Raw genomic sequence first — 113,685 nt, 5'->3', positions numbered from 1 at the left:
ACCGTGAGCACGATCTTCTCCCAGTGCTGATCCTCCGGGGCCCAGTAGTCATCTCGTGCGACGTAGGTGTACTTCGACCCTGACACCGTGGCCGCGGCATCCAACACGTAGGGTCCTGCCCCCGCGGTCTGAGTGGCGAGGCCCTGTGGGTCCGACTCGATCGCTTCAGCCGAGATGACCATCCCCGCGACCCAGCGCTGAGTCAGCGTGTTCGGTACGAGAGGGTGCGGGGTGTCCCACGTCATCGTCACTGTGTACTCGCCGGTCGCCTCGTAACTGCCACCGGAGATCAAGGTGCCGACGTTGCTCGTGCCTTCGTTGAAGTACTCGAAGTTCGTCACGAGCGCCTCGGCGTTCAGGGGGGATCCGTCGGAGAAGGTGACCCCTTCGCGAAGCGTGAGCTCGAACACCTTGTTCTCGTCGTCGAGGTATTGCCACTCGGTCGCGAGACCCGGCAGCAGCTTCCCGTCGGAATCCTCCAAGATGAGAGCGTCGTAGGCCGGCTGGGCGAACGTGCTCGTGGACTGCTCCATGTTCGCGGGGTCGAGACTCGTCGGCGCCGCGGGGACCGCGACGTTGAGGGTGTCACCCTTCGTCGCGGTCGCTTGGGGTTCAGGGTTCTTCGCTGATCCGGCACAACCGGCCAGCAGCGCAACGGTCGCACCGATAGCAGTCACCATCGTCAGGGTGCGCGACAGGCGCATCATTCTCGTCGTCTTCAACATTGACCTCCTCGTCGTTGAGAGTTCGTGGTGTCACCGATGCGGACGCTGTGTGCCACTCTCGGTGCGCGTCGTGCGCCGTCACCGTGACAACTCAAACACGGCGAGACGGCACGTCCCACCGCTACATGTGAAGCTCTTTACATCCTCGGTTGCGCGGATCCCCGGGCAAGATGCGCACGGCGGAGCCGCCCCGGCGCCGAAGCGCGGGGGCAGCCGAGCCGTATCAGCCGAGCGCGGAGGCTGCCGCCTCAGATCGAGTCGTCCTCGCCGGACTCGAAGTCGCCCATGGCGAAGTCGTCCCAGTCGCCGTCGTCCGGTGCGGGCGGCATCGCGTGCCGTCCCTGTGTGCGCAAAGTCATCTGTCCCGCTCCCTCCGCCGGTCGTGCCGCGTCCGTGCGGGGACTCTACGCCAGGGTCGTGAACGCGACGTGACAGGGCCGTATCAGACGGATGTCGCGTTTTAGGCCGAGCCGGCGGCCCGTTCCGCGATGCGCGTCGGCAGCTCCGACCAGAGCGCGTCGACCTGACGGAGGGTGTCGTCCATCGTTCCCGCCGTGTCGATCACGACATCCGCGATGGCGAGGCGGGCCTCGTCCGAGACCTGTGAGGCGATCCGTGCGGTGGCGTCTTCGGCAGTCATCCCTCGCAGGCTGACGAGCCGTTCCAGGCGCACCTCGGCCGGCGCGTGCGCCACGATGATCAGCTGCCAGGGATCGGATGCTCGTGCCTCCACCAGCAGCGGCACGTCGTACACGACGACCGCGGCGGGATCCGCGGCCAGTGCCTCCTGCATCCGTCGCGTCGACTCCGTGCGGACGGCGGGGTGCACGATCGCGTTGAGCCGGCGCACCGCGTCGGGGTCGCCGAACACACGGGATCCGAGCGCCGCCCGATCCAGCGAGCCGTCCGGCAGCAGCACATCCTCGCCGAACTCCGCCGCGATCGCATCGAGCACAGGACTGCCCGGCTGCTGGACCTCGCGGACGAGCGCATCCGCGTCGACGAGCACGGCACCGTGCTCGACGAGGCGGCGCGCGATGGTGGATTTTCCGGAGGCGATGCCCCCGGTGAGCGCGACAATCGGCATGCATCGAGGATGCCACGACCGCGGTCGCCTCATCCGCGAATCGCGATTTTGGCTCAGTTTTTCCTCAGGAACCCGATCCTCGGGATCGCTTGGTACTTCCCTGAGGCTGCCTTGAGGCGCGGCTCATAGCGTCATTCCTGTCGCACCACGGCACCAGCCGCGACGCACACGATGCCGAACCGGTCGAGGGAGGGACAGTGATGGGAAAGTTGCGACGCGTCGCGCGGGGGCCCATGACTGCTGGCCGGCATCGACACGCTGTGCGCTGTGGCTCGGGGGGTCACCACGGTCGGTCTGGGGCTGATGTCATGGTGCGACGCATGCCCGCTCCCGTACGGGGGCGCAGAGACGCGCCGAAGCCGCGTCACTCGCTGGGGGCGAGCGACGCGCAGGGCGCCACACCGGGGCGGCCGTGGGGGCGGCCTCCCCGGTGACCTTCACGACGACACGGCCGGCCGGTCCGTCGATCCGGCGGGCGGCACAGTGAGGGGCATCGAGCATGGCCGGTGAACCGTTCTCGCGTCTGTTCTGGGATATCCTGACCGAGGTCGCGGACCCCCACACGACAGCAGGTCCGCGCGCAAGGGGTGGATCGGTGGAGGAAGCGCGCGTTGCCGTGGTGATCGAGGATGAGGCGGATATCCGCTCTCTCCTGGCCGATGTGCTGGAACAGGCCGGTTTCACGGTCCACACCGCGATGACGGGGCTCGAAGGCATCGAGCTCGTCCAGCGGGTGCAGCCCATCGTCACCACGCTGGATGTCAACATGCCCGGCATGGACGGGTTCGAGGCGGCCAAGCGCATCCGCGCCTCCAGCACCACGTACATCGTCATGCTGACGGCCCGCACGGAGGAGATCGACGCCCTCATCGGACTCGAATCCGGTGCCGACGACTACGTGACCAAGCCGTTCCGTCCTCGTGAGCTGCGCGCCCGCATCGAGGCGATGCTGCGTCGGCCGCGCGTGCACACCGCCACCGTCGCGACCGCCCCGCCCACCGCGGCTCCGGTCGTGCCGTCCACTCCCGCGACGAGCCACCCCGAGACGGGATGGCTCCACCACAAAGGCCTCCGGCTGCACCCCGACAACCGGATCACGATGCTCCACGAGGATGAACTCGATCTCACACGCAGCGAGTTCGACCTTCTCGCTGAGCTCCTCGAGGGTGGGCGTCGCGTACGCACCAAGGGCGAGCTCGCGCTGATGCTCCGAGGCGAACGCTACACGGGGACCGAGTTCCTCAGCGACAGCGATGCCCGCGCGATCGAGGTCCACATGGCCAACATCCGCCGCAAGCTCGGCGAATCCCCGCGCGATCCGCAGTGGATCGAGACGGTCCGCGGCGTCGGCTACCGTCTCACCGCCGACTGACGTCCTCCCTGACGGCCTCGCCGACCAGGACCGACGACTCGACGCTCAGCGCGGCGCTGGTGGCGGCATCCCGCGCCACCCGCACCAGCTCGTCGATGTCGAAGCCGGAGGTGTCGCTCAGGGCTACGCCGACCCCGACGACCGGGATGATCCCGTCTGTCACCGAGCCGAGCTCCTCGAACAGTCCGCGATAGATCTGTGCCGCCTGTCGACGGGCATCCGCGGCGGAGACACTGACCACGCCGACCACGAGCCCGTCCGGGCCGTCCTCGCCCACGAGCGAGCTCGACGGTGCGTATCGGCGCACCCCGGTGCGCCATGAGCCGATGACGGACCGCACGACGTCGCCCCCGAAAGCGGTCGAGATCTGCTCGAGATCGTCGATGCGGACCGCGATGACCGCGACGAGCTCCGACCGGCGCTCGGCGCGGAGCGCGACCTCCTGGAGCGCACGGGTGAAGGCGAACGAGGGAAGCACGCCGTCGTCGGGCCATTCGATCTCGCTGGCGCGCATGTAGCCGCGGATCTGTGCGCGCCGGGAGCGCAACACCGAGGTCACGACGAGCGCCACGATCGTGAGTGTGACGGTCACGAAACTCATGCTCACGGTGCTGAACCAGACTTGGAACAGTTCGCTCTCCGGACCGGCCACCCGGAAGACGATCATGCGCACCAGGCAGTACACGGCCTCGAGCCCGAGGACGAATGCGAGCCCCCACGCGGTCCGGATGCCGCCCATCTCGCCGCGCAGCGCCTCCGCCGCTCCGACTCCGGCGAAGACGATCAGCCCGACGAACATCCAGAGGGCGCCCGCCCAGTCGCCCCCGTCGGGGCCGCGCAGGAATGCCGCGAGGAAGGTCGCCACAACCATTCCGACAACGGCGAGCGTCGCGCCGGTCATCCGTCGATCGTTGTAGCTGCGGCATCCGAGCCACATGCATCCGGCGTTGGCGACGAAGGCTGCGTTGCCGATCGCGATCGCCCACCATGCCGATGAGTCGTACGCCCAGACGAGATAGGCGAGCGTCGTGAGCATCCCGGCGAGGAAAGCCAGCGCCCAGATGCGGCCGGCGCCCTCGTCGCGGCGGATCAGCGTCTCCACGAGGAAGACGATGCCGCTCACGTTGATCACGAGCGCGCTCATGATCGACACCGACACGAGATCCAGGTTCATGCGTCCATTCCTTCATCGGTGAGCTGAGTGAGCGTGGTAGGCAGGCGCGGGGCCAGCGATGCGGATGCGCGGGAGGACGGCAGCCGCACGATGAACGTCGAGCCGGCGCCGGCGATACTGCGGACAGTGATGTCGCCACCGTGTGCCCGAACGATGTCGCGGCTGATCGCGAGGCCCAGTCCGGTCCCGTGCACGCCAGCCTGGCGCGCGGACTGGCCGCGGTAGAAGCGCTCGAACAGGCCGGCGATCTCCTCCTCGGTCATCCCCACCCCGGTATCGCGCACGAGGATCCAGGAGGAGTCGCCGTCGACCGTGCAGCCGACGGTGATCGATCCCCCGTCGCGGTTGTACTTAACGGCGTTGGCGAGCAGGTTGTCCACGACCTGCCGGAGACGGATGGGGTCGGCGTACGCGTGCGCGGGCTCGAGGCCGGCCTCATCGATCGAGACGGCGCGCTCGGCGGCCCGCGGCTGAAGCGACTCCACCGCCGCCCGCATCACCTCGGCGACATCGACGTTCTGCGGGGTGATCGTCAGCTCGACCGAGCTCTGCGACGCGCTCGAGGCGCGCAGGATGTCGGCCACGATCTGCAGCAGCCGCTCCGCGTTGCGCTCTGCGATCTCCAGGCCCCGCCGCGCGGATGCCGGCACCGCGGCGTCGTCGAGGGCGAGGTCGAGGTAGCCGAGGATCGAGGTGAGCGGCGTGCGCAGCTCGTGCGAGACCGACGCGACGAGCTCATCGCGCGCGCGCAGCGCGTTCAGCTCGATCGTGACATCACGCGAGACCAGCACAGCGCCGGCATCCGCACCGTCACGATCGGTCAGTCGCCGCACGGTCACGCTGAGCGCGCGGCGGTCGTCGCGGGACTCGCCGAACCAGGTGATCTGCCCGTCGAATGCTTCGCCCCGCAGCGCCCGCTCCAAGGGCAGCTCCCCCTCGGGCACCGGCGTGACGCCATCGGCGCGGAACGCGGATCCCGCACGGGGCTGATCGTGCTGGACGGCCTGCTGGATGCGGGCGTGCGCCTCATTGGTGACCGACACCGATCCGCCGGGCGCGATGCGGATGACGCCGAAGTCCACGGCATCCAGAACCTCGGTCACCATCTGCTCCTGGCGGCGCGTCCGCTCCAGGGCACGCCCGAGCAGGCCAGCCTGTTTGCCGAGCAGGCTGCGCTGCGCGGCGGAGCGGCGCGCGGTGAGGTAGCTCGACCCGCTGACCGCGACGATCACGAGTGGCAGCAGCACGCTCGAGTAGCCGAAGGCCTCCTCCGGGTTGGCCACGATCGTCAACACGAACAGCACCGTGATGGAGACTACGCCGCCGATCAGCCCCAGGATGCCGAAGCTCACCGGAAGCCACAACGCAGGGAACACCCAGAGCAGCCCGAACCCGGAGGTCGAGCTCGATGCGCGCAGGAGGGCGATCGCCAGGATGTCGACGGTCGGAATGATCGCCATCCACGCCAGCGGTATCCGGCTCCACGGCACCATCAGCGTCGCCCCGGTGGTGAGGAACACGATGACCACGCCGAGAAAGAACAGCGTCATGTCGCCCGGGAAGTCCGTGACGGCGACGAGGATCGTCAGCACGAGGACGACGCCGCCGAAGAGGAGCTGATTGAGGGATGCCGTGCGCCCGCGCATGTTGTCGGTTTCGGCCGTGACACCACGCGCGGCGGCGCGCGAACGCGCGGCGGCGAAGCTCCGGGCAGTGGACATAGGACGACGTTATCGGCCCGGAGACCCTTTCAGTCGCACTGGCACGTCGGGATCTCAGCCGCGCAGCGCGAGAGCCTCGCTGTACCAGCGGGCGTAGAGGTCCCACGGGCCTTCTCGGCCACCGCGCAGGGTGTCGATGTGGGCGCGGATCGCGTCGGAATACCGGAACCACTCGGTCCGGTCGAAGCGCTCGTCGGTGAATTGCGCATGACGATGCTGCTCGAGGCGACGGTCTCCACGTTCGAACGCGAGGAGCTCGTCGTGCCAGATGGCGGTCAAGCGCTGGCGCGGGTTCGCGGTCGTGCCGATCTTCACGCGGCCCTCGGCACGCAGGTAATAGACCACGTCGACGCGCGGCGGCGGAAGCTCCTGGTCGATCACGTCCCCCGCCTGCCAGTCGCAGATCGCGCAGACCCATCCGGACGGGTAGCGCACTCCGACGCGCGAGCCGCACAGCCGACAGGGCATCGGCAGCAGGTCCGTGACGCCCTGTTCACGCGCGGCCCAATCCGCCGCGACGGCGAGGTGGTGCTCGCAGAGCGCGATGGGGGCGTCGACGGACACCGCGCCGCGGCATCCCTCGTCGACGAGGCAGCGCGAAGAGTCCGAGGTCGGGGGCACGGCCTCAGGCTACGCGCGGCCACGGACATCCGCGGGGACGCCGAAAGGGCCGGAACCCGGAGGTTCCGACCCTTTCGTTGCTGTGAGTGCAGATCTAGTGGATCAGCGACCCGAGAGCTTCTCGCGCAGAGCGGCGAGGGCCTCGTCATCGGCGAGCGTTCCGCCGCCGGTGCTCTCCGAGGAGAACGAGGACGAGCCGGACTCGATGGCCGGAGCGTTCGCCTCGGCCTCGAGGGCCTTGGCGACGGCAGCCTTGTGCTGCTCCCAGCGAGCCTGAGCAGCGGCGTACTCCTGCTCCCACTTCTCGCGAGCCTCGTCCGAGCCTTCCTTCCAGGCGTTGGTCTCGGGGTCGAAGCCCTCGGGGTACTTGTACTCCCCGTTCTCGTCGTACTCCGTGACCATGCCGTAGAGGGCCGGGTCGAACTCGGTGCCGAACGGGTCGATCGCCTCGTTGGCCTGCTTGAGCGACAGCGAGATGCGACGACGCTCGAGGTCGATGTCGATGATCTTGACGAAGACCTCTTCGCCGACCGACACGACCTGCTCGGCGAGCTCGACGTGCTTGCCGGAGAGCTCCGAGATGTGCACGAGACCCTCGATGCCGTCTGCGACGCGCACGAACGCACCGAACGGAACGAGCTTGGTGACCTTACCCGGTGCAACCTGGCCGATGGCGTGGGTACGGGCGAAGACCTGCCACGGGTCCTCCTGCGTCGCCTTCAGCGACAGGGAGACGCGCTCGCGGTCAAGGTCGACCTCAAGGATCTCGACGGTGACCTCCTGGCCGACCTCGACGACCTCGGATGCGTGCTCGATGTGCTTCCAGGACAGCTCGGAGACGTGCACGAGGCCGTCCACGCCGCCCAGGTCGACGAATGCACCGAAGTTGACGATCGAGGAGACCGTGCCCTTGCGAACCTGACCCTTGTGCAGGTTGTTGAGGAACGTGGTGCGCGACTCGGACTGCGTCTGCTCGAGCAGGGCGCGGCGCGAGAGCACGACGTTGTTGCGGTTCTTGTCGAGCTCGAGGATCTTGGCCTCGATCTCCTGGCCGAGGTACGGCGTCAGGTCGCGGACGCGGCGCAGCTCGATGAGCGACGCCGGCAGGAAGCCACGGAGGCCGATGTCGACGATGAGGCCACCCTTGACGACCTCGATCACGGAACCGGTGACAACACCGTCGTTCTCCTTGATCTTCTCCACGTCGCCCCATGCACGCTCGTACTGAGCACGCTTCTTGGACAGGATGAGGCGGCCTTCCTTGTCCTCCTTCTGGAGAACGAGGGCCTCGACCGCGTCGCCGACCTTGACGACCTCGTTGGGGTCGACGTCGTGCTTGATCGAAAGCTCGCGGGAGGGGATGACACCCTCGGTCTTGTAACCGACGTCGAGGAGGACCTCGTCGCGGTCGATCTTCACGACGGTGCCTTCGATGAGGTCTCCGTCGTTGAAGAACTTGAGGGTCTTCTCGACCGCGGCCAGGAAGTCCTCAGCAGATCCGATGTCGTTGATGGCGACCTGCTTGGTGGCCGGGGCGGTCGTTGCGATAGTCATGTAGTGGGTTGTCCTTGTTGGGTTGGGGTCTCGGGCTCAGCACGCGATGGCGTTCATCTCGATCGCGGAGCGAACAAGCGAAACGACACGCAAGCCGAAGCAAGTGGATTTTGATTGCGGTGTCACGAGCGCATGACAGAAGAGCCACGCGCGTGACACTCCAGGGTATCAGAATCCGGGCCCGCGCTGCGGGACGATCAGGCAGCCTCTCCGAGGGGTCCTTCCGGGGCTGTTCCCACCCGTCTCATCAGGTCCTGAGCGCCGCGCACGCGACGCAGAATCGCGCGGCCGGACGGATGCGCAGCCGCTCGGGCGGGATGCCTCGGCCACAGCCCTCGCACACGCCGTAGCGGCCGTCGCGTAGGCGCTGCTCGGCGTGCGCGACCTCCTCGAGCTCACGCACCGCGCCCTCGTGCAGTCCCTCCGCCCGCGACCACTCCGCCGACAGGGTCGCGCCTTCCGGATCGTGCTCGTCGTCGTCGTTGGCGTCCGACCGCGCCGACCGGATCGCGTCCAGCCGTGCATCGTCGGTCGCGACGGTCGCCTCGAGGTCGCGTCGGAGCTCGGCGAGCAGCCGCTCGAACTCGGCGAGGTCGCCGGTCGCCATCGTCACGCGGATGCCGCGGCGATCGCCTCCGCGATGGGAACCTCGCCGGAGTTGAAGCGGATGGTGCGGCCGACGGTCGACGGGTCCGCCAGGGCAGCGGCGACCACGCCGGCGACGTCGGCACGGCTCACGCTCCCTGAGACGGCGGATGCCGCTTCGATGCGGCCCGTCGGCGGGTCCGACGTCAGAGCGCTGGGCGCGAGGATCGTCCAGTCCAACTCGGACGCGCGCAGGTGCGCATCGGCGGCGGCCTTGGACTCGGCATACGCGAAGAAGGAGTTGTCCGCCGGGACACCGTGATCGATCGCCGCGCCGAAGTACGACACCATCACGTAGCGACGGACACCGCTCTCCGCCGCCGCGTCCATCGACAGGATGGCCGCGTCGCGGTCCACCGCGTAGGTGCGGGCCGGGCTGCCTCCCCCGGCGCCGGCAGCCCACACGACGGCATCGTGTGAGGCGAGGAGCCGGATCCACTCTTCGCGATCGAGGCGCTCCACGTCGGCCACGACGGGCTCCGCGCCCGTCGCCGCGACGTCTTCGGCATGTGCGGCGTTGCGGATGACCGCGCTGACACGGTCTCCCCGCGCGACCAGGAGCGGCGCCAGCAGCAGGGCGACCTTTCCGTGTCCGCCGATGAGTGCGATCCTCGCCATGGCAGCTCCTCCGTGTCGTGTCCCCGCCCGTTCCCCCGACGCTACCCCCGAATCGGCGTCCCGGACTCGGGATGCCCTCGTGGCCTGCGTAGGCTCGACGGATGACCGACGTCGAGCCCGGTGTCTACCGGCACTTCAAAGGAGCCCGCTACGAGGTGATCGGGACCGCTCTGCACAGCGAGACCGAGGAGGAGCACGTCGTGTACCGCCCGCTCGACGGTGACGGCCGCCTGTGGGTGCGCCCGCGCTCCATGTGGGACGAGCTGGTCGACCGCGACGGCTATCGGGGGCCGCGGTTCCGCCGGGAACCCTGACGACTACGGCCGCAGCAGCACCTTCGTCGCCTGACGCTCGTCCATCGCGGCGTAGGCCGCGGCGGCCTCGGTGAGCGGAAGCTCGAGGTCGAAGACGAGCCCTGGCTGGATCGCCCCGGACCGAACATCGGGCAGGAGCTCCTCGATGTAGCCGCGGACCGGCGCGACGCCGCCGTTGACACCGACGTTGCGGTTGAACATCTGGCGCACCGGCAGCTCGGGGCCGCCGTTGGGCACGCCGACATATCCGACCATGCCGCCGGGCCGGGTCGAGCGCAGCGCCTGGTCCATGGACTCCTTGGTGCCGACGCACTCCAGGACGCGGTCGGCGCCGATGCCGCCCGTGAGCTCGCGGACGCGCGCGACGCCGTCGTCGCCGCGCTCCTCGACGATGTGGGTCGCGCCGAACTTGCGGGCGAGCTCCTGACGCTTCGGGTGCCGCGACATGGCGATGATCGTGGTCGCGCCGAGCCGCTTCGCCGCGATGATCGCGCACAGTCCGACCGCGCCGTCGCCGACCACGGCGACACTGTCGCCTGCGACGACGCCGGCGGACACGGCCGCGTGGTGGCCGGTCCCCATCACGTCGCTCAACGTCAGCAGGCCCGGGATCTCGTCGTCGGCGATCGGTCCGGGCACGACGGCGAGCGTGCCGTCCGCGAGCGGAACCCGCACCTTCTCGCCCTGACCGCCGTCGGCGAAGCCGCCGACGGCGGCATCGCTCCCCCACCATCCGCCCTGCACGCACGACGTGCTCACGCCGTTGCGGCAGTTGATGCAGGTGCCGTCGCAGACGTAGAACGGGGCGATGACGAAGTCGCCCACCCTGACCTGGGCGACCTCGGGGCCGACGGCCTCGACGATGCCGACGAACTCGTGTCCGATGCGGTGCGGCTGATCCGTCGGCGTGACTCCGCGGTACGGCCAGAGGTCGGAGCCGCAGACGCAGGCGGCCACGACGCGCACGATGGCGTCGGCGCCGGTGGACAGCACGGGATCCGGGACTTGTTCGACACGGATGTCACGGGGAGCGTGGATGACGGTGGCAAGCATGGTCCGAGCGTACAAGTCCACGATCGCCGGAGCGACGAGCGCGCTGCCGGCCGCGGCATCCCTCAGTTCAGCGGGCGCAGCGTCCGCGGGACGGAGCCGTCCGCGTACAGATCCGTGGCGAGGTCGTACAGCGCGTTGAGCGAGACCCGCTGCGGGAGCGGACCATACGAGATGCGCGCGACTCCGAGCGCCTCGTACTCGGCGGCGGTGAGGGCTCCGGGCAGGCCGATGACGCTGACCTTGCGCTCGCCGATGCCGGCTACCAGTTCGCGGGTGACGTCGGCGTTCAGGATGCCGGGCACGAACACGAGGCTCGCTCCGGCATCGAGATAGGCACGACCGCGCTCGATGGCGTCGGCGATCGATTCGGCCAGCGGCCGATCTCCGGCGCGCACGAAGGCGTCGGTGCGGGCATTGAGCACGAACGGCACGCCCTCCTGCTCGCCCGCCCGGATGACGGCCTCGACGCGGGCGACCGACTCGGCGAGCGGTCGGAGGCGGTCTTCGACGTTCGCACCGACGACACCCACCTGGATGACGCGTCGCACGGTCTCGCCCGGGTCCGCGTAGCCGTCGTCGAGGTCGGCCGTGACGGGCAGCTCGGTCGCCTCCACGATGCGCGAGACCATGCCGAGCGTCAGATCGAGCGGGATCTCGCCGTCGGCGTAGCCGTACGACGCGGCGATCGAGTGGCCAGCGGTCGCGATGGCGCGCGACTCCGGCATAGCGGCGACGGCGCGGGTCGATACGACATCCCACACGTTCACCAGGCGGACGATCGCCGGTGCCGCGTAGAGGGCCGCGAGGGACTGTGCTTTCTCGAGCTGAGTCGTCATGGAACGACGCTACCGCGCCCTCACGCCGGTGGGTCAGTCGATGACGCCGTCGAGGTACCACCAGCGGTCGCTCTGGAAGACGAAGCGACTGCGTTCCCGCAGCGCCCCCTCCTCGCGACCGTCGCGCCAGCGCGCGCGGAACGCCACTAAGCCGCGCTTGTCTCCCGCGACCCCGGACTCGACATCCTCGATCTCGAGTCCGCGCCAGCGCAGCATCGGATCCAGGTCGAGCGTCTCAGGACGCGTGCCGGGATGCCACGATCCGAGTAGGTACGCCGCATCGCCCAGGACGAACGCGGTGTAGCGCGAACGCATCAGGGCTTCGGCCGTCGCCGGCGGGGTTCCGCGCAGCGCCGGGCCGCAGCATCCGTCCAGAGAGCGACCTGTGCCGCACGGGCACCGGTCCGTGCCGCGGATCAGGGCGAACCCCGGACGGGAGAGGACGGCATCGGATGCCTCGTGCTCGATGTCCATCCGTCGTCCCCTTCCTCGTGCGCGGGAGCGCCGTTCCAGCCTACGGTCGCGCCGTGGCCACACCGCGAGCGACCGCGGGCCTACCGTGGAGCCATGCGCATGCCCGCCGCCATCCGAGCGACTCACCGGACGCCACTGCTCCAGGTGACGAAGTCCGCGGTCGCAGCCGTGCTGGCCTGGCTGGTGGCGGGCTGGCTCATCGAAGGTCCGCCGCCGGTGTTCGCCGCCATCGCGGCGCTGCTGGTGGTGCAGCCCAGCCTCAACCAGTCGCTCAGCAAGGCCGTAGAGCGCAGCATCGGCGTCATCACGGGCGTTGTGGTCGCATCGCTCCTCGGTCTGCTCCTCGGGCCGGCCACGTGGGTGGTACTCCTCGCGATCGTCGCGGCGCTGATCGTGGCGTGGGCGCTGCGGATGACCTCCGCCACGACGAACCAGGTCGCGATCAGCGCCATGCTCGTCCTCGCACTCGGCGCCGCCACCCCGAACTACGCCGTCGACCGCATCCTCGAGACGATCATCGGCGCCATCATCGGCATCGTCGTCAACCTCGCCCTCGTACCGCCGGTCGCGATCAAGCCCGCGCGGGACGCCGTCGACGGCCTCGGAGAAGAGCTGGCCGTGTCGCTCGAGCGCCTCGCGGCCGCCCTCGAGCGTCCCCAGACGTCCGGCGAGCTCGAGGGGCTGCTCCTGGAGGCGCGACTGATGCGGCCGATGCGGGACGCCGCGGATGCCGCGATCGTCGCCGGTGCGGACTCGCTCCGGCTCAACCCTCGCGGCCGGAAGTACCGCGACGAGTATGCCGAGCTGGCCCAGCGCCTCGACCGCTTCGGCCCCATCGTGACGCAGGTGATCGGCATGACCCGGGCCGTCCGGGATCGCTACGACCCCACGCTCGTGTCCGAACCCGCCGTGCGCGCGATCGCCGAACAGCTGCGGCGCGCCGCACACGACACCCGGCTGTGGATCGCGCAGACCGAGGGCGCGGCATCCGCTCTCCCGGAGGTTCCTGCGCTCACCGCGCCGCTCACGATCGCCACCCCGTCGCGCGACCACTGGATCCTCATCGGATCGCTGCTGGAAGACCTGCGTCGCATCCATGAAGCGCTCGGCGACGATGCCTGAGAACCGGTGGGAAATGGCGCCGAGTAACGGATCGCGACATTTCCTGTATCACGAAGTGCGAACGTGTAGGCTCAAAGTTGATCCACACAGGGAAAAGAGCCTCGGTTCCGCTCCCCGTGGCACGTCGGAGATCGACCGAGATCACCCCCGCAGACGGCTTGCGCCGACTTAGAAGAACCTCCAGACGCCCCAGGCGCGGAGCGAGAGAAGACCGAATTCGCATTTCCCATACGCCGCTCCAGGCGTCTCCTGCGTCCCTCCCGACCGGGCACCGCGCCGACCACGCTCTGTGGTCGCGACGCCTCACACTTCGGCCTTAGGCCGACCCCACTGTCCACACCTTGCACGGCGTGGTCATTAGGCACCGCAGCAGCCGTGCCGAACACCTAAAGAAAGAAGACATCATGGCAACTGGAACCGTGAAGTGGTTCAACTCCGAAAAGGGCTACGGCTTCATCGCCCCGGCCGACGGCACCCCCGACGTGTTCGCGCACTACAGCGCGATCGTCTCCTCGGGCGGCTTCCGTAACCTCGAAGAGAACCAGCAGGTCGAGTTCGACGTGGCACAGGGCCCCAAGGGCCTGCAGGCGGAGAACATCCGTCCGCTCTGAGCCACCTCGTCTTGAGCTTCGGCTCTGAACGACGAAACGGTCGTCCCACCTCGGTGGGACGACCGTTTTGCTGTGTCCGGAGGTCTCAGACCTTGCGGAAGCGCTCGACGATGTAGCAGTCGAACGGATCGCGCGCGGCGAGACCGACCTTGTTCAGATACTGGATGACGATCCAGTAGGACTGCAGGATCGTGGTCTCGGTGTACGGGACGCCGAGGGTGGCGCAGTGCTCGCGCACGATTTCGCGCGTCTTGGCCAGATGCGGGCGCGCCATGCTCGGGAACAGGTGGTGCTCGATCTGGTAGTTGAGCCCGCCCATGAAGATCGTGGCCATCCAGCCGCCCGAGACGTTGCGGGAGGTGCGCACCTGCTTGGTGAAGAAGTCGAGCTTCGCATCGGCGTCGATGATCGGCATGCCCTTGTGGTTCGGCGCGAACGAGGCGCCCATGTAGACGCCGAAGACCGCCAGCTGCACGCCGATGAACGCGAACGCCATGCCCACGGGCAGGAAGAGGAAGATCGGGGTGAGGTACAGCGCGAAGCGCAGCGCGATGAGGCCCAGCTCGGTCCAGCGGTTCTTGACCTCGCCTTTGCCGAGCAGGTGCTTCAGGCCGAGATAGTGCAGGTTCAGGCCTTCGAGCGTCAGCAGTGGGAAGAACAGCCAACCCTGGCGGCGGGTGATGAAACCCATGGGGCCGGTGACCTTCGCGGCATCCTCTTCGAGGAAGCGGATCGTGTCGACTTCGATGTCGGGATCCTTGCTGACGCGGTTCGGGTTCGCGTGGTGACGGGTGTGCTTGGAGTTCCACCAGCTCAGGCTGATGCCGACGACGCCGGCCGCGAGGAAACGCGCCAGCCGCTCGTTGCCGGTACCGGAGACGAGGATCGCCTTGTGCGCGGCTTCGTGGGAGAGGAAGGCGACCTGCGTGAACAGGATGCCGAGGGCACCGGCCATCAGCAGCTGGTACCAGGTGTCACCCAGGAGGATGAAGCCGGTGATCACACCGCCGAAACCGAGCAGGAGGGCGGTGCCCACCAGCGCGTAGAACCAGCGCTCGCGTGCGAGGAGGCCGGTTTCGCGGACGAGCTGCGACACCTCCGTGTACGCGCGCGTGATCGGCGGGAACGAGTCTTTTCCGGCGTACGTCGTCCGAATCGGGCCGAGGCGGGATTCGGGTACGGAGATAGTTGCGATGGCAAACCCACTCGATCGGGCAAACTCGCGGAACGCGGGTCCGGGGGTGAAAGCCAAAGGCAGATGCCGATCGCTGAGGTCAGTCTAAGCAGGTGTACATGCCGTCACGGGGATGTGACAGCCGTGAATAAGCCCTATTTCGCGGCTGTGACGTCCACCGTGAAGGTGACGTCCTGGATGCCGCCGTCGCTGTTGGAGAGCACGACCTTCGTCGTGCCCTCGGCGAGCGCCGTCACGCCGGGGTTGAAGGTCGCGCTGCCATCTGTGCGTCCGGCGACGAACTCCGCCACCGAGGTGTCTTCGACGGCGCCGGAGTAACTGTCGACGGCGAGGTCGCCCGTGTTGATGTTGAGTACCTGCCCGACGACGAGATCCACCGTCGTTCCCTGCAGGTCGCCTACGTCCTTGGTCACGGGTGCGATCACGGGAGTCTCCTGCTGCGCGCACGCGCTGAGCCCGACCGCGAGGGCGATGACGGCAGCGGTCGCGACGAGTCTCGAGAGCTTCATGCGCTCAGTATGGCAGTGGGCCTGCGACGGCGGTTGTGGATAACTCGGCCGCGTCGAGAGCCGCCCGGTTACGGTAGTCGCGTGAAGATCCCCCGCGCCGTCGCGATCGTTGCGATTGCGCTCGTGTGCGCCGTGATGAGCGGATGCGGCGGCCAGCCGCAGCCGGTCACCTCCACTCCCCTCTTCTCCAGCGAGGACGAGGCATTCGCCGCCGCCGAGGAGACGTACCGGAGCTACGTCGACGCGCTGAACCAGGTGGATCTGAGCGACCCGGAGACGTTCGAAGAGGTCTATGCGTGGACGACCGGGGATGCCAACGCGGGTGAGCGCAAGTCGCTGTCCAAGATGCACGCGGACGGTTGGACTGTGAGCGGGGAAACTGCGATCACCCGCTTTCAGGGGCAGTCGATCGCAAACGACACGGCAGCCGTCGTCGCGCTTGCCTGCACCGATGTCTCGGCCGTCACCGTCAACGACGGTGAAGGAAAATCCGTCGTCGCCCACGATCGGCCAACGAGCTACACGGTCGAGATCTCGTTTGTCTCCGACGATCAGTCGGACACAGGGTTGAAAATCTCCGCCAGCAACGCGATCGAGACCAACTCGTGCAGCATCTCATAGCGTGCGTCGCAACAATTCTGCTCGCTTCGCAGCTCGGCGCGATGGACGTCTCGACGTGCGACGGGTCGACAATGTGGACGCAGTGCACTGTCGAGAACTCCGGCACCCAGATCGACATCGGCGGCTACGTGACCCAGCCCGGCACCGGTGACGCCGCACCGTCGCGACCGACCGGACCCGAGGCATCCGCTCCAGAACCGGCGCCGGAACCGACCGATTGCCCGCTGAACCGCTGTGACATCGTGTACGACGTCGTCGGGCTGCCCGATGTGACGCTGGCCGATCTGGTGTCGTTCGTGCCGGCGCGCCCGACGCTGACGGGTGAACCGCTCGGTCTCGGCGTGGTGGGCATGCCGACGAACCTGGTGGCGGCGGCATCCGAACAGCAGATCCCCGGAGTGCTGTTCGACTATGACGTCGTCGTGCGGTTCGTGCCCGCCGGGTTCCGCTTCGACTACGGCGACGGCAGCGTCCGCACGACCTCGACCGGTGGGGCCGCGTGGTCCGCACTCGATCAGGCCGAATTCACTCCGACTCCGACCACCCATGTCTACACCGCACGCGGCACCTATCCCGTGGGCGTCACGGTGCTGTACTCGGCCTCGGTCAGCTTCGGGTCGGGATGGAGACCCGTGCCCGGCACGGTGGCGGCGACCACGACGGGCTACGACGTGCGGATCGTGGAGGTGCGCACGGCGTTAGTCGACAAGACCTGCCTCGAGAACCCTCGCGGGCCCGGCTGCTAGCTGCGCAGCGGCGACCCGACCACCTCGAACCGCGTGCCGCCCATCTCTCCGGAGAGCAGCGGCATCGCCTGGGCGATCGCCGCCCGCACCGACGGAAGCTGCAACGACGCCTGATGCGCTTCGGCCGTCGTCCACAGCTCGGCGACGAACACCGTGTCGGGCTGCTCGTCGGACACGCCGACTTCGTAGAGGAGGCATCCGATCTCGCTCAACTCCGCGCTGGGACGAGTCAGCAGCGCAACCAATTCGTCTCTCGCCCCGGGCTTGGTACCGAGGTGTCCGATGTTCGCGAACGTCATGACGGGAGTCTGGCACCCCGCGCCGACTCGCGGCAGACTGGCGCCATGACGGTGATCACCGCGGATCTCTCACTGTCGCTCGACGGATACTCGACCGGCTACGGTCAGCGCGAGGATGCCCCGTTCGGCGACGGCACCGGCGAGCGCATGCACGAGTGGATGTTCGATCATGCCGACGAGAATCGCGACGAGATCGACGCCATCCTCACGGCGAAGGCGTACATCATGGGCCGGAACATGTTCGGACCGATCCGCGGCGCATGGCAGGGCGACTGGCGCGGGTGGTGGGGCGACACTCCCCCGTACCGCTCCCCGGTGTTCGTACTCTCCCACCATTCCCGCGAGCCAGTCGTGATGGAGGGCGGCACCACCTTCCACTTCGTCACCGACGGGGTCGAGTCCGCCATGGAGCAGGCACGGGATGCCGCGGGCGACGGTGACGTCTCGATCGCGGGCGGTGCCGCCACGCTGAACCAGTTCCTCGCGGCGGGGCACCTCGACATCCTCCGCCTGCACGTCGTCCCGTTGACTTTCGGCCTGTCCGGCCACCCCGAGATCGTCCGGCTGTTCGACGGTGTCCCGCCGCTGCATCTCACCCCGGTGCAGGCACGCACGACGCCGCACGTCACCCACCTCACGTACGATCTGCGCTGACGCCTGACGCGTCCCGCCCGCTGTCCCGACTTCCTGGCAGACTGGCGGCGTGACCGACCGCCTCATGCTCCTCGACTCCGCCTCGCTGTACTTCCGTGCGTTCTACGGCGTGCCCGACACGGTGAAGGCACCGGACGGGTCGCCCGTGAACGCCGTGCGCGGCTTCCTCGACATCATCACCAGGCTGGTCATCACCTATGAGCCGACGCACCTGGTCGCGTGCTGGGACGACGACTGGCGGCCGCAGTGGCGCGTCGACCTCATCCCGAGCTACAAGACGCACCGCGTCGCCGAGGTCGTCGAGGCCGGACCCGACGTCGAGGTCGTGCCCGATCCGCTCGAGGTGCAGGTGCCGGTGATCCGCGAGGCGCTCACCGCCGTCGGCATCCCGATCGTCGGCATCGCCGAGCACGAGGCCGACGACGTGATCGGCACGCTCGCCACGACCGCGACCATGCCCGTCGACGTCGTCACCGGCGACCGCGACCTGTTCCAGCTCGTGGACGATGCCCGCGATGTGCGCGTCATCTACACCGCGCGCGGCATGAGCAACCTCGAGATCCTCACCGATGCCACCGTCGTCACGAAGTACGGCGTTCTGCCGACCCAGTACGCGGACTTCGCCGTCCTGCGGGGCGACTCGTCCGATGGACTGCCCGGTGTCGCCGGCGTGGGCGAGAAGACCGCCGCCACTCTGCTCGCCGCTCACGGCGACCTGACCGGCATCCTCGCCGCCGCCGAAGCAGGCGAAGGCATGTCCGCCGGTGTCCGCGCCAAGATCCTCGCGAGCCTCCCCTACCTCGCGGTCGCGCCGACGGTCGTCGAGGTCGTGCGCGACCTCCCCCTGGGCGAAGTCGACTCCCGCCTGCGGCCACTCACCGACGCGCAGCGAGCGGATGCCGCGGCCTTGGCCGAGCGCCGCGGTCTGGGCACCGCGATGGATCGCATCATCGCCGCCCTCGCCACACGGTAGCGCCACGTCGACGTACTCCCCAGGGAGTACGTCGGGGCCTCCACCGGTCAGACGACTCCCAGCGACGCGCGGCGTAGCATCGACCGCATGCCGAGCGCCATGTGGATGGGACCCCCGTCCGAGGTGTCCCCGCGCTTCCGCCCGCCGCCGGCGGTGACCCTGTTCGTGCCCGTCGTGATCGCGTTCCTGGTCCAGGTGCCCGCGGCAATCGCGATCTCGGCCTGGCAAGGCGTGACTCCCACGGCCGCGGCGATCAGCATCACGCTGGCCGCGGCATCCGCTCTGCTGCTGCTCGCCGCACGCCGGTGGCCAGGTCCGACCGTCGCCGCCATCGCCGCGCTGACCGCGGTCGACCTCTTCATCCCTCCGGACATCGGCCCACCGATGCTCGCCCTGGCGTTCGCGATCGTCGGCGCCGTCATCCGCGGTGCACGACTGTGGGCACTCATCTCGGTGGGCACCGCGTGGGCCGCCACGCTCATCACCGCAGGCCTGTGGGGCGTGACCTGGCACCCGTTCCGCGTCGTCGCGACGACGGTCGGGCTCGCGCTGTGCTTCGCGATCGGTCAGGGCATCCGATCCCGCTTCGAGCATGCGGTCACGCGCCGCACCCAGCTCGCGGAGCGGCGGCGCGTCGCGGACCAGGACGAGCGCAACCGGATGGCGCGGGAGCTGCACGATGTCCTCGCCCACTCGCTGAGCCAGATCGCGGTGCAGTCCGGCGTGGGGCTGCACCTGTTCGACCGCGAACCGGAGCGTGCGCGCGAGGCGCTCGCGAACATCCGTGCACTGAGCGCGACCGGACTCGACGAGGTGCGCGGCGTGCTGTCGTTCCTGCGCGGCGACGAGCTGCGCGATCCGACGACCGCGCCGCTGACACCGCAGCCGCAGCTGGCCGACCTCGCCGCACTCACCGCGCAGCGCAGCGGCCTGGGCCTCGCCGTGCACCTCGTTGACGAACTCGACGGCGTGCTTCCCCCGAGCACGGTGCAGACCACCGCGTACCGCATCGTCCAAGAAGCACTCACCAACGTCGTGCGGCACTCCGCCGCGACGCGCGCCACCGTCACCCTCACGCACGAAGGCTCCGAGCTGGTCGTGCGGATCGAGGACGACGGCACCGGCATCCGTCCTCCCGGTGCCGAAGGCGGCGGCATCCGCGGCATGCGGGAACGCGTCTCGCTCATCGATGGCACGCTGGAGCTGACCCCCGCCGAGCGCGCCGGCACCATCATCACGGCTCGAGTTCCCTGGGGCGGTGTCGCATGATCCGCGTCGCGCTGGCCGATGACCACCAGCTCGTGCGCGCCGGATTCCGCGCCCTTCTGGACTCCGAACCGGACATCGAGGTCGTGGTGGAGGCGTCCGGCGGGGAGGAGCTCCTGCGCGCGATCCGCGCCACGCCGGTGGATGTCGCCCTGCTGGACATCCGGATGCCCGACGGCGACGGGCTCTGGACCACCGAGCAGATCGCGGCCGATCCGGCCCTCGCCGGGGTGCGCGTCGTGATCGTCACCACGTTCGAGCTGGACGAGTACGTCGCCAGGGCGATCCGCGCCGGAGCGGCCGGGTTCCTCGTCAAGGACACCGAGCCGATCGACCTCATCCGCGCCGTGCGGGTCGTCGCCGACGGCGAGGCGCTGCTCTCCCCCGGCGTGACGCGTCGCCTGCTGGAGCGCGCCGCAGAAGGGCTGCGGGATGCCGCGCCCATCGGCGCACTGTCGGTGCTCACAGAGCGCGAGGTCGAGGTGCTCCGCCTGGTCGGCCAGGGGCTGTCCAACGAGGAGATCGGCACTCGTCTGTTCGTCTCGCCCCTCACCGCGAAGACCCACGTGTCGCGCATCATGCAGAAGCTCCATGCCCGTGACCGCGTGCAGCTCGTGGTGCTCGCGTACGAGTCCGGCCTGGTCGCGCGCGGTTGGCAGTAGGACGCGACGCCTCGCCCTACTCCCCCGGGAGCAGGGCGATTCACTCCCGGCGGCAGATCCGCTGAACGCGGCGTCGGCGTTGACTCGAGGCATCCGATCGCCGCCACCCGGCCGCGATCACGACCGAGAGGGCTCTCATGTCTGTCATCCTCGCCACCGCCGCCTCGACCGCGGCGGTCGCCACCCATTTCGTCGGACCGTGGGGGTTCGGCTGGTGGTTCCTGCTGATCCCGCTGTTCTGGATTCTCGTCTTCGTGCTCATCTTCGGGGTGTTCGGCCGCCGCTGGCGCCGCAACGCGATGGAGAACGGCTACGGCCCGCGCGGCTGGGCGGCCCCCAGCCGCCAGGCCGAGACCACGCTCGCCGAGCGGTACGCCAAGGGCGACATCGACGAGGTCGAGTACCGGGCACGGCTCGAAGTGCTCCGCGCGAACGCCGGGCCCTCCGCCTGAACCGACGCGCCGGGCGACCGCTCAGGCGGTCGCCCGGCGCGACTCTCCGATCGCGGCCAGCAGCGCGACACAGTACGCGACCGACAGGACGACGAGACCGATCAGCGGGACCGTCCAGCCCCCGCTCAGCTCGTGCAGGGCGCCCATCAGCGGAGCGCCGAGCGCGCCGACGGCGTAGCCGCCGCCCTGCACGAATGCCGACATCCCCGCCGCCTCCGAGTCCGAACGGGCGACGCCGACGAGCGTGGTGAAGATCACCACGAAGCCACCGGCATGACCGATCGCACCGATACTGAGCCACAGCCACAGCAGCGCGGGATCGACGAGGGTGCCGATCGTGAGGATCAGCCACGATGCGCAGATCGTCAGCGCCGGAACCAGTCGCGGGGTGAATCTCGTCAGCAGCGGGACGAGGAATGCGCCCAAGATCGCGGCGCCTTGGAAGATCGAGGCGAGCGCGCCGGCCGCCGTGCGATTCAACGACAGCTCGTCGGCGACGATGGTCGGCAGCCACGTCGACAGGGCGTAGTACATCGTCGTCTGTCCGGCGAAGGCCGCCAGCAGCAGCCACGCGATCGGGCGACGCAGCACCGATCTCTCGCGGCCGCCTCGGGGTACGACGGGCATCGGGCCCGTCAGCGTCGTCGGATCGAGGTCGGGGCGGGCGGTCGCGACCGGCTCCTCGCCCGAGAACCGTTCACCCCACTCGCCCTGCCGACGCGAGCGTCGCAGATGCACGCTCCACACTGCGATCCCCACCACGGTGATGCCCGACCACGCCACCAGCGCGAGCGGCCACCCGATCAACGCCGCGAGCGGCGCGGTCAGCAGCGACGTGATCAGCGAACCGGCGTTGAGCGTGGCCGTGTAGGCGGCGGTCGCGATGCCGACCCGTTCGGGAGGGATGTCGCGGCGGATGATCACCGGCACGACGATGTTGCCCACGGTGATCGCGGCGCCGATCACCAGCATCCCGACCAGCATCCAGCCGAAACCGGGCAAGGCGCGGATGAACGTCCCGATGAGCACACCGCTCAGCGAGATCAGCAGGGCGAGCTCTGCCCCGGACCGACGGATCAGCAGCGCGGCCACCGGCGTCAGCACAGCGAACATCAGCACGGGCGCGCTGGTCAGCAGCCCCGCCGTCGCGGCACCGACGCCGAGGTCGGCGGCGATGTCGCTCAGCACCGGCGTCGGTGCGACGATCGGGCCGCGCAGGCTCAGTGCCGCGACGAGCACGCCCGTGAGGACGAGCCACGGGACGCCGCGACCCGACCGGGAGGCGGGGTTCGCGGACACCCTTCGATCCTAGGCGGGGCGCCCCGTCGTCAGGCGGCGCGTGCCAGCCCGGCCCTGATCACGCCGTCCGCCCACAAATAATGGTTGCCGGCGCACTCGTGCGCGAACTCTCCGAGCGGTGCGCCGCCGGTCCACGCGAAGCCCGCCGGATCGAAGAGCTGCTCGTCGTCGAACTGCAGGAGCATGTCCTGCAGCTGCGCGTGCGAGGTGGCGGTCAGCGCGCGCATGTCCTCGAGGCCGGTGTCCTGCCACTGCTGGCGGAGTACTTCGTTCAGCTCGTCCAGCTGCTCCCACGAGTACCCCTCGGCGGGGATCGCGGGCGAGCCGCCGGCCGTGCCGCTGACGTACCAGTCCTGCAGGATGAGGTGCCACGCGTGCAGGTGCGCGACGATGTCGCGCAGATTGCGGTCGCGGCCGGATCCCTCGAACGCGGCATCTCTCTCTTCGAGCGGGACCGAGTCGATGAGCGCGTTCAGTGCGGCGAGTTCACGGTCGTTGGTGGCGATGAGCTCATCGCGGCGTGGCGTCTTTGACATGGGAGTGACGTTAGCGTCTGCGGCGGACGTCGGTCGCATCGGGTCACCGCCGCAGGGCGGTCCACTCCCGCAGCCGCTCGAGCGGCCACGTCGTGACGATCCGCTCGGCGGGCACTCCGGCGCGCTCGGCGCGCTCGGCCCCGTGATCGATCAGCGACAGCTGTCCCGGCGCGTGGGCGTCGGAGTCGATCGAGAAGAGGCAGCCGGCCTCCAGGGCGATGGCGATGAGCTCGTCGGGCGGATCCTGGCGCTCGGGGCGGGAGTTGATCTCGACGGCGACGCCGTGCTCCGCGCACGCCGCGAACACGGGCTCCGGGTCGAGGGCGGACGGCGGTCGGGTGCCGCGCGAGCCCTCTACGAGCCGGCCCGTGACGTGACCGAGCACGTCGACGCGTCCGCTCGAGACGGCGGCGACGAGCCGGCGCGTCATGGGGCGCCGTTCCATCCGCAGCTTCGAGTGCGCCGAGGCCACGACGATGTCCAGCTCCCGCAGCAGGTCGGGCTCCTGATCGAGCCCGCCGTCCTCGAGGATGTCGACCTCGATGCCCGACAGCAGCGTGAAGCCATCGCCGCTCATGCCGGCCACCACCTCCAGCTGTGCTCGCAGCCGCTCGGGCGACAGGCCGTTGGCCACGCGAAGCCGCGGCGAGTGGTCGGTGAGCGCAAGGTACTCGTGGCCGAGCGCGCGGGCCGCGTCGACCATGAGGTCGATCGAGGTGAGCCCGTCCGACCATTCGCTGTGCGAGTGCAGGTCGCCGCGCAGCTGGGCGCGCAGCGCCGATCGACGCTCCCCACCGGCCTTCGCACGCAGGTCCGTCAGATAGCCGGGCACCTCTCCGGCCAGCGCCTGCTGGATCACCGCGAAGGTCGAATCGCCGATCCCCTTGCGACGGCGGAGGGATGCGGCATCCCGCAGCTGTTCGTCGGTGAGGCCGGTGATCGCGTCGGCCGCGGCGCGGAACGCCTTCGACTTGTACCGCGACGACCGCTCCCGCTCGAGGAGCGTGGCGATCTCGTTCAGCGCCTCGAGCGGGTTCATGCGTCGGCCCCGGAGCGACTACGCCGCGTTCGCGCGGCGGATCACCACCGGCGCGGTCGCCAGGCGGCGGATCGCCCAGCCGAACAGGATGGAGAGGATGCCCATGCCCATGGCGAAGGCGGCGACCCCGAAGGAGACCACCGACGTGAAGAGGGAGGCACGCAGGAAGGACGCGTTCATCAGCGTGGCGCGGATCGGGTCGTCCATCGGAAGTTCGGCATAGGTCTTGCCGTCCGACAGCTCCAACGCGTGGTGCTGGATGATGTCTGCCTGCACGAACGCGGTGAACGGACCGGCCACGACCTGGCCCTGGAAGGCCATCGCGTCATCCGGGACGACGATGTTCTCGGCGCGCAGCTGCGAAGACACCATGACCCAGACGACGATCCCGACGACGATCAGCGCGATGCCGCCGAGGATCCCGAGGATACCGACGACCTTGACGAAGCCGAGCGGGCGGGCAGGGGGTTCGATGGCATCTGTGTTCGGGACGGGGGTTGCCGGAGCGGCGGACGTGGTGTCGGACATTGCTGCCTCCTTGAAGGATGGGTGCTGACGCTCACGCTAGCGCGCGGTCCGTCATCCTCGCGAGGGCACGAGCCGTGTCAATTCACTCGGGTGCCGCGTCCCCGCCGAGCTCCTGGGTCACCGCGACCCATTCGTCGAGCTTTGCGGCGGCGGCGCCGGTGTCGACGGCCGCGGCGGCCTCGGCCTGGGCGATCGCGAGCCGCTCGAGGATCGGGGTCTGCACCTGCGTCGCATCCTGTGCCAGTCGGTAGGACACGATGCCGGCGGCCGCGTTGAGCAGGACGATGTCGCGCACTGCCCCCTGCTCGCCGTTCAGCACGCGGTGCACGACCGCCGCATTGTGATCGGGGCTCCCGCCGAGGAGATCGTCGATGTCGGCCAGCGGAATGCCCAGGTCACGCGGATCGAGGTCGTGCTCATGCGTGTCGCCACGGCTGATCTCCCACAGGCGGCTGTGGCCGGTGGTGGTCAGCTCGTCGAGCCCGTCGTCGCCGCGGAACACCAGTGCGGTCGCACCGCGGGTGCGGAACACGCCGGTGATCAGGGGCACCCGGTCCAGGTGCGCCACGCCGACCGCGTTGGCCTCGGCACGCGCCGGGTTGCACAGCGGACCGAGGATGTTGAAGACGGTGGGTACGCCGAGCTCGGCGCGGGTGGCGCCGGCGTGACGGAAGCCGGGGTGGAACGCCGAGGCGAACGCGAAGGTGATGCCCGTGCGCGCGAGCGAGGCGGCGACGGCGTCCGGCGACAGGGTGAGGTCCACTCCGAGGGCGGCCAGCACATCCGAGGACCCGGATGACGAGCTCGCGGCCTTGTTGCCGTGCTTGACGACGGGGATGCCGGCTGCCGCCGCCACGACGGCGGCCATGGTCGACACGTTGACGGTGCCGAAGCGGTCGCCACCGGTGCCGACGATGTCGAGCACGTTCGCGTGCACGGGCAGCGGAACCGCCGCCTCCAGGATCGCGTCGCGGAAGCCGACGATCTCGTCCACCGACTCGCCCTTGGCGCGCAGGGCGATCAGGAATCCCGCCAATTGGGACGGCGTGGCCGTGCCCTTCATGACCTGGCGCATCGCCCAGGTCGCCTCCGACACGCTGAGATCGCGCGCGTCGAGCAGCGTCGTGAGGATCTCGGGCCAGGTGTGCAGCTCAGCCATGCCTTCGAGCGTACTGCGAGGCGGCAGCGCTGCCCGCCAGGTCCCGTCTCACGCGCTCACCGCTCGATCAGCGGACTCAAGGCAGACTCGCGGCCAGTTCTTAGGTGACCCTAAGTCTGCGCAGTATCCAAACTGGGCCGCGTGATGCGAAAAAGCTCCGCCGAGTTCGGCCATAATGGGATCGTGACGACCACGCCAGCTACCTACGCCCAGGCGATGCGTTCCGTTAAGCGGCCCGATCCGGTCGCCGTCGGCACCATCGTGTGGCTCGGCAGTGAAGTGATGTTCTTCGCGGGACTCTTCGCGATTTACTTCACCCTGCGGAGCACCTCCCCCGAGTTGTGGGCTGACCGCACGCAGCTGCTGAACATCCCTTACGCCACGGTGAACACGATCATCCTCGTGCTCTCCTCTGTGACGTGCCAGATGGGTGTGTTCGCGGCTGAGCGGTTCCAGCCCTATTCCACGAAGAAGCGCGGAATGCTCGGCTGGGGAATGGTCGAGTGGTTCTTCCTGACCTTCGCCCTGGGCGCGATCTTCGTGTCCGGCCAGGTCTGGGAGTACGCCCAGCTCGTCGCCGAGGGCATGCCGATCAACTCGGACTCCTACGCATCCGCGTTCTACATCACGACGGGCTTCCACGCCCTGCACGTCACCGGTGGCCTCATCGCCTTCCTTCTGGTGATCGGCCGCGCGTACGCCGTGAAGAACTTCGGGCGCAAGGAGATGACCACCTCGATCGTCGTGTCGTACTACTGGCACTTCGTCGACGTGGTCTGGATCGCCCTGTTCCTCGTCATCTACTTCCTGAAATAGAGCGGAGCTGTACCCCGACATGGCACAAGAGAAGAAGCGCCGCTCGACCGGTCGCCGGAGCCCCTTGGCCGCGGCCGCTCTTATCGGTATCGGACTGCTGCTGACCGGTGGCATCTACGCCGGTGCATCCGCCGCGATGGCCGCCACGGCCGACACCACCGCGACAACCGCTCTCACCGTCGATGACGGCAAGAAGCTGTTCCAGGCGAACTGCGCCACCTGCCACGGTCTGGACCTCCAGGGTTCCCAGTCCGGCCCGTCGCTCTTCGGAGTCGGCGAGCTCTCGGTGCACTTCCAGGTGAGCACCGGACGCATGCCGCTGCAGATGCAGGGCCCGCAGGCTCCGCAGAAGCCGGTCCAGTTCACCGATGAGCAGATCGCCGCGATGGGCGCCTACGTGCAGTCGATGGCACCCGGACCGACCTTCCCGTCCGACGAGACGCTCGACGCGAAGGGCGACGCCGCTGCCGGTGGCGAGCTGTTCCGCATCAACTGCGCCATGTGCCACAACGTCGCCGGCGCCGGCGGTGCACTGACCGAGGGCAAGTACGCCCCTGCTCTGCACGGCACGACCCCGCTGAACATGTACGCGGCCATGGTGACCGGCCCGCAGAACATGCCCGTCTTCAACGACATGAACCTCACGGCCGAGGACAAGCGCGACATCATCACGTACCTCGTGTGGCTGCAGGACAACGAGTCGCCGGGCGGATTCAGCCTGGGCTCGCTCGGCCCGGTCTCGGAAGGTCTGTTCATCTGGATCTTCGGCATCGGTTCGCTCATCGCCCTGACCGTATGGATCACGGCGAAGTCCAACTGATCTCTCACTGAACAAAGCACGGAACGAACGAGGAGCACCATGGCACACGAGGACGACGCGCTCGAGCACGAGAGGGCTTCATGGAAGCCTTCCCCGGGGCTCGCCGTCGCTGTCAGCGACCCGGTGCAGACCCCGGCACTTCCGCCGCACCGCGAACGGGTGACCGACAAGGACCCCGCCGCGATGAAGAACGCCGTGCGGACGGTCTACACCCTGTTCTACCTCTCGGTCGCCGCGAGCATCTGGGCCGTTGCGGCCTACATGATCTTCCCGATCGAAAGCGGACAGATCGTCGACATCCGCAACAACAACCTCTTCATCGGTCTGGGAATCGCGCTCGCGCTGCTGGCCATCGGCATCGGTGCGATCCACTGGTCCAAGGCGATCATGTCCGACAAGGAGTTCATCGAGCCGCGTCACGCGACGCGTGGTCGCGACTCCACTCGTGAGGCCGTCGTCGAGGCGTTCACCGTCGCGAACGAAGAGTCCGGCTTCGGCCGCCGCGTGATGATCCGCAACTCGCTGTTCGCCGCGCTCGTCGCGTCGATCGTCCCGGGCATCGTCCTGTTCCGCGGCCTCGCGCCGGAAGGCGTGGACCCGGTCCACCAGCTCAGCCACACCATGTGGAAGAAGGGCATGCGCCTGGCGCACGACCCCTCGGGCGAGCCGATCCGCGCCGCCGACCTCACGCTCGGCGCCGCCGTCCACGTCATCCCCGAAGAGCTGGCCTCGTTGGGCCACCACGAGGGCTACCTCGACGAGAAGGCCAAGGCCATCGTCCTGCTCATGCGGCTCCTTCCCGAGGACCTCATCGAGACGGATGAGCGCAAGAGCTGGTCGTACGACGGCATCGTCGCGTACTCCAAGGTCTGCACCCACGTCGGCTGCCCCGTCGCGCTCTACGAGCAGCAGACGCACCACCTGCTGTGCCCCTGCCACCAATCGCAGTTCGACGTATCGGACGGCGCTGCAGTGATCTTCGGCCCCGCTGCACGCGCACTGCCGCAGCTGCCCATCGCCGTTGACGCCGAGGGCTACCTCGTCGCACAGAGCGACTTCCTCGAACCCGTCGGCCCGAGCTTCTGGGAGCGTCATTGAGCACCGCAACCGTCCCTCAGGGGACTGAGACCCGCGAGCCGAAGGCCTCGACGAACGACAAGCCCCTCGGCGGTCGATTCGTCGCCGGCGCGGCCAACTACATCGACGAGCGCACGAGCCTCTCCGGACTCGTGAAAGAGCTCGGGCGCAAGATCTTCCCCGACCACTGGTCCTTCATGCTCGGCGAGATCGCGCTGTGGAGCTTCGTCGCGGTGCTGCTGTCCGGCACGTTCCTGACGTTCTTCTTCCAGGCGTCGATGGTTCCGACCCACTACGCGGGATCCTTCATCCCGATGCGCGGTGTCGAGATGTCGGCCGCCATGGAATCCACGCTCCGCCTGTCGTTCGACATCCGCGGTGGCCTCCTGGTCCGGCAGATCCACCACTGGGCCGCCCTGGTCTTCGTCGCCGGCATCGGCGTGCACATGCTCCGCGTGTTCTTCACGGGTGCGTTCCGCAAGCCCCGCGAGCTGAACTGGGTCATCGGATTCATCCTGTTCATCCTCGCGATGGCCGAAGGCTTCACCGGTTACTCCCTCCCCGATGACCTGCTGTCGGGCAACGGCCTGCGCATCATCGACGGCATGGTCAAGGGCATCCCCGTCGTCGGCACCTGGATCTCGTTCCTGCTGTTCGGCGGAGAGTTCCCGGGCGATCAGATCGTCGGACGCCTGTACACTCTGCACATCCTGCTGCTGCCCGCGATCCTCGTCGGCCTGCTCGTGCTGCACCTGATGCTCATGGTCATCAACAAGCACACGCAGTTCGCCGGTCCGGCACGCACCAACAGCAACGTCGTCGGCTACCCGATGATGCCGGTGTACATGTCGAAGATGGGTGGCTTCTTCTTCATCACCTTCGGCCTCATCGTGCTGATCGCGTCGCTGTTCACGATCAACCCGATCTGGAACTACGGCCCGTACGACCCGTCCCCGGTCTCCGCCGGAACCCAGCCCGACTGGTACATCGGCTTCGCCGACGGCATGCTGCGCCTCATCCCGCCGCATCTGGAGAGTGTGATCTGGGACCGCACCTGGTCGTGGAACATCCTGATCCCGCTGGGCATCATCGGCATCTTCATCATCCTCGTGCTGATCTACCCCTTCATCGAGGCCTGGGTCACCGGAGACAAGCGCGAGCACCACATCGCCCAGCGCCCGCGCAACGCGGCAACGCGCACGGCCATCGGCGCCGCCGGTGTGACCATGTACGCCGTCATGTGGGCCGCCGCATCCTCCGACATCATCGCGACGCACTTCTGGGTCACGATGGAGGGCGTCATCCACACGCTCCAGGTCCTGCTCATCGCCGGCCCGATCATCGCCTACTTCGTCACGAAGCGGATCTGCATCGCGCTTCAGAAGAAGGACCGCGAGATCGCTCTGCACGGCTACGAGTCCGGACGCATCGTCCGCCTCCCCGGTGGCGAGTACATCGAGGTGCACCAGCCCGTCGACGAGTACGAGCGCTGGAAGCTGGTCGGACACGAGGAGAACGCTCCCCTGGTCGTCCGTCCCAACTCGCGCGGCAACATCCCGTGGCACGAGAACCTCCGCGCCTCGCTGTCGCGCTGGTTCTTCGAGGACCGCCTCGCGCCGATGACGCAGTCCGAGATCGATGCGGCTGTCGCGCACCAGACCCACCAGCTCGACCACATCGCCCACGATGAGGCCGAAGAGCTGCAGGGAGCCCACGAGCGCGCAGGCGTTCCGGATGCCCCGCTGCACCCGATCGACGACGGTCACAACTCGGAGACCGCGGTGCGACCGAGCAACGTGGTGGTGCCCGAGCCGGAGGCCGGCACGAAGCCTCCCAAGAACCGTGAGAAGGAGGGCGGCCAGTAACAGGCCCGCTCTTCCCGGACGCCCCGTCCACGACCCCGCTTCGGGTTCTCGTGGACGGGGCTTTCGCATGTGCGGCAGGAATCCGGCGAACCCTGACCGGCACAGGGCCGCGACGCTCCCCCGCGGCCGCGTAGCGTGACATCCATGACCGACGCCCTCGCCTACTTCTCCGCCAAGCTCTCCCATGAGACCGATCCGTCCGACGTGTACGCCGCCCAGAAGGCCGGCGAGGCGCTCGTGCTGGTGGACGTGCGCGGCGTCGAGGCGTGGGCACAGGGGCACGTCGTGGGCGCGCTGCACATGCCCTACGCCCAGATCGCCGCACGCGCCGCGACCGAGATCCCTGCGGGCGCCCGCGTCGTCGTGTACTGCTGGAGTCCGGGATGCAACGCCGGCGCGAAAGGCGCGCTCGAGTTCGCCCGGCTGGGCTACGACGTCCGCGAGATGATCGGCGGATACGAGTACTGGGTCCGTGAGGGACAGCCCACCGAGGACGCGGCGGGCCCGCTCCCCCGCACCTTCGATGCGCAGGTCATGGTGGTGCGCACGATGACGACCGCCTAGTGCGGGCTCGTTGATACGGTCGGAGGATGAGCGTGCACGAGGAATGGATCGAGCACCGGCGCCCCGACGGCGAACTGGTGGGATGGATGCGGCCCGAGTCCGACGGATTCGTGGTCATCGATCTGCTCGGTCGACCCGTCACCCCGGTGGTCGACTGGCTCACCGCCGAAGAGACCCTCGAGTCGACGGGGATCGGCTATCTCGCCGATCCGTTCGAACTGCAGCTGGCGGACGGCAGCTGGCTCCGGGTGCGCATCGTCGAGGTGTCGCAGACCGCGGTCCGCCTCAAGAAGGAGGACGGCGGCGCCATAGGAGGCCCCAGGAGCGAGTTCGCCCTGCCGTTCCCGGATGCCCGCCTCCGCCCTCTCGGGGCCGTGTAGCGCGACACAGCGCGCGTGGCGGGACGCTGACGGGCGCTCAGGCGCTGAGCGGTCCCGAGTCGAGCTCTTCGCTGAACATGACCGCTGCGGCGCCCGCGAAACGGGGCTCCTCCTGCAACGGCAACGCGCCGGCTTCCACGTCGCACACGACGGCCGTGACGTTGTCGCGCGTGCCCGCCTGAATCGCCAGCTGTACGATCGCGTCCGCCGCCTCGGCGGCGACCGCCACGCCGCGCAGCAGATCGGCGAGCATCGGCTCCGGCACGTAGTCAGTCACCCCGTCGCTGCACAGCAGCCAGCGATCGCCGTGCTGCGCCTCGACCAGCGCGACCCGCACGACGTCGTCCTCCGCCCCGCGCAGCGAGGCCGTGATGATGTTGCGACGAGGATGGGATGCCGCATCCTCCGACGAGACGAGGCCGCGCTCCAGCAGTTCCTGCACGTACGAATCATCGCGCGTCATCCGCGTCATCGTCCCGGAGCGCAGCAGGTACCCGCGGGAGTCGCCGGTGTGCGCCATCAGCAGTGTGCCGGGGACACTCGATCCGAAGAGTCCGGTGAGCGTCGTGGACATTCCGACCAGGCTCTGGTCGCGCGCCGCGTGGGCGCGCAGGTCCCAGTTCGCCAGACGGATGCGGGTGCGCAGATCTGCCGCGTCGTTCACCGTCCCGCGGGCGCCTGCGACGAGGCGATGCAGCAGGGCGGCCGAGGCGAGATCGCCTGCGGGTCCGCCGCCGACCCCATCCGCGACCGCGGCTCCCCAGGACGCCGCGAATGCGGAGTCCTGGTTCGCCGAACGGTAGGGGCCGACGTCCGAGACGGCGGCTGCGTCGAGCCGCACGACCTCAGCGTGCGAAGTAGCCGCGGTAGTACTCGTACACCCAGCCGACGATCGCGATGACGAAGACCGCGAGGCCGATCGGGAACATCCAGGCACCGACCGCGAGGCCGATCATGCCGAGCGCTGCCGAGAAGGCCAGCACGATGGGCCACCAGGACCAGGGGCTGAACTCACCGAGCTCGGGGTCGCCGTCGTCGATGTCCGCCGTCAGGATGTCGGACGGCAGTTCGCCGCCCTGCGCCGCGTGCACGCGCTGAACGAAGAACGCGATCAGACCGGCCATGAACGCGGAGAACAGCAGGGCGATCGTGCCGACCCATTCGATGCCGTGGTACCAGGCCACGTCGGGCTGGGCGTGGGCGATGATGTTCCACACCGTGTAGGTGCCGGCGACGAACAGGAAGAAGATCGCCAGCAGCCACCAGAGACTGAAGTTCGTACGCACTTACTTGGCCTCTCCTGCGACTCCACCGGCCGGGACGAGATCGGGCTCGTCCGCTCCGGGTCCGACTCCGTACTCGGGGCCCGCTTCGGGGTGGTTCAGGTCGAACGCGGGGCGCTCGCTCCGGATCCGCGGGATCGACGTGAAGTTGTGACGCGGCGGCGGGCAGGATGTCGCCCACTCGAGCGATGCGCCGTAGCCCCACGGGTCGTTGACCGTGACCTTCGGCGCCTTGCGGGCCGTGATCCACACGTTGAACAGGAACGGGATCATCGAGGCGCCCAGAATGACGGCACCGATCGTCGAGACCTGGTTCTGCCACGTCCAGCCGTCTGCCGACGAGTAGTCCGCGTAGCGACGCACCATGCCGTCGACGCCCAGCCAGTGCTGGATGAGGAACGTCATGTGGAAGCCGATGAACAGCAACCAGAAGTGCACCATGCCGAGACGCTCGTTGAGCATGCGACCGGTCCACTTGGGCCACCAGAAGTAGAAGCCGGCGAACATCGCGAACACGACCGTGCCGAAGACCACGTAGTGGAAGTGGGCGACGATGAAGTACGAGTCGGACAGCGCGAAGTCCAGAGGCGGCGATGCCAGGATGACGCCGGTGAGTCCACCGAAGACGAACGACACGAGGAAGCCGAGCGAGAACATCATCGGTGTTTCGAAGGTCACTGACCCTCGCCACATCGTGCCGATCCAGTTGAAGATCTTCACACCCGTCGGAACCGCGATGAGCATCGTCATGAGCGCGAAGAACGGCAGCAGGACGGCGCCGGTGACGTACATGTGGTGGGCCCACACGGCGACCGACAGAGCCGCGATCGCGATCGTCGCGTAGACGAGCGTCTTGTAGCCGAAGATCGGCTTTCGGCTGAACACCGGGAAGATCTCCGACACGATGCCGAAGAACGGCAGCGCGATGATGTAGACCTCGGGGTGGCCGAAGAACCAGAACAGGTGCTGCCACAGCAGGACACCGCCGTTGGCGGGGTCGTAGATGTGAGCGCCGAGCACACGGTCGGCGGCGGCGGCCAGGATGGCGGCGGCCAGGACCGGGAAGGCCATCAGGATCAGGATGCTGGTGACCAGCGTGTTCCAGGTGAAGATCGGCATGCGCCACATCGTCATGCCCGGGGCACGCATCGTGATGATCGTGGTGATGAAGTTCACCGCACCGAGGATCGTGCCGAAGCCGCTCATGCCGAGGCCGAGCATCCAGAGATTGCCTCCGGCGCCTGGTGAGAAGCTCGCACCCGCCAAAGGTTGATAGGCGAACCAGCCGAAGGCGGCCGCACCCTGCGGGGTGAGGAAGCCGGACACCGCGATGAGCGAGCCGAACAGGAACAGCCAGAACGCGAAGGCGTTCAACCGCGGGAACGCGACGTCGGGCGCACCGATCTGCAGCGGCATGATCACGTTGGCGAAGCCGGCGAACAGCGGCGTCGCGAACATCAGCAGCATGATCGTGCCGTGCATCGTGAACAGCTGGTTGTACTGCTCCTTGGTCGGGATGATCTGCATGCCCGGCTCGAAGAGCTCGGCGCGGATGATCAGCGCCATCACGCCGCCGAGCATGAAGAAGATCACCGAGGCGATCAGGTACATGTACCCGATGGTCTTGTGGTCAGTGGAGGTGATCCACTTGACGACGAGGTTGCCCTTCTGGTCCACGCGCGAGGCGCTCAGCAGAGCGGCCTGACGCGGGGGCAGCGTCGTCGGACGCCCGTGTGTCTGTTCCTCGAGAGGAAGTGTCGTCGCCATGATCACTCGCCTTCTGTGGCGTCGGTAGTCCCCGTGCCGGGCAGGTTCTGCAGCCGGTCGTAGGCGTCGTTGATGTCACCGGTCTGGCCGGCTTCCTGCAGAGTCGCGAGGTAGTCCTCGTACTCCGCTTCGCTGACCACCTTGACGTTGAAGAGCATGGCGGAGTGGTATTCGCCACACAGCTCCGCACACTTTCCGGCGTAGGTGCCTTCGCGCGTCGGGGTGAAGGACCAGTAGTTGTCCCGCCCGATGTACATGTCCTTCTTGTACAGGAAGTCGACCACCCAGAACGAGTGGATGACATCGCGCGACTGCAGCTGGATCTTGACCGTCTTGTCGACGGGCAGGTAGAGCGTCGGAAGCGCTTCCTGGTCGACGTCGCCGTTCGCGGCGGGCTCGGCCTGGACGCCCATGGTCCACACGGTGTCTTCGGCGTCATCGGCGTTGTACTGGAAGTCCCAGGCCCACTGCTTGCCGATCGCGGTGATCGACACGTCGGGGTTCTCGGTCTGCGTCTCGAGGATGACCTGGTCACGCGCCGTGAAGGCGAAGAACCCGATCACGAGGATCAGCGGAACCACCGTGTAGAAGATCTCGATGGGCATGTTGTACCGCATCTGCACGGGAAGGCCGGTCTGGCCCTTACGGCGGCGGTATGCGATGGCGGCCCACAGCAGGAGACCCCACGTGACGACGCCGACGGCGAGCAGAACGATCCAGGAATTCACCCACAGACCGGACACCATCTCGGTGTGGTTGGTCGCAGGGGTGCCGTCTTCGACGAAGCCCGGCAAGAAGCCGTTGAGCTCGGTCGGCGTGCAGCCTGCGAGAATGACGGCTGTAGCGATCCCGATGGGAACGACAGCCCAGCGGAGGCGGCGTTTCGAGGGCACGGTGCACCTTTCCGGGTCGCGAATAGGACAGTCGCCAGTCTAGGGCAACCTCCCACCCGATTCAGGCCAACCACCCAGGTCGAGCCCATCTCGAGCCAGATTCGGCAGGCCCCACCGGGGACGCCGAATGGCGCCTGCGGACGAGTCCGCAGGCGCCATTCAGGTCGGTCAGATCAGTGGAAGCTGTCGCCGCAGGCGCAGCTGCCGCCTGCGTTCGGGTTGTCGATCGTGAAGCCCTGCTCCGCGATCGTGTCCTTGAAGTCGACCGTCGCACCATCGAGGTACGGCACGCTCATGTCATCGATGATGACCTCGACGCCGTCGAAGTCGACGGTCGTGTCGCCGTCGAGGTAGCGCTCGTCGAAATAGAGCTGGTAGATGAGTCCGGAGCATCCGCCCGGCTGGACGGCGACGCGCAGACGGAGGTCATCGCGACCCTCCTGCTCGAGCAGGCTCTTCACCTTGAGCGCTGCGGCATCGCTGAGCGACACGCCGTGCGCGCGTACGGACTGATCGGTCGACAGTGCGGTGTCGGTCATGACTCTCCTTGACGGCAGCCCGGGACGGGCATCGTGAAACAGTCGCAGCGGAACTCTGCGTGTCTCGATTCTACGCCCCGCCCCGGCATCCGGCCCTGAATCAGCTCACAGTGCGTGCGTTGAGACGCTCGAGCAGCAGCGCCTCGGAGACGACGGCGTTCGTGAACGTCTCCAGATGCAGCGACTCGTTCGGGCTGTGCGCCCGCGTGTGCGGGTCCTCGACACCCGTGACGAGGATCTGCGCGGCCGGGAACTCGCGGACAAGGTCGGCGATGAACGGAATCGACCCGCCCACTCCGATGTCGACCGGCTCGACGCCGTATCCGTCCTGCATGGCGCCGCGTACGGTGTCGATCGCCCAGCCGCTCGTGTCGACCAGGAAGCCGTCTCCCAGGTCCACATCGCTGAACGTGAGCTGGGCGCCGAAGGGCACGTGCGCGCGCAGGTGAGCCTCGATGGCCTCGTATGCGGCGCGGGCCGGCTGTCCCGGAGCGACGCGCGCGCTGACCACGACGGTGATCTCCGGAGCGAGGGTGTTGGATGCCGCGGCCACACTGGTCGCGTCGATGCCCGTGACCGTGATCGAGGGCTTGTTCCAGATGCGGCTCAGGATCGTGCCGCGCCCGATCGGGCTGACACCGTCCGGCAGGCCGGCCTCGTCGCGCAAGGTGGCTTCGCTGTACTCGGGCGTCGCGGCATCCCGTTCCGTCATCCCGGCGACGGCGACCGCGCCGTCCTCATCCCACAGCGACGCCAGCAGCTTGACCGTGGCCATCATCGCGTCGGGCACAGCGCCGCCGAACATCCCGGAGTGCGACGCATGGTCGAGGGTGCGGACAGTGAGGGAGAAGCGCGCGTTGCCGCGCAGCGAGACGGTGACGGCCGGCGTGGTCGCGTCCCAGTTGCCGGAGTCGGCCACCACGATGACGTCGGAGCGGAGCGCGTCGGCGTTGTCGGAGAGGAACTGTCCGAACGAGCGGGAGCCGAACTCCTCCTCGCCCTCGATGAACAGGGAGATGCCGAGGTCGAAGTCGTCGCCCAGCCCTTCCTTGAGTGCACGGATCGCGCCGATGTGGGCCATGACGCCGGCCTTGTCGTCGGCGGCGCCGCGGCCGTACAGCCGCCCGTCGCGGACGGTCGGCTCGAACGGCGGGGTGTCCCACAACGCGTCGTCTCCCGGGGGCTGCACGTCGTGGTGCGCATAGAGCAGCACGGTGGGTCGCCCGTTCTTGGCGGCCCGCGAGGCGAGCACGGCCGGCTGCCCCTGCTCGTCGGTACCGGGGATGGCCGCGGTCTTGACGGTGACGCTTTCGAAGACCCCGGTCTCCTCCGCGAGGGCGGCGATGGCCGCGGCGCTGCGGACCAGCTGAGTCTGGTCGAACGCCGGCCAGGCGATCGACGGGATGCGCACCAGGTTGCCGAGATCGGCGAGTGCGGCGGGGATTCCGGCCGTCGCGGCATCGCGCACGGACTCGGGGCGGGACAGGTCTGAGCTCATGCGGGTAATCTTAAGGGAATCCCATTCACGTATCTCTCGAGGATCACTGTGGCCAAAACCCCCGCCGTCCCTGCATCCGAGGACGCCGCCGCCGAGGCGACCGCCTCCGGCGCGTCCGGAAAAGGACGCGCGACCCCGTCGCGCGCCGAGCAGGAAGCCGCGCGCAAGCGCCCCCTCGTCGCCGACACCAAGGAGGCGAAGGCCCGCGCCCGCGCGGATCTCGCCCAGCAGCGTGAGAAGGCGCGCCTCGGGATGGCCTCGGGTGACGAGCGCTTCCTGCCGGTGCGCGACAAGGGCCCGCAGCGCCGCTTCGTCCGCGACTTCGTGGACTCCGGCTGGCACCTCGGCGAGGCGGTCATGCCCGCGATGGTGCTCGTGATCGTCGCGACCTTCATCCCGCTGCCGGCGATCCAGTACTACTCGTTCATCGCGCTCTGGATCTTCATCCTCTTCGTGATCGGCGACATGATCATCACGTCGATCCGGGTGAAGAAGGCGGCGCGCGACAAGTTCGGCGCCGACCGCATTGAGAAGGGCCTCGGCTGGTACGCCGCGATGCGCACCATCCAGATGCGCTTCATGCGTCTGCCCAAACCCCAGGTCAAGCGCGGTCAGCACCCCGCCTGATCGCGGTCGCGGTCGCACCGACTCCGGTCGGTCTTTCCAGCGCGCCACGGTGTTTCCCTGGCGCGCCGGCGATTCCAGTGCGCCAGGGTTATTCCAGCGCGCCACAGCGTCGGAGGTCACCACATCGTCGGTCGCGGATACCGCGCGTCGATCCGACACAGTGGCGATCACCGACCGTGGGGTGCCGTGAACGGGGCGAGCACCCACTCAGGTCCGGCCGCGCAGGCAGGCCCCAGTGTCCAGGGTCGGGCGCTGGTCGGTCGGTCGCGCGCGCCACAGCGTCGGAGATCACCACATCGTCGGTCGCGGGCACCGCGCGTCGATCCGACACAGTGGCGATCACCGACCGCGAGGTGCTGCGGCCGCACGGGCGATGCGCGGACCCGGACACCGCGCAGCTACCGGGCGAGAGCCCGGTTGATCTGGCGACCCCAGAGCGGGCCGCGGTAGATGAACGCCGTGTAGCCCTGCACCAGCGTCGCACCGGCCTGCAGCAGCGCGCGTACGTCATCCGCGGTCTCCACTCCCCCGACCCCGATGACGCAGAAGTCCGGATCGGGGGCGGTCTCGCGGACCAGACTCACGACCTCGAGCGCGCGCTCGCGCACCGGACGACCCGACAGCCCGCCGGCCCCGGCAGCTTCGACGACTGCCGCGTCCGTGGCGAGGCCCTCGCGGCTGATCGTGGTGTTCGCGGCGATGACTCCGGCCAGACCGAGCTCGACGGCGAGCCGCGTGATCGCGACGACCTCGTCGTCGGTCAGGTCGGGCGCGATCTTCACGAGCATCGGCGTGGTGCCGGCGGCATCCTTCACGGCCTTCAGCAGCGGTGCCAGTGTCTCCACCGCCTGCAGCGTGCGCAGGCCGGGCGTGTTCGGTGACGACACGTTGACCGCGAGGTAGTCGGCCAGGGGCGCCAGCAGCGTGGCGCTGCGGACGTAGTCGGCGGTCGCGTCAGCGACGTCGACGACGCGGCTCTTGCCGATGTTCGCACCGATCACCGGACGGCGCTTGCGAATACGGAGCTTGCGCAGGCGGCGGGATGCCGCATCCGCTCCTTCGTTGTTGAAGCCCATGCGGTTGATCAGTGCGTGGTCCGCGACGAGGCGGAACAGCCGCGGACGGGGATTGCCGTCCTGCGGGATCGCCGTGACGGTGCCGATCTCGACGTGGCCGAACCCGAGTGCACCGAGCCCTGCGGCGCCGATGACGTTCTTGTCGAAGCCCGCGGCGATGCCGAACGGCGAGGCGAACTCGAGTCCGAGGGCGCGCGTGCGCAGCTGCGGCGCCGGCGCGGTGAGGCCGCGCGCGATCCAGGAGAACGGCGGCACCCCCGCGAGACGGATGACGAGCATCGCCGAATGGTGGGCGGACTCGGGATCCATGCGCGACAGAACAGCGCGGAAGAGGAGGGGATACATCCCTTCCAGATTACCGGGCCTACGCCGGGCTGCCTCTCGGAGGTTCAGGCGTGGTGGTCGGCGCGGAGCTGACCGATCGCCGTCTCGAAGTCTTCGAGCGAGTCGAACGCCTGGTAGACGCTGGCGAACCGCAGGTAGGCGACCTCGTCGAGCTCGCGCAGCGGTCCGAGGATCGACAGGCCGATCTCGTTGGCATCGATCTGCGAGGCACCGGTCTGGCGTACCGACTCTTCGACGCTCTGGGCGAGCATCGCGAGGTCGGCGTCGGTGACCGGTCGGCCCTGACAGGCCTTGCGCACGCCCGCCATGACCTTCTCGCGGCTGAACGGCTCGATCACGCCGGAGCGCTTGATGACGTTCAGACTGGCGGTCTCCGCGGTGGTGAATCGTCCCCCGCATTGCGGGCACTGACGGCGGCGGCGGATGCTCAGGCCGTCATCGCTCGTACGGGAATCGATGACGCGGGAGTCGGGGTGGCGACAGAAAGGGCAGTGCATGGCATCGACAGACTACGCCTCGAAGCGTGCCTCGACCGCTTCCCCGTGCGCCGGCAGCACCTCGGCGTTGGCCAGCGTGACGATTCCATCGCGTACCGCGGCCAGCGCTTCGCGGTCGTACTCGATGACCTGCTGCGGACGCAGGAAGGTCGACGCCGAGAGACCTGAGGCGTACCGGGCCTGCCCACCGGTGGGCAGGACGTGGTTGCTGCCGGCGAGGTAGTCGCCCAGGCTCACGGGCGAGTGATCGCCGACGAACACCGCGCCCGCGTGCACGAAATCCTCCGGACTCGGGTCCGTCAGATGCAGTTCGAGGTGCTCCGGGGCGTACGCGTTGCTCAGGGCGGTGGCCGTCGCGAGATCGTCCACCAGGATGATGGCCGACTGCGGACCCGCCAGGGCCACGGCGACGCGCTCGGCGTGCAGGGTGCGCGGTGCCCGGACCGCGATCTCGTCCGCCACGGCGGCCGCGAGCGTTGCGGATGCCGTCACCAGGACGGCGGCGGCCTGCTCGTCGTGCTCGGCCTGGCTGATCAGGTCCGCGGCGACGAGGCGGGCATCCGCGCTGTCGTCCGCGACGATGAGGATCTCGGTCGCTCCGGCCTCGGCATCCGTTCCGACCAGACCCGCCACCGCGCGCTTGGCCGCGGCGACGAAGTTGTTTCCGGGGCCGGTGACGACGTCCACCGGCGCGAGGCCGATCGAGGCGACACCGTGGGCGAGGGCGCCGATCGCACCGGCGCCGCCCATCGCGTACACCTCGGTGACGCCGAGCAGGCGTGCCGCGGCGAGGATCACAGGGTGCACGCGTCCACCGTGCGAACGCTGCGGCGGCGAGGCGAGGGCCACTTCGGTCACACCGGCGACCTGCGCGGGCACGACGTTCATGACGACGCTCGACGGGTAGACGGCCTTGCCGCCGGGCACGTACACACCGACGCGGCGCACCGGCTGCCACCGCTGGGTGACGCGCGCGCCGGGGCCGAGATCGGTCACGATGGCGGGCGGAATCTGCGCCGCGGATGCCGCGCGCACCCGTCGGATGGCCTCTTCCAGTGCTGCGCGCACAGTCGGGTCGAGCGCGTTCAGGGCCTCCTCGAGGTGAGCCTCGGGCACGCGCACCGCGTGTCCGGAGACGCCGTCGAAGCGCTCCGCCTGGTCGCGGAGGGCGGCTTCGCCGGTCTGCGCGACGTCATGAACGAGGGCTGCCGCCGTGGCCAGGGCCTCCTCGCGCGCTGCGGAGGCGCGCGGAACGATGGCGAGGAGCTCGGCCGCGGACAGCTCGCGCCCGCGGAGATCGATGGTGCGAAGCATCCCTCCAGGCTACCGCGTGCCGGTGGGCGGCTCGGCCGTCGCCGACACGGGAGGACCCGCGAGGATCAGCCGCGTGTGACGCCGCTGACGTCGTGCAGGTAGCCCACGCGTCCGTCCTCGTGACGCACCACGAAGGCCGATCCGCGGTCCTCGATCACCAGGGCCCACGCGGTCGGTCCGACGCGGAAGATCGGCGCCCCCGACTCGTCGTACACGTCGCGATCTACCGGCACGAGCGCCCAGAAGGCCTGGTGGCTCGTGGTCGGCTGCGGGCCGGTGTAGGTCTGCTCTGCCGTGCTCTGCTCGGCGGAATCCCATCCGGCCGCCTGCGCGCCGGTGTCGCTGAACTCGGCACTCGCCGGGGCATACGCGTTCTCGGACGCGGCGAACCCCGCGGCGGCGAAGTCGACGGGCTGGTACTCCCCCGTCGGGTACGCCTCGGGCTCGCCCGCGGCCGGTCGCGCCTCGGGAGCGGGGCGTGCGGAAATGGGGCGGATCGGGCGCGCGTTGCGGTGTGCCGGCACCTCGCGGCGATCGCGGAAGTCTTCGCAGATGACCGGGATGAACGGCGCCAGCACGGTGAGCACGACACCGGCCAGCATCATGACGAGCTGCACCCACATGACCCAGGAGCGCACCCAGGGTCCGTCGGCGACGACGATCGCGATGCTCTCCCAGAGGAGCTGGATCCACAGCACGGCCGACACGGAGAACGCGACCGACGCGAACTGGTCGATCCCGAGCGAACCCACCCGGCGGATGCCGTCGGGCGAGAGTCGACGCAGGACGATCAGGAAGACCGCGGCCGTGGGGACGCCGATCGTGAGGATCCACAGCAGCCCGGAGGTCCATACCGAGTCGAAGCGGAGGGCGCTGACGGAGAAGAAAGAGACCACGAAGGCGACCAGCCACACGCCGGCCAAGGCGACCTCACGGATCGAGAACGGGCCGACGCCGTACTGCGGGGGCGTCTCCGGGACCGACTCGGGGTTCGACTCGACGTCGATCTCGATGTCCTCGTTCAGCTGCTCGTCGTTCACGATCTATCCTTCCGGGTCGCGCACGCACCGCCACGCACCGTCCGATACTACCCGCGGCGCCTATGAGCGCCAGGAGAACTCAACCCAGGCACTGCGGCCCGAGAAGTCCCTTCAATTCGCCGTAGAGATCGGCCGTGACCCGGACCGGATGCGGGACCTCGAACACCTTCGCCATCGACCCGGCATGCAGCTTCACGATGACCTCGGTGTCGCCCTGATGGCGACCCAACGTCTGGCGCAGCTCCTCGATGAGGTTCTCGCTGGCGCGCCGCTCCGGAATCACCAGGGTGAGCGGTCCGGACTCCTCGACCGCACCCAGATCGGGGGTGAACGCGGACTGGCCGTGCAGGTTCAGCCCGTCGTCGCGCCGCGACACCCGGCCGCGCACGACCATGATCGAGTCGGCGATCAGCATCGACTGGAACTCCGTGTAGGTCTTGCCCATGAACATGACCGTGACCTCACCGTTGAAGTCCTCGACGGTGATCATGCCGTACGGGTTGCCACTCTGCTTCGCGACGCGGTGCTGCACGCTCGTGACCAGCCCCGCGACCGTCACCTGGTCGCCGTCGTTGATGTCTTCGGAGGCGAGCAGGTCGTGGATGCTCGTGGACGCGTGCTTGGCCAGCGGGATCTCGAGGCCTGCCAGCGGGTGGTCGGACACGTACAGGCCCAGCATCTCGCGCTCGAACGCGAGCTTGTCCTTCTTGGTCCACTCCGGCCGTTCCGGCACCTTGGCCGGGGCGACTTCGTCCCCCTCGTCGTAGAGGCTGTCGAAGTCGAAGCCGATGGCGCCGGTGGCGGCCTTGCGCTTCACCTCGACCGCGGCCTCGGTGGCGTCCTCGTGGATCTCCATGAGCGCGCGCCGGGTGTCGCCGAGCGAGTCGAACGCGCCCGCCTTGATGAGCGATTCGACGGTGCGCTTGTTGGCGACGTGGATCGGCACCCGCCCGAGGAAATCGTGGAAGGAGGTGAACTGCTCCTCGACGCGGGACGCCACGATCGAGTCGACGACGTTGGCACCGACGTTGCGGACGGCGCCGAGACCGAAGCGGATGTCTTCCCCGACGGCGGCGAAGTACCGGATCGACGCGCCGACGTCCGGCGGGAGCACCTTGATGCCCATACGGCGGCACTCGTTGAGGTAGACCGCCATCTTGTCTTTGGAGTCGCCGACGCTGGTGAGCAGCGCGGCCATGTACTCGGCGGGATAGTGCGCCTTCAGGTATGCCGTCCAGTACGACACCAGACCGTAGGCGGCGGAGTGCGCCTTGTTGAACGCGTAGTCGGAGAACGGCAGGAGGATCTCCCACAGCATCTTGACGGCCTCATCGGAGTAGCCGTTCGCGTGCATGCCGGCTTCGAAGCCCTCGAACTGCTTGTCCAGCTCGGACTTCTTCTTCTTGCCCATCGCGCGGCGGAGGATGTCGGCCTGGCCGAGGCTGAAGCCGGCGACCTTCTGCGCGATGGCCATCACCTGCTCCTGGTAGATGATGAGGCCGTAGCTGGTGTCGAGGATCTCGGAGAGCGACTCCCGGAACTCCTCGTGGATCGGCGTGATGTCCTGCTGGCCGTTCTTGCGCAGCGCGTAGTTGATGTGCGAGTTCGCGCCCATCGGGCCCGGTCGGTACAGGGCGATGACGGCCGAGATGTCTTCGAAGTTGTCGGGCTTGAGCAGACGCAGGAGCGAGCGCATCGGCCCGCCGTCGAGCTGGAAGACGCCGAGTGTGTCGCCGCGGGACAGCAGCTCGTACGACTCCTTGTCGTCGAGCGTGAGATCTTCCAGGACCAGGTCGACGCCGCGGTTCGCCGTGATGTTGTCGAGGGCGTCGTTGATGATCGTGAGGTTGCGCAGCCCGAGGAAGTCCATCTTGATGAGCCCGAGGGACTCGCACGAGGGGTAGTCGAACTGCGTGACGATCTGGCCGTCCTGCTCCCGCTTCATGATCGGGATGATGTCGATCAGCGGGTCGCTGGACATGATGACGCCGGCGGCGTGCACGCCCCACTGGCGCTTCAGGTTCTCCAGGCCCACCGCGGTGTCGAAGACGGTCTTGGCCTCGGCATCCGTCTCGATCAGGAGACGGAATTCGGATGCTTCCTTGTAGCGCGGGTGGTCCTTGTTGAACATGCCCTCCAGCGGCATGTCCTTGCCCATCACGGCCGGAGGCATCGCCTTGGTCAGGCGCTCGCCCATGCTGAACGGGAAGCCGAGCACGCGACCGGCATCCTTCAGCGCCTGCTTGGCCTTGATGGTGCCGTACGTGACGATCTGCGCGACGCGCTCGTCGCCGTACTTCTCGGTGACGTACTGGATGACCTCGCCGCGACGACGGTCATCGAAGTCGACGTCGAAGTCGGGCATGGAGACGCGGTCGGGGTTGAGGAATCGCTCGAAGATGAGGCCGTGCTGCAGCGGGTCGAGGTCGGTGATGCCCATCGCGTACGCCGCCATCGAGCCGGCACCGGAACCACGGCCGGGGCCGACGCGGATGCCGTTCTTCTTGGCCCAGTTGATGAAGTCGGCGACGACGAGGAAGTAGCCCGGGAAGCCCATCTGCAGGATGACACCGGTTTCGTACTCGGCCTGCTTGCGGACGGCGTCCGGGATGCCGGCGGGGTACCGCACGTGCAGGCCCACCTCGACCTCCTTGACGAACCAGGAGTCCTCGGTCTCGCCGTCGGGCACCGGGAAGCGCGGCATGTAGTTCGCGCTGGTGTTGAACTCGACCTCGCACCGCTCGGCGATCAGCAGCGTGTTGTCGCAGGCCTCGGGGTGGTCGCGGAAGACCTGGCGCATCTCGGCCGGGGACTTGACGTAGTAGCCGTCGCCGTCGAACTTGAAGCGCTTCGGGTCGTCCAGGGTCGAGCCGGACTGCACGCAGAGCAGGGCCGCGTGACTGGTGGCGTCGTGCTGGTGCGTGTAGTGCAGGTCGTTCGTGCCGACCAGCGGGATGTCGAGGTCTTTCGAGATGCTCAGCAGGTCGGACATGACCCGGCGCTCGATCGAGAGCCCGTGGTCCATGATCTCGGCGAAGTAGTTCTCCTTGCCGAAGATGTCCTGGAACTCCGCCGCCGCGGCACGCGCGGCGTCGTACTGGCCGAGGCGGAGGCGGGTCTGCACCTCGCCGGAGGGGCATCCGGTCGTCGCGATGAGCCCCTTCGAGTACTTCTGCAGCAGCTCGCGGTCCATGCGGGGCTTGAAGTAGTAGCCCTCCATGCTCGCCAGGGACGAGAGCCGGAAGAGGTTGTGCATGCCCTCGGTCGACTGCGAGAGCAGGGTCATGTGCGTGTACGCACCGGAGCCCGACACGTCGTCGCTGTTCTGCTCCGGGGTGCCCCAGCGGACGCGCGCCTTGTCGCTGCGGTGCGTGCCCGGGGTGACGTACGCCTCGATGCCGATGATCGGCTTGATCCCGGCATCCTTCGCCGTCTTGTAGAACTCGTACGCCGCGAAGGTCTGTCCGTGGTCGGTGACGGCGATCGCCGGCATCCCCAGCCGCACGGCCTCCTGGATCATCGGGCCGATACGCGCAGCCCCGTCGAGCATCGAGTATTCGCTGTGCACGTGCAGATGAACGAAGGAGTCGGATGCCACGCATCGAGTCTACGTTTGAGGGCCGACATTCCGGCCCTCCGCGGGGGTCCGTCGGGCACAGCTGCGGGCTTCTCGCGCGACACGCCGGGGGAACGGATGCCCGCGCCCGGCGTGTCGCAGGAAAGCCCCGAAGCTGTACCCGGTGCCGACCGCATCCGTTAGCGTGACGGCATGCCCACGCCCGAGTTCGTCCTGGCCCTCCGCGAGAAGATCGGACACGCCCCGCTCCCCCTGATCGGCGTCACCGCGGTGGTGTTCCGCGACGAGAAGGTGCTCCTCGGGCGCCGCAGCGACAACGGCGAGTTCGCGCCCGTGTCCGGCATCCTGGAACCGGAAGAAGAGCCCGCGGATGCCGTCGCTCGCGAAGCCCTCGAGGAAGCGGGCGTCGTCGTCCGCGTCGATCGCCTGGCCTGGGTGCACCGACTCCCCCGCACCGTCTACGCGAACCTGGACGAGGTCGACTACCTCGACCTCGTGTTCCGCTGCACATGGGTATCGGGCGACCCGTATCCCGCCGACGGCGAGCTGGCCGAGGTCGGATGGTTCGGGCTGGAGGAGCTCGACGGCGTCGGGCCGGACCACCGGCGCCGCATCGCTCTCGCACTCGCCGAGGACGACCCCACGCGCTTCGAGGGCGGGCGCTGGACCTCGAGCCCGGCCGCGTGAGTCCGCCGGCGCGTCACGGGACTGCTCCGCCGCTCGGCACGGCGGAGCAGTCGCGGGCGGAGCCTCAGGGCACCGGGACCTGCACGGTGGAGGGGATCGAGTCGACGATCGAGACGACCACGCGACTGGACCAGAGGTCGTCGTCGAGGTTTCCCCGTCCAACCATGAGACCGGTCGCGGTGTCGACATCGACGGTGTTCATCCAGTCGCTCTCGCCCCCCTCGGGGAACGCGATCGTCGTGACGTCACCGTCCACCCCGACCACCCGGGCGCCGTCGGTCAGGGCGAGCGCTTGGAGCATGGCCGCACGGAGATCCGGTGGGGCGAGGTTGAACTCGTCCGGCTCTGTGAAGCGCGGCGGCGGACACGACTCCGTCTGGCTCCACTCGTACCCGTCCACCCACTTCGCGAGTGCCGCCGGATCGCGGGGCATCTCGTCGTAGTAGCACTGCAGCCCGTCCACATGGCGGGGGGCATACACGCCCCTCAGCGTGAGCTCAGGTTCGTTGAACATGCCGCCCGGGTACACCTCGACACTCAGCCCGGCAGCCGGGCCCGCGGTGAGCAGTGCCGGTCGCGCGGTCTCTGCCTGCGGCCCCGAGATGTCCAGAACCTGCAGCGACGAGTTGTAGTCCCGCACCCAGTCCCCCGAGCGATCCGCCGGGATGTAGAGCGCCCTCGTGAGGAGCACGGTCGCTTCCGTCGTCGATGACCGGCTGTCCCAGAAGCCGCCGTTCGGGTCGTCGTCGACGGCAGTCCAGCCCAGGCGGTACCTCGCGATCTCCTCGATGCGGATGTACTGCCCTGGGCCGGGCGTGATGGCGGTGGTGGTGAGCGTGGCCTCCGCGGCCCTGTTCAGCACCTCCGCCGCGGATGCCACGGGTGCGGCCGCCGGATTCACCACGACACCGACGACCACCGCGGCCGCCGCCAGCCCACCGATCACGGCCGAACCGCCGATCCAGCGTCGGCGATGCCCCGCGGGCGCCCGATTCTCCTCGCGTGCGATCTCGCGCAGCAGCGCCTGCCGTGCGGTGTTCAGTTCCCCGTCGCCGAGGGGCGCAGCATGTGCGCCGACCTCACGCGCTCGTTCCAAGATGTCCATCGAGTTCCTCCTTCGCGATCCACGTGAGCCGGGCAGACGAGTGCGAACCCGGGGGCGCGAGCTTCCGACGCACCCGATTGAGGCGCGACCGAACGGTGCCGACCGGAACCCCCATCGCGACGGCGACCTCCTCGTAGGTGAGGTCGCCCCAGGCATACAGCAGCAGCGTCTCGCGATCGCGCGCAGCCAGCGCTGCGATCCGCGGTGCCAACGCGCGGACGGCTGCCGAGGCATCCGCTCTCGCCCCGGCCGCATCGATCGCGCCATCGCTCACGTGATCACCCCGACCGGCGGATGCCTCGAACGACCGCCACTGCGTCGCCTCCTGTGCGTGGTGCTTCTTGATCACGCGGGAGGCGATTCCCAGGAGCCATGGCTTGGCCGACTCCCACGTCGCGTCGAAGTCGCGGCGGCGTCGGAAGGCGACCAACATGGTCTCGCTCAGAACGTCCTCGGCCGCGTGGGATCCGACCCGTCGCGCCGCGAACGCGCCGATCACTCGCGCGTGCCGCTCGAACAGCTCCGCGAACGCTGCGGGGCTCTCGATGGAACGGCGGATGATCTCTGCGTCTGTGCTCACAAGGGGTATTGCCGCATACGGCGGATTCGGTTCACGATCCATGTCGCCCCGAGCCTAGAGGCGGAGTGTGAGGGACCGCGGACGCTTCTGTGGAGCTCCCCGATGACAGGCCGAGACCGGATGCCGCGGGCCGGCGTGTCGCGTGCGGGCCCCGCCACGCGCGCAGCGAGTGCGGGCTACGGACCCTCAGCGCAGGTCGAGGCGCATCAGGACCCGCGGGAAGCCGCTCAGCACCGACGTCGTATCGGCCGCCTTGACGAAACCCGCCTTCTCGAACAGGGCCCGCGTGCCGACGTAGGCCATGGTCAGATCGATCCGCGCGCCGTCGTTGTCGATCGGGTACCCCTCGATCGCGGGCGCATCGTTCTCCCGTGCGAACTCGACGGCCCCGTCGAGGAGCGCGTGCATGACGCCCTTCTTGCGATGCCCCGGCCGCACACGGAAGCACCACGCCGACCACACGTCGAGATCGTCGATGTGCGGGATCTTCCGGAAGGTCGCGAAATGGGTGTCTCGGCGTGGATGAACACCCGCCCATCCGACCGGCACATCACCGTCGTACGCGAGCACGCCGGGCGCCAGCGGCTCGGCGAGCAGCTCCTTGACCCGTTCGCCCCGCGCCGGACCGCGCAGCGCGAGCGCTTCCTTCGACGGGATGCGGTAGCTCAGGCACCAGCACACCGTCGAGTTCTCCCCCTTGGGCCCGATCACCGCACGGGTGTCGTCGAACTCCCGCGCCGGACGCACGTCGATCGTCATGACGACACTGTGCCACCTGCATCCGACACCGTGAACGGGAACGGTGCACGGTCAGTCGCCGCGCAGCACCTCGAGCGCGTGCGCCAGGTCGGCCGGATAGTCCGAGGTGAAGGTGACCCATTCGCCGGTCTGCGGGTGCGTGAACGCCAGCTGGTGCGCGTGCAGCCACTGGCGGATGAGGCCGAGGCGTGCCGACATCGTCGGGTCCGCACCGTAGAGCGGGTCGCCGACACACGGATGCCGGTGCGCGGCCATGTGCACGCGGATCTGGTGCGTGCGGCCGGTCTCGAGATGGATCTCCAGCAGGGATGCCCCGGGGAACGCCTCGAGCGTCTCGTAGTGCGTGACGGAGTCCTTGCCGTCCGGCGTGACCGCGAACTTCCAGGAGTGCGTCGGGTGCCGCCCGATCGGCGCATCGATGGTGCCCGCGAGCGGGTCGGGGTGGCCCTGGACGACCGCGTGGTAGATCTTCTCGACCTCGCGCTCCTTGAAGGCGCGCTTGAGAGCCGTGTACGCGTGCTCGCTCTTCGCGACGACCATGAGCCCACTGGTGCCCACGTCGAGGCGGTGCACGACGCCCTGGCGCTCGGCCGCGCCGGTGGTCGCGACACGGATGCCGCCGGCCGCGAGTGCACCGAGGACCGTGGGGCCCTCCCACCCGACGCTGGGGTGGGCAGCCACGCCGGAGGGCTTGTCCACCACGACGATGTCGTCGTCCTGGTAGACGATCCCCAGGTCCGGCACGGCGATCGGCACGATCTCGGGACCGCGCTTGGGCACCCACGACACCTCGAGCCAGGACCCACCGTGCAGGCGGTCGGACCGCTCGAGCGTGCGACCGTCTACGGTCACACCGCCCGCATCGGCGACCTCCGCGGCGAAGGTGCGGGAGAAGCCGAGCATCTTCGCGAGTGCCGCATCCACCCGCACGCCTTCGAGCCCGTCGGGAACGGGCAGACTGCGACTCTCCACGTCAGTCCTTCGACGTGGGGTCGGTCGGCGGGGCGTCGGCGGGATCCACGGCGGCCGCAGCATCCGGTTCCGTCTCGACCGGTTCGGAGACCTCGGATGCCTCGGCGGGCACGCCGATCTCCGCATCGGCCGTCGGGAACAGGGCGTCGCGGTCATCTCCGACGCCCTCGATCGCGGGCGCGGCGACAGCGGCTTCGCCGGTATCCCCGCGCGGCTCGCGCGTGCCGTCGAAGCGCAGCCCCATGAACACGAGGATCGCGACCCCGATCATCATCGTCACGATGAAGATGTCGGCGACGTTGTAGATCGCGGGCATCATCCACGGCGTGCTGATGAAGTCGATGACGTGGCCGACGCCGAAGGACGGCTCGCGGAACAGCCGGTCGGTGAGGTTTCCCAGCACGCCGCCCAGCAGCAGTCCGAGCACGATCGCCCACACCCGGGAACGGATGCGGGTGAACATGAACCAGATGATCGTCAACGCGACCGCTGCCATGGCCAGCGTGAAGATCCAGGTGACGCTCTCGCCGAGCGAGAAGGCCGCACCCGAGTTGCGGATCAGGTAGAAGATCAGGAAGTCGCCCAGGATGTGGACGGGCTCCTCCGGCGGGAGGTTCTCGATCGCCAGGTACTTGGTGAACTGGTCGGCGGCCAGCACCAGCACCGCGAGAATCGCGATGATGGAGCCGGCCGCCGCCGTACGAAGGGGGGCTCGGTCTGTCAAAAGACCGGCCTAGAGACCGATGGCCGAAACCGGGGTCGCGCCGGAGGACGTCGTGGTCGACTCGAGGTCGCGGAGCTTGCCCTCCATCCAGCTGCGCAGCTGCGTGCGGTAGTCACGCTCGAACTGGCGGAGCTCGGTGATGCGGCTCTCGAGCGCGGCACGCTCCTTGTCGAGGCGCGCGATCTCGTCGCGGCCACGGGCCTCAGCCTCGGCGAGGATCGAGGCGGCCTGGGCCTGCGCGTCCGAGACCAGCTGGTCGCGCTGCGCGATGCCTTCGGCGACGTGCTCGTCGTGCAGGCGCTGGGCCAGCTCGATGATGCCGGCGCTGGCGGCGGCCGGTGCCGCACCGCTCTCGATCACGGGGGCGGCGGCGACGGGCGCGGGCACCTCGATGGGTGCGGCGGCCTCGACGGGCGCTGCCTCTCCGGACTCGAGCGCAGCCAGCTTGGCCTTCAGCTCATCGTTCTCGGCGATCGTCTTGCGCCACTCCACCACGATCTCGTCCAGGAAGTCGTCGACCTCATCCGGGTCGAAGCCTTCCTTGAATCGCACGTGCTGGAACTGCTTGGTGACGACGTCATCGGGGGTCAAAGCCATGGTGTTTCCTCTTTCGAGAGTTCAGGTCGCGGGCCGATGTCGGGGCCGGGCAGCCGTTGCCTGCCGACCGTACCAAGCCAGCATAGTCGCCGCAGATTCACCGTGCGAGAGAGCCGGTGACCCCTAGCAGCACGAAGCACAGCAACATCGTCACTGTGAAAGCGAAGTCGATCGAGACCGCGCCGATGCGCAACGGAGGGATGAATCGGCGGAACAGCTTGATCGGCGGGTCCGTCACCGTGTACACGAGTTCTGCTGCCACCAGGCCCGGACCCTTGGGCCGCCACTCGCGATTGAGTACCGGCATCCAATCCAGGATCAGGCGCGCCAGAAGTACGAGGACGTACATCAGCAGCAGGAAGTTCAGTATCGAGGCGATGAGGCCTACGAGGTCCACCGCGGGCTACGGGGCGAACGAGACCGAATCGGGGTCAGCCGGTGCGAGCGCACCTTCACCCGATACAGCGACATTCTCAGGCGAGAGCAGGAAGACCTTGCTCGTGACGCGCTCGATCCGCCCGTACAGCCCGAGCGACAGTCCGCTCGCGAAGTCGATGAGGCGGCGCGCATCGGCGTCGCTCATCTGCGACAGGTTGATGATGACCGGAATTCCCTCGCGGAAGTTCTCGGCGATCACCTGGGCGTCGCGATACTGCTTGGGGTGCACCGTGAGGATCTCACTGATCGCCGAGGGTGCCGGCTGACGCACGACGGTGGGGCGGTGAAGTGGAGTCACGGTAGCGGCCTTCTCGACTGTCTGCATCTTGCGACTCGTCGGCTGCGCAGCCGGCTCGTCGTAGACCTCTTCCTCGTCGGCGAGGCCCAAGTACACCATGGTCTTCTTGAGGGGGTTCGACATCGCATCCTCCGTTCGATCGTCTGTTTCGAGGTTAGTCGCGGGGCGGCCTGGGGCCGGTGATTGCCGACCCGATCCGCAGGTGTGTCGCGCCGACGGCGATCGCCTCGGCGAAGTCCGCGGTCATGCCCGCGGAGATCCAGTTCGCGTCCGGCACGACGGTGCGCACGCGGTCCGCGTAGCCGCGCAGCCGCTCGAAGGCGGCGGCGGGCGCCTCATCCAGCGGGGCGACCGCCATCACTCCGCGCACCCGCAGCGTGCGGCACGCGGCCGTGTGCGCGGCGAGCGATTCGAGTTCGTCGGGGGCGACTCCCCCGCGGCCAGGGTCGGTCGTCAGGTTCACCTGCAGCAGCACGTCGAGGGTCGCGGCATCCGCCTCTCCGGCCGTCTCGAACGCGTCCGCGATGCGCGGGCGATCGATCGAGTGCACGACGGATGCCGCCGCCCGGATCGCGCGGGCCTTGTTGGCCTGCGCCTGCCCGATGAAATGCCAGCGCAGTGCCCGATTCTCCGCGAAGACCGCTGCCTTCGCGGAGAGCTCCTGCTGCCGGTTCTCACCGACGTCGCGCACCCCGAGGTCGAAGAGGTCCTGCACCAGCGTGGCCGGATGGAACTTGGTCACGACGATGCGGGTGATCTCCGCGGCATCCCGACCCGCCGCACGGGCGGCGTCCGCGATGCGGGCATCGACGTCGGCGAGACGTGCGGCGAGGTCGGTGTCCACGCGGGACGCCCTACTTCAGGAAGTCGGGGATGTCGAGATCGTCGTCGCCGAAGGCCGAGTCGTAGCTCGAGTCGGGCACGACGGCGCCGACCGAGACCGACTCCTTCTCTTCGACGTCCAGCTCGCGCGCCGCGTCAACCGCCGGCGTTGCCGGGATGACCGGTGTCGCGACCGGGCGCGAGACCGTGACCGGGTCGAGCCGCAGCGAGGGACTGCCACCATCGAAGCCGGCCGCGATGACCGTGACGCGCACCTCATCGCCGAGCGTGTCGTCGATGACCGTACCGAAGATGATGTTCGCCTCGGGGTGGGCCGCTTCCTTGACGAGCTGCGCGGCGTCGTTGATCTCGAAGATGCCGAGGTTCGATCCGCCCTGGATCGACAGGAGCACGCCGTGCGCGCCCTCGATCGAGGCCTCGAGCAGCGGCGATTCGACGGCCAGCTCGGCGGCCTTGATCGCGCGGTCTGCACCGCGTGCCGAGCCGATGCCCATGAGCGCGGAACCCGCACCCTGCATGACCGACTTGACGTCGGCGAAGTCGAGGTTGATCAGACCCGGGGTCGTGATCAGGTCGGTGATGCCCTGGACACCAGCGAGGAGCACCTGGTCGGCCGTGGCGAACGCCTCGATCATCGAGATGCCGCGGTCGCTGATCTCGAGCAGGCGGTCGTTCGGCACCACGATGAGGGTGTCGACCTCTTCCTTGAGCTTCGCGACGCCGGCCTCGGCCTGGCTCTGGCGGCGACGTCCCTCGAAGGAGAACGGCTTGGTGACGACACCGATGGTCAGCGCGCCGATCGACTTCGCGATCTTGGCCACGACCGGAGCGCCACCGGTACCGGTTCCGCCACCCTCGCCCGCGGTCACGAAGACCATGTCGGCGCCTCGCAGCGCCTCCTCGATCTCTTCGGCGTGGTCCTCGGCGGCGCGACGGCCGACCTCGGGGTCTGCTCCGGCACCGAGTCCGCGAGTGAGCTCGCGTCCGACGTCGAGCTTGACGTCGGCGTCGCTCATCAGGAGCGCCTGCGCGTCGGTGTTGATCGCGATGAACTCGACACCACGAAGGCCGAGGTCGATCATGCGGTTGACGGCGTTCACGCCGCCGCCGCCGACGCCGACAACCTTGATGACCGCGAGGTAGTTCTGGTTCTGGCTCATGCCGGCCTCCGTGCCCTGGACCTGTCTAACCTTCAACCTCTAGTAGAGGTCTAAAGAAATGCTCGGTATGCAATTCCTGAATTGAAAGTATGCGGCGGTCGGCGCGCGGCGACGAAGGCGCACCGCGTGTCGCGACATCCCCTCGCGAATTGCCTCGTCAGAGGGCTCAGCGGACGACTATCGCCTTCGGAGAGGTCACGTCGTAGACGCTGACGGATGCCGGGGGCCGGGCCGCCATCATCTTCTCGAGCGCGACCGCCTTCTCCGCGGACTGGTCCGCACTGCCCCACACGATCTGCGCGTTGGCACCGCCGAGGGTGAGCGTGACGTCGTCGGGGGTCGTCGCCGAGACCTCGGTGACCTGCACCAGGATCGACTCTGGCAGCGCGCGCATGACCTTGCCGACCGAGGCGAAGGTCGGCGAGTCGACGCCGTCCGCGACGGTGATGATCGCGTGCCCGGCGGGCGGATCCGGCGTCGTGGAGAGCGCGACTCCTGCGGCATCGACGAGGGTGTAGCCGGCGCGGCCGGCGATGACGCCGATCGGGGTGCGCTCGACGATGCGCACGACCAGTTCATGCGGGGGTCGCGCTTCGAGCGAGTACGTCTCGACGAGCGGGAAGCCGACGAGGACGGCCTTGATCGCGCTCTCGTCCACCAGCGGCAGTGGGGTGCCGAGCTGGTCGGCGAGGGCTCCCTCGACGGCCGCAGTGTCGAGCTGGGCAGTACCCACGATCGTGATCTTCTCGACGGCGAACAGCGGGCTGTAGGCGGCGCCGAGCGTCGCGAGCACGAGAAGGACGAGGGATGCCGTGACGCCGATCCAGACCATCCGCCGGCGCCGCTGGCGCACGGTGAATCGCCGCACCTCGGCCCGCAGCGCCTTGCGCCGCGCCCGGGAGGCCCGCCACACGTCGCGCAGCCCGACCGGCTGGTCCGTGCTGCCGGTGCTGTTCGCGCCCACAGTGTCGGGGTCGCCGCTGCCGCCCGGCTCCATCCCCGGCAGCGGCGCCGGCGCGCCGAAGTGCTCCTCGCCCAGATCCCGCGAGATCGCAGAAGTTGCCGCTTCCGGCGCCGGTTCGCGTACCTTTTTGACGTCTCGCGTGGCTTCAGAAGCAGGAGCGGGAGCGGTGGATGCGGGCGACCGCGGCGCGGCGGCGGGCGGCAGCGCGGACGGCCGACGCACGCTCCGCTACTCCCCCGCGCTCGGGGCGACCGGCGCGGCCAGCGCGGCGAGCACCTGCGGGATGATCAGGTTCACGTTTCCGCAGCCCAGGGTGATGACGTAGTCCCCATCGCGGGCGACGGAGGCAGTGTAGTCCGCGGCCGCCTGCCAGTCGGCGACGAAGTGCACGTGCTCCGGATCGCCGAACGCCTCGCTGACGAGGGCGCCGGTGACGCCGGGAACCGGGTCCTCCCGCGCTCCGTAGACGTCGAGCACGACGGTGTGGTCGGCGTACTCCTCGAGCACGTCGGCGAACTCCTGGTACATCTGCTGCGTGCGCGAGTAGGTGTGCGGCTGGTGCAGGGCGATGATCCGCCCCTCGCCGACCACCGTGCGCGCCGCCGACAGCGCCGCGGCGACCTCGGTCGGGTGGTGCGCGTAGTCGTCGAACACGCTCACGCCGCGCTGCACGCCCTGCAGCTCGAACCGGCGCGCGGTCCCCTCGAAGCCCTCGACCGCGCGTGCGGCCGGCTCGAGGTCGTAACCGAGCGTCAGCAGCACAGCGACAGCACCGGCGGCGTTGATCGCGTTGTGCACGCCCGGCACCTTGAGCTGCACCCCGACGGATGCCTCGCCCCGCCGCAGCGTGAAGGCCACAGGTCCGTCGGTGCGGACGTCGACGACACGGAGGTCTGCGGCGTCCGCCTGCCCGAACGTGAGCACGTTGGCATGGGTGATCCGCTCGGCGACCCGCTGCGCGCCTTCGTCGTCGGACGAGATGACCACGGCCTCGCTCGCCTCGTTGGCGAAGCGGGCGAACGCGTCGACGAACGCGTCGTCGGTGCCGTAGTGGTCGAGGTGGTCGGGGTCGACGTTCGTGATGAGCGCGATCGAGGTGTCGTAGAGCAGGAACGTGCCGTCGGACTCGTCGGCCTCGATCACGAACAGCTCGTCGGCGCCGCTGCCGCTCGAGGCGCCCAGTCCCGCGATCACTCCGCCGTTGACGAAGTTCGGGTCGGCGCCGAGCTCGCGCAGGGCGGTCACGATCATGCCGGTCGACGTGGTCTTGCCGTGCGCCCCGGCGACCGAGACGAGGCGACGCCCGCCGATCAGCCAATGCAGCGCCTGCGAACGATGGATGACCGGCATCCCCCGTTCCTTCGCCAGGACGAACTCGGGGTTCTCCGGCCAGATCGCGCCGGTGTGGACCACCGTGTCGGCATCGCCGAGGTTCGCCGCGTCGTGCCCGACGTGCACCTGCGCGCCGAGCGCGGCGAGGTCCCGCAGCGCCGGGCTGTCCGCGCGGTCGGACCCCGAGACGCGGATCCCGCGCGCCAGGAACATCCGCGCGAGGCCAGACATGCCGGAGCCGCCGATGCCGATGAAGTGTGCGGCCTCGATGGACTCGGGGATGGGAAGGCTCAAATCGGGTCTGATCATGACCCTCCAATCCTAAGTTGGGCGACGGATGCCTCGGCTCAGGGCGCGCCCGGTCCAGCTGTGCGTTCCATGTTTGTGTTGACACATTGCTACAAAGCGCGTACAAAAGGAGCCATGCCTGGATCGTTCTACATGCCCATGGAGATCTTCAACGGCATCGCTCTGGCGCTGTACGCGCTCGTGCCGATCGCCTTCCTCTTCGTGACGGCTCGCCCGCAGTGGGGAGCCCGTCGCGTCGCGCAGATGTCGATGCGAGCTCGCCTTCCGGTCGGGTTCCCATCGACCGAACACAGCATCCGTGTCCGCACACGCGCCCTCACCCGGGCGAACATGTGGGGTCTCCTCGTCGCCATCGCGGTTGTGGGATCGATGTTCATCCTCACGCCGCTCGGCGCGAGCCCCTACTTCCTCTGGTTCTTCGCCATCGCGATCTTCTTCGGCGTCCTGACGATCTCGGCCGCGGTCGTGACCACGCGCGAGCGACTGTTCTCCCCTGCGCCGGCAGCGCCCCGCGTCGCGCGTGTGCAGTCGCTCTCGATCGGCGACTACATCGGCCAGTGGCGCGTGTGGACCCCGACGGCCCTCCTCGCGGCGGCCGGTCTGCTCATCGTCGCTGTCGTCGCCACGGTCGCGGTCGGAGCCGTCGCCCCCGACCAGCTCGCGTGGGTCGGCGCGACCGCGGCGCTCGCCGTGGCGGCCGTCCTCACCGGGCGCGCAGCGGAGCGGCGAGTGCTGAGCCAGCCGCAGCCCGCGTCGGACACGGTCGAACTCGCATGGGACGATCTGTTCCGCAAGGATGCCCTCTCGACACTTCGCATGGGTGCCGCCATGGCCGCGTGGCTGCCGTTCGGCCTGTGCGTTGCGATCCTCCTCCGGGCTGGGCTTCCTTTCGCCTCCTCGGGGTGGGAGGCGACGCTCGGGCTGTTCCCCTGGTGGGGCATCCCCGTCCTGCAGGTGGTCTACCTCCTCGGTCAGGGACAACTGCCCGCCGCCCTCTACCCCGAGTTCCTGAGGGCTCCGGCTCTCGCCCCCGAAGGAGAGCCCGCATGATCGTCATCGACCCGTCGTCCCCGGTGCCGCCGTTCGAGCAGCTCCGCGCGCAGCTCGTGGATGCCGTCGCCACCGGCGAGCTCGTCGCGGGCGAGCGTCTCCCGACCGTGCGGCGCCTCGCCGAAGACCTGGGCCTCGCGCCCGGCACGGTCGCTCGCGCATACCGCGAGCTCGAGGCATCCGGATTCATCGAAACCCGTGGACGCAACGGCACCTTCGTCTCGCCGCAGGGCGATGCAGCGATGCAGCAGGCGCAGCGGGCCGCTTCGGTATTCGCGGAGCAGATCCGCACCCTGCGCCTGGATGCGGATCAGGCGATCGCCCTCGTGACTGCAGCTCTCCGGGCACCCGGCGAGGCGACGCTCACCAGCTGATCAGCGGGCGAGAGCCTCGTCGATCATCGCGATGACGTTCTCGGTGCCGGTGCGTGTGCCGACGGATGCCGCGGCATCCGCCATCTGCGCGATTCTGGTCTGATCGCCCAGCAGCGGGACGACCTCGGTACGCACCCGGTCGGCGGTGAACTCACCGTCCGGGATCAGCACGGCGGCCCCGGCGCGTACGGCGGATGCCGCGTTGAGCGCCTGCTCACCGTTTCCGACCGCGTACGGGACGTAGACCGCCGGGATGCCGAGGGCGCTGACCTCGCTGACGGTGGCGGCTCCGGCACGGGAGACGATGAGGTCGGCGAGGGAGAACGCGAGGTCCATCCGGTCGACGTATCGGCGCAGCGAGTAGCCCGGGACCTCGGGATCGGCGAGTTCGGACCGCTCCCCCGTCACATGGATCAGCTGCCAGCCCGCGTCGAGCACGTCGCGCCACGAGCCGCCGAAGGCCTCATTCAGGCGCTGCGCGCCGAGCGAGCCGCCGAAGACGAGGAGCGTCGGGCGTGCGGCATCCAGTCCGAAGTACTCCGCCGCCTCGGCACGGGTCGCGTCGCGATCGAGGTCCACGATCTCGCGCCGCAGCGGCATCCCGACGATGCGGCTGCCCTTCAGCGGCGTGCCCTCGAAGGCGACCCCGATGCCGGCAGCGCGGCGGGCGCCCAGCACGTTGGCCAAGCCGGGCTTCGCGTTGGCCTCGTGCACGACGAACGGCACGCCCTCGCGGCGGGCGGCGACGTACGCCGGTGCGGAGGCGTAGCCGCCGAATCCGACGACGACATCGACCTTGTGCTCGCGGATGTGCGCGCGCACCTGAGCGATCGCGCGGCGGAAACGACCGGGGAAGGACAGCGCGGCGGAGTTCGGGCGCCGCGGGAAAGGCACCTTGTCGACGATCAGGAGCTCGTAGCCGCGGAGCGGAACCAGCCGCGCCTCGAGTCCTTCACGGGTGCCCAGCACGAGCACGGTGGCCGCGGCATCCCGCGCGCGGAGTCCATCAGCGACGGCCAGCAGGGGGTTCACATGCCCGGCGGTACCGCCGCCGGCGAGGAGGTAGGTCGTCACCTGGAGATTCTTCCACGCCCGCCTGTGGGTCTCTCACACGCACACCAGCACCCCGGCCACCAGCGCACCACGTGCGCCCAGGACCGCGAGCTCACAAAAAGGGGCCGCTCGAGCCACCTAGAGCGCGCACTTTCTGCGAGCTCGCGAGGATGGGGGGCGGCGGATGCCGCGGGCTCAGCGGGCGGCGGGCACCGGGGTGCGGGCGGGACGCCGTGGAGGCGCATCCGTCCGTTTCACCGGCAGGGAGCGCGCGAATGACAGCAGCACGCCCGAGGCGACGAGGGCGGACAACAGCGACGTGCCGCCCTGCGACATGAACGGGAGCGGCACGCCGAGCACCGGGAAGAGCCGGAGCACGACGCCGATGTTGATGAGCGCCTGACCAACGATCCAGACCGTGATGCCACCGGACACGATGCGCACGAACGGGTCGTTCGTCTTGCGGATGACGTGGAACGCGCCGACCGCGAACAGGGCGAACAGGGCCAGCACCACGGCGCAGCCGATGAGGCCCAGCTCCTCGCCGACGATGGCGAAGATGTAGTCGTTCGCGGCGGCGGGCAGCCAGTCGTACTTCTCCTTGGAGTTACCGAGGCCCAAGCCGAAGATGCCGCCACCGGCGAGCCCCCAGATGCCGTGCAGCGGCTGGTAGCAGTCGCCGTAGTAGTCGGCGAGGCAATCGGTGTTCAAGAAGCTCATGATGCGGCGCATACGGTCGGGACTGGCGACGGCGAAGAACGTCACAACTGCGACGGCGGCGACGAGCGGCAGGAGGAAGATCCGCAGCTTGACGCCGGAGAAGAACAGCGCGCCGAGCATGATCAGCACGAGGATCATCGCTGTGCCGAGGTCACGGCCACCGAGCACTGTCGCGATCACCAGTGCGGAAACGGGCACGAGCGGGATGAACACGTGCCGCCAGAGACCGAGCAAGGTCTGCTTGCGGTACAGCACGTATCCGATCCACAGAGCGAGCGTCAGCTTGAGGAACTCGGCGGGCTGCATCTGGAACCCGAGGATCTGGATCCAGTTGTTGTTTCCGTTGGCATGGACGCCGATTCCGGGCACGAACACGAGCAGCTGGAAGAACGTCGCGAGAATCAGCGCGGGCCAGGCCGCCTTCTTCCAGAAGGAGATCGGCAGACGGCTGGCGACGAACATCAACGGGATGCCGATCACCGCGAACACGCCCTGCTTGATGACCGTTTCATACGGCGACTGCCCCGCCGACGTCGCCGACAGCACCATGACCAGGCCGAAGCCGGTCAGCAGCAGCGCTGTCGAGGCGATCAGGAGGAACTCGCTCGGCACCGGCGCGAACACGCGGCCGAGCGAGACCCGGGCGGAGAGCCCGCGCTTGGGCGAAGCGTCAGGCGCCGGTACGGGGGGCGTCCGTGTCGTTGCCATCGGTCCCCCTTCCGATCCATTCCTGCACTGCGGCGGCGAACTTCCGGCCCCGATCGCCGTAGGAGTCGAACTGATCGAAGGATGCCGCGGCGGGGGCGAGCAGAACCACGTCCCCGTCACGGGCGACCTCGGCAGCCAACTCGACGACCCGCGCCATGACCTCTCCAGTCTCAGCGTGGTCGACCTCGAACAGGGGCACCTCGGGCGCGTGTCGTGCGAACGCCGCCCGAATCGGCTCCCGGTCCACGCCGATCACGATCACGGCCTTGACCCGGCTCCCCCGGCCCGCGACGAGATCGGTGATGTCGACGCCCTTCAGCAGGCCACCCACGACCCAGACGGCGCCGGGGTAAGCGGACAGCGACGAGTCGGCCGCGTGCGGGTTGGTGGCCTTGGAGTCATCGACCCAGGTCACCCCGGCGGCGACTCCGACGACCTCGATGCGGTGCGGGTCGAGGCGGAACTCGCGCAGGGCGTCGCGGATCGCGATCGGCTCCACACCGAGCGAACGCGCCAACGCGCCGGCGGCGAGGATGTTCGCGACGATGTGCGGCGCGGCCAGGCCGTGCGCCGCAAGATCTTGCAGCGTGGTCAGCTCGAGCGCGCTCTTGTGGCGGTCCTCGAGGAACGCGCGGTCGATCAGCAGTCCGTCGACGATGCCGAGGTCGCTCGGCCCCGGCGTGCCCAGGTCGAATCCGATGGCGCGGGCGCCGTCGACGACCTCGGCCTCCTCGACCATGCGCAGCGTCGCGACATCCGCTTTGTTGTACACGCAGGCGACCCGCGTGTGGGCGTAGACGGTCGCCTTCGCGTCGCGGTACCCCTCGAACGAGCCGTGCCACTCGAGGTGGTCGTCGGCGAGGTTCAGGCACACGCTCGCGTGCGGTGAGAGGGGTTCGGGGCCGGTCTGCAGCGACAGATACCAGAGCTGGTGGCTGGAAAGCTCGACCACGAACACGTCGAAGCCGGACGGATCGCGCACGGCGTCCAGCACCGGCACGCCGATGTTGCCGCACGGCACCGCGCGCAGTCCGCCCGCGACCATCATCGTCGCGGCCAGCCGCGTGGTGGTGGTCTTGCCGTTCGTGCCGGTGATGAGCACCCAGTCCGCCGGCGCGCCGTCGGCGCGCACGACCTTGTCGCGCACCCGCCACGCGAGCTCGATGTCGCCCCACAGGGCGATGTCGGACTCCCGGGTCCAGGAGACGATCGGATGCCGCGGCGCGAATCCCGGCGAGGCCACGACGACCTCGGGGTCGAACGCGCGCAGCTCTTCGGGCACGGAGTCCAGGCTGCCGGTCCACAGGCGCACGCCGATCACAGGCAGCAGTCGTGCGTACTCCTCGTCGGCGCCCTCGGTCACGACCAGGACGTCGGCGCCGAGTTCGGCGAGCGTGTCGGCGACGGAGAACCCCGTCACCGACAGGCCCAGCACCGCGACCCGAAGGCCGGTCCAGTCGGCGTACCAGCTCGTCAACTCGTCGAGGCGAGCAGCGGTCATGTCTGTGAGAGCCATTCCACGTAGAAGAATCCGATGCCCGACACGGCGAGCAGGCCGGCGATGATCCACATCCGCACGACGATCGTGATCTCCGACCAGCCGCGCATCTCGAGATGGTGGTGGAACGGACTCATCAGGAACAATCGCTTGCCGCGGGTGATCTTGAAGTACAGCCGCTGCAGGATGACGGATCCGGGGCCGATGACGTAGACGCCGGCGACCAGAACGGCCAGGATCTCGGTGCGGGTGAGGATCGCCATGGCCGCGATGACGCCGCCGATCGCCATCGAGCCGACATCGCCCATGAAGATCTTCGCCTTCGGCGCGTTCCACCACAGGAACCCGACCAGGGCGCCGACGAAGGATGCCGAGACGATCGCGAGGTCGAATGGATCCCGCGTGGGATAGCAGCCGGGCAGGGCGTCGGCGCCGCAGACCTGGTTGAACTGCCAGAAGGCGATGAGGCTGTAGGCGCCGGTCACGAAGATGCCCGCGCCCGCCGCGAGACCGTCGAGGCCGTCGGTGACGTTCGTGCTGTTGGAGAACGCGACGCCGATGAAGGAGACCCACGCGAGGTAGACGATCCAGCCGAGGATCGGGCCGAGCGCCAGGAAGTACAGCCACGGCACGTCGCGGAACACCGAGACATACGGCGACGCGGGCGTCTGGCCCAGCGCGTCCGGGAAGTTGAGGGCGACCACCGCGAACGGCACGGTCACCATGATCTGACCGGCGACCTTGCGCCATCCGCTCAGCCCGAGGCTGCGCTGACTGCGCACCTTCATGTAGTCGTCGATGAACCCGACGACGCCGAAGCCGACCATCATCCACACGACGAGCCAGCCCGAGATCGTCGGCGGGTTGTTGCCGGTGTAGCTGCCGACCAGATAGCCGATGATCGTGCCGACGATGAAGATCGTCCCGCCCATGGTGGGCGTGCCGCGCTTCGCACTGTGCGAGGGGTTGCGGATGTCTTCCGGCGTACGGATGACCTGACCCCAGCCCCACTGGCGGAACAGACGCACGAACACGGGCGTCAAGAACAGCGTGAAGGCCAAAGAGATCGCCGCTGCAGTAAGGAGGGATCTCACGAGAACGATTCTCCCAGACGATCGCCCAGGAAACGCAGACCCGCCGAGTTCGAGGACTTCACGAGCACGCGATCTCCGTCACGGAGCTCGCCCATCAGGTAGTCGTAGGCCTCATCCGCGGTCGCGAAGAAGACGGCCTCGCTGTCCCACGAGCCCTGGGCGATCGCCTCGAGGAACATCCGGCGCGCGTCATCGCCGACGACGACGATGCGCTGGATGCCGAGACGCACCGCGAGCAGGCCGACACGGTCGTGCTCTTCCGCGGCGTACTCGCCGAGTTCGCTCATCGGGCCGAGGACGGCGACGCGCCGCTCCCCCGGGCCGGTGATCTGAGCGAGGGTGCGCAGTGCGGCCGCCATCGAGTCGGGGCTGGCGTTGTAGGCGTCGTTGATGATGCGCACACGGTCGGAGCCCATCGGCTGCATCCGCCAGCGTTCGGCGATCTCGACGGTCTCGAGACGTTCGATGCAGTCCGCAAGTGAGACGCCCAGCGCGGTCGCCGTGGCGATCGCCGCGAGGGCGTTGGTCACGTGGTGCTCGCCGAGGACGCGCAGCCGCAGCGGCAGGCTCTGCCCGCCGGCCGTGATGGTGCAGTTCGTGCCGGCCGCCGTGACCTCGACGTCGCCGGCCGTGACATCGGCGGTGCCCCGCCCGAACCAGCGCACGGCCATGCCGCGGTCTGTCGCGATGTCCGCCATGGCGGCGACGCGGGGGTCGTCGGCGTTGAGCACGGCGAGACCGTCGGGACGGGCGGCGTGGATGAGCTCCGCCTTCGCCGCGAACGTCGCCTCGATGCCGCCGAAGCCGCCGGCGTGCGCCATCCCGATCATGAGTTCGACGGCGATGTCGGGCTCGACGAGTCCGGCCAGCCGCGCGATCTCCCCGGGGGCACTCGCGCCGAACTCGCTCACCAGGAAGCGCGTGTCGTGCGTGACCCGCAGCATGGTCAGCGGCGCGCCGACCTCGTTGTTGAACGACGCCCGGGGCGACACGGTCTCACCCTCGGACTCGAGGATGCGCGCGAGGAGGTTCTTGGTCGTCGTCTTGCCGTTGGAGCCGGTGATCCCGACGACCTGCAGCGCACCGTTCGCGCGGACGCGGGCCACCACGTCGCGTGCCAGGTCGGCGAGGGCGCGGACGGCGTCCGCCACGACGATCTGAGATACGGATGCCTCGACCGGGCGTTCGACGATGGCGAGTACCGCGCCGGCTTGCGCGACGGCGTCGACGAACAGGTGTCCGTCGGTGGTCTCGCCGGGCTTGGCGACGAAGATGTCGCCCGGTCCGATGAGGCGGGAGTCGGTGTCGACCGTGCCCGACACGACGGTGTCGGGCGTGTCGTCGCCGGCGAGGCGAAGGTCGCCGCGCACGGCGCTGGCGATCTGGGAAAGAGTGAGGGCGATCATGGTTCTCCGGCCGGGTCTGCCAGGCTCACCCGAACTTGGGGAGCAGCGTTGCCTGCGACGTGGAGGGCATGACGCGGTAGGTCTTGAGGACCTGCGTCATCGCCTTCTGGAACGCCGGCGCGTTGGCCGCAGACGACCTTACCGCAGTGGGTTCGTCGAACGTGACGGCGACGACGTACTGCGGGTCGTCGGCCGGCGCGAACCCGATCATGGTCGTGAAGTAGAGCCCCTGCTTGTAGCCGCCGTTGCCGTCGGTCTTCTCACCGGTGCCCGTCTTGACCGCGAGGCGGTACCCCGGGATCTCGATCTGCTTGCTGTAGTTGGCCTGCAGCGCGACGTTCTCGAGCAGCTGACGCACCTGGGCGGAGGACTCGGGGCTGATCACCTGCGTCGGCTCGGGCAGCTCCGGCTCGACGACGGTGCCGTCCGCCTTCGTGCATGATTCGACGAGGGACAGCGGCATCCGTGTGCCGCCATTCGCGATCGCCGAGTACGCACCGACGAGTTCAGGGACCGTGGTCGTGAGTCCCTGTCCGAACGACGTGTTGTACATCGTCTGGTTGTCCCACTGCGTGGCCGGTCGCAGGTCGCCGCGGAGCTCACCGACGAAGTCGATCGCGCTGCCCTGCCCGATGCCGAACTTCTGGAAGTAGTCGAACCGGGTCTCCTTGTTGACCCTCTCGCTGAACTTCGAGATGCCGGCGTTCGACGAGTCGATGAGCACTCCGGCGAGCGTGTAGTCGTAGGCGGGGTGCACGAAGGCGTCCCGCACGCGCGCTCCGTTCGCGAACGTCTCCTGGCTGGATGCCACGACCGTGGAAGTAGGACTCTGGCCGCCCGCATCGATGACGGTTGCCGCGGTGAGCGCCTTGAACGTCGAGCCCGGCTCGAACGTGCCCGTGAAGATCGAGCTGTTGCGATCCTCGACGGTGGAGGCGTCGACGTTGTTCGGGTCGACGGTCGGCCACTCCGCCGCAGCGCGGATCTTCCCGGTCTTGACCTCTTCGACAGTGATCGTGACCCGCTTGGCACCCATGTTCTGGCCCTGCTCGGCCGCGAGCTGCTGCAGGTACCACTGCAGGTCGCGATTGATCGTCAGCTGCAGGGTGCCGCCGTCGACCGCGGGCTTGGACACCTCAGTACCCGGGATCGTCACTCCGTACTTGCCCTTTTCGAAGGTGAGCGACCCGTTCGTGCTTGCGAGGCAGGAGTTCTGGCTCATCTCGAGACCCGCGAGCGGGTCGCCGTCCACCCCCATGAAGCCGACGATGTTGCCGGCGACGGCTCCATCCGGATACGTACGGGCGGGACGCTGCGGGCAGGACATGTAGGACGTGTAGGGGGCGCCGAGCGCCATGAGGTCGCGGTACTGCTCCGTGCTCAGGCCTCGCTTCAGCACGGCGTACTGCGTCGACGGATCGTTCGCGATCGCGTCGGCGACGATCTTCTGCACGTCTTCTGCGGTCTGACCGGTGATCGTCGCGATCTTGCCGGATGCCACGCTCCACGGGTCGTCCTTGGACTTCTTCTCGGCGACGAGCTCGTCGATCTGCGTGATCAGCAGCGGGTCCAATTGACAGTCGTATTCCAGCACGCTGCCGGCGAGGGTTTGACCGTTCTCGTCCGTGATCGATCCGCGCGAGCCATAGAGGGTGCGGGACGCGCCGAGGCTGTACGACGACGCCTGGTCGTTGTACTCCTCGGCGCTGACGACCTGTATGTCGACCAGTCGGACGATGAAGCCGGCGAGTACCGCCAGCACGACGGCCAGGGCGACGACCGTGCGGCGGCGCGGGCTGCGCGTTGCTCTGGTGGTCATGGCCTCAGTGTGTGCTCGGGGTCGGTAGACCGTCGGTGAGGGGCGGCGGCGTGTTGACCGCTTCGCCCGGGGGCGCATCCTCCGCGACCACGGGCGCGCCCTCGATTGTCGCGCCCGGCGCGGTCACGAGCGGCGTGTCGGTGATGAGGGCGTTGGGGACGGATCCTCGGCCGATCGCATCGATCGAGGAGGCGCCGAGTGCCGCCTGGCCCGTGCCGAGGATCGCCCCGTCACTGAGTCGCAGATAGCTCGGCGACTCGTTGATGACCATGCCGAGGGCCGCGGCGTTGGCGGCCAGGTACTGCGGCGAGCTGAGCCCTGCGACGTCGTCGTAGAGGATCTGCTTCTTCCACGTCAGCTCGCGCTGCTGCGCGGCGAGAGTCGCCAGTTCGTACGATCCCTGAGTCGTGAGGATCGACAGTCCCATCTGGGTGCCGCCGATCAGCAACGCGCCGGCCAGGGCGATGATGCCGTAGGCGAGCCGCGGGCGACGGCGGCGGGCCGTGCCCTCCAGCGCGCGCAGACGGCGGGCCGGGGCATCCTGTGGTCCGCGAAGGGGTGCGACGGTGGTCAGCGGACGCGCTGCGGTGCTCACACGTCCTCCCTCAGTCGTTCAGCGGCGCGCAGCCGCACGGGGGTGGCACGCGGGTTGCGGGCGATCTCTTCGGGGGAAGCGAGTTCGGCACCCTTGACCAGGAGCCGGAAGCGCGGCGCGTGCTCGGGCAGTTCGACCGGGAGTCCCGCGGGGGCGGTCGAGGCGGTCACGCGTGCGAATTCGCGCTTGACGAGGCGGTCCTCGAGCGACTGGTAGGACATGACGACGATGCGTCCACCGACCCGCAGCTGCGAGAGCGCGGCCGGGATGGTGTGCTCCAGCACCGACAGCTCTCGATTGACCTCGATGCGCAGCGCCTGGAAGACGCGCTTGGCGGGATGCCCCGCCTGCTTGAGTGCGGCGGGCGTCGCCGCCTGCAGGATGTCGACGAGTCGTCCGGATCGGTCGATCGGCGCTTCGTTGCGCGCGGCGATGATCGCGCGGGCGTAGCGGCCGGCGAGCTTCTCCTCGCCGTAGCGCTCGAAGATGCGGCGCAGATCTCCCTCACCGTAGGTGGCGAGGATGTCGGCGGCGGTCGTACCCGTGCTCTGGTCCATCCGCATGTCCAGCGGCGCGTCCTGCGCATAGGCGAACCCGCGGTCGGCGACATCGAGCTGCAGCGAGGAGACGCCGAGATCGAACAGGATGCCGTCCACCGCGGTGAACCCGGCGTCGACGACGGCCTCGGCGATGCCGTCGTACACGGTGTGCACGAGGTGCACCCGGTCGCCGAAGCGGGAGAGCCGCTCCCCTGCGATGCGGAGGGCGTCGAGGTCCCGGTCGAGGCCGATCAGCTGGAGTCCGGGGAAGCGTTCCAGGAACGCCTCGGAGTGGCCGCCCATGCCGAGCGTGCCGTCGACGAAGACGGCGCCGTCGGCGGCGAGGGCAGGGGCGAGCAGCTCGACGCAGCGCTCGAGCAGAACGGGAGTGTGAATGTCGCGGGGTTCCATGATGTTGGGGCGGATCTCCTCGACCCTGATCTCCATCCGCTCCGACCAGACACCGGGGAAGTGTGTCAGGGCGCGAGCGGCGGGAGATCACGATCGAGGAGTCAGAACAAGCCCGGGATCACCTCCTGCTCCATCTCGGAATAGCTGTCTTCGTTTCCTTCGGCGTATGCGTTCCACGCATCCGCATTCCAGATTTCGGCATGGGCGCCGACGCCGGTCACGACCAGATCGCGACCCAGATCCGCGTACGTGCGCAGCGCGGGAGGGATCGTGATGCGGTTCTGGCTGTCGGGCTTCTCGGCGCTGGCGCCGGAGAGGAACATGCGCAGGAAGTCGCGGGCCTGCTTGTTGGAGAGCGGCGCCTCGCGAATCCGTTCGTGTACCCGCTCGAATTCCTCCGTGCTGAACACGTAGAGGCAACGCTCTTGACCACGGGTGACGACGATGCCGGCACCGAGGTCATCACGGAACTTTGCCGGGAGGATGACGCGGCCTTTGTCGTCGAGCTTGGGAGTGTGCGTGCCCAATAGCAATGCCACCACCCCCTCCGCCGGCCCCCCGGGTTTGTGTCCGCCACTTTACTCCACTTCCCTCCACTTTGCTATCACTTCACTCCCCGAACAGGGCAAACGCTCCCCCAGCGCCCTCCGACGCGTTTCATCGACAGGAGTCGTGGCCGGCTTGGGGCCGACGTTCGGGCACAAAAAAGAGCACCGACCCGAAGGTCGGTGCTCGAAAGGCTGGGGCGCGGCGGACCGCGCAGTTCAGTGGTTCAGGAGGTCAGCGGTCATCCTGACGACGGTCCCATCGGTCGTTCATGCGGTCCATGAACGAAGAGGATGACGGCGCCTTCGCCTTGGTGGGACGACCGGGCTCTTCGACGACCCGCAACGCGGCACGCGTCGGGGTGACGGCGAGCACGACTCCGGAGAGCATCGCGATGAAGCCGATGACACCGACGACGACGAGCGGAATCGACACCCCGACGATGAGGGCACCGAGACCGACGAGCACGAGAACAGTGCCGTAGACGATGTTGCGATAGCTGAGCGTGCGTCCGTCGCGCGGCGCGCTGACGACGTCCGCGTCGTTGTGCATGAGATGGCGTTCCATCTCATCCAGCAGACGCTGCTCCTGTTCGGAGAGTGGCATGCATCCCCCTCTATGTCCAAGACCCATATCCAAAGACGTCACAAGTCTACGCGTGCCGTCGATCACTAGGCTAGGCCCGTGTCAGCGACTCTGGATTCGATCGAGGCGGTTTCCCAGCGTCTCGACATCTTCTTGTCGGCGCAGCGCGCCGAAGCAGCCGATTGGGGGCCGGAAGCGGCCGCCTTGATCGACGCAGGCGCGTCCGCCGTGAGCGGTGGAAAGAGGCTCCGGGCGCGGTTCTGCCTGGCCGGATGGCGAGCCGTCGCCGAGGCATCCCGTCCCCCAGCCTCCCCCGCGGCCGACGTGATCTCGGTCGCGACCGCGCTCGAGGTCTTCCACGCCGCAGCACTCGTCCACGACGATCTGATCGACAACTCCGACACCCGGCGCGGCAACCCGGCCGCGCATCGCGCGCTCGAGGCCATGCACCGCTCCGCCGGATGGGTCGGAGATGCCGCGGCGTTCGGCCGGTCCGGCGCGATCCTGCTCGGCGATCTGCTCGTCGCCTGGAGCGACGACCTCGCCGAGGACGGCTTCTCGCACGCCCCCGCAGCGACGGCCGCCGTGGTGGCCAGAGCGGAGTATGCGGCGATGCGCCGCGGCGTCACGATCGGGCAGTTCCTGGATGTCGCGGAGGAGTCCGCCTTCAGCACCGAGCCGGATGAGCGGCACGCCGAGCGCGCACTGCGCGTCGCGTCGCTGAAGTCGGCCCGCTACAGCGTGCAGCAGCCGCTGACCATCGGAGCGGCCCTCGCTGGCGGCGACGAGGCGCAGCTGTCCGCACTGACCGCGTTCGGGCATCCGCTCGGCATGGCGTTCCAATTGCGCGACGACGTCCTCGGTGTGTTCGGCGACGAATCCGTGACGGGCAAGCCGTCCGGCGACGACCTGCGCGAGGGCAAGCGCACCGTCCTCATCGCGTACGCGCGGGAGAACCTCTCGCTCTCGGCGCGCCGCCTGCTCGACGAACTCATCGGCGACGCGACCCTCGAGACGGACCAGATCGCCGCGCTGCAGCGGACGATCGTCGACTCCGGCGCGCTGGATCGCGTGGAGGCGCTCATCACCGACTATGCGACGCGCGCCGATCGCGCCCTCTCGGGGGCACGACTGGGCAACGCCGCCGTCGGCGAGCTGCGCGATCTCGCACGGGCCGCGACGGCACGCACGGCCTGACCTGCATCGCGTCGCGCCCTCGGCCGCTGTCCGCGCGTGCGGATCGGCGGCGGGCTCGACTAAAGGGTCTGAGCGACCCGGCGCACTTCGGACTTGCGTCCGGCGCGCAACGCCTCGATCGGCGGCATCCCGATGGATTCGTCCGAGTCGAGGAGCCAGTCGATGGCCTCCTCGTCGGAGAAGCCGCCGTCGTTCAAGACGATGATCGTGCCGCGCAGGGCAGCGATTGGATGGCCGTCGAGAATGAAGACCGACGGGACCGCGAACACGCCGTCGCGGCGGGCACCGATGAGGTGCTTGTCGTCGAGCAGCCGTCGGACGCGGCTGATTGGTTCACCAAGCGCCTCCACGAGCTCAGGCATGGTCAGCCAGTCGGTCACGGTTCGCGGGGTGCTGTCTCCGGTCACTCAGCAACTATCTCACCTTTGCCGGAGCCCCGCGGACCCTGCTCCGAAATCACTTTGGCCACACTGTTCACATAAGCACCGCGTATAACACTGGTTGACACTAGTTGACATCCGTGACACGGTTTTGACAGTCAACTGAGGGGGAACTCGTGCGGCAATCCAACGGAATTCTGCGTTTCGGCACCAGCGCTCCACCTCCGCGCGCCCTCAGCGCCGGCGTGCCCGCACTGATCGTCGGTTCCATCGCGCTGTCGTTGACGGCGAGCCCCGCACATGCGGCCGAGGCGACTCGGGATGGCGCTGCCCACCTGCCGCGCACGCTCGCCCCCGTCATCCCGGCGTCCTTGCCGGTCGTGAGGATGCTGCCCACCGCCAACGCTCCGCAGACGCACACGGTACAGCGCGGCGACACGGTCAGCTCGATCGCCGCCCGCTACGGGCTGCGCACGGTGGACGTGCTCACGCTCAACGGCCTCAGCTGGAAGTCGATCATCTACCCCGGTCAAGTCCTGGTGCTCGTCGGCGGTGCCGCTGCTGCGGCGCCCGCCCCGGCCGCACCCGCCCCGGCCGCACCCGCCCCGGTCGCAGCCGCCGCCGTCGTCGATGTCGTGCGCGCCGGTGACACCATCAGCGCGATCGCGCGACGCAACGGCGTCAGCATCGCAGCCGTCTTCTCCGCGAACGGACTCGGGTGGTCCTCGATCATCTACCCGGGGCAGAAGATCGCGATCCCGGGCGCCGCCACGTCGACCCCGGCTCCCGCACCCGCCCCGGCGGCACCCCCCGCGATGGTTCCGGTGGCCGCGACCGGCGCCGCGTACACGATCCGCGCGGGCGACACCATCAGTGCGATCGCCCAGCGCCACGGCGTGACGACAGCAGCTGTGCTCAGCGCCAACGGACTGTCCCGCGAGTCGATCATCTACCCCGGCCAGACGCTGACCATCCCCGGCGCGGCGGCCGCACCGGCACCGGCACCGGCCGCGGCGCCCGCGCCTGCGGCATCCGTGGCTCTCGACGCCGAGCAGTCCGCCAACGCGCAGCTGATCATCCGCATCGGCCGCGAACTCGGCGTCCCCGAGCGCGGGATCGCGATCGCCCTGGGCACCGCGATGCAGGAATCGTGGCTGCGCAACCTCGACTGGGGCGACCGCGACTCGCTGGGTCTCTTCCAGCAGCGCCCGAGCACCGGTTGGGGCACCGACGCGGAAGTGCGGGATGCCGCACGAGCGACGCGTGCGTTCTATGGCGGGGCGTCCGACCCCAACGGCTACCGCACCCGCGGGCTCCTCGACATCCCGGGCTGGCAGGGCATGACGTATGCCCAGGCGGCACAAGCGGTGCAGATCTCCGCGTACCCCGATCGCTACGCCCAGTGGGAGCAGCCGTCGTTCGCGTGGCTCGCCGCGTTGGGTTGACAAGGTCTCGAGGCGGTCACGGAGGGTGAGCCGCTGCCAGGTGGGTGCCCGGAGCGTCCGTAGACTCTCAACGTGAGCACGAGTCAGCAGGCCGACCCGCTGATCGGCCGTCTGGTGGACGGCCGATACAGGGTGCGCGCGCGCATTGCGCGCGGCGGCATGGCGACCGTGTACGTCGCGACCGACCTGCGACTCGAGCGCCGCGTCGCGCTCAAGGTCATGCACGGACACTTGAGCGACGACTCCGTGTTCCAGAGCCGGTTCATCCAGGAGGCCCGTGCGGCCGCCCGTCTGGCCGATCCGCACGTGGTGAACGTGTTCGATCAGGGCCAGGACGGTGACATGGCGTACCTCGTCATGGAGTACCTGCCCGGCATCACCCTGCGCGAGCTCATGCGCGAGCAGCGCCGGCTCACGATCCCGCAGACCGTGACGATCATGGATGCCGTGCTCTCCGGGCTCGCCGCCGCCCACCGCGGCGGCATCGTGCACCGCGATGTGAAGCCGGAGAACGTACTGCTGGCCGAGGACGGCCGCATCAAGATCGGCGACTTCGGACTCGCGCGCGCCACCACCGCGAACACCGCGACGGGCCAGATGCTGCTCGGCACGATCGCGTACCTCGCCCCAGAACTCGTGACCCGCGGCACCGCCGATGCCCGCAGCGACATCTACGCGCTCGGCATCATGCTGTACGAGATGCTCGTCGGCGAGCAGCCGTACAAGGGCGAGCAGCCGATGCAGATCGCATTCCAGCACGCCACCGACTCGGTCCCCCGACCCAGCGTCAAGAACCCCGGCGTTCCCGAGTCGCTCGATGAGCTCGTCCTGTGGGCGACCGAGAAGGCACCGGACGATCGACCCTCCGACGCGGCCGAGATGCTGCACCGCCTGCGCGAGATCGAGCGCGAGCTCGGGATCACCCCGCAGGTCGCGCGCACCGTGGCCGCGAACGGCCCCACGGTCGACGACGGCATCGACTCGGGCGAACTCACCCGGGTCCTCCCCTCGACCATCACGGCGCCCATCGTGGAGGCCGAGACCGTCGACAACGCCACGCGCCTGCGCACCCGGACACGGCGCCGCGCGGTCAAGGGCGGCTGGCTCTTCGCGATCGTCGTCATCCTGGCCGCGCTGGCGGCCGGTCTCGGCTGGTGGTTCGGCTCCGGACCGGGGTCGCTGGTGGCGGTGCCCTCCGTCGACGGCAAGTCGTTCGCGGAGGCCCAGGAGATCCTGGGCGCGCAGAGCCTCATCGCCGAGCAGCGCGACGTGTTCAGTCTTGAGGTGGCCGCGGGTCTCGCGGTCGGCACCGACCCCGACCCGGGCACGCGAGTCGAGAAGAACACGACGATCGCGGTCTTGATCTCGCAGGGTCCGCAGTCGCAGGACATCCCGGTGCTCGCCGGGATGACGGCCGACCAGGCCCGCGAGACCCTGACCGGGCTCAAGCTCACGGTGGTCGACCCCGACCTGCAGTTCTTCACGGATGCCGCATCCGGCACGGTGATCGGAGTTTCGGTCACGCAGAAGTCTGACGGCACCGTGCTCGACTGCTCCAACGCCTGTACCGCGCACCAGGGCGATTCCGCGACCCTGTCCGTCTCGGTCGGCCCGGTGCCCGCCGTTACGGGCGAAAGCGTCGGCAGCGCCACCAGCATCCTGGAGAGCGTGAATCTCGCGGTCTCGGACTCGACGATCGAGGACTTCAGCAACGACATCGACAGCGGCAACGTGATCGGCATCGCCGACCGCGAGGGTGGCGGGTCGTGGGCCCCCGGCGAGACGGTGACGCTCATCGTGTCGAAGGGGCCGCCGCTGTTCCCCGTGCCGGACGTGGTCGGGCTGACGCGCGACGCCGCGAAGAAGAAGCTCACGGATGCCGGATTCAAGGTCGAGTACAACACCTTGTGGGACGTCGTGGTCGACTCCGCGACCTCGGTGGAGGGCCAGAAGCCCGAGGGCGGCTCGCAGCAGCCCAAGAACACCGTCATCTCCCTGCGGATCAAGGGCGCGTTCTAGTCCCTCGAGCCGTTCGCTGGTTCTCGCGAGCTCACAGAAGTGGCGCGCTCAAGCTCTCGCTACCGGCCGATTCCCCAATCTCGCGAGCTCACAGAAGTGGCGCGCTCAAGGGGATCCGGCCGCGCACTTTCTGCGAGCTCGCGTGCTGGTCAGGGCGCGAAGCGCGCGCCCGCCAGTGCTCGACGAACGCGTTGGGCGAGCGCGCGGAGCCCCGAGCCGAGGTCGTCCGCGGTGACGGCGATGACCCGGTAGCCGGCATCCTCGAACAGTTGGGTGCGCGTGAGGTCCTCGCGCCACTGCGACCGCGACGTCCGGTGCCCGTCTCCCTGATACTCCAAGAGGAGCCGCGCCTCCAGGAAACCGAGATCCGCGTGGCGGTCACCCGCCGAGGTGCGGACAACAGGCTGCACCTCGGGCTCGGGCAGGCCATGCTCCATCAGCCCCAGTCGGAGAAAGGTCTCGGGTGGGGAGTCGACGGGGCTGCGGACACGCTCGAGCGCCCAGCGCAGCGCTTTGACGCCTCGTTTGCCCTGCCGACGGGCCAGCGCGGCTTCGAGCTCCGCGAGCGTGGCGAGCGGTCTCCGAGGCACCGCACGCGGCCCACTGAGGATGAAGTCTCCGACAGCGACCAGCCACTCCGGACTCATCGGCGGGTGCGGTCCGAGCGCGCCGGGCATCGACAGCTGCGCCCAGACGTCTGCGGGCGAGATGATCGGTGTGAGCCCGAGCATGGTCCGCGGGAGCGCCGCGTCGTCGGTCTCCCACTCGACGACGCCTCCGCGACGCAGCCGGCGATGACTCCCGAGCGCGATGACGTGGACGGGCTCCGATGGAGATTCCGGATAGGGCAGCGGCATCCCCCATCGTCGTGCCGCCGTCACGTGGCTCACCCAGTGCTCTTTTCGAAACACGTGTTGAAGGGCGAGGCACCGCTCGGCCAGATCCGAGAGGTCCACTCCGTTCGCGTAGATGCCGTGGAACGGCCGCGCGACGTCCACCCGTTCCAGCCGGCGCCGGGTGACACCCTGGCGAAACGCCTCCGCTCGCGTGAACGACGCACCGTGGAGACCGTCCGGAAGCTGTGCACATCGAGGCATCCCCCGATCCTGTCGATGCCCGCCGCAGCCAACCGGCGTTGTCCACAGCTCCTCCCCCTCGCGAGCTCACAAGAAGTGCCCGTTTTGGCCCCCGCAAGCGCGCACTTCTTGTGAGCTCGCGAGGGGATGGGGCGGACGCACAACGCCGGAACGGCCCCGCCGGGAATCCGGGCGAGGCCGTTCTGGGGAGGAGTGGATGCCGCTACAGCACCGTCACCCCGGGGAGGAGTGGATGCCGCTACGGCACCCCGCCTCAGGGTCAGCGCTTCTCGAGCTCCTCGGCCACGAGGAAGGCGAGCTCCAGGCTCTGCATGTGGTTCAGGCGCGGGTCGCACAGCGACTCGTACCGGGTCGCCAGCGCGGCCTCGTCGATCTCCTCGGAGCCGCCCAGGCACTCGGTCACGTCGTCGCCGGTCAGCTCCACGTGGATGCCGCCGGGGAAGGTTCCCGCGACGCGGTGCGCCTCGAAGAAGCCGCGCACCTCGTCGACGACATCGTCGAAGCGACGCGTCTTGTAGCCGGTCGGTGTGGTGATGCCGTTGCCGTGCATCGGGTCGGTGACCCACAGCGGCGTCGCGCCCGAGTCGCGGACGGCCTCCAGCAGCGGCGGCAGTGCATCGCGGATCTTGCCCGCGCCCATCCGCGTGATGAAGGTCAGGCGTCCGGGCTCGCGCTCGGGGTCGAGCTTGTCGATCAGCTCGAGCACGGTGTCGGGCGAGGTCGAGGGACCGAGCTTGACGCCGATGGGGTTGCGGATCTTCGAGAAGTAGTCGATGTGCGCACCATCGAGGTCGCGCGTGCGCTCCCCGATCCACACGAAGTGGGCCGAGGTGTTGTACGGCGTGCCGGTGCGCGAGTCGATCCGCGTCATCGGGCGCTCGTAGTCCATCAGCAGGCCCTCGTGACCGGTGTAGAACTCGACGCGCTTGAGCTCGTCGAAGTCGGCGCCGGCCGCCTCCATGAACTTGATCGCGCGGTCGATCTCGTTCGCGAGGCGCTCGTACTGCTGGTTGGCCGGGTTCTGCGCGAAGCCCTTGTTCCAGGAGTGCACCTCGCGCAGGTCGGCGAAGCCACCCTGCGTGAACGCGCGGATCAGATTGATGGTGGATGCCGCGGTGTGGTACCCCTTGAGCAGTCGCGCGGGATCGGCCCGGCGCGAGCCCTCGGTGAAGTCGTAGCCGTTGACGATATCGCCGCGGTACGCCGGCAGCGTGACGTCGCCGCGGGTCTCGGAGTCGCTGGAGCGCGGCTTGGCGAATTGGCCCGCCATGCGGCCCATCTTCACGACCGGCATCGACGCGCCGTACGTCAGCACGACCGCCATCTGCAGCACCGTCTTGATGCGATTGCGGATCTGCTCGGCCGTCGCACCGGCGAAGGTCTCGGCGCAGTCGCCGCCCTGCAGGAGGAAGGCACGGCCGGAGGCGGCCCGGGCGAGCTTCTCGCGCAGGTTGTCCACCTCGCCCGCGAAGACGAGCGGCGGCAGCGAGGCGATCTCAGCCGAGACGGCCGCGACCGCGTCTGCATCGGGCCACGCGGGCTGCTGTTTGATAGGCAGAGTCCGCCAGTGGTCCAGGGGGTCGAGCTGCTGAGGCATCCGCCCAGTCTATCGGCGTGAAAACACCACTCGACGCCCTATGACGCCGGGATGCGATCCTTCACCGACGAGGCGTACACGTCCTCGTACTCCTGCTCGCCGAGACGCTGCAGCGCGACGATGATCTCGTCGGTGATGGAGCGCAGGATGTACCGGTCGCCCTCCATCCCGGCGAAGCGGGAGAAGTCCAGCGGCTCGCCGATGACGATGCCGACCCGCACGATCCGCGGCACGGTGCGGCCGATCGGCATCATCGTGTCGGTGTCGACCATGACGACCGGGATCACCGGCACATGCGCCTCGAGGGCCATCCGTGCGATGCCGGTGCGGCCGCGGTACAGCTTGCCGTCGGGACTGCGGGTGCCTTCGGGGTAGATGCCGAGCAGATCACCACGGCCGAGAACCTGGAGGCCGGTGTTGAGGGATGCCTCGGACGCCTTGCCCCCGGAGCGGTCGATCGGGATCTGCCCGGTGCCCTTCATGAACATGCGGGTCGCCCAGCCTTTGAGCCCCTTGCCGGTGAAGTAGTCGCTCTTGGCGAGGAACGACATCGGCCGGTCGATCATGAGCGGCAGGAAGACGGAGTCACTGACGGAGAGGTGGTTGCTCGCGAGGATCGCCGCGCCCTCGACGGGGATGTTGCGACGGCCGACGACCCAGGGACGCCAGATCGCTTTCACGATCGGGCCGATCACCACGTACTTCATCAGCCAGTAGAACATCGCCTAGTCGCCTCCCACCGCCAGGTCGGCGGCTCCGATGAGTCCGGCGTCGTTGCCGAGCTGCGCGATGGCGAACTCGGCGATCGGACGATCCCCGTACCCGGGCAGCGAGGTCTGATAGGCAATGCGCACCGGCTCGAGCAGGTCGTCGCCGAGCTGGGCGACTCCCCCGCCGATGACGAACATCTCGGGGTCGAGCACGGCCTGGAATCCTCCACAGGCCTCACCCAGCGCAGTGGCGACGCGGCGCAGCGCCTCGACGGCGCCTTCGTCCCCGGCGAGGATCAGCCGGGAGATCGCGGTGCCCTTCAGCTCGCCGGTCTCGGCGCGCAACGCGGCCAGTCCTGCACCGATCCCGCCGGCGTCTGCGACCGCGTTGGCTTCGCGCTGCAGGGCGCGCCCCGATGCGTACTGCTCGAGGCAACCGTTCTGTCCGCAGCCGCAGGCCCGTCCGTCGCGGATGAATCGGGTGTGCCCCAGCTCCCCCGCGATGCCGTGGCCGCCGCGGTACAGCTGTCCGCTCGCGATGACGGCGCCGCCGACGCCGGTGCCCATCGTCAGCATGATCATGTCGTCGACGTCCCGACCGGCGCCGAAGCGGAACTCGGCCCATCCGGCGGCGTTGGCGTCGTTCTCGATCGTGACGGGCACGGCGATGCGCGCCTCGAGGATCGCCCGCAGCGGCTCGTTGTGCCACGCGATGTTGGGGGCATGGATGACGGTGGCCCGGTCGCGATCGATGAAGCCGGCCGCGGCGACACCGACAGCGACGACATCGTGGTGGGCGGCGAGGTGGTTGGCCATGTCGACGACCGCATCGGCGATCTCGCGGACGTCCAGCGGCGTGTCCACGCGGAGCTTCTCGATGATCCGCCCATCGGCGTCCACGACACCTCCGGCGATCTTCGTTCCACCGATGTCGATCCCGACCTTGAGCACCACGTGTCCTTCCCGGCCGTGCACGCGCACAGCGTTGTGAAGTCTATCCGGGCGAGGGCTTCCACAGCCCGGGGTGGGGCCGGAGGGCACCCGATACACTTGGGGGGTACCCCCCAAAGGAGAGTCCGACCGGTACCGAAGGAGCTGCCGTGATTCAGTTTGAAGTCCCACCGATCGTGCCCGCCGACCCGCAGGCGAACGTGACAGATCTGCTCGTCGAGCGGGTGAAGAAGACCCCTGATCTGGCATTGTTCGCCGTTCCCGACGGGGACGGATGGCGCGACATCTCGGCCAAGGAGTTCCAGCGTCAGGTGATCGCCCTCGCCAAGGGCTTCGCGGCGGCCGGCATCGAGCCCGGCGACAAGATCGGATTCATCGCGCGCACGACGTACGACTGGACGCTCGTCGACTTCGCGCTGTTCTTCGCCGGTGCGGTGATGGTGCCCATCTACGAGACCAGTTCGCCCGCGCAGATCCAATGGAACCTGTCCGACTCCGGCGCGATCGCCTGCATCACCGAGTCGACCGACCACGCCGCTCGTCTCAACGAGGTCCGTGCCGAGCTGCCCCTGCTGCGCTCCGTGTGGTCGATGAACGACGGCGACCTCGACAAGCTCGTCGCAGAGGGCGCGTCGGTCTCCGACGAGGAGATCGAGCGCCGCCGCAACCTGGCCAACGGCGCCGACATCGCGACCCTGATCTACACGTCCGGCTCCACGGGGCGTCCCAAGGGGTGCGTGCTCACGCACAGCAATTTCGTCGAGCTGACCCGCAACTCATCGGTGGCGCTCAGCGAGGTGCTTACCGTGCCGAACGCCTCGACGCTGCTGTTCATCACCACCGCGCACATCTTCGCCCGTTTCATCTCGGTCCTGACCATCCACTCCGGAGTCAAGACGGGGCACCAGCCCGACACGAAGTTCCTGCTCCCCGCGCTCGGCTCCTTCAAGCCGACCTTCCTGCTCGCGGTCCCCCGCGTGTTCGAGAAGGTGTACAACTCGTCCGAGCAGAAGGCCGAGGCCGGCGGCAAGGGCAAGATCTTCCGCGCGGCGGCCCACACGGCGGTCGAGCACTCCAAGCTGCTGCAGGACGGCAAGAAGATCCCCCTGGGCATGAAGATCAAGTTCGGGCTCTTCGACAAGCTGGTCTACAGCAAGCTCCGTGCCGCCATGGGTGGCCGCGTGCAGTACGCGGTCTCGGGCTCGGCTCCGCTCGGCGAGCGTCTCGGACACTTCTTCCACAGCCTCGGCATCGTGATCCTGGAGGGCTACGGCCTCACCGAGACCACGGCTCCGGCGACCGTCAACCTCGCCACCAAGTCGAAGATCGGCACCGTCGGTCCCGTGCTGCCCGGTGTCGGCGTCCGGCTGTCCGACGACGGCGAGATCGCGGTGCGCGGCATCAACGTCTTCAAGGAGTACTGGCGCAACCCGGAGGCGACGGCCGCCTCGTTCGACGGCGACTGGTTCGTCACCGGCGACATCGGCTCGTTCGATGACGAGGGCTTCCTCACCATCACCGGTCGCAAGAAGGAGATCCTGGTCACTGCGGGCGGCAAGAACGTCGCTCCGGCCGCCCTGGAGGACCCGATCCGCGCCAACCCGATCATCGGCCAGGTCGTCGTCGTCGGCGACCAGAAGCCGTTCATCTCGGCGCTGATCACCCTCGACCCCGAGATGCTGCCCACGTGGCTCGCGAACAACGATCTTCCGGCGGACATGTCGCTGGCGGATGCGGCGACCAACGAGGCCGTCAACGCCGAGGTGCAGCGGGCCATCGACATCGCGAACAAGCACGTCTCGCGTGCCGAGTCGGTCCGCAAGTTCACGATCCTCGCGACCGAGTGGACCGAGGCCAGCGGCCACCTCACGCCGAAGATGAGCATCAAGCGCAACGTGATCATGGACGACTTCGCCACCGAGGTCGAAGACCTCTACGCCGTTCCCGTCAACACCACGAACGTCTCGCTGCCGTAAGGCGCGACGTACGAGAACGGCCCCGGGAGATTCTCCCGGGGCCGTTCTCGTGCGAGCGTCAGAACCAGTCGGACTCGCGCACCTCGCGCATCGCGAGGCGCCGCGTCTCGGCCGGGAGCCGGTCGAGGTAGAGCTTGCCGTCGAGGTGGTCGGTCTCGTGCTGCAGGGCTTGGGCGAGCAGACCCTCCCCCTCGAGCACGATCTCGTTTCCGTCCAGGTCCGTGCCGACGACCTTCGCCCGCGGGTAGCGGATCGCGTCGTGCCACAGTCCGGGCACGGACAGGCAGCCCTCGCCGACCGGTTCGGGCTCGCCTGAGACTTCGGTCAGGACCGGGTTCAGGATGTATCCGATGTCGCCGTCGATGTTGTAGCTGAACGCGCGCAGGCCGACGCCGATCTGCGGCGCCGCGACGCCGGCACGACCAGGCAGCTCGACCGTGTCGACCAGGTCGCGCACGAGGGCACGGACGCCGTCGTCGATCTCATCGATCGGCGCGCTGGTGGCGCGAAGGACGGGGTCGCCGAAGAGACGGATGGGACGAACCGGCATGACTCAGGCCGCCGGGGCAAGGGCGCGCAGGCCCTCGATGACCGATGCCGCCAGCTCACGTGCCGCCAGGCGCGTGGCGGGCTGCAGGTCGCGGAACGTGATCGTGCTGCCCGCGGCGATCAGCGGGTCGTATGGCATGCGCACCACGGCCCGAACACGGGTTTGGAAGTGCGCCTCGAGCTCGTCCTGACGGACCAGCGGTGCGCCCGGGCGGGCGCTGTTCAGGACGACCACCGCGTTGCGGACCTGCTCGGCGTAGCCGTTGGTCTCCAGCCATGTGAGTGTCTCGGACGCGAGACGCGCCTCGTCGACGCTGAGCCCCGACACGATCACGAGCTCGTCGGCGACGTCGAGGGTCGCACCCATGACCGAGTGCACGATGCCGGTTCCGGTATCGGTGAGCACGATCGAGTAGTAGTGCGCGGCGAGCGTGGCGACGTCGTGATAGTCGCGGTCGTTGAGCGCTTCGGACACGCGGGGATCGGTGTCCGATGCCAGCACGTCCAGGCGGGTGTCGTCGCGACCGACGATGGTCGAGATGTCGTTGTAGCCGGTGACCTCGCCGCGGGCGCGCACCAGGTCGCGGATCGTCTTGCCGTTGAGCTTGGTGATGCGCTCGGCGAGGGTTCCGCGGTCGGGGTTCGCGTCGATCGCGATGATGCGGTCGTCGCGGGCGTCGGCCAGCGCCATCCCGAGCAGGGTCGTCACGGTGGTCTTTCCGACGCCGCCCTTGCGGGAGAGCACGGGCACGAACCGCGCACCTCCGGTCAGGGGCACCGCGATACGACGGTCGAGCTCCTTGCGGCTGCGGGCGCGCTTGCCGTCGCCGAGGTTGATGCGCTTACCGGAGACCGAGTACAGCAGGTGCTGCCACAGCCCCTCGGGCTCGGGGTGCACCACGTGGCTGGGATCCAGCAGGCGGTCGGGGGTCAGCAGGTCGGACGTCTCGCGGCCGGCCTCGAACTCGCCGAGGCGCTTCGAGGTGAGCGTGACATCCACGCGCGGCTGGATGCGCTCGACCGAGTGCTGGCGATCGGGGCGGTCGGTCTCTTCGGGGTGCTGGGCCTCCCACCGTGTGGCCGGCGTCGAGCCCGTCGTGGTGCGGGGTTCGCTCGCCGGAGCGGCAGGAGCCACCGGCGCAGCCGGAACTACCGGCGCAGGCGGAGCCATCGGAGCGGCTGCGGCGGCCGCAGCGGTAGCGGCGGGCGCGACGTGCGGGGCTTCGGCAGCGGCTGCAGCGGCAGCGGCGGCCTCCTCGGTGGCGGCGATGCCGCCGCGCACGAGCGCGTCGAACGCATCGATCCGGTCGATCTCCTCGACCGGTGCGGTCTCGACGGGCGCGGCATCCTCGCCGCCGTCGATGGGAGCGTTGTCCTCCACGACTTCCTCCACGATCACTTCGTCGACGGATGCCTCGGCAGCGGGTGCCTCGACCTCCACATCGATCTCCCCGGTGAACTCCTCCACGAATTCGACCTCGGCCTCGGCAACTTCTCCCTCGACGTCAGCCTCGTCCACGACCTCAGCCTCAGCCTCGTCCTCAGCCGGCTCGACGTCGGCCGCAGCGTCGTCCTCGTCGGCGAGGTGCGCCTCGATCGATTCGAGCGACACCTCGTCGTCGATGACGTCATCGTCGACGAAGTCGTCGTCGTCGGAGTGCACGGGCAGCTCGACGCTGACCTGTGCGGTCGCGCCGCCGAGGATACCCAGTCCGGAGGTGTCGATGCTTTCCGTGTGGGAGAGCACGCCGTTCTCATGGTCGTCGTCAGGCGTGTGTTCGGTGCGATCGGGCGTCACAGCAGTTCTCCAAAACAAGGGGTGGGCGCAGATGCCCACCCCTCAGGCTAATGCGCCGGACGGACGACGACCAAAAGGTCTCCGGCATCCACTTGCTGCGTCTCGGCGATCGCGACCCGCTCGACGACCCCGTCGACGGGCGAAGTGATGGCCGCTTCCATCTTCATCGCTTCGATCGACGCCACTGGCTGACCGGCCGCGACGGTCTCGCCGACGACCGCTTTCAGCGTCACGACGCCCGAGAAAGGTGCCGCGACCTGCCCCGGCTTGCTGGTGTCGGCCTTCTCCACCTGGCGCGATTCGACCTGGATGCTGCGATCCCGGGCGAAGACCGGGCGCAATTGTCCGTTCAGCGTGGTCATGACCGTGCGCATGCCCTTGTCGTCGGCCTCGCCGATCGCTTCGAGCCCGACGAACAGCTGCACGCCGCGCTCGATCTCCACGACGTGCTCCGAGCCGGACACGAGGCCGTACAGGTAGTCGACGGTGTCGAGCTTGCTCAGGTCGCCGTACACCTCGCGCACCTGCTGGTACGACTGGGTCGGCACGGGGAAGAGCAGGTGGTTGAGCATCGCGCGGCGGGACGTGGCATCCGATTCCAGCGCCGCGGACTCGTCAGCGGTCAGCGGCGTCACGTCGATCTTGACGTCGCGACCGGCCAGGACCTTGCTGCGGAACGGCTCGGGCCATCCACCGGGCAGGTCACCCAGCTCCCCCGCCATGAAGCCGACGACCGAATCGGGCACGTCGTACTTGTGCGGGTTGGCCTCGAAGTCGGCCGGGTCGGCCTTGACCGCGGCGAGGTGCAGCGCCAGGTCGCCGACGACCTTCGAAGACGGCGTCACCTTCGGCACACGCCCGAGGATGCGGTCCGCCGCGGCGTACATGTCCTCGATGAGTTCGAAGTCCTCCGCGAGGCCGAGCGCGATCGCCTGCTGGCGCAGGTTGGACAGCTGCCCGCCCGGGATCTCGTGACGGTAGACGCGACCTGTCGGCCCGGGCAGGCCAGACTCGAACGGCCCGTACAGGTGGCGCACGGACTCCCAGTACGGCTCGAGGTCGGAGACCGCCCCCAGATCGATACCGGTGTCGCGCTCGGTGTGCGCCAACGCCGCGACGAGGCCCGACAGCGACGGCTGGCTGGTGGTGCCGGCCAGGGGCGCGGCGGCGACGTCGACGGCGTCCGCACCGGCGGCGCTGGCGGCGAGCAGGGTCGCGAGCTGTCCGCCGGCGGTGTCGTGCGTGTGCACGTGCACGGGGACGTCGAAGCGGTCGCGCAGGGCCGTGACGAGACGGGATGCCGCGGCCGGGCGCAGCAGGCCCGCCATGTCCTTGATCGCGAGGATGTGCGCGCCGGCGTCGACCATCTGCTCGGCGAGACGCAGGTAGTAGTCCAGCGTGTAGAGGTTCTCGGCCGGGTTGAGGAGATCACCGGTGTAGCAGAGGGCGACCTCGGCGACCGCGGTGCCGGTGTTCAGCACGGAGTCGATCGCCGGGCGCATCTGCGACACGTCGTTGAGGGCGTCGAAGATGCGGAAGATGTCGATGCCGCTGGCGGCGGCCTCGCGCACGAAGGCGTCGGTCACCTCCGTCGGGTACGGCGTGTATCCGACGGTGTTGCGGCCGCGCAGCAGCATCTGGATCGCGATGTTCGGCAGCGATTCACGCAATCGATCGAGGCGCTCCCACGGGTCCTCGCCGAGGAAGCGGAGCGCGACGTCGTAGGTCGCACCGCCCCAGGCCTCCACGGACAGCAGCTGCGGCGAGAGCCGGGCCACGTACGGGGCGACGGCGACGAGGTCCTTCGTGCGCACACGCGTGGCCAGCAGCGACTGGTGGGCATCGCGGAACGTGGTGTCGGTGACGGCGAGGGCCGTCTGCTCGCGCAGCGCCTTGGCGAATCCCACGGGACCGAGCTCGAGCAGGCGCTGGCGCGACCCGTCCGGCGCGGGCGTGGTCAGATCGATCGCGGGGAGCTTCGCACGCGGGTCGCCGTGAAGCGGGTTCTCGCCGTTGGGCTTGTTGACGGTGACGTCCACGAGCCAGTTCAGCATCTTGGTGCCGCGGTCCTTCGACTCGCGACCGCGCAGCAACTCCGGGCGCTCGTCGATGAACGACGTGCTCAGGTCGCCGGCGACGAAGTCGGCGTCATCCAGGACTGCCTGCAGGAACGGGATGTTCGTGGAGACGCCGCGGATGCGGAACTCGGCCAGCGCGCGACGGGCACGGCTGACCGCGGCCGGGAAATCACGGGCACGGCAGGTGAGCTTGGCGAGCATCGAGTCGAAGTGCGGACTGACCTGCGACCCCGCCGCGGTGGTGCCGCCGTCCAGGCGGATACCGGCGCCGCCGGGTGAGCGGTACGTCGTGATCTTGCCCGTGTCGGGGCGGAAGCCCTGCGTCGGGTCCTCGGTCGTGATGCGGCACTGCAGCGCGGCACCGCGGAGGTGGATCTGGTCCTGCAGCAGTCCGAGCTCGGCGAGGGTCGCGCCGGCGGCGATCCGCATCTGCGACTGGACGAGGTCGACATCGGTGACTTCTTCGGTCACGGTGTGCTCGACCTGGATGCGCGGGTTCATCTCGATGAAGACGATCTCGCCGGTGCGCGGACCGGCCGTCTCGAGGAGGAACTCCACGGTGCCGGCGTTCTGGTAGCCGATCGACTGCGCGAACGCGACGGCGTGGCGGTGCAGGGCGTCGCGGGTGTCGGGGTCGAGGTTCGGCGCGGGCGCGATCTCGATGACCTTCTGGTGGCGGCGCTGCACCGAGCAGTCGCGCTCGAACAGGTGCACGGTCGCGCCGGCGCCGTCAGCGAGGATCTGCACCTCGACGTGACGCGGACGCAGCACAGCCTGCTCGAGGAACATGCGCGAATCACCGAAGGCGCTCCCGGCCTCGCGCATCGCCTCGGCCAGAGCCGGTGCGAGGTCGCCGAGAGTCTCGACACGCCGCATCCCGCGTCCGCCGCCGCCGGCGACGGCCTTGGCGAAGAGGGGGAAGCCGATGTCCTCCGCCTGCGCGACGAGGGCATCGATGTCGTCGGATGCCTCGGTCGAGCGCAGCACGGGAACCCCTGCTGCGATGGCGTGGTGCTTGGCGGTGACCTTGTTGCCGGCCATCTCGAGCACGGACGAGGGCGGGCCGATGAACGCGATGCCGTTGGCGGCCGCCTGCTCGGCGAGTTCGGGGTTCTCGGAGAGGAATCCGTAGCCGGGGTAGATCGCGTCCGCGCCGGCCTCCTTGGCCACACGGATGATCTCATCCACGTTCAGATAGGCGCGCACCGGATGCCCGCGCTCGCCGATCAGGTAGGCCTCGTCGGCCTTCAGACGATGCAGGGAGTTGCGGTCCTCATATGGGTAGACCGCAACAGTGCGGGCTCCCAGTTCGAACGCGGCGCGGAAGGCGCGAATCGCGATCTCACCACGGTTGGCAACAAGAATCTTGCGGAACATGCACACCTCATTGGGGGGCCAAGCGTCAGGCAGAGTGTGCTCTCAGCCTAGGGGACGGTAACGTAGACGCTTGTGCACGTACTCTCCGTCAGCTCGCTGAAGGGCGGGGTCGGTAAGACGACCGTGACCTTGGGGCTCGCCTCTGCCGCTTTTGCGCGCGGTGTCCGAACCCTCGTCGTCGACCTCGATCCCCAGTCCGACGTCTCGACGGGGATGGATATCCAAGTCGCAGGCCGCCTCAATGTCGCCGATGTCCTGGCCAATCCGAAGGAGAAGGTCGTCCGTCAGGCGATCACCTCCAGCGGATGGGCCAAGGTCCACCCCGGCACGATCGATGTGATGATCGGCAGTCCATCCGCCATCAACTTCGACGGGCCACATCCCAGCGTCCGGGACGTCTGGAAGATGGAAGAGGCGCTCGCGACCATCGAGGCCGACTACGACCTCGTGCTCATCGACTGCGCGCCGTCGCTGAACGCCCTGACCCGCACGGCCTGGGCGGCATCAGACCGCGTCATCGTCGTCACCGAGCCCGGACTCTTCTCCGTCGCCGCCGCCGATCGCGCCCTGCGGGCGATCGAGGAGATCCGCCGCGGCCTCTCCCCCCGCCTGCAGCCCCTCGGCATCGTCGTGAACCGCGTACGCCCGCAGTCGATCGAGCACCAGTTCCGCATCAAGGAGCTGCGCGACATGTTCGGGCCGCTCGTGCTGTCGCCGCAGCTGCCCGAGCGCACGTCGCTGCAGCAGGCTCAGGGTGCGGCCAAGCCGCTGCACATCTGGCCCGGCGACTCCGCGCAGGAGCTCGCAGCCGACTTCGACGCCCTGCTGGATCGCGTCATGCGCACCGGACGCATCCCGGTCCCGGGCGAGACCACGGCGTAGCCGCACCCGGTCCGTTACAGCGGGCCGAGCACGCCTGTCCCCTGCCGCACCTCGAACACAAGCTGCGTCTCGGTCTTGGTGACGGCCGGATGGCTCGTGATGTGCTGCAGGATCAGATCGCGCAGCCGCTCCGGGCTCGCGACGGCGACCTGCAGGTGGAAGTCGTTGTCGCCGGCCACGTGTGCGACCGACAGCGCGCCGGGGATGGCGACGAGGCGATCGAACAGCTCGTCGATGTGCGGACGGCTGTGGCTGGACAGATGCACCCGGATGAGGGCCTGGATCGGTCGTCCCACCGCGGCGAGATCGAGCTCGGCGGCGATGCGGGCGATGACACCGGAATCGCGCAGACCCTTGACCCGATAGGCGCAGGTCGACTCGGCCACCCCGACGCGCGCGGCGAGGGCGGCATTGGACATCCGCCCGTCGATCATGAGCGCGGCGAGGATCGCCCGGTCGGTGCCGTCGAGCGGCGCCGGGGCGCGTTGCGGATTCTTCGACGGTTCCGACATCCGGATGCCCCTCCTTGCGGATTCTTCGGCATTTCAGGTCTTGTGACCCATTGATGCCCAGATCTGCTTGCACATTGTTGCGGTATCGCCGACTATAACGGCATGACACCGAGGACGCTGCATCCCGATAGCCTTGCCGTCCACGCCGGCCGCGAAGACCTCACGAGCCTCGGCGTGCATGCCCTCCCCCTCGACCTCTCGTCGACCAATCCCCTGCCCGATATCGAGACCGGCGGGCTGTCGTACGAGGTCCTCGCCACCGGCGGGCTCCCGCTCGAGGGCGGCTCCCACGTCTACGCGCGACTGTGGAACCCCACGGTCGCTCGCTTCGAGACCGCGATCGCCCGGCTCGAGCACGCCGAGGAGGCCGTCGCGTTCTCCTCCGGCATGGCGGCGATCACGGCCGTGCTGCTCTCCCTCGGCGAGAGCGGGAAACGTCACGTCGTGGCCGTGCGGCCGCTGTACGGCGGCACCGATCACCTCCTCGCGTCCGGACTCACCGGCGTCGAGGCGACGTTCTGCACGCCTGACGGCGTCGCCGCGTCAGTCCGACCCGACACCGGGCTGGTCATCCTCGAATCGCCCGCGAACCCGACGCTGGAGCTCGTCGACATCCGCGCCGTCGTCGCGGCCGCCGGCGATGTGCCGGTCGTCGTCGACAACACGTTTGCCACGCCCGTGCTGCAGCGCCCACTCGACCTCGGCGCGGCGATGTCGCTGCACAGCGCCACGAAGTACCTCGGCGGCCATGGTGACGTCGTGGGCGGTGTGGCGGCCTGCGACGCCCGCACCGCAGCCGCGCTGCGCCGCACCCGGGCTATCACGGGGGCGATCCTGCATCCGCTCGCCGCCTACCTGCTGCACCGGGGCCTGGCGACGCTGCCCCTCCGAGTCCGCGCGCAGCAGGCCAGCGCGCAGATCATCGCGGAGTGGCTCACGACCCGGCCCGAAGTGGTCGCGGTGCACTACCCCGGTCCGCCCACGGGCGATCCGCACGGGCTCATCGGCACTCAGCAGGACGGCCCGGGCGCGATGATCTCCATCGAGCTGGCCGGCGGGTTCGCCGCGGCATCCGCTCTGACTTCCGCGGTGGAGCTGTTCACGCACGCGGTGTCGCTCGGCAGCGTCGACTCGCTCATCCAGCACCCGGCGGCGCTCACGCACCGTCCGGTACAGAGCGAGGCGAAGCCGTCGGAGGCGCTCGTGCGGCTCTCCATCGGCCTGGAGGCCACGGAGGATCTCATCGCCGACCTGGCGCAGGCGCTGAGCATCGCCGGGGCGGACAGCGCAACCGGGGCCGATCAGGCCACGATGTCGCGCGCGTACTGAGGCGCGTCAGGCCGAGCGGACGGCGCGGCGCGCCGCGAGTTCGTCCAGCGCCTCGAGCGTCTGCGCGTCGAAGTCCACGAGCGTGGATTCGACCTCGCGGAGGACCTTGCCCACCGCGATCCCGAAGACGCCCTGACCGCGGCTCACGAGGTCGATGACCTCGTCGTTCGAGGTGCAGAGGTAGACCGACGCACCGTCGCTCATGAGAGTCGTGCCCGCGAGATCGCGGATGCCGGCGGCGCGCAGCTGCTCGACGGCGGTGCGGATCTGCTGCAGCGAGATACCGGTGTCGAGCAGGCGCTTGACGAGCTTCAGCACGAGGATGTCGCGGAAGCCGTACATCCGCTGCGATCCGGAGCCGCTGGCCCCACGGACGGTGGGCTCCACGAGCTCGGTGCGAGCCCAGTAGTCCAGCTGGCGGTACGTGATGCCGGCGGCGCGCGCGGCGACTGCTCCCCGGTACCCGACCTCGTCATCCATTTCGGGCAAGCCGTCGGTGAAGAGGAGGTCAGCGGCGAACGAGTGCTCGCCCGCTGTTTCAGGAGCGGTCATGCGCTTCCTCCTCAAAGGTTCGGGTTGTACTTCAAAGTTAGATCAGCCGAGGCCCCCGGGCAACGACATCCGCGTGTCGGGTTCGGCGTGTCGCGCGACGCGCCGGAATCAGGAGACGAGACGCTCGATCGCGGCACGCACGTAGATGGAGCGCACCTCGTCGAGGCGCGCGGCGAGCTCCGGTCCGATCTCGCTGGCCTTGGCCCGGGATGCCGCGTCCGGACGTCGCAGCAGGGCTGTGATGGCGGACTCGATCAGCGCGACCTCGCGCTCGGCGCTCTGGCGCAGAGTGCGTACGTGGCGCGGTTCGATGCCGTGCCGATCCAGGGCGACCAGCGCCCGCAGGATCGCGACGGACTGGTCGGTGTAGGCGTCGGTGGCCACCAGCACGCCGGTGCTGATCGCGTCGTTCAGCAGCTGCGGGGACGCTCCGGCCGCCGACAGCAGCTCGGCGCGACGGTAGCGCCGCGGCGCGGGCACGATCGAGGGCACCGCGGTCGGCGGAGCGGGGTTGCGCCCCGCGTCGACGTCCTCGAGGTACTCGCGGATCACGACGAGCGGGAGGTAGTGGTCGCGCTGCAGCGTGAGGGCCAGCCGCAGCCGCTCCAGGTCGTCCTGGGAGAACTTGCGGTAGCCGGACTCGGTGCGCACGGGCGTCACGATGCCCTGCACCTCGAGGAAGCGCAGCTTGCTCGAGGTCAGCGACGGGAACTCGGGACTCAGTCGCGCCAGCACCTGACCGATGCTCAGAAGAGCCGCAGACGATGAACGTTCGCGGGCTTGTACGGCCGGCATCAACCGTCAGTGGTCAACGGCAGGTCTGCCGGGGAGACGAAGAAGTTGAGACGGAACTTGCCGATGCGCACCTCGGAGCCGTTGATCAGCGTCGCGCGGTCGACCCGCTCGCCGTTGACATACGTGCCGTTGAGCGAGCGCTGGTCGACGATCTCGAAGGACGTGGCATCCCGCGTGATCTCGGCGTGACGACGGGAGACCGTGACGTCGTCGAAGAAGATGTCCGCCTCGGGATGCCGGCCCACCGTGGTGACGTCGGTGTCGAGCAGGTAGCGGGCACCGGCGGTCGGGCCGGAGCGCACGATCAGCAGGGCGGAACGGGTCGGCAGTGCGCCGATCGCTTCGATCTCGGCCTCGCTCAGGTCGCTGCCGAAGGGCACGAACGACAGATCGGAGTCGTGTCCGAAGGTCTGCGTCGTATCGGTGGCTCCATCGGAGTTCCCCGCATCGGCGCCCCGCCGGATCTCGTCCGGCTCGCGTTGGCGGTCTTGCTCCACGATGTACCCCTCCTGGTCGACGTCCAGACTATCCGATCGATCGGTCGCAGAAACAGTCGATCTGCGATCGGATCGCGCCCCGCGCATGTTTCGGCGTGTGTCGTCGTCCTACCCGCGGCTCGGCGTTCCGCCTAGCCTGTCGGGTATTCGAACCTACTGACAGGAGACACGTCGTGTCGAGCCCGCACAGCCACATCCCGCCCGTTCCGGTGCGTGAGCGTGCGGCGTGCATGTGCGTCCACGGCGAGTCCTGCTCCACGTTCGCGCCGGGTCACGCGCTGCATCTGATCCAGACGCGGCTCGTCTCTGCCACGCCGTCGGAGTGGGTGGACGCGATCGTCGAGTCAGTCGACGCCGCATCCGTCACACTGCGGACCGTCGCGGATGCCTCGCTCGTCGAGGTCTGGAACGGCGACGGCGCCGGGGCGCAGCTGCTCCCGGGCGCGCCGGTCGCGCTCCATGAGCGCTACCACGTGCTCGCCGTCGGTGCACGGTGGTTCAACGTCCTGCTCGGCTGAGGCCGCGGCGGGTCACGCCATCATCATGGAGTCCTTGACCGCCATGCAGGCGTCCATGCAGGCCTGGCACGCCTGAGCGCACATCTTGCAGATCTCGCTCATGTCCGCGTGCTCCATGCACTCGTCCATGCACGTCTGACACATCGCGATGCAGGCGTTGAGCATCGCCATCATGCTCGCGGGGGTCATCCCCTGCATCCGCATCATCGATCGCATCATCGTGTTGCACATGTCGGCGCAGTTCATGCACGCGGGCGCGCACGACATCATCTGCGTCGAGCAGACCGTGCATGCCTGCTCGCAGGCCGAGCAGGCGTCCATACAGGCCTGCAGCAGGGCCATGTCCATCGTCTTCATGCCGGGGGTCGACATCATGTCCTTGGACATCATGTCCATCATCATCGAGTCCATCGTGCGCACCGCTTCCGTCGGGGGCAGCGGGCAGTTCTCCCGCCGTTTCGAACGTTACTCCGCGCGAGGGCTCCCGTCACGAGGTCCGCGCGATCCTCAGCGGGATTTCACACGGCCGTCATTTTCGGCACCCGGCCTAGGCTGGAGGAGATGAACACCTCGACCTCCTCCCCCGCATCCTTCCGCCGGATCCTGGCTGCGACGGCCGCCGCCGCCGCTCTGACCGCCGGTTCGCTCCTGCTCGCCGCCGCGCCCGCCAGCGCGCACGACGAGCTGCTCTCGACGGACCCCGCCGCCGACTCGTCGGTCGAGGCGCTCCCGGAGCAGCTGACCCTCACCTTCAGCGGACAGCTGTTGGGCGAAGCGGGCGCGAGCGAAGTGCAGGCGACGGATGCCGCGGGCACCGCCCTCACCGACGGCGCTCCGATCGTGACGGACAACGTCATCACCCAGACCCTGACCGGCACCGCCTCCGGCGCGGTCACGGTCCTGTGGCGCACGGTCTCCAGCGACGGCCACCCGATCTCGGGGGAGTTCACGTTCACCGTGACCGCCGCGCCCTCCCCGACGGCGTCGGAGAGCCCCTCCGCGACCCCGAACCAGGAGACGACGCCGAGCGAATCACCGTCGCCGCAGGAATCCCTCGTCTCGCCGCCCGCCGACGAGCCCTCGTCGTTCTCCGACGTGTGGCCCTGGGTGATCGGCGGCATCCTCATCGTGGGCCTCGGCGGCGCTGTGGTCTACCTCCTCGTCTCGCGCGCACGCCGTGAGAAGGCGCTGGCCGGCGGTGCGGTCGACGGGTCTGCGATCGACTCCGCCGATGGGGCACCGGACGGTGCGGGAACAGCCTCTCCGGGGACTCCCCCGACCGGTTCCGAGCCCCCCGCCGAGCGATAGGCTTTTAACCATGCCTCACTACGATGTCGTCATTCTCGGCGCGGGCCCCGGCGGGTACGTCGCAGCCGTCCGCAGCGCTCAGCTCGGCCTCTCGGTCGCCATCATCGAGGAGAAGTACTGGGGCGGTGTGTGCCTGAACGTCGGGTGCATCCCCTCGAAGGCACTCCTGCGCAACGCCGACCTGGCCCACGTCTTCCACCACCAGGCCGAGCTGTTCGGCATCTCCGGTGACGTGACGTTCGACTTCGGCACCGCGTGGGACCGCAGCCGCACGGTGGCCGAGACGCATGTCAAGGGCATCCACTTCCTCATGAAGAAGAACAAGGTGACCGAGTACGAGGGTCGCGGTTCGTTCGTGGACGCGCACACGATCACCGTCGCGAAGGCCGACGGCTCCACCGAGCAGCTCACCTTCGACAACGCGATCATCTCGACCGGCTCCAAGGTGCGCCTGCTTCCCGGCGTCACGCTGAGCGACAACGTCGTGACGTACGAGGAGCAGATCCTCACGCGCGAGCTGCCGCGCTCGATCGTCATCGTCGGTGCCGGCGCGATCGGCATGGAGTTCGCCTTCGTCATGGTCAACTACGGCGTCAAGGTCACGATCATCGAGTTCCTCGACCGGGCGCTCCCGAACGAGGACGTCGACGTCTCCAAGGAGATCGCGCGCCAGTACAAGAAGTACGGCGTCGACATCCTCACCTCCACCAAGGTCGAGACCGTCGTGGACTCGGGCGACAAGGTCACCGTCACCTACACGCCCAAGGACGGCGCGCCCGCGTCGATCGAGGCCGACAAGGTGCTCATGTCGATCGGCTTCGCCGCGAACGTCGAGGGCTTCGGCCTGGAGAACACCGGCGTGAAGCTCACCGACCGCGGTGCGATCGACATCGACGACTACATGCGCACCAACGTCCCCGGCATCTACGCCATCGGCGACGTCACGGCCAAGCTGCAGCTCGCCCACGTGGCCGAGGCGCAGGGCGTCGTGGCCGCCGAGACCATCGGCAAGGCCGAGACCCAGACGCTGGGCGACTACCGGATGATGCCCCGCGCGACGTTCTGCTCGCCGCAGGTCGCCTCGTTCGGACTCACCGAGCAGCAGGCGCGCGACGCCGGCTACGACGTCAAGGTCGCGAAGTTCCCGTTCAGCGCGAACGGCAAGGCGAACGGCCTCGGCGAGCCCATCGGCTTCGTCAAGCTCATCGCCGACGGCGAGCACCTCGAGCTGCTCGGTGGCCACCTGATCGGCCCCGACGTCTCCGAGCTGCTCCCCGAGCTCACGCTCGCGCAGAAGTGGGACCTCACGGCCCTCGAAGCGGCCCGCAACGTGCACACGCACCCGACGCTGTCCGAAGCCGTGCAGGAGGCCTTCCACGGCCTCGCCGGCCACATGATCAACATGTAGCTCACGCTGCGAACGCAGAAGCGCCCCGACATCCCAGCGATGGCGGGGCGCTTCTGCTTTGTGGTGCGGCCACTGCGGCGGGTGGCGGGGCGTTGCGGGTCGGCGCGGGGCGTTGCGGGGCGGAGGGTTGCGGGGCGGCGGGTTACGGAGCGTTGCGGGCGGGCGCGGCATCCGCTCGTCGCTCACCACGACGTCGGAGAAAACAACCCTGTCGGACGAGCCACGCCGAAACCGATCCGACCTTGTGGCTATCCCCGACTGGGGATGTGCGGTTCCAGGGCCGACGGAAGATCGCACCCGCGACCGGACTCGGACTCGGACCGCGGCATGAGGCAGTGCGGCAACTGGCGCAACCACGGCGACAGGCGCGGTCGCGGCATCCCGTCGCTCACCACAACGTCGGAGAAAACCACCCTGTCGGACGAGCCACGCCGAAACCGATCCGACCTTGTGGCTATCCCCGACCGGGGGATGCAGAGGATGCGCGGTCTGCGGACACGGCTACCACAGCCTCGGCACCGGCGGTCCGGCCACCAGCGCGGTCGCGGCATCCGCTCGTCCCCACCACAACGTCGGAGAAAGCCGTCCGGTCGGAAGAATCGGGCCAGACCGATCCGACCCAGTGGTTATCCCCGACCGGAACGACCGGCGGCACACACGACGCATGGGATGTAGTCGCCGCGAAACGAGCGAGCGAAGCCCGACGACCCGAACGTGAGCCGAGCGAGACGAAGCGTCAGTAGCCGAGGGCGCGGGCGAGTTTCGATGCGGATGCCGCGGCTCTGCCGCCGGCGGCCAGCACAGCGTGCTCGACTGCCGCGAAGAACTCCCGCGGGTCGGCCGGTGCGGCGGGTCCGAGCTCGATCTCCCACTCCCGCCAGGTCCGCTCCACGCCGGTGCGCTCGTCGGTCGCGGTGACACGGTCATCGACGAACTCGGCGACCTGCCCGCCTTCGGCGTCGAGCAGCGCGTACGCCGTCCGGGCGTTGCGGATCCGCGCGATGGGCTGGAACGGGGCATCCGTCACCGCTGCCAGTTCCGCGACGATGACGGCGGGCACGGTGTCGTCGTCGCCGAGAGGCCAGCCCAGTTCGACGCGGCCGCCGCCGATGCGCGGACCCTTGATGTGCCAGCCGGCGTCTCCGCCGCCGGTGCGGCGCCGCAGCGCGTAGCCAGCACCGGCGAGGGCGAACTCGGCGGTGTCGAGGTACCGGGCGTCGAGGTCGCGCTGCTCGGCGGCGCCGAGCGACGCCACGCCGGGCAGCCCGGCGAGGTCGGGCAGCGGCGTGTCGTCGTCGGCGTCGAACTTCAGCTCGATCTCGAGCGAGCGCGTGGGCTCACCCGGTGCCGCCGGGTCGTGGTCGGTGGCGCTCACGTCTAGTCGTCGGACGAGGGGACGATGTCGTCCTCCGCCTCGACGAACCAGAACTCGGCCTCGGTGGGGCCGTCGGTCGTCCCGGTGCGCTCGAGAGCTCCCCTCCGCGCGTAGACCACCTGGGTCTCGCTGTAGGGGACGATGAGTCGGTCGAGGTCGGAGTTATCCAGCGGCAGGAGCTGCCCGTCGAGGGGTCCGCCGTGCAGACGCGCGATAGCCATAGTTCACCATAAACCCGGCGACCCGCCCCGGCCTCGAACGCGGCCGATCGGGTCAGCCCGTGGGGCCGAGAACGAGCAGCGACGAGGTCGCCGTCGCGAGGACCGTGCCCGCGGCATCCGTCAGCTCGCCCTCGGTGAAGATGACCCGGCGTCCGCCCTTGACCACCCGACCGGTCGCGCGCAACAGACCCGACGCGTGCGTGATCGGCCGCAGATACCGCACGTTCAGATCGACCGAGGTGTAGCCGATGCCGCCGGGGAGGATGGTGTGGCCCGCGCACCCGAGGGCCGAGTCCAGCAGTGTGCAGGCGAGGCCGCCGTGCACCGCACCGATCGGGTTGTAGTGGAACTCTGCGGGGGTGCATTCGAACACCGCGCGTCCCTCTTCGACCTCGACCAGGGTGAAGCCCATCATCTGGGCGATCGGCGGCGGCGGGATCAGTCCGTCGATCATGCCGCGCAGAGCCTGGAGCCCGGTCTCCGCACTGCGGGTCTGCGCGAGGGCTTCGGCCGGATCGGCCCAATCGAACGTACGGGAACGGCTGTCAGTCATGCTCCGATCCTGCCGCACGACCGGCACGCCGTGGTCACCGTTCGTTGTGCAAGCGTTTGCAGTTCGTGCGCTTAGAATCGCACCGTGAAGGCCATCCGAACGTTCACCGTCCGCCCCGTCCTCGCCGCGCCGCTGGCTCCGCTGGACCGACTCGCCTCCAATTGGCGCTGGTCGTGGAGCCGCTCCACGCACGCGCTGTTCGCGTCGATGGATCCGCAGCAGTGGAGCGAGATCGGCGAGAACCCGGCACGGATGCTGGGAGCGATCGGCCAGCAGAGGCTCGACGAACTCGCGCACGACGCCGACTTCGTCGCCCGGGTGCGCGAGGAGGACGACCGCCTCAGCGCCTACCTCACCGGCGACCGGTGGTTCCAGCAGCTCCAGGGCGACAAGCCGACCGGCATCGCCTACTTCTCCCCCGAGTTCGGGGTGGACGGCTCGCTCCCCCAGTACTCCGGCGGTCTCGGCATCCTGGCCGGCGATCACCTGAAGAGCGCCAGCGACCTGGGCGTGCCGCTCACCGGCGTCGGGCTCTTCTACCGCGCCGGCTACTTCCGGCAGTCGATCGGCGACGACGGGTGGCAGCGCGAGAGCTATCCGCTGCTGGATCCGTACGGCCTCGGCCTGACCCTGCTGCGGGACGACACCGGTGCCCCGGTCGAGATCTCGCTCGCCCTCCCCGGCGACCGGCACCTCGCCGCGCGCATCTGGGTCGCGGACATCGGCCGCATCCCGCTTCTGCTGCTCGATTCCGCGACACCGTCCAACACCGAGGAGATGCGCCGCGTCACCGACCGCCTCTACGGCGGCGGCGGCGAGCACCGTCTGCTCCAGGAGCTGCTGCTCGGCGTCGGCGGCGTGCGCGCGGTGCGGGCGTACTGCGCGATCACCGGTCGCAGCACCCCTGAGGTGTACCACACCAACGAGGGCCACGCCGGATTCCAGGGCCTGGAGCGGATTTCGGAGCTCATCACGCAGCAGGGACTGGGGTTCGACGAGGCCCTCGCCCAGGTGCGCGCCTCGACGGTCTTCACGACCCACACCCCGGTGCCGGCCGGCATCGACCGGTTCCCGCGCGATCTCATCGCGTCCTACCTCGCGAGCGGACTGTTCGCCGGGCTCGACTCCGAGCGCGCCCTCGCCCTCGGACTCGAGGAGTGGGAGGGCGGCGACCACGGCACCTTCAACATGGCGGTGCTGGGCCTGCACCTCGGCCAGCACGCGAACGGCGTCTCCCAGCTGCACGGCGAGGTCAGCCGCGGCATGTTCGGGATGCTCTGGCCGGGCATCGACACGGACGAGGTGCCGATCACCTCGATCACGAACGGCGTGCACGCGCCGACCTGGGTGCACCCCGCCCTGAAGGCCGTCAGTGAGCGGGCCTTCGGCGACGCCTACACCGACACGCACGATTGGACGGATGCCGCGGCCGTCAGCGACGGCGAGCTGTGGGGCGTGCGGTCCCTGATGAAGAGCGAGATGGTGGCCGAGGCGCGACGCCGGGTCGCGGCATCCGCCGTCGAACTGTCGGGACGCGCACCCGCGTGGATCGACGACCTGCTCGACCCCGAGGTGCTCACGATCGGCTTCGCCCGCCGCGTGCCGACGTACAAGCGCCTGACCCTCATGCTGCGCGACCCGGAGCGGCTGACGCGACTGCTGACAGACCCGGAGCGTCCGGTACAGATCGTGATCGGCGGCAAGTCGCACCCGGCGGATGACTCGGGCAAGATCCTGATCCAGGAGCTGGTGCGCTTCAGCCGCGATCCGAAGGTGCGGGGGCGCATCGTGTTCCTGCCCGACTACGACATCACGCTCGCCAAGACCCTGTACCCGGGCTGCGACGTGTGGCTGAACAACCCGCTCCGTCCGCTCGAGGCGTGCGGCACGAGCGGGATGAAGGCGGCGCTGAACGGCGTGCTGAACCTGTCGATCCTCGACGGCTGGTGGGACGAGTGGTACGACGGCGAGAACGGCTGGGCGATTCCGACGGCCGACACCGCGTCGGGCGACGAGGAGCGCGACGATGTTGAGTCGGCGGCGCTGTACGACCTCATCGAGCACCAGTTGGTGCCGAAGTTCTATGAGCGCGAGGGCGGCATCCCGCTGGCCTGGCTCGCGATGGTGCGGCACACGATGACGACGCTGGGGCAGAAGGCCACGAGCGACCGCATGGTGCGCGACTACGTCACGCGGCTGTACGTGCCGGCATCCGAGCACGACGCCGCGCTGCGGGCGGACGGGTTCGCTGAGGCGAAGGCCCTCGCCGCGTTCATCACCCGGGTGAAGGCGTCCTGGCCGGCGGTGCACATCGAAAGCGTCGACAGCTCCGGCATCCCCCAGCAGGCGCAGGCGGGCGACACGCTCGAGGTGCGCGCGAGTGTGCGACTCGACGGGCTCTCGCCCGACGACGTCGCCGTCGAACTCGCGTACGGCCGCACGGATGAGGACGACGACCTCGCCGCCGACCACTCGGTGCACCGGCTCGCGCCCGCAGGGCCGGCCGTGGACGGCATCACGACGTTCTCGTGCACGCTGCCACTGACCGTGACGGGCACGTTCGGGTACACCGTCCGCGCCGTGCCTGCCCACTCGCAGCTCGTCTCCCCCGTCGAGCTCGGCCTCGTCACGTACGCGTCGTAGTCACCCGTACGCTGGTCCCGTGAAACCGTTCGTGCTGCTGGCCACGCGGGCCGAGGACGGCCCCGCCGATGAGGAGTACGACCTGTTCCTCCGCGCGACCGGGCTGACCGAGGCCGAGCTCGTGCGCGTCCGGCTCGAGGCCTTCCCGATGCCGCGGTTCGACCTCGACGAGATCTCCGGCATCTTCGTCGGCGGCGGGCCGTTCAACGCGTCGGATCCGCCGGAGAAGAAGTCCGCCGTGCAGCACCGGGTCGAGGCCGAGTTCGGCACGCTCCTCGACCGTGTCGTGCGCCGCGACTTCCCCTTCTTCGGCGCCTGTTACGGCATCGGCACGCTGGGCTCCCACCAGGGCGCCGTGATCGATCGCACCTACCCGGAGCCGATCAGCGTCGTGCCCGTCACCCTCACCGACGCCGGGATCTATGATCCGCTGCTGCTCGGGATGCCGCGGCGGTTCGCTGCGTTCGTCGGACACAAGGAGGCCATCACCGCGCTGCCGCCGTCGGCGGTGCTGCTCGCGTCATCCCCCGCCTGTCCGGTGCAGATGTTCCGCGTCGGCCACAACGTCTACGCGACCCAGTTCCACCCCGAGCTCGACGTCGACGGCATCACGACGCGCATCCACGCCTACGCCGACCACGGCTACTTCGGCGCCGGGGAGCTGGAGCTGACGCTCGAGTCGGTGCACACCGAGCCCGTGGAGCACGCGAGTCGGATGCTGCGCACCTTCGTGGAGCGGTACGCCCGCTAGCCGACTCAGGCCTGGGAGCTCTTCTTCGCCGCTGCGCGCCGCGCGTCCTCGCGTTCACGCTTCTCGTCGGCGCGTGCGTCGCGCAGCTCGTCGGTCGCGACCCGCACAGCCGTCTCGGCCTGCTTGAGTCGCCGCTGGGTGAAGGTGGACGCGCCGAAGCGCTCGCGCACGCGATCGGTCTCTTCAGCGACGCCGATCACGATGTACGAGGCCGCGATGAGGATGACCTGCGCCGACAGGTTCAGCCACAGCAGCAGGGCTATCAGCGCGGCGAACGACGTCAGCAGCGGGTTGGCGGAGGCTCCACCGACGAACAACCCCGATAGCTGCTGCAGCACGGTCAGGCCCAGGCCTCCCAGGATGGCTCCCGGCCACAGCACACGTGCCGAGGGACGTAGACCCGACAGCATCCGGAACAGCAGAGCGACCAGCACAGTGTCGAGGATCAGTACGACGACGACCGAGACGCTGCGCGTCGCGAAGTCGGTGAACTGATCGTTGCTGATGCCGAGCGCATCGAGCACCACCCCGACGAACGTCGTTCCCAAGAACGTGGCTGCAGCAGAGACGACGAACCCACCGCCGATGATCACCGCGAGCAACAGGTTGCGCAGGATCACCCACACCCAGAAGACATCGTCGTGCACGCGGTCGGCGAGCATGCGCAAAGCGGTGCGCAGCGATCCGATCGCGCCGATGGCAGCGCCGACGAGACCGATCAGTGACAGCACGGTGGCGATCGTCAGTCCCGTCGGCGCTTGGATGTCTCTGGGGTCGATGATGCCGTCTTCACCGATCAGCCCCGGGATCGCGGCGTTCACGGCATCGATGAGCGCCTGCCACGCAACGGGGTTGCCGACCAGCCACAGCCCCGCGAGCGAGAAACCGAGCAGCACGCCGGCGAACACCGAGAACAGCGTGCGGTAGGTGATGCTGTCCGCCAGGATCGGGCCACGGTGCTCGATGTAGTGCAAGAAGGCGCGCACCGGCTTGAGCCGCAGCGCCCAGGCCGTGACGACCGCAATCAGATTGCCCATTGACTCACCCTATCCAGGCTCAGTTTCGGCGGTTGTGCGTCGCGGCGATTCTGCGGCCGATCGGTGACATTCCCTCACTTGGCAACTCCCCACAGTCTCGTCTCGAGACTCTCAGGCACACTAAGATGATGCTCGGAGATTGGGGAATCTCCTGGGGAAATGGGGATCACCGTGCGAGGACTCGCTCAAACACTCGTGCTCACTGGAGCAATCCGTGCCACGGAAATGTCGGCCGCGCTCGGCGAGCATGGCGATACACCTGAGATGCATCGCGTATTGGTCGCTCAGGGGTTGGTATCGGAGGCGCAGCTTGCCGAGGCGATCGCCGTGCACACCGGCCACCAATACGTCGACCTCACCGGCGCGACACTCGATCCGACGATCGTGGCGCTCGTGTCAGGTTCACTCTGCCGCAGGTACCAGGTGCTGCCGATCGAGCTTCGCCGCGGGCGTCTGACCGTGGCGACCGTGGACCCGACGAACATCTTCGCCCTCGACGACATCGCCAGCGCCACCGACCTCGTCGTCGAGCCGGTGGTCGTCGCCGCAGATGCGCTGAAGCAGGCGTTCGAGCGCTATCTCCGCTCCGACGAGGAGCTCAGCGAACTCTCCGTGGCGCTGGAGGAGACCGCGACGGCGAGCATAGACTCGTTCACCGAGTCACTCGACGACCAGGATGTCGACGCACCCATCGTGCGTTTCGTGAACCTGCTCATCACGCAGGCTGTCAACGACCGCGCCAGTGACATCCACGTCGAGCCCGGAGAGCAGCAGCTCACCGTCCGCTACCGCATCGACGGGGTACTGCACGAGATGCAGCGGGCCGACCGTGGCATCCAGGACGGCGTCATCTCTCGGCTGAAGATCATGTCGCAGATCGACATCGCCGAAAGGCGGCGTCCGCAGGACGGTCGCCTGTCGATCCTGCACGAGGGTCGCCAGATCGACCTCCGTGTCGCCACTCTGCCGACGGTGTGGGGCGAGAAGATCGTCATGCGCATCCTCGACAACTCGGGCCAGGCGATGGCGATGTCCGACCTGCGGATGTCGTCGGGCAACGACGCGCGGTTCCGCGCCGCGATCAGCCGCCCTCACGGCATGGTGCTGGTCACCGGCCCCACAGGCTCGGGCAAGTCGACGACTCTGTACACCGCCCTGCGCGAGGTCGCGAACCCGCGGATCAATGTCATCACCGTGGAAGACCCGGTGGAGTACCGCATCCCGGGCATCAACCAGGTGCAGGTCAACAACAAGGCGGGCCTGACGTTCAGCTCGGCACTGCGCTCGATACTGCGCAGCGACCCGGACGTCATACTCGTCGGCGAGATCCGTGACAATGAGACCGCGATCATCTCGATCGAGTCTGCCCTCACGGGCCACCTCGTGCTCTCGACACTGCACACGAACGACGCGCCCAGCGCGCTCACACGTCTCACCGAAATCGGCGCCGAACCGTTCCTCGTGGCTACCGCGCTCACGGCGGTCGTCGGCCAACGCCTCGCACGCAAGCTGTGCACGCGATGCCGCGTCGCCTACGTCGAACCCTCCGAGGTGCTCCAACATCTGGGGTTCCCGCACGACCCGCACGACCTGCCCACCATCTATCGGGCGGGTGGCTGCCAGTCGTGCTCGAACACGGGGTACCGCGGTCGCGTGGGCCTGCATGAGGTCATGGCCGTGACCGAAGAGATCGAACAGCAGGTCGTGCTTCGGGCCACTGGCAACGAGATGCGCCAGCTCGCGCTCTCGCAGGGCATGGTCCCGCTACGTGAGGACGGTTGGTCGAAGGTCGTTCAGGGGCTCACCACAATCGAAGAAGTGCTGCGCGTCAGTGTGTGATGGGCGGCCGCATGCCCGTGTCATCGGACATGCGGCTACACGACGCTGCTAAGCCCCACCCGTCCCGTTGAGCTGGCCGTAGATGCTGAAGATCGGCATGTAGAGCGCGAGCACCATACCGCCGATGATCACGCCCATGATCACGATGAGCACTGGCTCGATCGTGCTCGTGAGCTGCTCAGTGGCGGCGGTGACCTCGGTCTCGTAGAAGTCGGCGATGCTTTCGAGCATCTCAGCGAGCGTGCCTGATTCCTCACCGACCGACACCATCTGCGGCACCATCGTGGGGAAGACTCCGGCCTTCGCAAGCGGCGCCGCGAACGACTTGCCCTGGCGCACCGACTCTTGGATCCGCGAAACGGCATCCTCGATCGCCCAGTTGTTCGATGCCTGCCCGACGATCGACAGCGCCTGCAGCAAAGGGACGCCGGCGTGGAGCATCATCGACAAGTTGCGGGCGAAGCGCGCAACCGCGATCTTGGTCGCGAGCTTGCCGAAGATCGGCATCTTCAGCTTGAGCGGATCCACGAACTTGCGCGTCGCCTCGGTATGGCGGTTGCGGACCCACCAGATCCACGCGACCCCGAGGACGATGATCAGCAGCGGCAGGATCCAGATCATGTTGTGTGAGATGTTCACGAGAAGCTGCGTCGGAAGCGGTAGTTCACCGCCCAGGCTCTGGAACATGTTCTCGAAGATCGGCACGATGAACGTCACCATGCCGACGACTGCGATCAGCGCGATGATGAGCACGATGACCGGATAAGTCGTGGCCGACCGGATCTTGTCCTGCAGCTGGCTCTCGGACTCGTACGTCTTGGCGATCGAATCCAGCGAATCGGCGAGGAAGCCTCCGGTCTCGCCGACCTTCACGAGGTTGATCGCCAATGGTGGGAACACCTGCGGCTGGTTCGCCAACGCCGTCGAGAACGAGTGCCCCGCCTCGACGTCACCTTGAACCGCGAGAAGCGCCGTCTGCAGCGTCTTGTCCTCGGTCTGCTCGACGAGGATCGAGAGCGTCCGCATCAGCGGCAGACCCGCCTTCGTCAGCGTTGCCATCTGCTTCGCGAAGATCGCCAGGGATTTCACCTTGACGCGCTTGGTCAGACCCGGGATGCGGATCTCCCTGTGCAATCCGGTCTTCGCGACCGCCGTGATGTCCAGCGGCGTCAGGCCCTGAGCCTTGAGCTTGGTGGCAACTGCTCCTTCGCTGGTCGCCTCGAGCGTGCCCTTGACGATCGGCCCGCCCTTGGGGTCGATGGCCTTGTACGTGTACTCCTCGACGAGTGCCATCTCACACCCCCCGGGGTGCGTAGGCGCGATCGGTGTTGTGCGCCATCCACTCCGCGGCATCGAAGTCCCGCGGCCGGACCCGAACGTTGTCCAGCGCCTGCGGGTCGATGAGGAAGTTCTTGGCGACCTGGTGTGCGACGCGGCCGTCCTCGACGAGCCCGCGCAGACTTTGATCCATCGTGTGCATCCCCATCGCGGAACCGGATTGCATCGCAGAGTAGAGCTGCGTCACCTGCCCCTCACGGATGAGGTTGGCCACGGCCGGGGTCTGCACCAGAACTTCGGAGGCCAGAGCGCGCCCGTCGCTCTGAGAGAGCGGAAGCAGGGTCTGACTGATGACCCCTTGCAGCGTGTCACCCAACTGAGAGCGCACCTGGTCCTGCTGATGCGCCGGAAATGCGTCCACGATGCGGTTGATGCTCTTGGCGGCGCCCTGTGTGTGCAGTGTCGCGAGCACGAGCTGACCGGTTTCTGCCGCCGACAGTGCGACCGCGATCGACTCCGGGTCCCGCAGCTCACCGATGAGGATCACGTCGGGGTCCTGTCGGAGGACGCGACGCAGCGCCTCGCTGAACGACGCCGTGTCGGTGCCGATCTCGCGTTGGTGGACGAGTGACACCTTCGAACGATGGATGTACTCGATCGGGTCTTCGATCGTGATGATGTGCGAGGGCAGCTCGTTGTTGATGATGTCGACCATCGCGGTCAGCGTCGTCGACTTGCCCGAGCCGGTCGGGCCGGTGACGAGCACGAGTCCGCGCGGGCGCAGAGCGAGGTCGCGCGCAATGGCGGGCACGCCGAGGTCGGCAAGCGTGGCGACCTTCTCCGGGATGAGTCGGAACGCCGAGGCGATCTGGCCGAGTTGACGGAAGACGTTGACGCGGAACCGGCCGACGCCGGCCACCTCGTGCGACATGTCGACTTCGTTGTCGTCTTCGAACATCTGACGCTGGTGCGGCGCCATGATGCCGAGGAGTGCCGACTCCAGCCATGCTGCGGAGAGCACCTCGGTGACGTTCGCCATCGGTTCGAGCGCGCCGTCGACACGGATGCGTGGAATCTCGCCTGCGGAGAGATGGATGTCGGAGGCCCGCTCGCGCGCGGCGTCGTAGAGGAGGCGGTCGATGCCGGCGTATTCAGTCATGGCGGAGGTCCTAGCTCGATGTCGCCATGAAGGCGTCCGCGGTGAGGTTCAGGTAGACGATGCCGCCGCGCCCGCTGTAGCTGGCCGCGATGTTGCCCACGAGTCGCGGCCCCTCACGGAGCGTGTCGATGAACTCCAGGGCCGCATCGAGGTCGGTCGTGCTCACCTGGAACTCGATCGGGATGCGCAGACGCCCGGTAGCCGCGCCGGCATCGGTCGAGGCCCCCACGTCCTCGGTCGTGGTCCCCGTCGTGTCACCACCGACGACGCCGTCCGACGCGTCGGCCGCATCAGCGTCGATGGGCGAACCTGGAGTGATGCTGACGACCGTGACCCCGCTCTTCGCTGCGGCCGACGCGATGAGCGCAGACACGCTGTCGAGCTCCGCCCGAGCGGGGATCTCTTGGCGCAGGTGGTCCGCCCCGTCTTGAACACTGCCGACGTTCTGCGCAGCGAGGGCGTCGATCGAGGCCTGCGTGTTCGCGTTCTGCGAGGCGACAGCGCGGCTGTCTGCATCGGCACCGACCGACTGGAGGTAGATCGGCAACGCGACCAAGAACGTGGCCGCGGCGATGATACCGAGCACGAGCAGCAGTCCGACGGTGTTGATGAGTTGCTTGGGCATCAGTTCCCCGAGCCCTTCGTGTGCGCGCCGGTGAACACCGACTGATCGAACGAAATCGTGACGGTGAACTCGAAGCCCGCTTCGCCGCCCTGATAGAGGGTGGCGGCATCGACGGCGAGGATCCCTGGCACGAGACGCAGCGCTTGCACAGTGGCTGCCTGCGCGTCAGCGCTGGCCGCGGAGAAGGTCAGTAGTCCGCTGTAGCCGGCGCCGGAAGTTGGGTCTTCAAGGACGCTGGCGGCCGGGTTGAGACTGAACTCGAGCATCGTCACCTCAGCGGGAATCGCGCTGGTAACGAGATGCAGCATGGCCGTCCAATCCGTATCGGTGCCCATGGCGCTGGTGCGGAACTCCTCCAGTCCGCGTTGCGTCGCAATAGCCGCCGACACGTCCGAGTAGCTCTGCAGTTCGGTGAGCAGGCCGGTGGTGCGTGCCTGCTCTGCGGCGAGGTGCTGGTCGGCCAGGAGCTTCAGTGCAAATGCGCCTCCGATGGTGAGCACACCGACCACGAGCGCGGCAACGGCAAGCAGCGACCACGTACGAGTCAGCGAAATGCGCTCACGTCGATCCGTCTCAGCGCGAGGCATCAGGTTGACGCGCGGCACTCCCGCAAGCGCCAGCACAGGTTTCTTGGCGGCCATCATTTGTCCTCTCCCAGCACGATGCCGATCGTGCCGACCAAGCTGAACGCGACTTCGCCGTCGATCGCGGCCTTCGTGCCGAGCACCGCGGCGAGGTCGACAGCGCGCACCGGATAGTCCAACGCCGACTGCAGCGCGGGCAGGACGGCCGGGTTGGCCGCGCCGGCGCCGCTGACGAAGACCCCCGTTACCCTGTCGGTCCCCGCGCGCGAGGCGTAGAAGTCAATCGTGTTGCGCAGGCGATGGGCGAGATCGGTGACGGATGCTGCAGCCTCCGTCGTGACGGCGATCGCGGCCGCTTCTCCGGACTGCACGCGCATGCTGGCACGCCCGCGGCGGTCGGTGACGACGGCGACCTCGACCGGCTCCTCCTCGAGGATCTCGACGGTGTTGCGCCGCGCCGTAGCCCCCGTGGCGATCTCGGCCGGGATGATGCGGACAAAGCGAGGCACACCGTCGACGGCCACGACGACGTACGTCGTGTGGTCACCGATGTGGATCATCACGACGGCCTCGTTCGCCTGGCCGACGACCTTGGCGACACGAGCGAGTCCGAAGGGCGCCAAATCGACCCGCTCGACATGCAGCTTCGCCTTTGTCACCGTCTCGACGAGATCCTCGATCGTCTCGGACACCGCTGCGATGAGAAGACCGTGGACGTTTCCGCCCTCTTCCGACACCGGGTAGAAATCGAGAACGGCTTGATCGACGGGCACCGGCAGCAGATCCTGCACCTGGAAGGGCAGCGCCTGCCTGATGAGTTCGAGACTCATCAGCGGGGTGGCATACTCGCGCACCAGGATCCGGCGGCTGCCGACACCGAGCACCACATTGCGCGACTTGATGCCGGACTGCGCCCATAGTCGCTGCAGCGCGACCGCGACAGCGTCCCGGTCCACGATCTCAGAGTCTTTGGCTGCGCCATCGGGAAGCGGCACCTCGCCGAAAGCCACCAGCGTGGGCGATGGACCCGTCGTCACTTCGGCAGCGCGGACGCTCTCCTCCGTGATCTCGAGACCGACGACAGTTCTCGCTGCCATTTCAGTCACTCTCCCTTAGATGCCGAGCGAGTACCCACTCGCACGATGTGATGTCACGACACATAGAGTCCTCCGTAGAGCCTGCCGACGATCTCGCCGGCGAAGATTCCGGTCCAGGCGCCCGCGATCATCCACGGCCCGAAGGGGATCGCGGTGCGGCGGCCGGCCTTACGGGTGGCGAGCAGGATGATGCCGAAAACCCCGCCGAGCAGGAACGCGGCGAAGGCGCCCACGATCAGAGTCGACCAGCCGAGCCAGCCGAGGTACAGTCCCACAACGCCGGCAAGCTTCACGTCTCCGCCGCCCATGGCCCGAGGCTGCACCAGCCGCAGAAGGAAGTAGAAGGCGTAGAGCGCGGCCATGCCGATGCCGGCTCGGCCCAACGCCCACCAATCGGCGCCGAGCAGGCAGGCGATGGTGAAGAGTACGATCGCGACGAGGTAGCTGGGCAGCACGATGGCGTTGGGCAGCCGGTGGGTGTCGAGGTCGATGAGCGTCAACGCGATGCTGATCGCCGCGAAGTACAAGAAGGCGACGAGCACGACAACGGTCGCGCTCATCGACGTCGAGGAAACGACGTGAGACGAAACGTCCGTCGCAAGCACCCACCACGCGATCCCCGCGAACGCGAACCCGGTGAAGGCCTCGACGAGCGGATACCGCGGTGAGATCGGAGCGGAGCAGTTCGCGCATTTCCCGCGCAGCACGATCCACGACACCACCGGCACGTTCTGCCACCAGCGCACGGCCGTGTCGCAGTGCGGGCAGCGGCTCTCACGTGTGAGCGGAATACCGGCCGGCACGCGGTACACGACGACGTTGAGGAACGAGCCGATCACGAGGCCGAACAGGCCCGCGACGACGACGAGGTAGACGAGAAGAGCGGTCGACACGGTCACGGCTCCGTCTGCGTGAGTCGGTCGCCGATCGCGTATGCCGCGATATTCATGTGTCCCGTGTCGGTGATCGTGTCGATGTCGCAGGGCAGGGAGAGGATTCCCGGGATGCTCATGTCGACGCAGCTGTACTTGGAGAGAACGTTCGTGTCGACGGACGCGCTGCCGTTCGCGTAGATGTGCCCCTGCCAGTTGTTGAGCCATCCGCCCGACACGCCGCACGGAGTGTAGAGCAGCACGTTCGCCTTGAAGGCGCCATCGCCGAAGATGCCATCGCCGCTGATCGAGATCCTGTTCTGACCTGGGCTGCAGTTGGGCACCGCCTCCACCACCCCGCGCGGCGAGCGTTGCGGGCTTTGGTCTTTGTCTACCTGGACGACGAAGAGCTGGCGCGTCGCGCTCTGCGATCCCATGGATGCGAGATCGAAGCTCGCGTTGTTCACCAGGATGACGGCGTCGCGCTTCAGGTTCGTTGCCGCCCACGACATGGTGATGGTGTTGGTGCACCCTGTCGCATCGATGACGATGTTCTTCGCATCGCCGGGCACCAGGACTGCGCCGGTCGCGGTTTCGCGGACCTCTCCGGCGGTGTTGAGGATTCTCGTCAATTGGCCACTCAATCCCAGCCACGATGTGCAGCGCGTGCCCGAGAGAGTGACCTTGAAGTAGTCCGGACCCCAGTCCGTGTAGGTGCCGAGGTCGAGCCACGTCGTGCGCAGCTGGAGGTCGTCGATGTCGGACCACGTCTTCACCGTGCGCTCATTGAGCACGAAGGGCGGGGCGGATGGCGGCGTCACATCCGGCACGCCGACGACGGGTGCGATGGCGGTGAGCGCGGTTCCATCGGTCGAGGTCAAGGTCATCGTCCCGCTCACCGGCGCGGTGAACGCCGGAACAACGGTGGGGGCTGCCGGCTTCGGATTCGTCGTGGTGTTGGAGTTCACCGTCGGTGACCCCACGTTCGTCGTTCCGTTCGCCGGAGTCGTCGAAGCCGTGCCCTTGAGGTAGCGCGCGTTGCCCGATCCGCTGGGGATGCCCCAGCCGTTGGCCACCGAGTTGGCAGCGGATTCGACTGTGGAAGCCGAGGTCGTGCCGACGCGCACACGCCAGTTGCTTCCTGCGAATATCGACTTCGATGTGCTGGCCGACTGCAGCTTGCCGCCGATCGTGCAGTACGGGTAAGCGGTCGTGTTCGCGTTCCACGAGTTGCCCGCCTGCGGAAGCGTCAGGATCCCGCCGGCACGGAAGTCTCCCGTGACGGAGCACGCGGTCGATTGCGTCGTCTTGATGTCGCCCACGGCAGTCACGCTCGCCGTGGGCGCGGTCGTGGTGAGGCCCGCAGTGCCGCCGCTCGTGTTGAGGTTGATCAGTCCGCCGACGAGGATGCCGGTCTTCGAGCTCACCGCTCCGGTGGCAGGCGCGGATGCCGAACCGATGTTCTGGCTCACCGCGATGCGCCCGTTGACGGCGGCCAGGCCGCCGCTGCCTGTGACGCTGCCGGTGATCTCGAGATTGCCGGCCGTGGCGTTCACGGCTCCCCCGCTCACGTCTCCTTGAATGAGGACAGTCCCCCCGGTCTTCGCACCGCTGCCGGGCGCACCCTTGATCGAGAGGGTGCCGTTCGTCGCCGTCACCGCCACATTGTTCGTGACGTTGCCGACCACGATGAGGTTCTCCGTAGCGGTGACGGAATTGCCGCTGGCCAGGTTGCCGTTCACGAAGATGTACTTCGCCGACTTTCGGCCGCTGCCCGAGAGGTTGCCGGAGTTGTCTCCCCACAGCGCACCGCCCAAGGCTTGCCGCGCGCCGTCGCCGGAGATGGTGCCGTTGACGGTGAGGTTGCCGGTGGCCAGCGCATCTCCGCCACCGAGGTTGCCGGTGACGATGAAGTCGGTGGCATTCTTCGCACCGGTGCCGCCCAGGTCGCCCTTGACCGACATCGTGCCTCCGGTCGCGGTGCGCGGGCCGTTGCCGGCGAGAGCGCCGTTGGTGATGAGGTTCTCCCCGGCTGTGACGGCGCTTGCTGTATTGATCGGCTGCGTGGTGGTGATGCTGCCACTGGCTTCGCGAACACCGCCGTCGAGCGTGCCGCCCGTCTGCAGATGTCCGCCGTTGGCGTCCACCTTGCTGGCAGTCACGATGTTGCCCAGAACCTTGACCGCACCGCCTGCTGTGACGGCTCCCGATGCGGTCGTGATCGCCCCAGCGACCGAGATGTCGCCCAATGCGGTGGTGCCGCCGGAGTTGGCGATGTCGACACCGACGGTGATCGGACCGCCGTTCGCCTTGACGACGCGCGAGCCGCCGATGCTGCCCTTCACTGTGATGCCCAGACCCGCTGTGACGATGCCGGAGCCGAGGATCGAACCCGCGGTGGTGATGTTGCCTGAGGTGGCCGTGCGCGCGCCCGAGTCTTGGATATCGCCTCCGGCGAGGATCGATGCCGAAGCAGTCACGCCGTTGGCGCCGAGGATCTTGCCGACGACGGAGATGTCGCCGCCGTTCGCGGTGACGGCCGCGGTTGCGGTGAGATTGCCGCCGGTGGCGATCCCACCCGCCGCTGTCAGTGCCTTGCCCGCGGTGATGTAGTCCACGGCTTCGATGGACCCGCCGTTGGAGGTCGTGATCGTGGGACCACCGCTGCCCGTGGCGATATGGCCCGCGAGGGTGAGATCGCGCGTCGTGTAGGTGTCTTCGACATCGTTGATGCTCGGGTTGTCGGCGATGGGGTCGGTGCCGACGTTGAGCGTGCCGCCGTCGGCTGCCTCGATGCTGCCCTGCACGTGAGCAGGGCCGCCGACCGACATCGTGCCGAACGCGTAGCTGATGCACACGATGAACCACGCAGTGCACTTGCGCTCGAAGTTGATTGTTCCGGCCACGACGAGCTCACCATTGATCGTGCAGGCGTCGCCACCCCATCCGAAGAAGGCGTCGGCACCGACGTTGACGTTGCCGTTGAGCACATAGACGCTGCCATCGAAGACGGTGCCGTAATTGCACTCGAGGTTGCCGTTCTTGACGATCATGTCGCCCTTGATCGTGCTCGCCGTCGCAGCGTACGACACACCCTGATAGCCCAGGCCGCCGCCCGCGACGGTCTCCTTGCCGAGTTGCCACTTGTACACGGCGTCGATGACCTCTGTGCCGCCACCGGCGCTGCTTCCGATCGAGCGCACGACGATGTACTTCGTGCCGTCCGTGGGGCAGCTCGGCACCGCGGGAACGTCGTCGGCTCCCACTGACCCCTGCCATGAGGTCGGCGGGGTGCCGCTGTCGATGGCCTGAACCCACGCCTGATAGACGGGGGTCTGGCCGACGGCTGACGTGAAATGGCCGATACCGGCCGCGCTGTTCGTGCACAGCGCGGAAGCCGTCTCTTGCGAGAGCACAGAAACGACGGCGTCGCGGCCGGCTTCGGCGGCGGCAAAGCTCTGCGCATCCGTCCTGCCCTGAGCGGTCTGCGCGATCGTGAACATGCACGCGGCGGCGATGATGGCGGACGCGATGAAGCCCACTGCCATGAGAGTGAGTACGGCGACGAGCGTGGCGCCGGAGTCGTCGCGGGTGGTGGTGCGGAGGCGATCACGCACGCGGGCGAGGACTATGTCGGTTTTCACGAACATGAGGCGATGACTCCTCCCGTGCCGCGCGGGGTGATGGTTCCGCGAAAGTCGACGTTGGGGCTGTCAGGCGCGGATGCCTTCACGTCTGTGGCGAACCAGAGGGTGTAGTCCAAGGATTTGCCGTCAAGGACGAAGGGGATGCTGGTGTGATGGTCGGCGTCGACCAGCACCACACCCGAAGTGAGGGCTCCCGTCGACGCTGTCGGCCACGTGCCCACGGGCAGCTTGGCGCCCTGGTAGAGGAACAGATCGTAGACGTCGCGACTGCCTGTACTCGCCGCCGCGTTGCGCTGGAGCGTGAACTGCTGGCAAGGTTTGTCCAGCGTCGTGAGCACCGTGAGCGTCTTGCCGCCGTCGGCGATGGCGAAGGCGGTGGCGTTGCGCATGGCTCTCTCGATGGTTGTGGCCGCGAGCTGGCCTTTGGTGGTGGCCTGCGTGGTGGAGGTCACCTGGTCCTGCCCCTTGAGGGTGCCGATGAACATCGATACGACGATCGTGCCGACGACGACGGCGAGGGTCATATAGATGACGAGCTCGATGAGGGTGAGCCCGGATTCGTCAGAACCGACACGCTCTCGGAGCGAGGCGGTCACGGGGTCTCGCCCGGAGGCTTCGGCAGGAAGATCAACGTCTCGACGGCGGCGAGGACGTCTCCGTCGCCGTTGGTCGCCGTCGCCGTGTACTTGACCGCGAGAGGACGCAACGTGTCGTTGCACGCCGCATCGACGACACCGGTGATGAGGATGTCGTCACCACGATCGGTGGTGAAGCTGCTCGTACCGTTCAGTGCGCTGCATCCGCCGTCCGCGCGTGAGCGGACTTCGTCGATGAAACCCGACGTGGCGTGCGTGGCGCCGGCGACGGCGCTCTGCTCGGTCGCCACTCGAAGGCCCGTCCAGATCAACGGAAGAATCGCGACGGCGAGGAGCCCGAGGATGAAGATCGCGACGATTACCTCGACGAGGCCGAAGCCGTCGTCGTTCGTATCGGATGCACGCGTCATGACATTCCCCAAAGTCAGCGGTGTACGGATGGCTCCGTGGTGGCGTCGAGGCCGGCGCGAGTAGTGCGCGCCGGCCTCAACGAGATTGGTTACGGGCAGGGGCCAGCCTCGGCCTCTGCGGCGCCATCGAGCGCGCCGGCCCCGGTCGCCGTCACACAGAAAGTCGTGAGCGTGTCACCCGCGAGCTCAAATGTGTAGTCCGCGGTCTCGCTCAGAGCCAACTGCGCTTCGGGATCGCCATCAGCGCCACGAGCGATCTCTGCGGCAACTACGGTTGCCCCAGAGGCGGCCGCGTTCTTGAGCGAGTTGTCCTTGGCTGACTGCTGGATGGCACCGAACACCGGAATGGCGATGGCGACGAGGATTCCGAGAATCGCCACGACGACGATGAGCTCGATGAGCGAGAAGCCCGCCTCACCGTCTTCGCGTCGCTGCTTGGCGGTCTCGAGGTAGTTGTGAATTGTGCGCATGACGAAGTACTCCCCAGTTAGATGCGTTGACAGAACGCCCTGGATCGCGCAACGGAATCCCCAGATTCCCAGTCTCCCCAGAGCTGGTGTCTGACGTCGCCCCCATAGCGACGCCTTCCCCGGGACTAATAATGAGAGGCTTCTCATGATTAGTCAAACCCCAATTCTCACGTTTGAGTAACGCAGGGTGCCTGAAGCCCGGAATCTAGCCGTCGAGGACCTCGAGGCGCACCGAAACTGGTCCGCCGTCGACGAGGGACTCGGCATCCCGCACCGCTTTTTTCAGTGGCAGGACGTAGCTGCCGGTGTCGCTGTCCGGAAAGATCGACGTCACCCACTCGGACTTTCCCACCCGCGCACGCACACGGACGGATCCGAATCCGCGGTAAGGACGCGGGATTTCACGGACCATTTCAGCCAGCTCGAGCGGGAGCGCGGTGAAGTACCAAGACGAGTCGGTGCGGGCAGCCCACTGGAACACGTCACCCTCGAACTCGATGATCATGCTTTGCACAGTAGCGAGGGGATGTGACAGGCGGCGAAT

Annotated in this window: 113 protein-coding genes (1 of these 113 running past the window's edge); 33 read left to right on the top strand and 80 right to left on the bottom strand. The window is 68.4% G+C overall.

Going from position 1 to position 113,685, the window contains the following annotated elements:
* Positions 1-722, bottom strand: the beginning of a protein-coding gene (locus ASD65_RS00850) for an ABC transporter substrate-binding protein (RefSeq protein ID WP_162248463.1). It extends 847 nt beyond the left edge of the window; the window shows 722 of its 1,569 coding nt (coding positions 1-722); its start codon is at positions 720-722; the stop codon falls past the left edge of the window.
* Positions 723-1,185: 463 nt separating this feature from the next.
* Complete coding sequence (coaE, locus tag ASD65_RS00845) at positions 1,186-1,812, bottom strand: dephospho-CoA kinase (protein WP_056217136.1); 627 nt, start codon at positions 1,810-1,812, stop codon at positions 1,186-1,188.
* Positions 1,813-2,407: 595 nt separating this feature from the next.
* Between coaE and ASD65_RS00840 the strand changes: the two genes are divergently transcribed.
* On the top strand, positions 2,408-3,184 hold the full coding sequence (locus ASD65_RS00840; RefSeq protein WP_056224336.1) for a response regulator transcription factor: 777 nt from the start codon (positions 2,408-2,410) through the stop codon (positions 3,182-3,184).
* Here the strand turns inward: ASD65_RS00840 and ASD65_RS00835 are convergent.
* The 6 genes from ASD65_RS00835 to ASD65_RS00810 all read right to left on the bottom strand — a co-directional run bounded on the left by ASD65_RS00835 (position 3,171) and on the right by ASD65_RS00810 (position 9,517).
* The gene (locus ASD65_RS00835; protein WP_056217133.1) at positions 3,171-4,358 is read right to left on the bottom strand and encodes a diguanylate cyclase; all 1,188 of its coding nucleotides are present in this window, start codon (positions 4,356-4,358) and stop codon (positions 3,171-3,173) included. The two genes, ASD65_RS00840 and ASD65_RS00835, sit on opposite strands and share 14 nt — an antisense overlap.
* Positions 4,355-6,079, bottom strand: a complete 1,725-nt coding sequence (locus ASD65_RS00830; RefSeq protein ID WP_082561511.1) for a sensor histidine kinase — start codon at positions 6,077-6,079, stop codon at positions 4,355-4,357. The genes ASD65_RS00835 and ASD65_RS00830 overlap by 4 nt, the downstream gene beginning before the upstream one ends.
* A gap of 54 nt (positions 6,080-6,133) precedes the next feature.
* Complete coding sequence (locus tag ASD65_RS00825) at positions 6,134-6,700, bottom strand: GIY-YIG nuclease family protein (RefSeq protein ID WP_156378758.1); 567 nt, start codon at positions 6,698-6,700, stop codon at positions 6,134-6,136.
* A gap of 102 nt (positions 6,701-6,802) precedes the next feature.
* Positions 6,803-8,254 (bottom strand): 30S ribosomal protein S1, encoded by a 1,452-nt coding sequence (gene rpsA / locus ASD65_RS00820; protein ID WP_056217130.1) that lies wholly within the window; start codon positions 8,252-8,254, stop codon positions 6,803-6,805.
* Positions 8,255-8,501: 247 nt separating this feature from the next.
* Positions 8,502-8,861 (bottom strand): TraR/DksA family transcriptional regulator, encoded by a 360-nt coding sequence (locus ASD65_RS00815; RefSeq protein WP_056217126.1) that lies wholly within the window; start codon positions 8,859-8,861, stop codon positions 8,502-8,504.
* A 2-nt stretch (positions 8,862-8,863) separates the two neighbouring features.
* A complete protein-coding gene (locus ASD65_RS00810; RefSeq protein ID WP_056217125.1) occupies positions 8,864-9,517 on the bottom strand; it encodes an NAD(P)H-binding protein in 654 nt (217 codons plus the stop codon).
* 101 nt (positions 9,518-9,618) lie between these two features.
* Between ASD65_RS00810 and ASD65_RS00805 the strand changes: the two genes are divergently transcribed.
* Positions 9,619-9,831, top strand: coding sequence for a DUF1653 domain-containing protein (locus ASD65_RS00805; RefSeq protein WP_056217122.1), 213 nt, complete (start codon positions 9,619-9,621; stop codon positions 9,829-9,831).
* 3 nt (positions 9,832-9,834) lie between these two features.
* Here ASD65_RS00805 and ASD65_RS00800 read toward each other — a convergent pair whose 3' ends face one another.
* The 3 genes from ASD65_RS00800 to ASD65_RS00790 all read right to left on the bottom strand — a co-directional run bounded on the left by ASD65_RS00800 (position 9,835) and on the right by ASD65_RS00790 (position 12,194).
* On the bottom strand, positions 9,835-10,884 hold the full coding sequence (locus ASD65_RS00800) for a zinc-dependent alcohol dehydrogenase family protein (RefSeq protein WP_056217119.1): 1,050 nt from the start codon (positions 10,882-10,884) through the stop codon (positions 9,835-9,837).
* A 62-nt stretch (positions 10,885-10,946) separates the two neighbouring features.
* Positions 10,947-11,720, bottom strand: coding sequence for an isocitrate lyase/PEP mutase family protein (locus ASD65_RS00795; protein WP_056217115.1), 774 nt, complete (start codon positions 11,718-11,720; stop codon positions 10,947-10,949).
* A 33-nt stretch (positions 11,721-11,753) separates the two neighbouring features.
* On the bottom strand, positions 11,754-12,194 hold the full coding sequence (locus tag ASD65_RS00790) for a YchJ family protein (protein WP_162248462.1): 441 nt from the start codon (positions 12,192-12,194) through the stop codon (positions 11,754-11,756).
* Between the two features lie 93 nt (positions 12,195-12,287).
* Between ASD65_RS00790 and ASD65_RS00785 the strand changes: the two genes are divergently transcribed.
* Both ASD65_RS00785 and ASD65_RS00780 read left to right on the top strand, forming a co-directional pair.
* Positions 12,288-13,316 carry an FUSC family protein gene (locus ASD65_RS00785; RefSeq protein ID WP_056217111.1) on the top strand — a complete coding sequence of 343 codons (1,029 nt, stop codon included), beginning with the start codon at positions 12,288-12,290 and terminating at the stop codon, positions 13,314-13,316.
* Positions 13,317-13,720: 404 nt separating this feature from the next.
* Entirely contained in the window at positions 13,721-13,927 is a 207-nt protein-coding gene (locus tag ASD65_RS00780; protein WP_056217105.1) for a cold-shock protein, read from the top strand.
* A gap of 85 nt (positions 13,928-14,012) precedes the next feature.
* Here ASD65_RS00780 and ASD65_RS00775 read toward each other — a convergent pair whose 3' ends face one another.
* Both ASD65_RS00775 and ASD65_RS00770 read right to left on the bottom strand, forming a co-directional pair.
* A complete protein-coding gene (locus ASD65_RS00775) occupies positions 14,013-15,122 on the bottom strand; it encodes an acyl-CoA desaturase (protein ID WP_082561842.1) in 1,110 nt (369 codons plus the stop codon).
* Positions 15,123-15,256: 134 nt separating this feature from the next.
* Positions 15,257-15,631 carry a hypothetical protein gene (locus tag ASD65_RS00770; RefSeq protein ID WP_056217101.1) on the bottom strand — a complete coding sequence of 125 codons (375 nt, stop codon included), beginning with the start codon at positions 15,629-15,631 and terminating at the stop codon, positions 15,257-15,259.
* A gap of 9 nt (positions 15,632-15,640) precedes the next feature.
* On the opposite strand from ASD65_RS00770, the gene ASD65_RS00765 reads away from it, so the two are divergent.
* Positions 15,641-16,252, top strand: a complete 612-nt coding sequence (locus ASD65_RS00765; protein WP_156378757.1) for a hypothetical protein — start codon at positions 15,641-15,643, stop codon at positions 16,250-16,252.
* Positions 16,253-16,323: 71 nt separating this feature from the next.
* Complete coding sequence (locus ASD65_RS00760) at positions 16,324-16,998, top strand: hypothetical protein (protein ID WP_056217094.1); 675 nt, start codon at positions 16,324-16,326, stop codon at positions 16,996-16,998.
* Here ASD65_RS00760 and ASD65_RS00755 read toward each other — a convergent pair.
* Positions 16,995-17,297, bottom strand: a complete 303-nt coding sequence (locus ASD65_RS00755) for a putative quinol monooxygenase (RefSeq protein ID WP_056217092.1) — start codon at positions 17,295-17,297, stop codon at positions 16,995-16,997. The genes ASD65_RS00760 and ASD65_RS00755 overlap by 4 nt on opposite strands.
* Before the next feature lie 45 nt (positions 17,298-17,342).
* Between ASD65_RS00755 and ASD65_RS00750 the strand changes: the two genes are divergently transcribed.
* From ASD65_RS00750 to ASD65_RS00730, 5 genes are all read left to right on the top strand, one after another.
* Entirely contained in the window at positions 17,343-17,951 is a 609-nt protein-coding gene (locus ASD65_RS00750) for a dihydrofolate reductase family protein (RefSeq protein WP_056217089.1), read from the top strand.
* A 49-nt stretch (positions 17,952-18,000) separates the two neighbouring features.
* Positions 18,001-18,924 (top strand): 5'-3' exonuclease, encoded by a 924-nt coding sequence (locus tag ASD65_RS00745; RefSeq protein ID WP_056217086.1) that lies wholly within the window; start codon positions 18,001-18,003, stop codon positions 18,922-18,924.
* Positions 18,925-19,011: 87 nt separating this feature from the next.
* Positions 19,012-20,193 carry a sensor histidine kinase gene (locus ASD65_RS00740; RefSeq protein ID WP_056217084.1) on the top strand — a complete coding sequence of 394 codons (1,182 nt, stop codon included), beginning with the start codon at positions 19,012-19,014 and terminating at the stop codon, positions 20,191-20,193.
* On the top strand, positions 20,190-20,852 hold the full coding sequence (locus ASD65_RS00735) for a response regulator transcription factor (protein ID WP_056217082.1): 663 nt from the start codon (positions 20,190-20,192) through the stop codon (positions 20,850-20,852). The genes ASD65_RS00740 and ASD65_RS00735 overlap by 4 nt, the downstream gene beginning before the upstream one ends.
* 137 nt (positions 20,853-20,989) lie before the next feature.
* On the top strand, positions 20,990-21,304 hold the full coding sequence (locus ASD65_RS00730) for an SHOCT domain-containing protein (RefSeq protein ID WP_056217078.1): 315 nt from the start codon (positions 20,990-20,992) through the stop codon (positions 21,302-21,304).
* Positions 21,305-21,325: 21 nt separating this feature from the next.
* Here the strand turns inward: ASD65_RS00730 and ASD65_RS00725 are convergent, their stop codons facing one another.
* The 5 genes from ASD65_RS00725 to trpD all read right to left on the bottom strand — a co-directional run bounded on the left by ASD65_RS00725 (position 21,326) and on the right by trpD (position 25,865).
* Entirely contained in the window at positions 21,326-22,603 is a 1,278-nt protein-coding gene (locus ASD65_RS00725; protein ID WP_056217074.1) for an MFS transporter, read from the bottom strand.
* Between the two features lie 29 nt (positions 22,604-22,632).
* Positions 22,633-23,139, bottom strand: coding sequence for a ClbS/DfsB family four-helix bundle protein (locus tag ASD65_RS00720; protein WP_056217071.1), 507 nt, complete (start codon positions 23,137-23,139; stop codon positions 22,633-22,635).
* 43 nt (positions 23,140-23,182) lie between these two features.
* Positions 23,183-24,178: a PHP domain-containing protein gene (locus ASD65_RS00715; protein ID WP_056217069.1), complete on the bottom strand. Its 996-nt coding sequence runs from the start codon at positions 24,176-24,178 to the stop codon at positions 23,183-23,185.
* An 18-nt stretch (positions 24,179-24,196) separates the two neighbouring features.
* Positions 24,197-24,706, bottom strand: coding sequence for a hypothetical protein (locus tag ASD65_RS00710; RefSeq protein ID WP_056217066.1), 510 nt, complete (start codon positions 24,704-24,706; stop codon positions 24,197-24,199).
* 82 nt (positions 24,707-24,788) lie between these two features.
* The gene (trpD, locus tag ASD65_RS00705) at positions 24,789-25,865 is read right to left on the bottom strand and encodes an anthranilate phosphoribosyltransferase (protein ID WP_056217065.1); all 1,077 of its coding nucleotides are present in this window, start codon (positions 25,863-25,865) and stop codon (positions 24,789-24,791) included.
* Between the two features lie 216 nt (positions 25,866-26,081).
* Here trpD and ctaE point away from each other — a divergent pair, with 216 nt between their 5' ends.
* From ctaE to ASD65_RS00675, 6 genes are all read left to right on the top strand, one after another.
* The gene (gene ctaE / locus ASD65_RS00700; RefSeq protein ID WP_056217062.1) at positions 26,082-26,681 is read left to right on the top strand and encodes an aa3-type cytochrome oxidase subunit III; all 600 of its coding nucleotides are present in this window, start codon (positions 26,082-26,084) and stop codon (positions 26,679-26,681) included.
* A gap of 19 nt (positions 26,682-26,700) precedes the next feature.
* The gene (qcrC, locus tag ASD65_RS00695) at positions 26,701-27,501 is read left to right on the top strand and encodes a cytochrome bc1 complex diheme cytochrome c subunit (protein WP_056217059.1); all 801 of its coding nucleotides are present in this window, start codon (positions 26,701-26,703) and stop codon (positions 27,499-27,501) included.
* A 39-nt stretch (positions 27,502-27,540) separates the two neighbouring features.
* Positions 27,541-28,599: a cytochrome bc1 complex Rieske iron-sulfur subunit gene (qcrA, locus tag ASD65_RS00690; protein ID WP_056217056.1), complete on the top strand. Its 1,059-nt coding sequence runs from the start codon at positions 27,541-27,543 to the stop codon at positions 28,597-28,599.
* Positions 28,596-30,443: a cytochrome bc1 complex cytochrome b subunit gene (gene qcrB / locus ASD65_RS00685; protein WP_056217053.1), complete on the top strand. Its 1,848-nt coding sequence runs from the start codon at positions 28,596-28,598 to the stop codon at positions 30,441-30,443. Before qcrA ends, qcrB begins: the two co-directional genes overlap by 4 nt.
* Positions 30,444-30,587: 144 nt before the next feature.
* Positions 30,588-31,007, top strand: coding sequence for a rhodanese-like domain-containing protein (locus ASD65_RS00680; protein ID WP_056217051.1), 420 nt, complete (start codon positions 30,588-30,590; stop codon positions 31,005-31,007).
* Between the two features lie 26 nt (positions 31,008-31,033).
* Positions 31,034-31,387: a hypothetical protein gene (locus ASD65_RS00675; RefSeq protein WP_056217048.1), complete on the top strand. Its 354-nt coding sequence runs from the start codon at positions 31,034-31,036 to the stop codon at positions 31,385-31,387.
* A gap of 37 nt (positions 31,388-31,424) precedes the next feature.
* Here ASD65_RS00675 and ASD65_RS00670 read toward each other — a convergent pair whose 3' ends face one another.
* The 6 genes from ASD65_RS00670 to ASD65_RS00645 all read right to left on the bottom strand — a co-directional run bounded on the left by ASD65_RS00670 (position 31,425) and on the right by ASD65_RS00645 (position 37,367).
* Positions 31,425-32,228, bottom strand: coding sequence for a PP2C family protein-serine/threonine phosphatase (locus ASD65_RS00670; protein ID WP_056217047.1), 804 nt, complete (start codon positions 32,226-32,228; stop codon positions 31,425-31,427).
* 4 nt (positions 32,229-32,232) lie between these two features.
* On the bottom strand, positions 32,233-32,673 hold the full coding sequence (gene ctaF, locus ASD65_RS00665; RefSeq protein WP_056217044.1) for an aa3-type cytochrome oxidase subunit IV: 441 nt from the start codon (positions 32,671-32,673) through the stop codon (positions 32,233-32,235).
* Positions 32,674-34,437: an aa3-type cytochrome oxidase subunit I gene (gene ctaD, locus ASD65_RS00660; protein WP_056224331.1), complete on the bottom strand. Its 1,764-nt coding sequence runs from the start codon at positions 34,435-34,437 to the stop codon at positions 32,674-32,676. It abuts the gene before it with no gap.
* 2 nt (positions 34,438-34,439) lie between these two features.
* On the bottom strand, positions 34,440-35,330 hold the full coding sequence (gene ctaC / locus ASD65_RS00655) for an aa3-type cytochrome oxidase subunit II (protein WP_082561509.1): 891 nt from the start codon (positions 35,328-35,330) through the stop codon (positions 34,440-34,442).
* A gap of 173 nt (positions 35,331-35,503) precedes the next feature.
* Positions 35,504-35,869, bottom strand: a complete 366-nt coding sequence (gene erpA / locus ASD65_RS00650) for an iron-sulfur cluster insertion protein ErpA (RefSeq protein WP_056217037.1) — start codon at positions 35,867-35,869, stop codon at positions 35,504-35,506.
* A 100-nt stretch (positions 35,870-35,969) separates the two neighbouring features.
* Positions 35,970-37,367 carry a dipeptidase gene (locus ASD65_RS00645; RefSeq protein WP_056217033.1) on the bottom strand — a complete coding sequence of 466 codons (1,398 nt, stop codon included), beginning with the start codon at positions 37,365-37,367 and terminating at the stop codon, positions 35,970-35,972.
* A 48-nt stretch (positions 37,368-37,415) separates the two neighbouring features.
* Between ASD65_RS00645 and ASD65_RS00640 the strand changes: the two genes are divergently transcribed.
* Positions 37,416-37,994, top strand: a complete 579-nt coding sequence (locus ASD65_RS00640; protein WP_056217031.1) for a DUF3043 domain-containing protein — start codon at positions 37,416-37,418, stop codon at positions 37,992-37,994.
* 398 nt (positions 37,995-38,392) lie between these two features.
* On the opposite strand, the gene ASD65_RS00635 is transcribed toward ASD65_RS00640, so the two are convergent.
* The 5 genes from ASD65_RS00635 to dnaE form a co-directional block, all read right to left on the bottom strand.
* Positions 38,393-39,415: a quinone-dependent dihydroorotate dehydrogenase gene (locus ASD65_RS00635; RefSeq protein ID WP_056217029.1), complete on the bottom strand. Its 1,023-nt coding sequence runs from the start codon at positions 39,413-39,415 to the stop codon at positions 38,393-38,395.
* Positions 39,416-39,459: 44 nt separating this feature from the next.
* On the bottom strand, positions 39,460-39,912 hold the full coding sequence (gene nrdR, locus ASD65_RS00630; RefSeq protein ID WP_056217026.1) for a transcriptional regulator NrdR: 453 nt from the start codon (positions 39,910-39,912) through the stop codon (positions 39,460-39,462).
* A gap of 12 nt (positions 39,913-39,924) precedes the next feature.
* On the bottom strand, positions 39,925-41,226 hold the full coding sequence (gene hisD, locus ASD65_RS00625; protein WP_056217018.1) for a histidinol dehydrogenase: 1,302 nt from the start codon (positions 41,224-41,226) through the stop codon (positions 39,925-39,927).
* 65 nt (positions 41,227-41,291) lie between these two features.
* Positions 41,292-42,266, bottom strand: coding sequence for a hypothetical protein (locus ASD65_RS00620; RefSeq protein ID WP_156378756.1), 975 nt, complete (start codon positions 42,264-42,266; stop codon positions 41,292-41,294).
* Positions 42,267-42,345: 79 nt separating this feature from the next.
* Positions 42,346-45,816: a DNA polymerase III subunit alpha gene (gene dnaE / locus ASD65_RS00615; protein ID WP_056224329.1), complete on the bottom strand. Its 3,471-nt coding sequence runs from the start codon at positions 45,814-45,816 to the stop codon at positions 42,346-42,348.
* A gap of 219 nt (positions 45,817-46,035) precedes the next feature.
* On the opposite strand from dnaE, the gene ASD65_RS00610 reads away from it, so the two are divergent.
* Entirely contained in the window at positions 46,036-46,530 is a 495-nt protein-coding gene (locus tag ASD65_RS00610) for an NUDIX hydrolase (protein WP_056217012.1), read from the top strand.
* A gap of 64 nt (positions 46,531-46,594) precedes the next feature.
* Here ASD65_RS00610 and ASD65_RS00605 read toward each other — a convergent pair whose 3' ends face one another.
* The 12 genes from ASD65_RS00605 to murC form a co-directional block, all read right to left on the bottom strand.
* The gene (locus ASD65_RS00605; protein WP_056217010.1) at positions 46,595-47,635 is read right to left on the bottom strand and encodes a hypothetical protein; all 1,041 of its coding nucleotides are present in this window, start codon (positions 47,633-47,635) and stop codon (positions 46,595-46,597) included.
* Positions 47,610-48,215, bottom strand: a complete 606-nt coding sequence (locus tag ASD65_RS00600) for an RNA polymerase sigma factor (RefSeq protein WP_056217007.1) — start codon at positions 48,213-48,215, stop codon at positions 47,610-47,612. Before ASD65_RS00600 ends, ASD65_RS00605 begins: the two co-directional genes overlap by 26 nt.
* A gap of 186 nt (positions 48,216-48,401) precedes the next feature.
* The gene (locus ASD65_RS00595) at positions 48,402-48,974 is read right to left on the bottom strand and encodes a GNAT family N-acetyltransferase (RefSeq protein ID WP_056217006.1); all 573 of its coding nucleotides are present in this window, start codon (positions 48,972-48,974) and stop codon (positions 48,402-48,404) included.
* Between the two features lie 51 nt (positions 48,975-49,025).
* A complete protein-coding gene (locus ASD65_RS00590) occupies positions 49,026-49,946 on the bottom strand; it encodes an RluA family pseudouridine synthase (RefSeq protein WP_056217004.1) in 921 nt (306 codons plus the stop codon).
* A gap of 1 nt (position 49,947) precedes the next feature.
* Complete coding sequence (lspA, locus tag ASD65_RS00585; RefSeq protein ID WP_082561507.1) at positions 49,948-50,670, bottom strand: signal peptidase II; 723 nt, start codon at positions 50,668-50,670, stop codon at positions 49,948-49,950.
* A 9-nt stretch (positions 50,671-50,679) separates the two neighbouring features.
* The gene (locus ASD65_RS00580) at positions 50,680-51,267 is read right to left on the bottom strand and encodes a DivIVA domain-containing protein (RefSeq protein WP_056217002.1); all 588 of its coding nucleotides are present in this window, start codon (positions 51,265-51,267) and stop codon (positions 50,680-50,682) included.
* Between the two features lie 97 nt (positions 51,268-51,364).
* Positions 51,365-51,664, bottom strand: a complete 300-nt coding sequence (locus ASD65_RS00575) for a YggT family protein (protein ID WP_056216999.1) — start codon at positions 51,662-51,664, stop codon at positions 51,365-51,367.
* 6 nt (positions 51,665-51,670) lie between these two features.
* The gene (locus ASD65_RS00570) at positions 51,671-52,126 is read right to left on the bottom strand and encodes a cell division protein SepF (RefSeq protein ID WP_056216996.1); all 456 of its coding nucleotides are present in this window, start codon (positions 52,124-52,126) and stop codon (positions 51,671-51,673) included.
* Positions 52,127-52,157: 31 nt separating this feature from the next.
* Positions 52,158-52,847: a YggS family pyridoxal phosphate-dependent enzyme gene (locus tag ASD65_RS00565; protein ID WP_056216994.1), complete on the bottom strand. Its 690-nt coding sequence runs from the start codon at positions 52,845-52,847 to the stop codon at positions 52,158-52,160.
* Between the two features lie 10 nt (positions 52,848-52,857).
* On the bottom strand, positions 52,858-54,006 hold the full coding sequence (gene ftsZ / locus ASD65_RS00560; protein WP_056216992.1) for a cell division protein FtsZ: 1,149 nt from the start codon (positions 54,004-54,006) through the stop codon (positions 52,858-52,860).
* 166 nt (positions 54,007-54,172) lie between these two features.
* Complete coding sequence (locus ASD65_RS00555) at positions 54,173-55,192, bottom strand: FtsQ-type POTRA domain-containing protein (RefSeq protein WP_056216989.1); 1,020 nt, start codon at positions 55,190-55,192, stop codon at positions 54,173-54,175.
* Between the two features lie 6 nt (positions 55,193-55,198).
* A complete protein-coding gene (murC, locus tag ASD65_RS00550) occupies positions 55,199-56,611 on the bottom strand; it encodes a UDP-N-acetylmuramate--L-alanine ligase (RefSeq protein WP_056216987.1) in 1,413 nt (470 codons plus the stop codon).
* Positions 56,612-56,725: 114 nt separating this feature from the next.
* Between murC and ASD65_RS00545 the strand changes: the two genes are divergently transcribed.
* Together ASD65_RS00545 and ASD65_RS00540 are read left to right on the top strand one after the other, a co-directional pair.
* Positions 56,726-57,661, top strand: a complete 936-nt coding sequence (locus ASD65_RS00545; RefSeq protein WP_056216984.1) for a hypothetical protein — start codon at positions 56,726-56,728, stop codon at positions 57,659-57,661.
* On the top strand, positions 57,658-58,035 hold the full coding sequence (locus ASD65_RS00540) for a GntR family transcriptional regulator (RefSeq protein ID WP_056216981.1): 378 nt from the start codon (positions 57,658-57,660) through the stop codon (positions 58,033-58,035). Before ASD65_RS00545 ends, ASD65_RS00540 begins: the two co-directional genes overlap by 4 nt.
* On the opposite strand, the gene ASD65_RS00535 is transcribed toward ASD65_RS00540, so the two are convergent.
* The 10 genes from ASD65_RS00535 to ASD65_RS00490 all read right to left on the bottom strand — a co-directional run bounded on the left by ASD65_RS00535 (position 58,036) and on the right by ASD65_RS00490 (position 69,030).
* A complete protein-coding gene (locus tag ASD65_RS00535) occupies positions 58,036-59,109 on the bottom strand; it encodes a UDP-N-acetylglucosamine--N-acetylmuramyl-(pentapeptide) pyrophosphoryl-undecaprenol N-acetylglucosamine transferase (RefSeq protein ID WP_056216977.1) in 1,074 nt (357 codons plus the stop codon).
* Positions 59,110-59,283: 174 nt separating this feature from the next.
* A complete protein-coding gene (gene ftsW, locus ASD65_RS00530) occupies positions 59,284-60,516 on the bottom strand; it encodes a putative lipid II flippase FtsW (RefSeq protein WP_056216975.1) in 1,233 nt (410 codons plus the stop codon).
* The gene (gene murD, locus ASD65_RS00525; RefSeq protein WP_200948608.1) at positions 60,479-62,017 is read right to left on the bottom strand and encodes a UDP-N-acetylmuramoyl-L-alanine--D-glutamate ligase; all 1,539 of its coding nucleotides are present in this window, start codon (positions 62,015-62,017) and stop codon (positions 60,479-60,481) included. Before murD ends, ftsW begins: the two co-directional genes overlap by 38 nt.
* Entirely contained in the window at positions 62,014-63,108 is a 1,095-nt protein-coding gene (mraY, locus tag ASD65_RS00520) for a phospho-N-acetylmuramoyl-pentapeptide-transferase (RefSeq protein WP_056216970.1), read from the bottom strand. Before mraY ends, murD begins: the two co-directional genes overlap by 4 nt.
* A complete protein-coding gene (locus ASD65_RS00515) occupies positions 63,105-64,514 on the bottom strand; it encodes a UDP-N-acetylmuramoyl-tripeptide--D-alanyl-D-alanine ligase (protein ID WP_056216967.1) in 1,410 nt (469 codons plus the stop codon). Before ASD65_RS00515 ends, mraY begins: the two co-directional genes overlap by 4 nt.
* A gap of 25 nt (positions 64,515-64,539) precedes the next feature.
* Complete coding sequence (locus ASD65_RS00510) at positions 64,540-66,333, bottom strand: peptidoglycan D,D-transpeptidase FtsI family protein (RefSeq protein WP_056216961.1); 1,794 nt, start codon at positions 66,331-66,333, stop codon at positions 64,540-64,542.
* 4 nt (positions 66,334-66,337) lie between these two features.
* Positions 66,338-66,928 (bottom strand): hypothetical protein, encoded by a 591-nt coding sequence (locus tag ASD65_RS00505; RefSeq protein ID WP_056216958.1) that lies wholly within the window; start codon positions 66,926-66,928, stop codon positions 66,338-66,340.
* Positions 66,925-67,914 (bottom strand): 16S rRNA (cytosine(1402)-N(4))-methyltransferase RsmH, encoded by a 990-nt coding sequence (rsmH, locus tag ASD65_RS00500; protein WP_056216956.1) that lies wholly within the window; start codon positions 67,912-67,914, stop codon positions 66,925-66,927. Before rsmH ends, ASD65_RS00505 begins: the two co-directional genes overlap by 4 nt.
* A gap of 65 nt (positions 67,915-67,979) precedes the next feature.
* Positions 67,980-68,411 (bottom strand): division/cell wall cluster transcriptional repressor MraZ, encoded by a 432-nt coding sequence (mraZ, locus tag ASD65_RS00495; protein WP_056224325.1) that lies wholly within the window; start codon positions 68,409-68,411, stop codon positions 67,980-67,982.
* Positions 68,412-68,658: 247 nt separating this feature from the next.
* On the bottom strand, positions 68,659-69,030 hold the full coding sequence (locus tag ASD65_RS00490) for a DUF3040 domain-containing protein (protein WP_056216953.1): 372 nt from the start codon (positions 69,028-69,030) through the stop codon (positions 68,659-68,661).
* A gap of 78 nt (positions 69,031-69,108) precedes the next feature.
* On the opposite strand from ASD65_RS00490, the gene ASD65_RS00485 reads away from it, so the two are divergent.
* Positions 69,109-70,206, top strand: coding sequence for a polyprenyl synthetase family protein (locus ASD65_RS00485; RefSeq protein ID WP_056216950.1), 1,098 nt, complete (start codon positions 69,109-69,111; stop codon positions 70,204-70,206).
* A gap of 59 nt (positions 70,207-70,265) precedes the next feature.
* On the opposite strand, the gene ASD65_RS00480 is transcribed toward ASD65_RS00485, so the two are convergent.
* Positions 70,266-70,586: an Rv2175c family DNA-binding protein gene (locus ASD65_RS00480; RefSeq protein WP_442922429.1), complete on the bottom strand. Its 321-nt coding sequence runs from the start codon at positions 70,584-70,586 to the stop codon at positions 70,266-70,268.
* A 245-nt stretch (positions 70,587-70,831) separates the two neighbouring features.
* Between ASD65_RS00480 and ASD65_RS00475 the strand changes: the two genes are divergently transcribed.
* Together ASD65_RS00475 and pknB are read left to right on the top strand one after the other, a co-directional pair.
* Positions 70,832-72,031: a LysM peptidoglycan-binding domain-containing protein gene (locus ASD65_RS00475; protein WP_156378910.1), complete on the top strand. Its 1,200-nt coding sequence runs from the start codon at positions 70,832-70,834 to the stop codon at positions 72,029-72,031.
* A gap of 72 nt (positions 72,032-72,103) precedes the next feature.
* The gene (gene pknB / locus ASD65_RS00470) at positions 72,104-74,050 is read left to right on the top strand and encodes a Stk1 family PASTA domain-containing Ser/Thr kinase (RefSeq protein ID WP_056216947.1); all 1,947 of its coding nucleotides are present in this window, start codon (positions 72,104-72,106) and stop codon (positions 74,048-74,050) included.
* Positions 74,051-74,199: 149 nt separating this feature from the next.
* Here pknB and ASD65_RS00465 read toward each other — a convergent pair whose 3' ends face one another.
* The 4 genes from ASD65_RS00465 to ASD65_RS00450 form a co-directional block, all read right to left on the bottom strand.
* Complete coding sequence (locus ASD65_RS00465) at positions 74,200-75,147, bottom strand: hypothetical protein (protein ID WP_156378755.1); 948 nt, start codon at positions 75,145-75,147, stop codon at positions 74,200-74,202.
* A gap of 259 nt (positions 75,148-75,406) precedes the next feature.
* Positions 75,407-76,744, bottom strand: coding sequence for a class II 3-deoxy-7-phosphoheptulonate synthase (locus ASD65_RS00460; protein ID WP_056216940.1), 1,338 nt, complete (start codon positions 76,742-76,744; stop codon positions 75,407-75,409).
* A gap of 38 nt (positions 76,745-76,782) precedes the next feature.
* Positions 76,783-77,466 (bottom strand): lysophospholipid acyltransferase family protein, encoded by a 684-nt coding sequence (locus ASD65_RS00455; RefSeq protein WP_056216938.1) that lies wholly within the window; start codon positions 77,464-77,466, stop codon positions 76,783-76,785.
* Positions 77,467-77,469: 3 nt separating this feature from the next.
* Positions 77,470-78,405: an ROK family glucokinase gene (locus ASD65_RS00450; protein WP_056224320.1), complete on the bottom strand. Its 936-nt coding sequence runs from the start codon at positions 78,403-78,405 to the stop codon at positions 77,470-77,472.
* Positions 78,406-78,554: 149 nt separating this feature from the next.
* On the opposite strand from ASD65_RS00450, the gene ASD65_RS00445 reads away from it, so the two are divergent.
* Positions 78,555-80,381 carry an AMP-dependent synthetase/ligase gene (locus ASD65_RS00445; RefSeq protein ID WP_056216935.1) on the top strand — a complete coding sequence of 609 codons (1,827 nt, stop codon included), beginning with the start codon at positions 78,555-78,557 and terminating at the stop codon, positions 80,379-80,381.
* Positions 80,382-80,439: 58 nt separating this feature from the next.
* Here ASD65_RS00445 and ASD65_RS00440 read toward each other — a convergent pair whose 3' ends face one another.
* The 3 genes from ASD65_RS00440 to ASD65_RS00430 form a co-directional block, all read right to left on the bottom strand.
* A complete protein-coding gene (locus tag ASD65_RS00440; RefSeq protein ID WP_056216931.1) occupies positions 80,440-80,931 on the bottom strand; it encodes a peptide deformylase in 492 nt (163 codons plus the stop codon).
* 3 nt (positions 80,932-80,934) lie between these two features.
* On the bottom strand, positions 80,935-82,677 hold the full coding sequence (locus ASD65_RS00435) for a MinD/ParA family ATP-binding protein (RefSeq protein WP_235566564.1): 1,743 nt from the start codon (positions 82,675-82,677) through the stop codon (positions 80,935-80,937).
* 98 nt (positions 82,678-82,775) lie between these two features.
* The gene (locus ASD65_RS00430) at positions 82,776-86,183 is read right to left on the bottom strand and encodes a pyruvate carboxylase (RefSeq protein ID WP_056216925.1); all 3,408 of its coding nucleotides are present in this window, start codon (positions 86,181-86,183) and stop codon (positions 82,776-82,778) included.
* Between the two features lie 72 nt (positions 86,184-86,255).
* Between ASD65_RS00430 and ASD65_RS00425 the strand changes: the two genes are divergently transcribed.
* Complete coding sequence (locus tag ASD65_RS00425; protein WP_056216924.1) at positions 86,256-87,065, top strand: ParA family protein; 810 nt, start codon at positions 86,256-86,258, stop codon at positions 87,063-87,065.
* 14 nt (positions 87,066-87,079) lie between these two features.
* Here ASD65_RS00425 and ASD65_RS00420 read toward each other — a convergent pair whose 3' ends face one another.
* Positions 87,080-87,577, bottom strand: coding sequence for an Lrp/AsnC family transcriptional regulator (locus ASD65_RS00420; RefSeq protein WP_056216921.1), 498 nt, complete (start codon positions 87,575-87,577; stop codon positions 87,080-87,082).
* Between the two features lie 102 nt (positions 87,578-87,679).
* On the opposite strand from ASD65_RS00420, the gene ASD65_RS00415 reads away from it, so the two are divergent.
* Positions 87,680-88,906, top strand: a complete 1,227-nt coding sequence (locus ASD65_RS00415; RefSeq protein WP_056216918.1) for a trans-sulfuration enzyme family protein — start codon at positions 87,680-87,682, stop codon at positions 88,904-88,906.
* Positions 88,907-88,912: 6 nt separating this feature from the next.
* On the opposite strand, the gene ASD65_RS00410 is transcribed toward ASD65_RS00415, so the two are convergent.
* From ASD65_RS00410 to ASD65_RS00400, 3 genes are all read right to left on the bottom strand, one after another.
* Positions 88,913-89,458 carry a MerR family transcriptional regulator gene (locus ASD65_RS00410; RefSeq protein WP_056216915.1) on the bottom strand — a complete coding sequence of 182 codons (546 nt, stop codon included), beginning with the start codon at positions 89,456-89,458 and terminating at the stop codon, positions 88,913-88,915.
* A gap of 108 nt (positions 89,459-89,566) precedes the next feature.
* Positions 89,567-90,253, bottom strand: coding sequence for a transcriptional regulator FtsR (gene ftsR, locus ASD65_RS00405; protein WP_056216913.1), 687 nt, complete (start codon positions 90,251-90,253; stop codon positions 89,567-89,569).
* Positions 90,253-90,750: an FHA domain-containing protein gene (locus ASD65_RS00400; protein ID WP_056224318.1), complete on the bottom strand. Its 498-nt coding sequence runs from the start codon at positions 90,748-90,750 to the stop codon at positions 90,253-90,255. The genes ftsR and ASD65_RS00400 overlap by 1 nt, the downstream gene beginning before the upstream one ends.
* Before the next feature lie 173 nt (positions 90,751-90,923).
* Here ASD65_RS00400 and ASD65_RS00395 point away from each other — a divergent pair, with 173 nt between their 5' ends.
* The gene (locus tag ASD65_RS00395; RefSeq protein ID WP_056216910.1) at positions 90,924-91,268 is read left to right on the top strand and encodes a hypothetical protein; all 345 of its coding nucleotides are present in this window, start codon (positions 90,924-90,926) and stop codon (positions 91,266-91,268) included.
* A gap of 12 nt (positions 91,269-91,280) precedes the next feature.
* On the opposite strand, the gene ASD65_RS00390 is transcribed toward ASD65_RS00395, so the two are convergent.
* Entirely contained in the window at positions 91,281-91,610 is a 330-nt protein-coding gene (locus tag ASD65_RS00390) for a hypothetical protein (RefSeq protein ID WP_235566563.1), read from the bottom strand.
* A 219-nt stretch (positions 91,611-91,829) separates the two neighbouring features.
* Between ASD65_RS00390 and ASD65_RS00385 the strand changes: the two genes are divergently transcribed.
* Complete coding sequence (locus tag ASD65_RS00385) at positions 91,830-92,576, top strand: copper resistance CopC family protein (RefSeq protein WP_056216908.1); 747 nt, start codon at positions 91,830-91,832, stop codon at positions 92,574-92,576.
* 10 nt (positions 92,577-92,586) lie between these two features.
* Positions 92,587-93,984 carry a dihydrolipoyl dehydrogenase gene (gene lpdA, locus ASD65_RS00380; protein WP_056216905.1) on the top strand — a complete coding sequence of 466 codons (1,398 nt, stop codon included), beginning with the start codon at positions 92,587-92,589 and terminating at the stop codon, positions 93,982-93,984.
* 736 nt (positions 93,985-94,720) lie between these two features.
* On the opposite strand, the gene ASD65_RS00375 is transcribed toward lpdA, so the two are convergent.
* From ASD65_RS00375 to ASD65_RS00365, 3 genes are read right to left on the bottom strand one after another with little or no spacing between them, the layout of a single operon-like run.
* On the bottom strand, positions 94,721-95,359 hold the full coding sequence (locus tag ASD65_RS00375) for a CYTH domain-containing protein (RefSeq protein ID WP_056216902.1): 639 nt from the start codon (positions 95,357-95,359) through the stop codon (positions 94,721-94,723).
* A gap of 2 nt (positions 95,360-95,361) precedes the next feature.
* Entirely contained in the window at positions 95,362-95,580 is a 219-nt protein-coding gene (locus ASD65_RS00370; RefSeq protein WP_056216899.1) for a hypothetical protein, read from the bottom strand.
* 52 nt (positions 95,581-95,632) lie between these two features.
* Positions 95,633-96,133, bottom strand: coding sequence for a PaaI family thioesterase (locus ASD65_RS00365; RefSeq protein ID WP_056224315.1), 501 nt, complete (start codon positions 96,131-96,133; stop codon positions 95,633-95,635).
* An 84-nt stretch (positions 96,134-96,217) separates the two neighbouring features.
* On the opposite strand from ASD65_RS00365, the gene glgP reads away from it, so the two are divergent.
* On the top strand, positions 96,218-98,776 hold the full coding sequence (gene glgP, locus ASD65_RS00360; RefSeq protein WP_056216896.1) for an alpha-glucan family phosphorylase: 2,559 nt from the start codon (positions 96,218-96,220) through the stop codon (positions 98,774-98,776).
* Between the two features lie 19 nt (positions 98,777-98,795).
* Entirely contained in the window at positions 98,796-99,527 is a 732-nt protein-coding gene (locus ASD65_RS00355; RefSeq protein ID WP_056216893.1) for a glutamine amidotransferase, read from the top strand.
* Positions 99,528-99,532: 5 nt separating this feature from the next.
* On the opposite strand, the gene ASD65_RS00350 is transcribed toward ASD65_RS00355, so the two are convergent.
* Entirely contained in the window at positions 99,533-100,564 is a 1,032-nt protein-coding gene (locus ASD65_RS00350) for a YihY/virulence factor BrkB family protein (RefSeq protein WP_056216890.1), read from the bottom strand.
* Between the two features lie 159 nt (positions 100,565-100,723).
* Here ASD65_RS00350 and ASD65_RS00345 point away from each other — a divergent pair, with 159 nt between their 5' ends.
* Entirely contained in the window at positions 100,724-102,403 is a 1,680-nt protein-coding gene (locus tag ASD65_RS00345; protein WP_082561504.1) for an ATPase, T2SS/T4P/T4SS family, read from the top strand.
* A gap of 48 nt (positions 102,404-102,451) precedes the next feature.
* On the opposite strand, the gene ASD65_RS00340 is transcribed toward ASD65_RS00345, so the two are convergent.
* From ASD65_RS00340 to ASD65_RS00290, 11 genes are all read right to left on the bottom strand, one after another.
* Positions 102,452-103,696, bottom strand: coding sequence for a type II secretion system F family protein (locus ASD65_RS00340; RefSeq protein ID WP_056216887.1), 1,245 nt, complete (start codon positions 103,694-103,696; stop codon positions 102,452-102,454).
* A gap of 1 nt (position 103,697) precedes the next feature.
* Positions 103,698-104,840 (bottom strand): type IV pilus twitching motility protein PilT, encoded by a 1,143-nt coding sequence (locus ASD65_RS00335; RefSeq protein WP_082561503.1) that lies wholly within the window; start codon positions 104,838-104,840, stop codon positions 103,698-103,700.
* 10 nt (positions 104,841-104,850) lie between these two features.
* Positions 104,851-105,465 carry a hypothetical protein gene (locus tag ASD65_RS00330; protein WP_056216885.1) on the bottom strand — a complete coding sequence of 205 codons (615 nt, stop codon included), beginning with the start codon at positions 105,463-105,465 and terminating at the stop codon, positions 104,851-104,853.
* Entirely contained in the window at positions 105,465-106,106 is a 642-nt protein-coding gene (locus tag ASD65_RS00325; RefSeq protein ID WP_056216882.1) for a hypothetical protein, read from the bottom strand. Before ASD65_RS00325 ends, ASD65_RS00330 begins: the two co-directional genes overlap by 1 nt.
* On the bottom strand, positions 106,106-107,146 hold the full coding sequence (gene pilM, locus ASD65_RS00320) for a type IV pilus biogenesis protein PilM (protein WP_056216880.1): 1,041 nt from the start codon (positions 107,144-107,146) through the stop codon (positions 106,106-106,108). Before pilM ends, ASD65_RS00325 begins: the two co-directional genes overlap by 1 nt.
* 53 nt (positions 107,147-107,199) lie before the next feature.
* Complete coding sequence (locus ASD65_RS00315; RefSeq protein ID WP_056216877.1) at positions 107,200-108,045, bottom strand: prepilin peptidase; 846 nt, start codon at positions 108,043-108,045, stop codon at positions 107,200-107,202.
* Complete coding sequence (locus ASD65_RS19265; RefSeq protein ID WP_235566560.1) at positions 108,042-111,662, bottom strand: beta strand repeat-containing protein; 3,621 nt, start codon at positions 111,660-111,662, stop codon at positions 108,042-108,044. Before ASD65_RS19265 ends, ASD65_RS00315 begins: the two co-directional genes overlap by 4 nt.
* Entirely contained in the window at positions 111,659-112,261 is a 603-nt protein-coding gene (locus tag ASD65_RS00305; protein WP_056216871.1) for a PilW family protein, read from the bottom strand. The genes ASD65_RS19265 and ASD65_RS00305 overlap by 4 nt, the downstream gene beginning before the upstream one ends.
* A complete protein-coding gene (locus ASD65_RS00300; protein WP_056216869.1) occupies positions 112,258-112,671 on the bottom strand; it encodes a type II secretion system protein in 414 nt (137 codons plus the stop codon). The genes ASD65_RS00305 and ASD65_RS00300 overlap by 4 nt, the downstream gene beginning before the upstream one ends.
* Before the next feature lie 89 nt (positions 112,672-112,760).
* Entirely contained in the window at positions 112,761-113,141 is a 381-nt protein-coding gene (locus tag ASD65_RS00295) for a type IV pilin protein (protein WP_056216867.1), read from the bottom strand.
* A gap of 205 nt (positions 113,142-113,346) precedes the next feature.
* Positions 113,347-113,646 carry a DUF1905 domain-containing protein gene (locus ASD65_RS00290; RefSeq protein WP_056216865.1) on the bottom strand — a complete coding sequence of 100 codons (300 nt, stop codon included), beginning with the start codon at positions 113,644-113,646 and terminating at the stop codon, positions 113,347-113,349.
* Positions 113,647-113,685: the final 39 nt, after the last annotated feature.

Origin of the sequence: Microbacterium sp. Root61 (assembly GCF_001427525.1) — a bacterium.
Classification (GTDB): domain Bacteria; phylum Actinomycetota; class Actinomycetes; order Actinomycetales; family Microbacteriaceae; genus Microbacterium.
This window is presented reverse-complemented; position numbering and strand designations above follow the sequence as displayed.

What these genes read in the sequence shown, in the direction of transcription:
- coaE (WP_056217136.1), bottom strand. Translation starts at nt 1,812, where the DNA reads ATGCCGATTGTCGCGCTCACCGGGGGCATCGCCTCCGGAAAATCCACC.
- ASD65_RS00835 (WP_056217133.1), bottom strand. Translation starts at nt 4,358, where the DNA reads ATGAACCTGGATCTCGTGTCGGTGTCGATCATGAGCGCGCTCGTGATC.
- ASD65_RS00830 (WP_082561511.1), bottom strand. Translation starts at nt 6,079, where the DNA reads ATGTCCACTGCCCGGAGCTTCGCCGCCGCGCGTTCGCGCGCCGCCGCG.
- rpsA (WP_056217130.1), bottom strand. Translation starts at nt 8,254, where the DNA reads ATGACTATCGCAACGACCGCCCCGGCCACCAAGCAGGTCGCCATCAAC.
- ASD65_RS00815 (WP_056217126.1), bottom strand. Translation starts at nt 8,861, where the DNA reads ATGGCGACCGGCGACCTCGCCGAGTTCGAGCGGCTGCTCGCCGAGCTC.
- ASD65_RS00810 (WP_056217125.1), bottom strand. Translation starts at nt 9,517, where the DNA reads ATGGCGAGGATCGCACTCATCGGCGGACACGGAAAGGTCGCCCTGCTG.
- ASD65_RS00805 (WP_056217122.1), top strand. Translation starts at nt 9,619, where the DNA reads ATGACCGACGTCGAGCCCGGTGTCTACCGGCACTTCAAAGGAGCCCGC.
- ASD65_RS00800 (WP_056217119.1), bottom strand. Translation starts at nt 10,884, where the DNA reads ATGCTTGCCACCGTCATCCACGCTCCCCGTGACATCCGTGTCGAACAA.
- ASD65_RS00795 (WP_056217115.1), bottom strand. Translation starts at nt 11,720, where the DNA reads ATGACGACTCAGCTCGAGAAAGCACAGTCCCTCGCGGCCCTCTACGCG.
- ASD65_RS00790 (WP_162248462.1), bottom strand. Translation starts at nt 12,194, where the DNA reads ATGGACATCGAGCACGAGGCATCCGATGCCGTCCTCTCCCGTCCGGGG.
- ASD65_RS00785 (WP_056217111.1), top strand. Translation starts at nt 12,288, where the DNA reads ATGCGCATGCCCGCCGCCATCCGAGCGACTCACCGGACGCCACTGCTC.
- ASD65_RS00780 (WP_056217105.1), top strand. Translation starts at nt 13,721, where the DNA reads ATGGCAACTGGAACCGTGAAGTGGTTCAACTCCGAAAAGGGCTACGGC.
- ASD65_RS00770 (WP_056217101.1), bottom strand. Translation starts at nt 15,631, where the DNA reads ATGAAGCTCTCGAGACTCGTCGCGACCGCTGCCGTCATCGCCCTCGCG.
- ASD65_RS00765 (WP_156378757.1), top strand. Translation starts at nt 15,641, where the DNA reads ATGGCAGTGGGCCTGCGACGGCGGTTGTGGATAACTCGGCCGCGTCGA.
- ASD65_RS00760 (WP_056217094.1), top strand. Translation starts at nt 16,324, where the DNA reads ATGTGGACGCAGTGCACTGTCGAGAACTCCGGCACCCAGATCGACATC.
- ASD65_RS00755 (WP_056217092.1), bottom strand. Translation starts at nt 17,297, where the DNA reads ATGACGTTCGCGAACATCGGACACCTCGGTACCAAGCCCGGGGCGAGA.
- ASD65_RS00750 (WP_056217089.1), top strand. Translation starts at nt 17,343, where the DNA reads ATGACGGTGATCACCGCGGATCTCTCACTGTCGCTCGACGGATACTCG.
- ASD65_RS00740 (WP_056217084.1), top strand. Translation starts at nt 19,012, where the DNA reads ATGCCGAGCGCCATGTGGATGGGACCCCCGTCCGAGGTGTCCCCGCGC.
- ASD65_RS00735 (WP_056217082.1), top strand. Translation starts at nt 20,190, where the DNA reads ATGATCCGCGTCGCGCTGGCCGATGACCACCAGCTCGTGCGCGCCGGA.
- ASD65_RS00730 (WP_056217078.1), top strand. Translation starts at nt 20,990, where the DNA reads ATGTCTGTCATCCTCGCCACCGCCGCCTCGACCGCGGCGGTCGCCACC.
- ASD65_RS00720 (WP_056217071.1), bottom strand. Translation starts at nt 23,139, where the DNA reads ATGTCAAAGACGCCACGCCGCGATGAGCTCATCGCCACCAACGACCGT.
- ASD65_RS00715 (WP_056217069.1), bottom strand. Translation starts at nt 24,178, where the DNA reads ATGAACCCGCTCGAGGCGCTGAACGAGATCGCCACGCTCCTCGAGCGG.
- ASD65_RS00710 (WP_056217066.1), bottom strand. Translation starts at nt 24,706, where the DNA reads ATGTCCGACACCACGTCCGCCGCTCCGGCAACCCCCGTCCCGAACACA.
- trpD (WP_056217065.1), bottom strand. Translation starts at nt 25,865, where the DNA reads ATGGCTGAGCTGCACACCTGGCCCGAGATCCTCACGACGCTGCTCGAC.
- ctaE (WP_056217062.1), top strand. Translation starts at nt 26,082, where the DNA reads ATGCGTTCCGTTAAGCGGCCCGATCCGGTCGCCGTCGGCACCATCGTG.
- qcrC (WP_056217059.1), top strand. Translation starts at nt 26,701, where the DNA reads ATGGCACAAGAGAAGAAGCGCCGCTCGACCGGTCGCCGGAGCCCCTTG.
- qcrA (WP_056217056.1), top strand. Translation starts at nt 27,541, where the DNA reads ATGGCACACGAGGACGACGCGCTCGAGCACGAGAGGGCTTCATGGAAG.
- ASD65_RS00680 (WP_056217051.1), top strand. Translation starts at nt 30,588, where the DNA reads ATGACCGACGCCCTCGCCTACTTCTCCGCCAAGCTCTCCCATGAGACC.
- ASD65_RS00675 (WP_056217048.1), top strand. Translation starts at nt 31,034, where the DNA reads ATGAGCGTGCACGAGGAATGGATCGAGCACCGGCGCCCCGACGGCGAA.
- ctaD (WP_056224331.1), bottom strand. Translation starts at nt 34,437, where the DNA reads ATGGCGACGACACTTCCTCTCGAGGAACAGACACACGGGCGTCCGACG.
- erpA (WP_056217037.1), bottom strand. Translation starts at nt 35,869, where the DNA reads ATGACCGACACCGCACTGTCGACCGATCAGTCCGTACGCGCGCACGGC.
- ASD65_RS00645 (WP_056217033.1), bottom strand. Translation starts at nt 37,367, where the DNA reads ATGAGCTCAGACCTGTCCCGCCCCGAGTCCGTGCGCGATGCCGCGACG.
- ASD65_RS00635 (WP_056217029.1), bottom strand. Translation starts at nt 39,415, where the DNA reads ATGTATCCCCTCCTCTTCCGCGCTGTTCTGTCGCGCATGGATCCCGAG.
- nrdR (WP_056217026.1), bottom strand. Translation starts at nt 39,912, where the DNA reads ATGCACTGCCCTTTCTGTCGCCACCCCGACTCCCGCGTCATCGATTCC.
- hisD (WP_056217018.1), bottom strand. Translation starts at nt 41,226, where the DNA reads ATGCTTCGCACCATCGATCTCCGCGGGCGCGAGCTGTCCGCGGCCGAG.
- dnaE (WP_056224329.1), bottom strand. Translation starts at nt 45,816, where the DNA reads ATGCTCGACGGGGCTGCGCGTATCGGCCCGATGATCCAGGAGGCCGTG.
- ASD65_RS00610 (WP_056217012.1), top strand. Translation starts at nt 46,036, where the DNA reads ATGCCCACGCCCGAGTTCGTCCTGGCCCTCCGCGAGAAGATCGGACAC.
- ASD65_RS00605 (WP_056217010.1), bottom strand. Translation starts at nt 47,635, where the DNA reads ATGGACATCTTGGAACGAGCGCGTGAGGTCGGCGCACATGCTGCGCCC.
- ASD65_RS00595 (WP_056217006.1), bottom strand. Translation starts at nt 48,974, where the DNA reads ATGACGATCGACGTGCGTCCGGCGCGGGAGTTCGACGACACCCGTGCG.
- ASD65_RS00580 (WP_056217002.1), bottom strand. Translation starts at nt 51,267, where the DNA reads ATGGCTTTGACCCCCGATGACGTCGTCACCAAGCAGTTCCAGCACGTG.
- ASD65_RS00570 (WP_056216996.1), bottom strand. Translation starts at nt 52,126, where the DNA reads ATGTCGAACCCCCTCAAGAAGACCATGGTGTACTTGGGCCTCGCCGAC.
- ftsZ (WP_056216992.1), bottom strand. Translation starts at nt 54,006, where the DNA reads ATGAGCCAGAACCAGAACTACCTCGCGGTCATCAAGGTTGTCGGCGTC.
- murC (WP_056216987.1), bottom strand. Translation starts at nt 56,611, where the DNA reads ATGATCAGACCCGATTTGAGCCTTCCCATCCCCGAGTCCATCGAGGCC.
- ASD65_RS00545 (WP_056216984.1), top strand. Translation starts at nt 56,726, where the DNA reads ATGCCTGGATCGTTCTACATGCCCATGGAGATCTTCAACGGCATCGCT.
- ASD65_RS00540 (WP_056216981.1), top strand. Translation starts at nt 57,658, where the DNA reads ATGATCGTCATCGACCCGTCGTCCCCGGTGCCGCCGTTCGAGCAGCTC.
- ftsW (WP_056216975.1), bottom strand. Translation starts at nt 60,516, where the DNA reads ATGGCAACGACACGGACGCCCCCCGTACCGGCGCCTGACGCTTCGCCC.
- murD (WP_200948608.1), bottom strand. Translation starts at nt 62,017, where the DNA reads ATGACCGCTGCTCGCCTCGACGAGTTGACGAGCTGGTACGCCGACTGG.
- ASD65_RS00515 (WP_056216967.1), bottom strand. Translation starts at nt 64,514, where the DNA reads ATGATCGCCCTCACTCTTTCCCAGATCGCCAGCGCCGTGCGCGGCGAC.
- ASD65_RS00510 (WP_056216961.1), bottom strand. Translation starts at nt 66,333, where the DNA reads ATGACCACCAGAGCAACGCGCAGCCCGCGCCGCCGCACGGTCGTCGCC.
- rsmH (WP_056216956.1), bottom strand. Translation starts at nt 67,914, where the DNA reads ATGGAGATCAGGGTCGAGGAGATCCGCCCCAACATCATGGAACCCCGC.
- ASD65_RS00490 (WP_056216953.1), bottom strand. Translation starts at nt 69,030, where the DNA reads ATGCCACTCTCCGAACAGGAGCAGCGTCTGCTGGATGAGATGGAACGC.
- ASD65_RS00465 (WP_156378755.1), bottom strand. Translation starts at nt 75,147, where the DNA reads ATGCCTCGATGTGCACAGCTTCCGGACGGTCTCCACGGTGCGTCGTTC.
- ASD65_RS00460 (WP_056216940.1), bottom strand. Translation starts at nt 76,744, where the DNA reads ATGCCTCAGCAGCTCGACCCCCTGGACCACTGGCGGACTCTGCCTATC.
- ASD65_RS00455 (WP_056216938.1), bottom strand. Translation starts at nt 77,466, where the DNA reads ATGTTCTACTGGCTGATGAAGTACGTGGTGATCGGCCCGATCGTGAAA.
- ASD65_RS00440 (WP_056216931.1), bottom strand. Translation starts at nt 80,931, where the DNA reads ATGCCGGTTCGTCCCATCCGTCTCTTCGGCGACCCCGTCCTTCGCGCC.
- ASD65_RS00430 (WP_056216925.1), bottom strand. Translation starts at nt 86,183, where the DNA reads ATGTTCCGCAAGATTCTTGTTGCCAACCGTGGTGAGATCGCGATTCGC.
- ASD65_RS00420 (WP_056216921.1), bottom strand. Translation starts at nt 87,577, where the DNA reads ATGTCGGAACCGTCGAAGAATCCGCAACGCGCCCCGGCGCCGCTCGAC.
- ASD65_RS00415 (WP_056216918.1), top strand. Translation starts at nt 87,680, where the DNA reads ATGACACCGAGGACGCTGCATCCCGATAGCCTTGCCGTCCACGCCGGC.
- ASD65_RS00410 (WP_056216915.1), bottom strand. Translation starts at nt 89,458, where the DNA reads ATGACCGCTCCTGAAACAGCGGGCGAGCACTCGTTCGCCGCTGACCTC.
- ftsR (WP_056216913.1), bottom strand. Translation starts at nt 90,253, where the DNA reads ATGCCGGCCGTACAAGCCCGCGAACGTTCATCGTCTGCGGCTCTTCTG.
- ASD65_RS00390 (WP_235566563.1), bottom strand. Translation starts at nt 91,610, where the DNA reads ATGGCCCTGCTGCAGGCCTGTATGGACGCCTGCTCGGCCTGCGAGCAG.
- ASD65_RS00385 (WP_056216908.1), top strand. Translation starts at nt 91,830, where the DNA reads ATGAACACCTCGACCTCCTCCCCCGCATCCTTCCGCCGGATCCTGGCT.
- lpdA (WP_056216905.1), top strand. Translation starts at nt 92,587, where the DNA reads ATGCCTCACTACGATGTCGTCATTCTCGGCGCGGGCCCCGGCGGGTAC.
- ASD65_RS00370 (WP_056216899.1), bottom strand. Translation starts at nt 95,580, where the DNA reads ATGGCTATCGCGCGTCTGCACGGCGGACCCCTCGACGGGCAGCTCCTG.
- ASD65_RS00365 (WP_056224315.1), bottom strand. Translation starts at nt 96,133, where the DNA reads ATGACTGACAGCCGTTCCCGTACGTTCGATTGGGCCGATCCGGCCGAA.
- ASD65_RS00350 (WP_056216890.1), bottom strand. Translation starts at nt 100,564, where the DNA reads ATGGGCAATCTGATTGCGGTCGTCACGGCCTGGGCGCTGCGGCTCAAG.
- ASD65_RS00345 (WP_082561504.1), top strand. Translation starts at nt 100,724, where the DNA reads ATGGGGATCACCGTGCGAGGACTCGCTCAAACACTCGTGCTCACTGGA.
- ASD65_RS00340 (WP_056216887.1), bottom strand. Translation starts at nt 103,696, where the DNA reads ATGGCACTCGTCGAGGAGTACACGTACAAGGCCATCGACCCCAAGGGC.
- ASD65_RS00335 (WP_082561503.1), bottom strand. Translation starts at nt 104,840, where the DNA reads ATGACTGAATACGCCGGCATCGACCGCCTCCTCTACGACGCCGCGCGC.
- ASD65_RS00330 (WP_056216885.1), bottom strand. Translation starts at nt 105,465, where the DNA reads ATGCCCAAGCAACTCATCAACACCGTCGGACTGCTGCTCGTGCTCGGT.
- ASD65_RS00325 (WP_056216882.1), bottom strand. Translation starts at nt 106,106, where the DNA reads ATGGCCGCCAAGAAACCTGTGCTGGCGCTTGCGGGAGTGCCGCGCGTC.
- pilM (WP_056216880.1), bottom strand. Translation starts at nt 107,146, where the DNA reads ATGGCAGCGAGAACTGTCGTCGGTCTCGAGATCACGGAGGAGAGCGTC.
- ASD65_RS00300 (WP_056216869.1), bottom strand. Translation starts at nt 112,671, where the DNA reads ATGACGCGTGCATCCGATACGAACGACGACGGCTTCGGCCTCGTCGAG.
- ASD65_RS00295 (WP_056216867.1), bottom strand. Translation starts at nt 113,141, where the DNA reads ATGCGCACAATTCACAACTACCTCGAGACCGCCAAGCAGCGACGCGAA.
- ASD65_RS00290 (WP_056216865.1), bottom strand. Translation starts at nt 113,646, where the DNA reads ATGATCATCGAGTTCGAGGGTGACGTGTTCCAGTGGGCTGCCCGCACC.